79 protein-coding genes, 2 pseudogenes and 1 riboswitch (1 of these 82 only partly in view) are annotated in these 115343 nt (G+C 71.2%); of the genes and pseudogenes, 26 read left to right on the plus strand and 55 right to left on the minus strand.

Going from position 1 to position 115343, the window contains the following annotated elements; translation table 11 throughout:
• The 3 genes and pseudogenes from ACZ3ZE_RS25870 to ACZ3ZE_RS25880 all read left to right on the plus strand — a co-directional run.
• On the plus strand, positions 1 to 575 hold the end of the coding sequence (locus ACZ3ZE_RS25870) for a GH1 family beta-glucosidase (RefSeq protein ID WP_361178688.1). Its footprint begins 760 nt before the window's first position; the window shows 575 of its 1335 coding nt (coding positions 761-1335); the start codon falls outside the window, past its left edge; its stop codon occupies positions 573 to 575.
• 586 nt (positions 576 to 1161) lie between these two features.
• A pseudogene (locus ACZ3ZE_RS25875) lies at positions 1162 to 3035 on the plus strand (DNA/RNA helicase domain-containing protein).
• 259 nt (positions 3036 to 3294) lie between these two features.
• Positions 3295 to 3423: a DUF6408 family protein gene (locus ACZ3ZE_RS25880; RefSeq protein ID WP_467260859.1), complete on the plus strand. Its 129-nt coding sequence runs from the start codon at positions 3295 to 3297 to the stop codon at positions 3421 to 3423.
• 56 nt (positions 3424 to 3479) lie between these two features.
• On the opposite strand, the gene ACZ3ZE_RS25885 is transcribed toward ACZ3ZE_RS25880, so the two are convergent.
• The 6 genes from ACZ3ZE_RS25885 to ACZ3ZE_RS25910 all read right to left on the minus strand — a co-directional run bounded on the left by ACZ3ZE_RS25885 (position 3480) and on the right by ACZ3ZE_RS25910 (position 16061).
• A complete protein-coding gene (locus ACZ3ZE_RS25885) occupies positions 3480 to 4772 on the minus strand; it encodes a DUF2075 domain-containing protein (RefSeq protein ID WP_467260861.1) in 1293 nt (430 codons plus the stop codon).
• 134 nt (positions 4773 to 4906) lie between these two features.
• Positions 4907 to 5614, minus strand: coding sequence for a hypothetical protein (locus ACZ3ZE_RS25890; RefSeq protein ID WP_467260863.1), 708 nt, complete (start codon positions 5612 to 5614; stop codon positions 4907 to 4909).
• 235 nt (positions 5615 to 5849) lie between these two features.
• Positions 5850 to 7988 (minus strand): DEAD/DEAH box helicase, encoded by a 2139-nt coding sequence (locus ACZ3ZE_RS25895; protein WP_467260865.1) that lies wholly within the window; start codon positions 7986 to 7988, stop codon positions 5850 to 5852.
• Positions 7985 to 9319, minus strand: coding sequence for a BREX system ATP-binding protein BrxD (gene brxD / locus ACZ3ZE_RS25900; protein ID WP_030321487.1), 1335 nt, complete (start codon positions 9317 to 9319; stop codon positions 7985 to 7987). Before brxD ends, ACZ3ZE_RS25895 begins: the two co-directional genes overlap by 4 nt.
• Positions 9316 to 12102, minus strand: coding sequence for a BREX-2 system phosphatase PglZ (gene pglZ, locus ACZ3ZE_RS25905; RefSeq protein ID WP_467260867.1), 2787 nt, complete (start codon positions 12100 to 12102; stop codon positions 9316 to 9318). The genes brxD and pglZ overlap by 4 nt, the downstream gene beginning before the upstream one ends.
• The gene (locus tag ACZ3ZE_RS25910; protein WP_467260869.1) at positions 12102 to 16061 is read right to left on the minus strand and encodes a BREX-2 system ATPase PglY family protein; all 3960 of its coding nucleotides are present in this window, start codon (positions 16059 to 16061) and stop codon (positions 12102 to 12104) included. Before ACZ3ZE_RS25910 ends, pglZ begins: the two co-directional genes overlap by 1 nt.
• 228 nt (positions 16062 to 16289) lie before the next feature.
• Here ACZ3ZE_RS25910 and ACZ3ZE_RS25915 point away from each other — a divergent pair, with 228 nt between their 5' ends.
• Positions 16290 to 19577 carry an AAA domain-containing protein gene (locus ACZ3ZE_RS25915; RefSeq protein WP_467260871.1) on the plus strand — a complete coding sequence of 1096 codons (3288 nt, stop codon included), beginning with the start codon at positions 16290 to 16292 and terminating at the stop codon, positions 19575 to 19577.
• A gap of 8 nt (positions 19578 to 19585) precedes the next feature.
• Here ACZ3ZE_RS25915 and ACZ3ZE_RS25920 read toward each other — a convergent pair whose 3' ends face one another.
• Complete coding sequence (locus ACZ3ZE_RS25920; RefSeq protein WP_467260873.1) at positions 19586 to 20050, minus strand: ATP-binding protein; 465 nt, start codon at positions 20048 to 20050, stop codon at positions 19586 to 19588.
• Positions 20051 to 20200: 150 nt separating this feature from the next.
• On the opposite strand from ACZ3ZE_RS25920, the pseudogene ACZ3ZE_RS25925 reads away from it, so the two are divergent.
• Together ACZ3ZE_RS25925 and ACZ3ZE_RS25930 are read left to right on the plus strand one after the other, a co-directional pair.
• Positions 20201 to 21047, plus strand: a pseudogene (locus tag ACZ3ZE_RS25925) (helix-turn-helix domain-containing protein).
• Positions 21044 to 21235 carry a DUF397 domain-containing protein gene (locus tag ACZ3ZE_RS25930; protein ID WP_467260875.1) on the plus strand — a complete coding sequence of 64 codons (192 nt, stop codon included), beginning with the start codon at positions 21044 to 21046 and terminating at the stop codon, positions 21233 to 21235. Before ACZ3ZE_RS25925 ends, ACZ3ZE_RS25930 begins: the two are co-directional and overlap by 4 nt.
• 53 nt (positions 21236 to 21288) lie before the next feature.
• Here ACZ3ZE_RS25930 and pglX read toward each other — a convergent pair whose 3' ends face one another.
• Positions 21289 to 25005, minus strand: a complete 3717-nt coding sequence (gene pglX / locus ACZ3ZE_RS25935; RefSeq protein ID WP_467260877.1) for a BREX-2 system adenine-specific DNA-methyltransferase PglX — start codon at positions 25003 to 25005, stop codon at positions 21289 to 21291.
• Between the two features lie 150 nt (positions 25006 to 25155).
• Here pglX and ACZ3ZE_RS25940 point away from each other — a divergent pair, with 150 nt between their 5' ends.
• From ACZ3ZE_RS25940 to ACZ3ZE_RS25950, 3 genes are read left to right on the plus strand one after another with little or no spacing between them, the layout of a single operon-like run.
• Complete coding sequence (locus tag ACZ3ZE_RS25940) at positions 25156 to 25641, plus strand: hypothetical protein (RefSeq protein WP_467260879.1); 486 nt, start codon at positions 25156 to 25158, stop codon at positions 25639 to 25641.
• Between the two features lie 17 nt (positions 25642 to 25658).
• Positions 25659 to 27035, plus strand: coding sequence for a KGGVGR-motif variant AAA ATPase (locus ACZ3ZE_RS25945; protein WP_467260881.1), 1377 nt, complete (start codon positions 25659 to 25661; stop codon positions 27033 to 27035).
• Positions 27032 to 28480: a hypothetical protein gene (locus ACZ3ZE_RS25950; protein WP_467260883.1), complete on the plus strand. Its 1449-nt coding sequence runs from the start codon at positions 27032 to 27034 to the stop codon at positions 28478 to 28480. The genes ACZ3ZE_RS25945 and ACZ3ZE_RS25950 overlap by 4 nt, the downstream gene beginning before the upstream one ends.
• A 59-nt stretch (positions 28481 to 28539) precedes the next feature.
• Here the strand turns inward: ACZ3ZE_RS25950 and pglW are convergent, their stop codons facing one another.
• From pglW to ACZ3ZE_RS25980, 6 genes are all read right to left on the minus strand, one after another.
• Positions 28540 to 32919 carry a BREX system serine/threonine kinase PglW gene (gene pglW / locus ACZ3ZE_RS25955; RefSeq protein ID WP_467260885.1) on the minus strand — a complete coding sequence of 1460 codons (4380 nt, stop codon included), beginning with the start codon at positions 32917 to 32919 and terminating at the stop codon, positions 28540 to 28542.
• 139 nt (positions 32920 to 33058) lie between these two features.
• A complete protein-coding gene (locus ACZ3ZE_RS25960; RefSeq protein WP_467260887.1) occupies positions 33059 to 34207 on the minus strand; it encodes a hypothetical protein in 1149 nt (382 codons plus the stop codon).
• A 99-nt stretch (positions 34208 to 34306) separates the two neighbouring features.
• On the minus strand, positions 34307 to 35548 hold the full coding sequence (locus tag ACZ3ZE_RS25965) for a TIGR02679 family protein (protein WP_467260889.1): 1242 nt from the start codon (positions 35546 to 35548) through the stop codon (positions 34307 to 34309).
• Positions 35539 to 39666, minus strand: coding sequence for a TIGR02680 family protein (locus ACZ3ZE_RS25970; RefSeq protein ID WP_467260891.1), 4128 nt, complete (start codon positions 39664 to 39666; stop codon positions 35539 to 35541). Before ACZ3ZE_RS25970 ends, ACZ3ZE_RS25965 begins: the two co-directional genes overlap by 10 nt.
• Complete coding sequence (locus ACZ3ZE_RS25975; protein WP_467260892.1) at positions 39663 to 40901, minus strand: TIGR02678 family protein; 1239 nt, start codon at positions 40899 to 40901, stop codon at positions 39663 to 39665. Before ACZ3ZE_RS25975 ends, ACZ3ZE_RS25970 begins: the two co-directional genes overlap by 4 nt.
• Positions 40898 to 42460, minus strand: coding sequence for a TIGR02677 family protein (locus ACZ3ZE_RS25980; protein WP_467260894.1), 1563 nt, complete (start codon positions 42458 to 42460; stop codon positions 40898 to 40900). Before ACZ3ZE_RS25980 ends, ACZ3ZE_RS25975 begins: the two co-directional genes overlap by 4 nt.
• Before the next feature lie 1110 nt (positions 42461 to 43570).
• On the opposite strand from ACZ3ZE_RS25980, the gene ACZ3ZE_RS25985 reads away from it, so the two are divergent.
• Positions 43571 to 44380, plus strand: coding sequence for a hypothetical protein (locus ACZ3ZE_RS25985; protein WP_467260895.1), 810 nt, complete (start codon positions 43571 to 43573; stop codon positions 44378 to 44380).
• Positions 44381 to 44662: 282 nt separating this feature from the next.
• On the opposite strand, the gene ACZ3ZE_RS25990 is transcribed toward ACZ3ZE_RS25985, so the two are convergent.
• Both ACZ3ZE_RS25990 and ACZ3ZE_RS25995 read right to left on the minus strand, forming a co-directional pair.
• On the minus strand, positions 44663 to 45991 hold the full coding sequence (locus ACZ3ZE_RS25990) for a class I SAM-dependent RNA methyltransferase (RefSeq protein ID WP_467260897.1): 1329 nt from the start codon (positions 45989 to 45991) through the stop codon (positions 44663 to 44665).
• A gap of 62 nt (positions 45992 to 46053) precedes the next feature.
• Positions 46054 to 48108, minus strand: coding sequence for an APC family permease (locus ACZ3ZE_RS25995; protein WP_361178683.1), 2055 nt, complete (start codon positions 48106 to 48108; stop codon positions 46054 to 46056).
• Between the two features lie 388 nt (positions 48109 to 48496).
• Between ACZ3ZE_RS25995 and ACZ3ZE_RS26000 the strand changes: the two genes are divergently transcribed.
• Positions 48497 to 49165 carry a potassium channel family protein gene (locus ACZ3ZE_RS26000; RefSeq protein ID WP_046911473.1) on the plus strand — a complete coding sequence of 223 codons (669 nt, stop codon included), beginning with the start codon at positions 48497 to 48499 and terminating at the stop codon, positions 49163 to 49165.
• The gene (locus ACZ3ZE_RS26005) at positions 49165 to 49842 is read left to right on the plus strand and encodes a potassium channel family protein (RefSeq protein ID WP_329424997.1); all 678 of its coding nucleotides are present in this window, start codon (positions 49165 to 49167) and stop codon (positions 49840 to 49842) included. Before ACZ3ZE_RS26000 ends, ACZ3ZE_RS26005 begins: the two co-directional genes overlap by 1 nt.
• 99 nt (positions 49843 to 49941) lie before the next feature.
• Here the strand turns inward: ACZ3ZE_RS26005 and ACZ3ZE_RS26010 are convergent, their stop codons facing one another.
• The 8 genes from ACZ3ZE_RS26010 to ACZ3ZE_RS26045 form a co-directional block, all read right to left on the minus strand.
• Entirely contained in the window at positions 49942 to 50685 is a 744-nt protein-coding gene (locus tag ACZ3ZE_RS26010) for a DUF3159 domain-containing protein (protein WP_467260898.1), read from the minus strand.
• A 3-nt stretch (positions 50686 to 50688) separates the two neighbouring features.
• Positions 50689 to 51087 (minus strand): OB-fold nucleic acid binding domain-containing protein, encoded by a 399-nt coding sequence (locus ACZ3ZE_RS26015; protein WP_329424993.1) that lies wholly within the window; start codon positions 51085 to 51087, stop codon positions 50689 to 50691.
• A 34-nt stretch (positions 51088 to 51121) separates the two neighbouring features.
• Positions 51122 to 51811 carry a response regulator gene (locus ACZ3ZE_RS26020; protein ID WP_361178676.1) on the minus strand — a complete coding sequence of 230 codons (690 nt, stop codon included), beginning with the start codon at positions 51809 to 51811 and terminating at the stop codon, positions 51122 to 51124.
• A gap of 169 nt (positions 51812 to 51980) precedes the next feature.
• On the minus strand, positions 51981 to 54530 hold the full coding sequence (locus ACZ3ZE_RS26025) for a sensor histidine kinase KdpD (RefSeq protein WP_361178673.1): 2550 nt from the start codon (positions 54528 to 54530) through the stop codon (positions 51981 to 51983).
• Positions 54531 to 54612: 82 nt separating this feature from the next.
• Positions 54613 to 55281, minus strand: coding sequence for an ABC transporter ATP-binding protein (locus ACZ3ZE_RS26030; RefSeq protein ID WP_361178814.1), 669 nt, complete (start codon positions 55279 to 55281; stop codon positions 54613 to 54615).
• Between the two features lie 320 nt (positions 55282 to 55601).
• Positions 55602 to 56360: a DUF3710 domain-containing protein gene (locus tag ACZ3ZE_RS26035; RefSeq protein ID WP_329424988.1), complete on the minus strand. Its 759-nt coding sequence runs from the start codon at positions 56358 to 56360 to the stop codon at positions 55602 to 55604.
• Position 56361: 1 nt separating this feature from the next.
• Entirely contained in the window at positions 56362 to 56874 is a 513-nt protein-coding gene (dut, locus tag ACZ3ZE_RS26040) for a dUTP diphosphatase (RefSeq protein ID WP_017237679.1), read from the minus strand.
• Positions 56874 to 57458, minus strand: coding sequence for a PaaI family thioesterase (locus tag ACZ3ZE_RS26045; protein WP_361624754.1), 585 nt, complete (start codon positions 57456 to 57458; stop codon positions 56874 to 56876). Before ACZ3ZE_RS26045 ends, dut begins: the two co-directional genes overlap by 1 nt.
• Positions 57459 to 57516: 58 nt before the next feature.
• Here ACZ3ZE_RS26045 and ACZ3ZE_RS26050 point away from each other — a divergent pair, with 58 nt between their 5' ends.
• The gene (locus ACZ3ZE_RS26050) at positions 57517 to 58026 is read left to right on the plus strand and encodes a DUF3093 domain-containing protein (RefSeq protein ID WP_361178666.1); all 510 of its coding nucleotides are present in this window, start codon (positions 57517 to 57519) and stop codon (positions 58024 to 58026) included.
• A 14-nt stretch (positions 58027 to 58040) separates the two neighbouring features.
• On the opposite strand, the gene ACZ3ZE_RS26055 is transcribed toward ACZ3ZE_RS26050, so the two are convergent.
• The 4 genes from ACZ3ZE_RS26055 to ACZ3ZE_RS26070 form a co-directional block, all read right to left on the minus strand.
• On the minus strand, positions 58041 to 59039 hold the full coding sequence (locus ACZ3ZE_RS26055; protein ID WP_363293448.1) for a hypothetical protein: 999 nt from the start codon (positions 59037 to 59039) through the stop codon (positions 58041 to 58043).
• A gap of 12 nt (positions 59040 to 59051) precedes the next feature.
• Complete coding sequence (locus ACZ3ZE_RS26060) at positions 59052 to 59348, minus strand: DUF4193 domain-containing protein (protein WP_003955561.1); 297 nt, start codon at positions 59346 to 59348, stop codon at positions 59052 to 59054.
• 396 nt (positions 59349 to 59744) lie between these two features.
• Entirely contained in the window at positions 59745 to 60980 is a 1236-nt protein-coding gene (locus ACZ3ZE_RS26065; RefSeq protein WP_361178661.1) for a sensor histidine kinase, read from the minus strand.
• 4 nt (positions 60981 to 60984) lie between these two features.
• Positions 60985 to 61638: a response regulator transcription factor gene (locus ACZ3ZE_RS26070; protein WP_046911485.1), complete on the minus strand. Its 654-nt coding sequence runs from the start codon at positions 61636 to 61638 to the stop codon at positions 60985 to 60987.
• Between the two features lie 349 nt (positions 61639 to 61987).
• Here ACZ3ZE_RS26070 and ACZ3ZE_RS26075 point away from each other — a divergent pair, with 349 nt between their 5' ends.
• Positions 61988 to 62161, plus strand: a complete 174-nt coding sequence (locus ACZ3ZE_RS26075) for a hypothetical protein (RefSeq protein WP_361178658.1) — start codon at positions 61988 to 61990, stop codon at positions 62159 to 62161.
• Positions 62162 to 62237: 76 nt separating this feature from the next.
• Here ACZ3ZE_RS26075 and ACZ3ZE_RS26080 read toward each other — a convergent pair whose 3' ends face one another.
• On the minus strand, positions 62238 to 63038 hold the full coding sequence (locus ACZ3ZE_RS26080; RefSeq protein ID WP_361627740.1) for an inositol monophosphatase family protein: 801 nt from the start codon (positions 63036 to 63038) through the stop codon (positions 62238 to 62240).
• Positions 63039 to 63064: 26 nt separating this feature from the next.
• Positions 63065 to 64192, minus strand: a complete 1128-nt coding sequence (locus tag ACZ3ZE_RS26085) for a ferrochelatase (RefSeq protein ID WP_467260900.1) — start codon at positions 64190 to 64192, stop codon at positions 63065 to 63067.
• A 160-nt stretch (positions 64193 to 64352) separates the two neighbouring features.
• On the opposite strand from ACZ3ZE_RS26085, the gene ACZ3ZE_RS26090 reads away from it, so the two are divergent.
• Positions 64353 to 65615, plus strand: a complete 1263-nt coding sequence (locus tag ACZ3ZE_RS26090) for an MFS transporter (protein ID WP_361177878.1) — start codon at positions 64353 to 64355, stop codon at positions 65613 to 65615.
• Positions 65554 to 66894, plus strand: coding sequence for a D-arabinono-1,4-lactone oxidase (locus tag ACZ3ZE_RS26095; RefSeq protein ID WP_467260902.1), 1341 nt, complete (start codon positions 65554 to 65556; stop codon positions 66892 to 66894). The genes ACZ3ZE_RS26090 and ACZ3ZE_RS26095 overlap by 62 nt, the downstream gene beginning before the upstream one ends.
• Positions 66895 to 66897: 3 nt before the next feature.
• Here ACZ3ZE_RS26095 and ACZ3ZE_RS26100 read toward each other — a convergent pair whose 3' ends face one another.
• Entirely contained in the window at positions 66898 to 67614 is a 717-nt protein-coding gene (locus ACZ3ZE_RS26100; protein ID WP_361177894.1) for a hypothetical protein, read from the minus strand.
• Positions 67615 to 68131: 517 nt separating this feature from the next.
• On the opposite strand from ACZ3ZE_RS26100, the gene sepH reads away from it, so the two are divergent.
• Positions 68132 to 69190: a septation protein SepH gene (gene sepH / locus ACZ3ZE_RS26105; protein WP_361177874.1), complete on the plus strand. Its 1059-nt coding sequence runs from the start codon at positions 68132 to 68134 to the stop codon at positions 69188 to 69190.
• A gap of 74 nt (positions 69191 to 69264) precedes the next feature.
• Here the strand turns inward: sepH and ACZ3ZE_RS26110 are convergent, their stop codons facing one another.
• On the minus strand, positions 69265 to 70092 hold the full coding sequence (locus ACZ3ZE_RS26110; RefSeq protein WP_467260904.1) for a sulfurtransferase: 828 nt from the start codon (positions 70090 to 70092) through the stop codon (positions 69265 to 69267).
• Between the two features lie 212 nt (positions 70093 to 70304).
• Between ACZ3ZE_RS26110 and ACZ3ZE_RS26115 the strand changes: the two genes are divergently transcribed.
• The gene (locus tag ACZ3ZE_RS26115; protein WP_361177870.1) at positions 70305 to 71081 is read left to right on the plus strand and encodes a VOC family protein; all 777 of its coding nucleotides are present in this window, start codon (positions 70305 to 70307) and stop codon (positions 71079 to 71081) included.
• Between the two features lie 67 nt (positions 71082 to 71148).
• On the opposite strand, the gene ACZ3ZE_RS26120 is transcribed toward ACZ3ZE_RS26115, so the two are convergent.
• From ACZ3ZE_RS26120 to ACZ3ZE_RS26130, 3 genes are read right to left on the minus strand one after another with little or no spacing between them, the layout of a single operon-like run.
• Positions 71149 to 72423 (minus strand): polysialyltransferase family glycosyltransferase, encoded by a 1275-nt coding sequence (locus ACZ3ZE_RS26120; protein ID WP_467260906.1) that lies wholly within the window; start codon positions 72421 to 72423, stop codon positions 71149 to 71151.
• Between the two features lie 2 nt (positions 72424 to 72425).
• Positions 72426 to 73391, minus strand: a complete 966-nt coding sequence (locus tag ACZ3ZE_RS26125) for a glycosyltransferase family 2 protein (RefSeq protein WP_361177866.1) — start codon at positions 73389 to 73391, stop codon at positions 72426 to 72428.
• A 48-nt stretch (positions 73392 to 73439) separates the two neighbouring features.
• On the minus strand, positions 73440 to 76130 hold the full coding sequence (locus ACZ3ZE_RS26130) for a YfhO family protein (RefSeq protein ID WP_467260908.1): 2691 nt from the start codon (positions 76128 to 76130) through the stop codon (positions 73440 to 73442).
• Between the two features lie 182 nt (positions 76131 to 76312).
• Between ACZ3ZE_RS26130 and ACZ3ZE_RS26135 the strand changes: the two genes are divergently transcribed.
• Positions 76313 to 77305, plus strand: coding sequence for a GlxA family transcriptional regulator (locus ACZ3ZE_RS26135; RefSeq protein WP_361177862.1), 993 nt, complete (start codon positions 76313 to 76315; stop codon positions 77303 to 77305).
• A gap of 13 nt (positions 77306 to 77318) precedes the next feature.
• Here the strand turns inward: ACZ3ZE_RS26135 and ACZ3ZE_RS26140 are convergent, their stop codons facing one another.
• The 4 genes from ACZ3ZE_RS26140 to ACZ3ZE_RS26155 form a co-directional block, all read right to left on the minus strand.
• Complete coding sequence (locus ACZ3ZE_RS26140) at positions 77319 to 77966, minus strand: thymidine kinase (RefSeq protein WP_361177860.1); 648 nt, start codon at positions 77964 to 77966, stop codon at positions 77319 to 77321.
• A 90-nt stretch (positions 77967 to 78056) separates the two neighbouring features.
• Positions 78057 to 79262: an alkaline phosphatase family protein gene (locus tag ACZ3ZE_RS26145; RefSeq protein ID WP_361177858.1), complete on the minus strand. Its 1206-nt coding sequence runs from the start codon at positions 79260 to 79262 to the stop codon at positions 78057 to 78059.
• Complete coding sequence (locus ACZ3ZE_RS26150; protein WP_329424957.1) at positions 79262 to 79855, minus strand: DUF5998 family protein; 594 nt, start codon at positions 79853 to 79855, stop codon at positions 79262 to 79264. Before ACZ3ZE_RS26150 ends, ACZ3ZE_RS26145 begins: the two co-directional genes overlap by 1 nt.
• Positions 79856 to 79922: 67 nt before the next feature.
• Positions 79923 to 82970: a bifunctional acetate--CoA ligase family protein/GNAT family N-acetyltransferase gene (locus tag ACZ3ZE_RS26155; RefSeq protein ID WP_467260910.1), complete on the minus strand. Its 3048-nt coding sequence runs from the start codon at positions 82968 to 82970 to the stop codon at positions 79923 to 79925.
• 175 nt (positions 82971 to 83145) lie between these two features.
• Here ACZ3ZE_RS26155 and ACZ3ZE_RS26160 point away from each other — a divergent pair, with 175 nt between their 5' ends.
• The gene (locus tag ACZ3ZE_RS26160; protein WP_005310999.1) at positions 83146 to 83427 is read left to right on the plus strand and encodes an HPr family phosphocarrier protein; all 282 of its coding nucleotides are present in this window, start codon (positions 83146 to 83148) and stop codon (positions 83425 to 83427) included.
• A gap of 194 nt (positions 83428 to 83621) precedes the next feature.
• Here the strand turns inward: ACZ3ZE_RS26160 and ACZ3ZE_RS26165 are convergent, their stop codons facing one another.
• The 4 genes from ACZ3ZE_RS26165 to ACZ3ZE_RS26180 all read right to left on the minus strand — a co-directional run bounded on the left by ACZ3ZE_RS26165 (position 83622) and on the right by ACZ3ZE_RS26180 (position 88375).
• On the minus strand, positions 83622 to 84305 hold the full coding sequence (locus ACZ3ZE_RS26165) for a GntR family transcriptional regulator (RefSeq protein WP_361627681.1): 684 nt from the start codon (positions 84303 to 84305) through the stop codon (positions 83622 to 83624).
• 171 nt (positions 84306 to 84476) lie between these two features.
• Entirely contained in the window at positions 84477 to 85247 is a 771-nt protein-coding gene (locus ACZ3ZE_RS26170; protein ID WP_361177851.1) for a M23 family metallopeptidase, read from the minus strand.
• Between the two features lie 12 nt (positions 85248 to 85259).
• Positions 85260 to 85426: riboswitch (cyclic di-AMP (ydaO/yuaA leader) on the minus strand.
• 202 nt (positions 85427 to 85628) lie between these two features.
• The gene (locus ACZ3ZE_RS26175) at positions 85629 to 86996 is read right to left on the minus strand and encodes a M16 family metallopeptidase (RefSeq protein ID WP_361177892.1); all 1368 of its coding nucleotides are present in this window, start codon (positions 86994 to 86996) and stop codon (positions 85629 to 85631) included.
• A gap of 26 nt (positions 86997 to 87022) precedes the next feature.
• Complete coding sequence (locus ACZ3ZE_RS26180; protein WP_361177849.1) at positions 87023 to 88375, minus strand: M16 family metallopeptidase; 1353 nt, start codon at positions 88373 to 88375, stop codon at positions 87023 to 87025.
• A 226-nt stretch (positions 88376 to 88601) separates the two neighbouring features.
• On the opposite strand from ACZ3ZE_RS26180, the gene ACZ3ZE_RS26185 reads away from it, so the two are divergent.
• Positions 88602 to 91061, plus strand: a complete 2460-nt coding sequence (locus tag ACZ3ZE_RS26185; RefSeq protein ID WP_467260912.1) for a DNA gyrase/topoisomerase IV subunit A — start codon at positions 88602 to 88604, stop codon at positions 91059 to 91061.
• A 95-nt stretch (positions 91062 to 91156) separates the two neighbouring features.
• Here ACZ3ZE_RS26185 and ACZ3ZE_RS26190 read toward each other — a convergent pair whose 3' ends face one another.
• Positions 91157 to 91828: a TetR/AcrR family transcriptional regulator C-terminal domain-containing protein gene (locus ACZ3ZE_RS26190; protein WP_361177845.1), complete on the minus strand. Its 672-nt coding sequence runs from the start codon at positions 91826 to 91828 to the stop codon at positions 91157 to 91159.
• 99 nt (positions 91829 to 91927) lie between these two features.
• On the opposite strand from ACZ3ZE_RS26190, the gene ACZ3ZE_RS26195 reads away from it, so the two are divergent.
• Positions 91928 to 93430 carry an FAD-dependent monooxygenase gene (locus tag ACZ3ZE_RS26195; RefSeq protein WP_467260914.1) on the plus strand — a complete coding sequence of 501 codons (1503 nt, stop codon included), beginning with the start codon at positions 91928 to 91930 and terminating at the stop codon, positions 93428 to 93430.
• On the opposite strand, the gene ACZ3ZE_RS26200 is transcribed toward ACZ3ZE_RS26195, so the two are convergent.
• A complete protein-coding gene (locus ACZ3ZE_RS26200; RefSeq protein ID WP_467260916.1) occupies positions 93427 to 94488 on the minus strand; it encodes a CobW family GTP-binding protein in 1062 nt (353 codons plus the stop codon). The two genes, ACZ3ZE_RS26195 and ACZ3ZE_RS26200, sit on opposite strands and share 4 nt — an antisense overlap.
• 232 nt (positions 94489 to 94720) lie before the next feature.
• On the opposite strand from ACZ3ZE_RS26200, the gene ACZ3ZE_RS26205 reads away from it, so the two are divergent.
• Together ACZ3ZE_RS26205 and ACZ3ZE_RS26210 are read left to right on the plus strand one after the other, a co-directional pair.
• Positions 94721 to 96352 carry a sensor histidine kinase gene (locus tag ACZ3ZE_RS26205; RefSeq protein WP_467260918.1) on the plus strand — a complete coding sequence of 544 codons (1632 nt, stop codon included), beginning with the start codon at positions 94721 to 94723 and terminating at the stop codon, positions 96350 to 96352.
• Positions 96349 to 97041 (plus strand): response regulator, encoded by a 693-nt coding sequence (locus ACZ3ZE_RS26210; RefSeq protein ID WP_442304926.1) that lies wholly within the window; start codon positions 96349 to 96351, stop codon positions 97039 to 97041. The genes ACZ3ZE_RS26205 and ACZ3ZE_RS26210 overlap by 4 nt, the downstream gene beginning before the upstream one ends.
• Before the next feature lie 112 nt (positions 97042 to 97153).
• Here the strand turns inward: ACZ3ZE_RS26210 and ACZ3ZE_RS26215 are convergent, their stop codons facing one another.
• From ACZ3ZE_RS26215 to ACZ3ZE_RS26225, 3 genes are all read right to left on the minus strand, one after another.
• Positions 97154 to 98746: a solute symporter family protein gene (locus tag ACZ3ZE_RS26215; protein WP_361177837.1), complete on the minus strand. Its 1593-nt coding sequence runs from the start codon at positions 98744 to 98746 to the stop codon at positions 97154 to 97156.
• Positions 98743 to 99261, minus strand: a complete 519-nt coding sequence (locus ACZ3ZE_RS26220) for a DUF485 domain-containing protein (RefSeq protein WP_361177835.1) — start codon at positions 99259 to 99261, stop codon at positions 98743 to 98745. The genes ACZ3ZE_RS26215 and ACZ3ZE_RS26220 overlap by 4 nt, the downstream gene beginning before the upstream one ends.
• Positions 99262 to 99463: 202 nt before the next feature.
• Positions 99464 to 101581, minus strand: coding sequence for a DNA gyrase/topoisomerase IV subunit B (locus ACZ3ZE_RS26225; RefSeq protein WP_361177833.1), 2118 nt, complete (start codon positions 101579 to 101581; stop codon positions 99464 to 99466).
• Between the two features lie 432 nt (positions 101582 to 102013).
• On the opposite strand from ACZ3ZE_RS26225, the gene ACZ3ZE_RS26230 reads away from it, so the two are divergent.
• Positions 102014 to 102244: a DUF7455 domain-containing protein gene (locus tag ACZ3ZE_RS26230; protein ID WP_046910811.1), complete on the plus strand. Its 231-nt coding sequence runs from the start codon at positions 102014 to 102016 to the stop codon at positions 102242 to 102244.
• A gap of 99 nt (positions 102245 to 102343) precedes the next feature.
• Here the strand turns inward: ACZ3ZE_RS26230 and ACZ3ZE_RS26235 are convergent, their stop codons facing one another.
• From ACZ3ZE_RS26235 to ACZ3ZE_RS26265, 7 genes are all read right to left on the minus strand, one after another.
• On the minus strand, positions 102344 to 103162 hold the full coding sequence (locus ACZ3ZE_RS26235; RefSeq protein WP_467260920.1) for a serine protease: 819 nt from the start codon (positions 103160 to 103162) through the stop codon (positions 102344 to 102346).
• 131 nt (positions 103163 to 103293) lie between these two features.
• A complete protein-coding gene (locus tag ACZ3ZE_RS26240) occupies positions 103294 to 104835 on the minus strand; it encodes an RNA polymerase sigma factor (protein ID WP_361177829.1) in 1542 nt (513 codons plus the stop codon).
• Positions 104836 to 105480: 645 nt separating this feature from the next.
• Positions 105481 to 106368 carry a FadR/GntR family transcriptional regulator gene (locus ACZ3ZE_RS26245; RefSeq protein ID WP_361177827.1) on the minus strand — a complete coding sequence of 296 codons (888 nt, stop codon included), beginning with the start codon at positions 106366 to 106368 and terminating at the stop codon, positions 105481 to 105483.
• Between the two features lie 160 nt (positions 106369 to 106528).
• A complete protein-coding gene (locus ACZ3ZE_RS26250) occupies positions 106529 to 108340 on the minus strand; it encodes an ATP-binding cassette domain-containing protein (RefSeq protein WP_467260922.1) in 1812 nt (603 codons plus the stop codon).
• A gap of 120 nt (positions 108341 to 108460) precedes the next feature.
• A complete protein-coding gene (locus ACZ3ZE_RS26255) occupies positions 108461 to 109231 on the minus strand; it encodes an NUDIX hydrolase (RefSeq protein ID WP_361177823.1) in 771 nt (256 codons plus the stop codon).
• A 63-nt stretch (positions 109232 to 109294) separates the two neighbouring features.
• Complete coding sequence (locus ACZ3ZE_RS26260; protein ID WP_467260924.1) at positions 109295 to 111331, minus strand: glycogen debranching N-terminal domain-containing protein; 2037 nt, start codon at positions 111329 to 111331, stop codon at positions 109295 to 109297.
• 169 nt (positions 111332 to 111500) lie between these two features.
• The gene (locus ACZ3ZE_RS26265; protein WP_467260926.1) at positions 111501 to 113015 is read right to left on the minus strand and encodes a DUF4192 domain-containing protein; all 1515 of its coding nucleotides are present in this window, start codon (positions 113013 to 113015) and stop codon (positions 111501 to 111503) included.
• 133 nt (positions 113016 to 113148) lie between these two features.
• Here ACZ3ZE_RS26265 and ACZ3ZE_RS26270 point away from each other — a divergent pair, with 133 nt between their 5' ends.
• On the plus strand, positions 113149 to 115332 hold the full coding sequence (locus ACZ3ZE_RS26270) for a RecQ family ATP-dependent DNA helicase (protein WP_467260928.1): 2184 nt from the start codon (positions 113149 to 113151) through the stop codon (positions 115330 to 115332).
• Positions 115333 to 115343: the final 11 nt, after the last annotated feature.

The raw sequence follows: 115343 nt of genomic DNA on the forward strand, positions 1-115343 counted from the left end.
CGGGCACCTACCCCGACCTGTCCGCCTTCGGTGCGGACGCCACCCTCGGCGGATCCGTCCAGGACGGTGACCTCGAACTGATCTCGGCCCCGCTGGACGCGCTCGGCATCAACTACTACAACCCGACCCGCATCCAGGCGCCGACGTCCGAAGGGCTGCCCTTCGAGGACGCCCCCATCGAGGGCTTCCGTCGCACCGCCTTCGACTGGCCCGTCGTCCCCGACGGGCTACGGGAACTGCTCGTCGGCCTCAAGGATCGCTACCCGGCACTCCCGCCCGTCTACATCACCGAGAACGGCTGCTCGGTCGAGGACGTCGTCACCGAGGACGGCGCCGTCCTCGACCACGACCGCATCGACTACCTGGACACCCACCTCCAGGCCGTCGACGCCGCCGTGGCCCAAGGCGTGGACGTCCGCGGCTACTTCACCTGGACCTTGATCGACAACTTCGAATGGGCCGAGGGCTTCCACCAGCGCTTCGGCCTCGTCCACGTCGACCACGACACCCAGGTCCGTACCCCGAAGGCGTCCTTCGCGTGGTATCGCGACCTGATCCGCGCTCAGCGCGGTTGAGCCGCCGACGCGGACGAGGGGACTGCTCGCAAGGTCCGAGTCATGGCGCAACTGGGCAGGCGACGAAGAGGTCCGGCCCGCGCGCGTCCGCCGGCCGGGGAGCTCGGCCTCGCACCGGGGATCACGGGGGACATCGACCGGCAGACCGTCTCCGGGGCGATCTCCACCGGGACTCACGGCTCGGGCCCGCGGTTCGGCGGTATCGCCACGCAGGTCACGTAACGCCCACACGGCACCTACCGCGCACCCGCAAAACCGCAGGTCAGGCGTCCTTCTTCACCGGCTCCAGGATCGCCACGCACTCCACGTGGTGCGTCCCTGAGAACACATTGAGAAGCAAGCGACGGGGCAGATCCGCAGGCCAGAGTCTCCGTTTCGTCGACGCGAGGAGCTCTGTGCGTCAGAGGAGCGTCACCAGCTCCCCACACACGAGGCCGTTGACCAGCTCGGGCGCGTGATCCATAGCCTGTTCTAGGATGGCGAAGACCATCTCAGCGGCCCGACGGGCTTCCGCTCCACTTCCGTGGAACCGAAGGACATGCCCCCCACCCGCACGAGCTACTTCGTGCTGCCTGGGGGCACTTCCTTGCTGTTCCGTGAGTCCGCGGCGTCGTTGGCCAACCGCACCCACCTTGAAGGACAGCTGACCGAGCTCCTGACCGAGAACTTCCTGCACAAGCACCGCCATCGGCCCCAGCCGTCGGAGGTGCGCTCCTGGGAGCGGAGTATCCCGGCGCTCACCAACGCGCTCGTGGAAGCCGGCCTCGGTGAAGTCGAGATGATGTTGGAGTACTCGCTGCCCCTGACCAGCAAGCGCGCTGACGTGATACTTGCTGGTGTTCATCCGAGTACCGAAGAGCCTTCGTACGTGGTGGTCGAGCTGAAGCAGTGGAGCGAGGCGTACCCGGCGGAGGACGATCCTCTGCTGTGCCGCATCGACGCATACCCGGATCCGGTCCTCAACCCGATCGAGCAGGTGCGCGGCTACTGCGACTACCTCATCTCGTTCAACGGAGCGCTGGAGCGGATCCCCGACTCGGTCGCGGGGGTCGCCTACTTGCACAACGCGACCGACTTCGGGGTCGCGGGGCTCCGCGCCGTCACCGAGGACGATCGGGGCCGGATGTTCACCGGCGACCAGCGTGGTGCATTCCTCGGCTACCTCCGCTCCAGGCTGGCGGCGAAGCCGGGTGCCGAGGCCGCCGACGCCCTGCTGCAGGGCAAGGTGCGGCCATCGAGGCAGCTGATGGCCGTTGCCGCCGAAGAGGTGCGCAACCGGGAGCAGTTCGTGTTGCTGGACGAACAGCGGCTCGCCTACGAAACGGTCATGTCGGCAGTTCGGCAGGCCCGGCGGTCCAACCGCAAGCAGGTCGTCGTCGTGGCCGGCGGGCCAGGCTCCGGCAAGAGCGTGATCGCCCTCTCCCTGTTGGGCGACCTCTATCGGCGCGGGGTACCGGCCTTGCATGCCACCGGATCGCAGTCCTTCACCAAGACGATGCGTAAGGTCGCCGGTGCCCGTAAGCCGGAGGTCCAGCGGCTCTTCCGCTACTTCAACAGCTTCATGGAGGCTGAGCCGAACGACCTGGACGTGCTGGTCTGCGACGAGGCACACCGGCTACGCAAAACCTCCGCGAACCGCTACACGAAGGCGACCCTGCGGACTGGCCGACCGCAGGTGGCGGAGCTGATGGACGCCGCGCGAGTTCCGGTGTTCCTGCTGGACCAGCACCAGGTGGTGCGTCCGGGCGAGATGGGAACCGTGGAGCAGATCCAGGCCGCCGCGACCGAACAGGGTCTGGACTGCACGGTGGTGAATCTCGACAGCCAGTTCCGGTGCGGCGGAAGCGACGCCTACCTGCGCTGGGTGGTCGACCTGCTGGGGCTCGAAGGAAACGCGCCCACCGCGTGGGAGCCGGACGACAAGGTACAGCTCCTGACCGCGGACACCCCCCAGGAACTCGAGGACTTCCTGGCTGCCCGACGAGCCCAGGACTACGGTGCGCGCATGTCCGCGGGCTACTGCTGGAAGTGGACGACAAAGATCACTTCCAGCATGCACACCCTGCCCACCGACGTGGTCATCGGCGACTGGGCCAGGCCATGGAACCTCTATGGCGACCGCGCCCTGCTCGGCGCCCCACCGGCCCCCCCCTCTGGGCCACCGACCCAGCAGGGTTCGGACAGGTCGGATGCGTCTACACCGCGCAGGGCTTCGAGTACGACTGGTCCGGCGTGATCATGGGTCCGGACCTCGTCTGGCGTACGTACCGATGGGTGGTGGACCGAAGCGCCTCCAAGGACCCGTCCTTCACCAAGGCCACCGCAGACCAGGACGTCGACCGTCTCGTCCGCAACACGTACAAAGTGTTGCTGACCCGGGGCATGATCGGCACGATCATCTACTCGACGGACCCGGAAACCCGTGAAAAGCTCCGCTCGCTGATTCCCCTGACGCTCTGACCGTCGCAAGCACCCGGGCCTTGCCCAGTCTGCGAATGTGACTGCGACTGCGGAATCCACACCCCCCGCGTCGGCTCACGAGCTAGCATGATCGTGCTGCGCACCTTCCCGGAGGGTACGAGGCTGCGGTTCCTGAGCTCTCCCCAATGAGCTGCGGGTGAGGAATGGTTGTGCCCGTCGTGTGGTGACGTGCGACGTGAGCGTGGATGCCCGGTAGGGCGTCCCCCTGCCATTCCGATCTCACTGCTTTGGAGTGGCCATGACCTCAGTCGAGTGCAAGCCTGCGCCTCGTGAACGGATCCGCGAGATCCTGATCGAGATCGCCGCCGCGGTCGTCTCCAATCTCTTGGTGACGGCCCTGGTGGCGATGGCGGGTCTGCTCTTCTAGTGCAGGCCGGTGGCGGGCCCGGTGAGTCCGCCACCTCACTCATTCGACAGCTCTTGTCAGAACAGCCTCATCTCAGGGGCCTGCGACCCCCCACTCTTCTGACCTCTCCCCTTGCCCTTGCCCCGACCCCGCCCTCGGCCAGGCCTGGGCAGATGCGGTGTACGCGCCTCCACCGGCAGGTTCTCCCACGTGGGACGCAGCCCGTGAATCTCGACTTTTCCGACGAGGTCCTTGAGATAGTCCCGGGTCTCCTGGTCCGTGGAATAGAGCACCGTGGCGCGACTGGCACGGGTCATCAGCACGTGATAGGCGTGCCGCACAAGACGCGCGAACTCGTCATTGTCGACGCTGCCGGGCTTCACCTTGGGATCGAACGAACCGGGCTCGGCGACCCGCTTGATACCCGGCTTCTCTGTCTTGAGCTCCTTGCCCCGCCGAAACACCCACTGGTCACCGCGACGCACCATGTCATCACCCATGATCACCCCGCACCAGTCCCATTCGAGTCCCTGCGCGGTGTAGACGCAGCCGATTTGTCCCATGCCGTTCTCGTGCACGGACCAGATCCTCGACGGCGGTGCCCCGTCCTCGCAGAAGCTGTCGCTGTCTGCGTTCCACGGCCGGTGCCACTCACCGATGCGGACGTCGGCCTCCAGCCGTCGCTCCTTGCCGAGCGGCTTCGTCCACGGCCAGCAGTAGCCGGCGACCATGCGCCCAGATGCACCGGCCAGCACTTCTGTCCGAATGATCTGCTCGAGTTCTTCCGGCGTGTCCGCTACTTCGATATGCATCAGTCCGTCGGGGCGCCATTCGTCGAGCTTCTCGTCCGTCACGCCGAGCAACGCCTTCACCCAACGAACGTAGGCGTCGCTGCCTCCGCATCGGAACTGCTCCCTCAATTTGTATCGAATGACAAGAGCATTGTGCCGTTCGGCCGCATCCTTGATCAGATCGACGGTTCCAACATCGTTCGGCCTCACGGACTGTCCCTCGTCCAGAAAGAACACCGTCAACCGGGAAGCGGCAAGGAGCTCATCGACCTGCGGGCCCGTGCCCTGCTCCTCGAGTTTCAAGAACCGATTAGTCGACCGGTCCCGGAGCCGGTGTGCCTCATCGCAGATCAGCACGTCCAGGAGCGGGTCGGGTGGAGTGACGAAGCTGCTGAAGTAGGTGAACGTCTCCCTGAACTGCCGGTCCCCGTAGCCGACGTGTTCTTGAAGGGATCCGTTGAAAGCCCTGCTGCCGCTGGCGTACTTGACCGTACGGCCTTGGGCCTCCAGCTCTGCCTTTATCTGGAGGCCGATGGCGCTCTTCCCGGTTCCCGCCCCACCCGTCACGAGGAAGACCACACGCCGCTCGTCCGGTACCAGGGCGGGATGTCGAGGATCCGGTAGGACCCTCGAAGCAGTCTCCAGAACTTGATCCGCGACCTCCTTCTGCCGCCCTCGCAGAGTGAAGACGGTGTCGGCTCCGCGGGACCAGATCATGGCATCGACGAGCGGAGTATTGCGCAGGCCATGCTCTGCAGCATCCGCTCTGCCGTGGAGGCTGCACCGCCCTCCGCGAAGTTCATCCTGAGGTCGGACAACAACTGCTCGCGTCGGTCACTCGTGTAGACGCGGGCGTAGGCCCCTGTCGGCGCGTCCACGTCGATCAGGGTTCTTACGGATTCGTCGGTGGCGTTGTGCAGGTAGGCGAAACCGCCGCATTCGAAGTCGGCACCTTGGAACGGACCTCGAGGGCTCGTGAACGCCTCATAGTTCGCGCGCAGTTGCAGCGCCGGATGCTTCTTTTTCTCTTTGATTCCCGGCACATGCAAAAGGTCCGCGGTCGCCCGTTCCACCCGGCTCACCGTCGACCAACGTTTCAACTCGACCAACTGCACGGAGGGCACCTGGCGCTCTGGATGGCGCCCCACCAGAACGACGTCGACAAGGCGGGGATCGCCGGGGCAGACCGCCTCGTCGAGGGTGGCCGCACACTCGACGATCATCTCCACGTTCCCCCGTCCCGCTGCGACCAGGTCGCTCGCGAGGCTCACCAGGCTCTCCGCCCAGGCAGAACGCTCCGACTCCGAGGCGTCCGCTCCCCGGAAGTAGCGCCATCGGGCGGCAAGATGCGGCACCATCCGGTCGCGCGAGTCGAGAGTGAGCAGATCCTGAGCCGACAGTCTCAGAAGGAGCATGGACACGAGATGGTTCCCCCAGGGCACGAGTGACTCGTGCGGGTGGGGGCATGTCCTGTCCAGGAAGCCCGTCGGGCCGCAGTTCGGTTGTGGTGATCTTAGGTAGTGCCTGGCCTGCCGAGAACATCACGACGGCTGTCGGCCGGAACTGTGGCGATCGTGGCTAGATCAAGCGGTGCGGGTCACGGGGTACCCCTTGAAGCCCGGCACCACGGAAATTGACGTCCCATCCCAGGCGGTCTCATTGCCCAGCGATCGAGACGAATCGCACAGGTTCGGACAACACGGCAGCCGCAGACTCCGAGCCGGCCAGACGGGCGGAAAGCGTCGCTTCCGCCAGCCTCGGCGGCAGCGCCTCTGCGAACTTCAGACCCCGTACAGCCCGCTCATCGACTGCGGGAAGACAAAGCCGGTCGGCCGCACCGGCCGTGTGACTCTTCCAGGACGCCGGCGTCACGTCCTCACGCAGCCGGATCCAGTGATCATTGACGCGTTGGCCCGGCACCGCCACCTCATCAAGGGTGGCCGTCAGTGTGGCGTTGGCCCGGTGTCCTGCCCACGTCCACCAACGCATGCGACCATCGGCATCCCGGATGATGAGCGTGCCTCCCGGATGTACCCGCTCCAGGAAGTGCTCACGCGCTTCGCTCAGGGTCCGGACCGCCCGCTGCGTGAGTTTCACGGGTGGGGCTGTGCCCAGCAGCACTTCGCGTACCGCCCGCGACACTTCGAACGATGCTCCGGGGCCAAAACCGGCGCTGCTCCACTTCGCCTTTCCTCCCCCGTCCACGGGCTCCACGAAGCAGCGCTTTCGCCGCCAGTCGATGTACGTGACCAGCCAGCTCCGTCCGCCGAGCAACAGGCGGCGCGGCCCGTTCACCCGCTCGGTGAGCAGGCTGGGATCGGTTCGGCCGATCTCCAACCGGCCGTGCAGCACGGTGAATTGCGGAGGCGCAGTGAAAACTGCCGTGAGATGCATGAAATGGCGGTGACCAAAACGTCGTTCGGCTTCGGGGCCGATAAACAGGAGTCCTCCGTCCCGGTCCAGATATCCCTCGTCGACCAGATGTCGCGCGATCGGTTCTGCGGCGCCACCGAAGGGTCCGAGACCGTTCCACCACTCCTGCCACAGGTTCTCGCCCACTCGGTGCTCCTGCAGACAGAGAGCAAGCAATTGCTGCGCGACGATGTGGCGCGGCTCAGGAGGGGCGATCACGGGCTCTACCCATCCCCGGGACCACTGCAGCAGCAGCCCTGCCGCGTCCAGGAGCCCGGATTCGCCCAGCGCCAGGAAGAGGCAGTTCCTCAAGGTGTCTGCCCTGCGCCCGGTACGGCCGAGCCGCTGGAGGAAGGAGGCGACCGAGGATGGCGCGTCGATCTGGATCACCCGGTCCAGATCGCCCACATCGATGCCGAGTTCCAGCGTGCTGGTCGAGATGATGACGCAGTCGCGTTCTTCCGCGAAGGCTGTCTCCGCCCGTCTGCGTTCCTCGAGAGAGAGCGAGGCATGGGACAGGAAAGCCGTGATCCCCTTCGCGCGGAGTTTCTCTCCCAGTTCCTCCACGAGCCTTCGTGACTCGCAGAAGACAAGACGCTTCTCTCCTCTGTGGAGCGAGGCAATGACCGTGGCCGCGTTGTCGAGGGAACCGACGTAGTCGAGCTCGATGTCACCCGGCGGCATGACGGCGGTATCCCCTGCCGCCGACGGCCCTGGTCCGGCCAGGTGCGGGGCTACGACCTGGGCCGGCCGTTTCCCTGCGCCCGATCCCTGGAGCCACGTGAGCAGCTCCTCCGGGTTGCCGACCGTCGCCGAGAGCCCGATGCGCTGGAGGGGCCGGCCCACCACCCGTTGCATCCGTTCGAGGACTGCGAGGAGATGCCACCCTCGGTCGTCTCCGGCGAAGGCGTGCACCTCGTCGACCACCACTGCCCTGAGCCCCGAGAAGAAGGACGTATGGTCGACATTGGCGCTGACCAGCATCGCCTCCAGCGACTCAGGGGTGGTCAGCAGGATGTCCGGGCGCTCGGCCAGGATGCGCTTCCTGGCCCCGGCGGTGGTGTCACCGTGCCAGAGCGCGGCCGTACGTCCCAGCCATGACGTGTAGTTCTCCAGGCGCGGGAGCAAATTGTTGAGCAGAGCCTTGAGCGGGCAGACGTACAGCACCGAGGTGCCGGTCCACCTGTTCTTCGCCATGCGCGAGAGGAGAGGGAAGCACGCAGCTTCCGTCTTTCCCCCGGCTGTCGGAGCCAGGAGTACGGCGTCGTCGCCTGCGAGGACCGGTGCTACCGACTCCTCCTGAAGCGGACGCAGGCTGCGCCACCCCAGCGTGTTGACGATGTGGTGGACGAGCGCCGGGTCCAGCTCGCCGGAGGCGCTCACGGCAGCTCCAGTTCGATGTCATCCGCACGTCCTGCAGCCGCGTTGCGCTCTGTTTCCGTGAGTTCGGACGAGGTGACGGTGAAGGCGTAGTGGAGCCGTGGGTCGAAGTCCTCGAACTCGTCCACCCGGTCCAGGACGTCGGCGACCAGCTTCCGCAGGAATACCCGGGGTGCGACTCCGACCTTCCCACCGAGTCCGCCAGTAACAGCCACGGCAAGGTCGCCGATGTACGCGTCGTCGACCCGCTCGCTGATCCGGTCCGGATGACGCGCCTCTTCCCGGTACAGGTTCCGCACTGCTCGGCCGAGTTCGCCGAGATGAGGAAGATCGAAGCCTGCCAGACGAAGCTGGACCGCACGAGGGGAGTCGAAGCGGGGGTCCGTGGTGAAGTCGGTGGCGAGCCGTTGCGCGAGGGGGGCGAGTCGCTGAGCTCCCTGTTGGCCGTCGTAGAACGCCGGGGTTCCTGTGATGACGAGGAAGAGTCCGGGGAAGCGTCCGGCGTCGATCTCGTCGAGAAGTTGCCGCAGAGCGTTGAGCCCCTTCTCCCGAACGTCGCCTCGGACGCGTTGCAGCGTTTCGATCTCGTCGAGGACGAGGAGCAGTCCGGGGTGGCCACAGTCACGCAGCACGGTGAGGAGCCCCTGGAGGAAGCCGAGTGCCGCGAAGTGATCGAGGTCCCCACGGACGCCGGCCGTACGACGCGCAGAGGCTGCGACGGACTTCTGTCCGCCCAGCCAGGCGATGAGCGCTTCGGCGGTGGCTCCGTCCCCAGCCGCGACGGCCCTGCGGTAGCCGCGCAACGCCGCGGCAAAAGCAGGCGTGGTGCGGGCGACTTCCGCCAGCCGTCGTTCCATCAGCGCGTCAACCGCCTCGGCAAGCCCCGCCTCGTCCTCTTCGTCGGCCTCTCCGGCGTCGAGGACTTCCTCCTCCAAGGTGTAGAACCACGAATCGACCACCGCGCGCAGGGCACTGGGCTGATGTGTTGCGGTGGTCAGCCGCTCGGTCAGCCTGCGATAGACCGTCTCCAGCCGGTGCAGCGGAGTCTCCGTCTCGGAGATCTGCACTTCGGCCGTAGCCAATCCCGCTCTCTTCGCGCGTTCGGCAAGCCAGCGGGCGAAGAAGGTCTTGCCGGAACCGTAGTCTCCACGAATCGCGTGGAAGGCGGCCCCGCCCCGCGAGGCCGTCGCCAGGTCGTCGTCGAGTGCCGCTTCGAAGCGACCGAGGCCGACCGCGAGGAGGTCGAGACCCGCTTGGGGCACGGTTCCGCGCCGCAGCGCGTCGATGACCTCCCGCCGTCGGACCGCGCTGGCCTGGGCCACGGGGCCCGTCATCGTGACCCCTGAGTCGGCAGGAACTGCCCGCGCAGCAGTGTCTCGTCCAGTTTGACCGTGTGACCGCCGTCGATGAATCCGAGCACGGGGTAACCCTCGACGTTCAGAAGCCGCTGGACAGTGGCGACGAAGCCCTCGATGTTTCGTCGCACACGTCCGGTGGCCGAGATCGCTGCCGCCAGGGCGGCCGGGGACATGGTGCCGCCCGCTGCCACCAGCTCATCGATCACGGCCGCCACGATCTTTACTTCCGGCGCCTTGCGAACGTACGCCTTCTGCGCCTCGTAGACCTCGCTCGCCACCACCTGGTCGCCAAGGCTGAGCGGTGCGGCCAGGAGTTCCTCGCCACCGCGCCCGTCGGCCGTCACTACGTCCGCGTCCGTGAACAGTCCCTCGGACTGCTTCGGAGTCTTGCTCTGCTTGGGCTTCGAGGAGGTGACTTCACCTGCCGTAAGAGGCTCCGCCTCCGTCGCAGTGGCGGCAGAAGACCACCACCACGAAGGTGCTGCCTGCTCCCGGGGAAGCGGATCCCATCCCTGAGGCGCCAGCTCGGCCGAGGGTGCGAGGACCAGCACGGGCACGGTTACTTCGGCCAGGGCAGCACCGCCGTGGTATCCGGCCCGGCGACCCGAGTAGCGGATGTTCTCGCGCCAGGGCGCGACGATCGTCCCGTCGCCATCCAGCACGCGGGGGCCTCGCAGGGCTACTTCCCCCTCCCGGGCATCCGAGCCTGGCCGCCAGCGGGCAGACCCGACCGGCCCGTCAACCTCGACCGGGGCACTGCCCGGTTCACGCTCCAGAACGTGTCCGTGGTCGGATGTCAGAACGACGGGTCGCCCGTAACTACGGGCCGCGGCCAGCAGTTCGCGCAGATAGGTGACGTCGTGCAGCGACCAGGCGGTGCGCTGGCCCTGCTGCCCGGAGTCGAGAGCGTCGTCGATCGTGTTGAGGACGACTCCGACGACGGCGTCCGAGGCGAGGGCGAGCAGTAGTTCCGGGGCAAGGAAATGCCCGGCGTCTCCGCCGATCGAGGCCTTGTGGAAGAGCTCGGCGTCCTTGCGACGCTTCCTCCAGAAGGCAGTGAAGCCGGATGATTCCACTGACTGACCGCCCGCTACCGCAGCCCCTGTCAGCAGTGAGGTCCGGCTCACCTGGGTCACGGAGGGGAAGGTCGTAACCGCCGCGAGGCGCTGTGCGGGTTCGCCCTGTGCCGGACGCGGAATGATCTCCCGCCAGCCCTCGCGTTCCGTCTCCTCACCGAGCTGGGCCGCAACGGCACTGTTCATACCGTCCAGCACGATGAGAAGGGGGGCCACGCCGGCGGCCAGCGGTCGCACGACGGTCTCCAGGACGTTCTCGACCACGAGAGCGCCGCCCGGCTGCTGAGCGGTGGCATGGAGTGTCCACCCCGCCAGTTGCCGGGCGAAAGCCTCGTCCAGTGCTTCCCTACGGTCCCGCCCTTCGGCGTACAGCGCGCGCAGATGCCGCGCGGCTTCCCGGTCGCCCCCGGGATCGCCGCTCCACAGCACCGTGAGCGCCCGGTCGGCCCAGCCCCAGTCGGCTCCGTGCGCTGCGACTCCGGCCGCCACCCCTGTGACGGCGGGTACGGGCAGGCGCAGCCAGCGTGCGAGGCGTACGGCCATCTCCGCGACCCGTACGCGGTCGGGGAAGAGCCCGGCCAGGGCATGCCCCTTCAGGTCTGCGAGTTCGTTCTCGCCCGCGTCCGGAGACTGGCGGGCTGCCGCGATCACCGCCCCCAGCTGGGCTGCGAAGCTGGAGGGGAGAAATCGGCTGGCGGCCAGGCCCGTCGTGAGGCCCGCGTCGCGTGCCAGCTCATCGGCCCGGTCGAGTACCGCGAAGACGCGCTGTCTGGCACTGTCGCTGCTGCGTGCCTCGGAGATCCAGCGGATCAGTGTCCCTTCCACCGAGTCCGTGAAAGCGGTGAGTTCGGCGCGCCGAGGGCGTGCCTGACCGAAGAGTCCGCCGACGGCGAGGACCGTGTCCGGGCTCGCCGCCGGATCGCGCAGCGCCGCGCCGAGCAAGCCGAGTGCCATGGCGTCCGCCCCCCGCCCCGTTTCCGCGAGCGCGAGCAGCACCGGTACCGCAGGGCCGGCCACCTCGCCGAGCCACTTCTTCAGCTCGTCCCGTTCGACGTCCTTGAGTTCGGCGAATCGGCGGGGGCCTGCCGTCGTGCGGGACCATGCCAGCAGGGAGTCCGCGTCGATGGCGGTTTCTCTCGACGTGTCCGCGGAGCCTGGGGTCCGGGCCAGCCCGAGGCGTACGACGACCAGGGCGCGCAGGGCCGAGTCCCGGGTGAGCACCCCCGCGGCTCTCGGCCAGCCGCCTTCAGCAGGTTCGGCGTCGAGCAACGCTTCCAGCAGCCAGTCCTCGCGGTACATCCGCATGTCCAGGCCGGCGGCACCGAAGCGCTGCAGGACGATCTCGGCTCGGTCCACGGTGAGCGTGCGACGGCGCACCGCGTGTCCGCGCAGGTCCCAGCCGAGCTGTGCGTCGTCCACCCCGGTGGTGACCACGAGCAGGCTGCCCGGGGCTGCGTCCGCGCGGTGCTCCTGCCACGCGGCGAGCAGGCCGAGGACGGACGACTCGTCTCGCACGCTCACCCGCCGCGGCTCACCGCCCACCGTAGCGGTGAAAGCGCCGGTGGCCCCAGGTGCGTAGCGGCCGTGGATCAACATCAGAGAGCGGTCGCGCAGCGCGGAAGCGTTCTTTTCCAGTAGGGCTTCGATCGTGCGGCGGCCGACCTGCGGAAGAGGTTGGACCATCAGTTGCCTGCCTCTTCGGTGTCGGCCGTCCCGGCATCGGCCTCGACGACCTGCCACGAGACCTGGACGCGGGCGCCGGGATGAGCGGTGAGGAAGGTGCGGAGCTCGCTGCTGAGTTCCGCGACGGTGGCAGCCAGACTGGCTTCGAGCCGCGTCGGTTCGACGAGGTACGCACCGTGGGAGCCCGGCGGGCCGGGGGTGGGTGCGACCGGCCCGGTAGGAGCGGCAGGCCCTGGCCACACTGCTCCCTGTCGGGGGTCCACCGCCTGGGGCGAGACGACGGTGGGCACCGACGGGTTGCCGTGCTCGGTGAGCCGGATGTCCTCGGCGGTCGGTTGCGCCGGGGCCGGCGGCGGAGTCACCGGCTGCGCCGCCTGGGCGAGCCTGGTGGCCTCCCTCATCAGTGCCATGGCCGAGCCCTGGATGCCGGCGAGGACCGGGGCGAGGGATTCGTCCCGGGACTCATGGCTGTTCGCCACACGTTGGACGGTTGCCAGGAGTCCGCGGGCCCGGTCGCCGACGGAGTCGTCGCGCGTCGACAGTTCATGAACTGTGTCGAGTAGCGGAGGCCATTCCTCTGAGTGGAGCTCGGAGAGCACATCGGGCGCCTGCTTGAGGGCAGCACCGATCTCCTCGTCGCCGACCTCGTAGGCGATGCTTGCGATCTCCTGGACGACGAGGGTCGGATCGCCGGTGCGCTGTACGCGGGCCATGAGATCGGCGGCGGCTTTCAGGGACTGAAGTCGCGGCGCCTGCACACCTCCGGGCCCCTCCAGGCCCAGCCGGCCGGCGTGCTTCTGCAGCAGGTCGCGCACCCCTGCAACGGCTTTGCGGTGTTCGTCCGCGACACCCCGCACCTTGTTGACGAGCTGGGCGACGTTACGGGCGAAGAGCACCGGCGAAACGTGCACCCCGAAGATGACACCCGCCCTGCGCAGAGCATTGCTGAACGTGTCCTCGTCCGGCAGCGCCACTGCCCGCAGCCCATAACCGGGGCCGATCTTGTCGAGCTCGGGGGCCTGCGGAATCGTGGAGGTCTGGTAGATCCAGGTGCGGTCGTCGACCAGCGCGTAGGCGGCGATGAGCAGGTTGCCGACGTGGCGGTCGAGCCCTTCGTAGCCCATCTCGGAGATCCAGGTACGGATGGTCTCCACGGCGAGATCGCCGTCGGCGTCGGCACTCTCCGCGGCCCGCTTGTTGATGCGCAGCCGCCAGTCGTTGGTGACGACGAGCGGACCGTCGTGCACCTCTCCGAGACCGAGCGCGTGCACGATCTTCCGGACCTTCTCCAGGTGGTGGCCGTCGACGACCACCCGCCGCGACCCGTCCTCCATCGCCCGGGTGATCCATTCAAGCGTGGCCTTGAGGTCGCCCAGGGTGATGGGCTTGCGGGTCAGCCGAGGGTCGAAATCGGGGTGCTTGGGGTAGCGCGCCGCGTACATCTCGTCGGCGAGCAGCAGCAGGTTCTGTTCGAACCCGACGGCAGGTTCCGGCCGGGTCCGTTCGAAACCGCGCTGGAGGGAGATCAGATGCTGCCCTTCCGGCACCTGCGCACCGACCGTCCCGGGCTCGGCCCGGTTGATCCCGTACAGCTCCAGGAGCGATGTGGTGAGCCGTTCGGTGAGGCTGTCCCGCGAGGCCTTGAGCTGGTTGCGGATCTGAGCACGTTCCTCTGCGGGGCGGGTGGCGGTGTGATCCTCCAGCCGGTCCCGCTCCAGCAGGTAGTTGATCTTCAGGAGGCGGCCGAGCTGCCGCCCCGTCTGCTCGGAGAAGAAGTCGGGCAGCCAGACGAGGACGGGGTCGTTCCGACCGGCCCTCCGGAGCTTGTCGACACGCTGGACGTCGTCCATGGGTGAGTGGTCCGCGTCGTCGAAGGGGTAGTCGAAGACGATGCGGATGTTGCCCGGCAGCTGCGGCGTGAACTCCTCGTCCGGCAGGTGGGTGTCACGCACGTTGCCGAAGACCAGCTCGACCCGGCGCTTGGTGCCGCGCCAGACGACCTCCCGCTCACAGACGAAGGACTCGGTGTCCTTGACTCCCAGCGCCCGCCACAGCTGGTCCTTGATCCACTGACGGCGGTAGCCGAGCTGGTCGGCGGCTCCCTGAACCTCTTCGAGGAGCGGCTCCACGTCCAGATCCGAGAGGTGCAGGTGGAAGACGGGGTCGCTGGTGTCCCCCTCGCTGCGCAGCTCTCCGTCGTATTCCACCTGGAGATCCCGCAGCCGCTTGACGGCCACGGAGCCCGCGTCGCCGACCCGGGTGCGAATCGCGCCATGGTTCAGCGCGGCGAGCCGACTGCCGGTGAGGCGGGTCAGCGCGGGCACGTTGGGGGCGAGGGCGGCCAGCAGCAGCGTCTTGACCAGCCGGTCGTCGGTCTGGAACCGCTTGTCGTCCTTGGACTTGTACTTCTCGAGGAGGGTGTCCTTGACCCGACCGTGGAAGCGGTGCGCGATCTCCGACTCGCGGCGCAGCTTGGGCGTGAAGGCGGCGCCGGTACGGTCCGCGATGACGTCGTACAGGTCTCCGAGCGGGATCAGCTCCCCGAGCTTGAGGTCGTCGCGACGCCGGCGCAGCAGTTCCTGCACCAGCTTCAGGCCGGTCCGCTCGCGCTGCAGGGCGCCGGAGAGGTCGACGAGCACGTTCAGCAGGGCCGGGGAGAGCGGGTAGAGCTCGCGGAAGTCGTCCCAGCTGGCCTCGGTGCGGCCCTGCGCGTCGAGGAGCACCTGGCGCACCTCGTCGTTCGACGACTCCACGATCTTGAACGCGTCGTCGCGGACGGACTCCATGCCCGGCTTAGGGGAGAGCACGCGGTGCTTGATGATCTCGACGAGGTTGCTGTCCTCGAGGTCGACGACGTCGAAGCGCTCGGCGAGGTACTCGATCTGCTGCTCGAGGTTCTCCACGTCGGCACCGGCCACATCGCTGCCGATGAGCTGGGACAGGTCCCGCTGGCGGGAGATGAATGACACGATCGGCACCGGCCGGCCGCTGTCCGCGGACTCGATCAGCTTGACCAGCCGCTGCACCTGGTCCCGGACGAAGTCCTGCTTGCCCATGTTCGCCTGGAGCCACAGCACCAGCTCGTCCAGGAAGAGCACGACGCCGGTGTAGCCGAGAGACTGGGCATGCCTGGAGATGATCTTGAGACCGTTCTCCAGCGGCACGTAGGCCCCGGCCTCCCCTCGTACGCCCTGGGCGTACGAGGCCATGGGCCCTGCCAGCAGCGCGGAGACCAGCTTCTCCCGGTACGGGTCGTCCACGGCGGAAGCGCTGAACGCCCGGTCGAAGTCGGCGCCGCTCCAGGCGCCCGCAGCCGACACGCCAGCACCCGTGTCCAGCGGCGCCATGTCGTCGGGGTCGGCTTCCACGGGCGCGGCGCCGCTGGGGGCGAGCGCCGCCGCTCCCTTGCCCAGCCACTGCAGGAACTTCGCGTCGTCGGCCAGGAACCCCCGCTGGGCCCGGGCGTCGGCGAGCAGGGCGTCGGCCCGGTAGACGGGGGGCAGCGGCTCGTCGGGGTGGAGTTCGCGCACGGTGTGCACGTAGCCGCCCAGCAGCGCCGAGTCGAGGTCGGTGGAGCCGACGAGGTGGTAGGGAACCATCAGGAACCGGCTCTGCCGCAGCCAGTCCTGGTGCGGGGCGACCACCTCCATGAGGCGGGGCTTGGCGTGGACCGCGGAGTGGTTGTTGAGCACCGCGTGCAGCACGGACAGGAAGTGGCTCTTACCGGAACCGAAGGAGCCGTGCAGATAGGCCGCGTGCGAGTTCCCCGTACGTACCGCGTTCGACACGATGCTCAGCGCATGCCGGAAGGCACCCTGGAGCTGCTCGGTGACAACGTACTCGGCAACCCGTGCGTCGGTCTCGCTGAATCCCTGAGAGAGCTCGATCTTGAAGTCGCCCGCATGGACGTCTTCCTTGATGTCGATGACATCCTTCAGGAAGAGCTCGCTCGTAGGCATCAGGCGATCAGTCCCTCGGTCGGTGGCTTGGCGTGCGTCACACGGTGTGCGCTGGTCGGCACGCCCCCAATCTTGCCAGGCCCACGGCAGGCGGAACCCGGCCCTAGCAAGATCCACGCCACTCCAGAGCACCCTCGGTCACTTCTCTCCCTACGACGGGTCACGCTCCGTGCCGCTGGGTAGATTGGCCGCCGGGGTAAGGGGTTCCGACGGGGGCGGGGGCGGTACGTGGGGTGGCGCGAGGAGATCACTACGGCGCTCGGCGAGTGGATCGCGATCGAGGGCGGTGCGGGCAGGCAGCCCCGGTGGCAGCGCATCGCGCGCGCGGTCCGCACCGGGGAGCCCGGAGGATTCGCGGTGGACCTCCGGGGTTCCGACATCGGCCCGGACCAACTCGACGGCCTGCGGCTCGCCGGCCCCGAAGCCGACGACATCAAGGCGAACGGCTTCGCCGTCTCCGAGGCGGTGCAGAACGGCTCGCTGCTCACCCTGCGCGTGGCAGAGTTCGCCGATGTCGCGGACCCGCACCTGTGGATGTTGAAGCAGCCTCCTACCTTCCTCATCGAGGCACTGCGCGACGGTATCGCCGGGCTCGGCGAAGCCCCTCTGGCCGCCGCGTTGGCCGGCCGGACCATCGGCGGGACACCCGCGCAGGCCCCGGATCCGCCCGGTTTCCATCCCGCTCAGGGGGATGCGTACCGGGCCTGCCTCGGCTCGGGTGTCCTGCTGGTGTGGGGACCGCCCGGCACGGGCAAGACCACCGTCCTCAAGCGCGCCATCGGCGACCTGATCGCCCGGGGCGACCGGGTGCTGCTGGTCTCCGCGACCAACATCGCCGTGGACAACGCCCTGCTCGGAGTGGTCCGGGAGAAACGCCACAGCCCGGGCGACATCGTCCGCGTGGGCCCGCCCCACCTGCGGAAGGTCGCCGAGGACGCTTCGGTGTCCCTGCCGCTGATGGTCCGGGAGCGCCTGGCGGAGGCCGCCGAGCGTCGCCGGACGGTCGAGACCGAGCTCGTCGCCGTCCGGAACCGGGCCGACCAGCTGGCCGCCCTGGACACGGTTCTGGCCGGTTTCGATCCCTCCGCCTACTTCGCTGCGCTGAAACTGCTGCGCACCCCGGGTCAGGACCTGGCGGCTGCTCTGGGCCGGGTGGCCTCGGCCGAGGCCCGGTCGGCGGAAGCGGTACAGAGCTACGCGGATGCCGCGCGGGTGGCGCAGGAGGCGTCCGATCGCAGCGCGGCCACGGATGCGTCGCGTGAGCAGTGGAAGCACGTCGACGGGCTGCGCAAGGAGCAGGTGCGGGTCCGGCTGGCGGCGGAACGCCGCGAAGCCGCCGCGCTGCTGGCGGAGGACTCCTGCGGTGAGCTGCGGGAGGAGTTACGGGAGCTCGAAGCCCTGGGCACGGTGGCCCGGTGGCGTAAGCGGGAGAAGATCACGGAGCTCCAGCAGCAGCTGCACGACGCCGAGCAACAAGCGATCAGGGACCGCCGCGCGGCAATGGACGCGCGTACGACGGCGTCCACCCACATAGCGACGCTCGACACCCGGATCGCGGCACTCATATCCGCCATCCCGTACACCCTGCAGCAGATCGACAGTCTCGAAGCCGACGCGGAAGCAAAGCTGATCGCGGCGGAACGTGCCCAGGAACTGTGCCAGGCCTGGGACCGGGAGTCGGCCGAAGCCACCCAAGCGGCCTCGCAGGCCACGGCTGCACACGATCTGACCGCAGAAGCCGTCCGGTGGGGGTGGCCACAGCGGTACGACCGGGCTCAGCGGCTGCGACCGGCCGTGGCGGCCGACGCCGCCAGACGCCCCGCGTTGGAGAAGCAGTACGAGGAAGTCCAGGAGGAGTACGAACGCCTCGCCCGCAACGCCCAGGGCGAGATCATCAAGGGCGCGAAGCTGGTCGCCACGACCCTCGCCAGGTTCCGCACCAACCGGGCGGTCTTCGAGGGCCCGTACGACGTCGTCCTGGTGGACGAGGCGGGCGCCGCCACCCTGCCGGAGGTACTGCTCGCCACGGGAAAGGCAGGTCGTGCCGCCGTCCTGCTCGGGGACTTCATGCAGCTGGGTGCGGTCATCCCGCCTTCGCTCAAGGAGCCGGACCGGGACGACATCAAGCGATGGCTGCTCCCCGACGTCTTCCAGCACTGCGGGATCGTCGAGCCGGCGGACGCACAGGCGCACCCGGCCTGCGTCACCCTCACCGAGCAGCACCGCTTCGGCCCCGCCGTGATGAAACTGGCCAATGATCTGGCGTACGGAGGCGTGCTGCGCGGCGGCAGCCAGGCGCGGGCGGTGCGGCCGACGGACGACCCCGAGATCGTCCTCATCGACACGGACGGCCTGCACGAACTGGCCAGGGCCCATCTGACAGGAAGCCGGAAGGGGTGGTGGCCGGCAGGTTCCCTCATCTCCCGGGCGCTGGTGGAACTTCACCGGGAGAACGGCGAGGAGGCGGGCATCGTCACCCCGTACGGAGTCCAGGCCGAGGCCACGCTGGAGGCCCTGCGCGATGTCGAGGGCTCCGGGCGACCCCTGGCCGAGGTGGGCACGGCGCACCGATTCCAGGGGCGGGAGTTCGACGTCGTCATCTTCGACACCGTGGAGGGAGCGGACAGCAGGGAGCTGTGGATGGCCCTCGCCCACCGGCAGCCCGGAGCCGACGAGTGGAGGCGTAACGGCGTACGGCTCTTCAACGTAGCCGTCACCCGGGTCAAGACCCGGCTCTACATCATCGGCAGCTGGGAACGTATCCGCGGGGCCAAGGCAGGAACCGCCCTCGCGCAGCTGGCCGGGATGATCGGCACTCCGGGCGTCCGACGCCTCCAGGCCAAGCACCTGGTCACCCCACCGCACGCGCCCACCCCGTACCGGGGCGAGTTCGGGACCGCGCTCTCCGAGGTGCTGAGCCGGCACGTGGAAGTGACGGGGATCGACGACGAGCGGGCCTTCTACCAGGCCTTCACGGACCAGATCCGGCAGGCACGTGAGTCGCTGTGGTTGTGGGCCCCGTGGGTGGCAAACCGGCTCCGTACCCTGCTGCCCGAACTGCGGGACGCGGTCGCCCGCGGAGTCCGCGTCACCGTCTTCATCCGCGACGACACGGACAAGCTCCAGCGTCAGGACAACAACCAGTCGCTCATCGCGGACCTGCGTGCCGTGGTCCACACGGTCGTCCCGATGTACGTGATGCACCAGAAGATCGCGGTGATCGACGAACGCACGGTCATGCTCGGCAGCCTCAACGTGCTCTCGCAGCACGACACACGGGAGGTGATGCTGACGATGCGGGGCTCCCACTTCGCCCGGAAGCTGCTGGAGCACGAGCACGCGGAGGTGTTCGCCCGCCCGCCGAAGTGCGGCCGGTGCAAGGGTACGGAGATCGAGATCCGCCGCTACAAACAGCGCAATTGGATCTGGCGCTGCTACGCCACCGCCTGCAAGACCACCGCGAAGGGCAGCTCGAACGCCTGGACCCAGGACATCCGGCTGCCGGGCTCGCGCTGAGCGCGTGTTCAGTGGGGGTACGGCTGCTCCAGGCGCAGGGGGCAGTCGGCCCACACGGTCTTGCCCGGCCCGACCCGGTCCCGTACGCCCCACCGGAGCGCGAGGGCATCGACGATCACCAGACCCCGGCCGCCGTCCTCGCCGGGAATGGGTGGGTGCTCGGCGGGCGGCGCCTCCGGACGGCGGGGGTGGGTGTCGGACACCTCGACGCGTACGGCACTGCCGTCGGGGGCGAGCAGGAGCCGCAGCTCGAAGTCCCGCCCCGGAATCCGGCCGTGCAGCGCGGAGTTGGAGGCGAGCTCGGCGACGACGAGCGTGAGCGCGTCGAAGGCCGCCGAGCCACGCGGAATGCCCCAGGCGACGGCCTCGACCTCGGCCAGCATCCGGGCGAGTCGCGCGCCGCGGTGGGTGGCGGAGAAGCGCTGGGTGAACGTACGTACGGTGACGGGGGCTTGGGCGTGAGGAGCGGTCATGGGGTTCAGCGTTCCGGCCGGCGGCGCTGCTCGGCAGGGACGACACTGGTACAGATCTCTCTGTACTGGTTCACCCGCTGGACTGGGCGGGTAACCGTCCGTGACCATGGGTCAGTCGGGCGGGTGCGCGTGCGGAGGGGCGGCTGTGTGATGAACGAGGACCACGGCGGCGGTACCAACAATGAACCAGAACTCTCGGACAGCCTCAAGACCTTCGGGGCGGTGCTCAAGGTCCTGAGGGAGGAAGCAGGTCTGACCCAGGAGGAGTTCGCCCCTCGGGTGCGGTACTCGGCGCACTACATCGCCAAGATCGAGCAGGGCAAACGCTTCCCGCCGGGCGATCTGTCGGAGCGGGCGGAGGAACCGCTGGGGGTGGGTCGCGACGAAGGTGCTGGCAGCGGCTGCGCGGAGCCTGACGCGGAAAGCGGGGCTGGCGTCGCGGTTCCACCAGTGGGCGGGCATCGAGGAAGAGGCGGTGTCGCTGTACGCGTACGAGTGCAGGGTGATTCCGGGGTTGTTGCAGCCGGAGGCGTACATCCGGGCGGTCTTCGAGCGACGCCTCCCGCCGCTGACAGAGGAACAGCTCGAACTCCAGGTCGCAGCGCGACTGGCGCGGCAGTACCTCTTCACAGAGAGACCCAACACCGCATTCTGCTTCATGATCGAACAGGCACTTCTCGAACGCCGCTTGGGCGGGTCCGAAGTGGCGAGGGCACTGCTGGACTGCCTGCTGGAGCAGGGTGGTCGTCGCAACGTGGAGATCCTGATCATGCCCCTGCGACAGGAGGACCACTCGGGGTACGACGGGTCCATGTACCTGGCCGAGACAGCGGTCAACCAGTGGCTCGGATACGTGGAAGGCCACAGCACCAGCACCGTGATCAGCGATCCGAAAGCAGTCAGCTCCATGCTTCAGCGCTATGGCAAGATGCGCTCACAGGCTCTGAGCCGTCAGGACACCGCGAGCCTGTTGGAGCAGATGCGAGGAGCGCTATGAGCACCACCGAACTTGCCTGGTTCAAGAGCAGCTACAGCGGCGGGGACGGCGACAACTGCGTCGAGGTCGCCGTATCTCCCGAAGCCATCCTCGTCCGGGATTCCAAGGACACCCACCTGCGACCGCTGTCCGTATCCCCCGACGCATGGTCGGCCTTCGCGGCTCACTCTGCTGACACCCACCTCTGAGACGGACCAACTGGGTGGCGGGGGCCTCCACGCCGCCACCCAGTTGCCCGGCGCTACTCGTCGTCCAGAGCCCTCTGCTGGACGGGCTTACGCCCCCGCGTCTTCTTCACGGGTCGCCATGCGATCAGCTCTGCCGCACCGACCTGATGCTTGCGCAGCTGCTCCTCGTACTCAGCCACCAGTTCCTCCGCCGGTACGTCGCCCCACTCGTCGTCGTACTCGCTGTGCCACTGAACGACCCAGGGCATGACCTCACGCAGGCCGGCCAGCAGCGGAACGATCCGCTCGGTGTCCCAGCCGTCCCGGGTGGTACGCGCCTTGAGCAGATCGAAAAGCGCTTGCGCCTGATCTTTGTGGTCCCACCCCGCCCACCCCAGCATCAGCGTCGAGTCGGCGTCCGGACCGGCCTCGGGGTACGAGATGAACCGCTCCTTGGGCACATCAAGCTTGCCTCGATTCGCCCAGTACGAAAAGCGCAGGAAGTCGGACGTCTTATACTTGCTCGGCGGGTCGATGGCGAGTCGCCTCCCGGTCCGGTCCTCGTTACGCTGCAACTCCCAGACGTCTTCCCATTCATTGCGCGTACGCAGACCGGAGTCCTTGTAACGCATCGCGGCGAGGTAGGGAACGTGCTCGTCAGCAACGACCTCCGACAGCACCTGTGCGAGGGGGAGATCGGGCTTGCCGAGGTGGTCGGCTGCATAGAGTGCAGCGACGGAGGTGAAGTCCTCGTCCGTGCTGAGCTGGTCGGCGAGGTTGTTGACGGTCATGGGCCGAGGACGACGGAGCCCATCACGAACCTCGTACCAGAGGTCGGTGTTCTCCATCCGGTCCAGCAACCAGTTCCGCAGCGCGGCCCGCTCCTTCTTCTCCCACGGCTCGGCGGCCCAGCGCCGCTTGTGCTCAGGCCGCTCGATCAGGCCAATGTCTTTGGCTCGCGAAGCGATGATGTTAAGCCGTTCCTGCACCACAGCCTTGTACTCGTCTGGCCAATGCGCAGGGATCTCCACGATCGGGGTCGCACCATGTCGGTCGAACCAGACAGTGCTCGTCCCTCCTTCAGCCACTTGCCGGGCAAGCGCGATCTCAAAGGCACGCTCACCCAACGCGACCGTGGGAACCTCGCAGGAGGTCGGCAAAGTCGCCCGACCCACTTCAGTCGGAGTCAACAAGCCGTAGAGACCGTAGACAGTCCAATCGAGCTCTTCCTGAAGTGCGATCATCCGCCCCTTGGCGGCTTCGCCTACCTGTCGTGCCTGATCAAGGTTGACGCGAAGCGGAGTCACTCGCCCAGCTGCAGCATCCGGCTCGCTTTCCGCCGCTTCTCGCGCCAAAAGGTCCAGTGAACGCCCCAACTCAAGGGAGAGAGTTCCCGGAAGAGGAAACCCTTGAAGCTTAGTTCCAGTAAATTCATAGAATCGCTCCCATTCGTCATGCATGAATCCACCAGTTCCCGACTGGCTACCCTTGTCATGACTGACCTGCTTCAACCAGAAACAAGCCGTAGAAGAATTTAGCACTCCCAACAATTCCAGGTGCGCATCCTCATCCGCCCCCTCCGGCAGTTTGATTACTGGCGCGGACCTGTTGAACACTTTCCCACCTCGGTCCAGCACGAAGTGGTTATGCGTGGAGACAAAAGCAAACGCGATCGACAACGGCGTGGAGTACGCAGAGGCCGTGTACTGCATGTAGTCCCACCACTCAAGACCCGCGTCCGCCATATCGCCCTGGAATGTCCTTCGCGCCGCCAACGTCGCCCGCCAAGGCCACAATTCCTCTCCAAGGCGGCCGTCATTCACGGCCTTGACATCCGGCCTCCAGATAGCAACATCCGGCTCGGCCCGCCAGTCCCGCACCACATCCCCGAGAAGCAATGGGCGTAGCGCTCGCTTGTCCGCTCGCGGCCTGTACGTCTTCCGCAGCGGCCTCATGTACACCTCATCGGCACCCGCACGAATCGCGCGACCGATCGGCTTCGAGATCTTCTCCTCCAGCGGCATCGTGCCAACAGCCAGCCGGTCCAGCAGCGGACCGGCTCCTCCCCCACTCACCGACCACGGGTGCGTCACGAAGCTCCCCGCCACCGCGTTCTCCACCGACACCCAGTCCGACTCGCTCCCCGGCCGCCCCACCTGCTCAACGATCGCCCGCCACACCGCCCCCTCCGCTGCAACCGGCGGCTGCACCGGCTCTCCCCGCACCCCCAACACCGCCCGAACCGTCCTCTCCGGGTTCGGAATCCGGTTCCGCCCCACCAGAATCACCGTCGGTGTGCCATGTCCTGGGATGTACGCGCCCGACGTGTCAATCACATGCGACAGTTCAGCTCGGTTCCGGAAAAAGACCTCAATAAGTTTCTTGCCGAACTCCCGCTTCATGAAGGAGTTCGCCGTGATCTGCCCGACGAACCCGCCCCCACCGAGCCGCCCGCCCGGCCCCTTGACGGCAAGGTCGAACAGCCGCTGCGCGAACGGCACGGACAGCGCGTACGTCCCCGCGCACACATCCTTGTACGCCGCCCGGTAGTTCTCGTTCTCCTGCTTGTCCTTCACCGTGATATACGGCGGATTCCCCACCACCACGTGGTACGACCCCCGCCCCAGCAGGTCCACCCGCTTGGCGTAGTCCCACACGTCCTCCGTCGAGTACGCGAACGCGCCCTCCTCACGCCCCACAGACATCTCCGCGAACAGCGTGTCCAAGTCCGTCTGGATACCCGCCGCACCCCGCCCATGCAGCAGCGAATCCCCCACCGCCACGTTGATCGGGAACGGCGGCGCGTCCGCCAGCCGCCGCGAGCCCGCAGCCCGCATCGCCGCCACCAGCAGCCGGAACCGCGCGATGCTCACCGCGAACGGGTTCTTGTCGCACCCGTGCACGGACTCCAGCGAGCGGCGAACCAACGTCCAGACATCCGTGCCCGGTTCAGCCGCGCGCCACTTGTCCATCAGGCGGTGGAAGATGCCCAGCAGGAAGTGGCCCGACCCGCACGCCGGGTCGATGGTCCGCAGGCCCCGCCGCTCCTCACCATCCGGGCCGGTCCATACCGGGTCGAGGCCGAACTCGTACTCCGAGACCGCCGGCTCAAGGGTGAGGTCGAGGATGAACTCCTCGACGAACTCCGGGGTCTGGAGCAGCGCGTACGTCTTGCGGGCGTGCTCGCTCAGGTCCTGGTAGAGGTCGCCCAGGAAGCGGGTGTCCCACTCCGGGTCGGTGAAGTCGTAACGGATCTGGCCGCCCGCACCCCACCGGCGCCAGAAGGACAGCAACTCGGTCGCCGCCTCGTACCCGGGCATGATGTCCCATAGCGGGTTGTGGTCGCGGTCGAAGAGGCCGGCGGCGGTGGTGTTCGACTTGGCCAGGTGGTCGAAGGCCGCGAGCAGCCAGTCGCGGTTGTTGAGCCTCGGGTTCTCGCGGAAGAACGCCTCGTGGCGGGCCTCGGCCACGGCCAGCCGGTCGCCGGGGCCGGCGATGAATGGCTCGTCGATCAGGCCGTTGTCCTCGCAGAAGCGGACGAACACGCAGGCCAGCACCCAAGCTGCAGCGGACTGCGTGACACGCTCGTCGCGCCAGGACTCGTACCGGGCCGCCGTGCGACGGGACTCCTGCGCCTGCCGGTACTCCGTCTCCAGGCGGGTGCGGATCTCGTCCTCGGACTCGGTGCGCGCCCTCAGGTCGTCCTCCAGAAGCAGGACCTGCCGCTTCAGATCCTTGACCAGATCCTTCAGGCGTTCCGCCCGGTCCGCACCGGCCGTGGTGTCCGTCACTGTTCGCTTCCTTCTCGCCGCACTGCGTCATACGCCGCATGGCCTGCGGCTGAGGTACTCAATCCTGCCAGCCTACGGACCGCTGTCGGAGCCCCACGGCCCCCGCAAAACCCCCACCAGGTCCTTGATCATCCGGATAAAGTGATCGTCGTGACGGCTCCGACCACCCCGACGCGCCCCCGGCACACCTTCCTCAAGGCGGGCCACGACCTCTACAAGGCTGCGCTCCAGCTCTCAAACGGCGGCGCGCTCCCCGGCCCCACCGATCACCTGGCCGGACTGGCCGCGGAATGTGTGGCCAAGGCGATGCTCATCGACTTCTTCGGTTCGGTGCAGGAAAGGCCCACCGCCAAGCCGTACAGCCCGACGATCGAGAACATGCCGGGGATGGACAAGTTGAAGGCAGCACACGGCCACATGCCCGGCGCGTGGGAGCACCTGATGATGGTGCTGGACGGTCGGAGAGGGGCCGAGATCCGTAAGCACATCCCGCGGCAGAACCCGTTCAAGACGCCACACGACAAATGGCACGAGGGGCACCGCTATGTTGATGGCGACACCCTGTCCCCCGAGCGCGTCGCCAGGCATCTCGCAGCCACTCTCAGCCTGATCACCGCGTACGACCATGCGAAGTAGAGAAACGACCTGACCTGATGACCTCACTTCCTCGTTTCGACGAAGCCTGGGAAGCCGCGTGCGATCTCGCCCGCCTTGCCGCCCGGGACGGACGGAACGTCGTACTCGTCCGTGATCTGTCCGGTCAGTCCACTCTCCTGATCGACGACCGCGCCGATGCCGAGCCGCTGGACCCCGAATCCGAAACGGTCGTGTCGCTCCGCGAGGGGTTCGCCGCCAAGGTCCGCCCCTTCGCCGGGGACGATCCTGTCCAGACGGCCAGCTCGCTCTTCGTCCCGGAGATGTTCTTCGGCGCGGCCGAGCTCATCGTGCTGGAGGAACGGGAGCAGGACGGCCCCGGCCAGGTCGCCGTACTCGAACGCACCGTCGTCGGCGGGGACTGGGCTGCCGTGGGCGCCGAGGTCGAGCAGCAGCCGGCTCGCCAGACCCGCCGCCTCGCCTTCTACGGATTCAAGGGCGGTGTCGGACGCTCCACCGCCACCACCGTCCTCGCCCGCAGCCTCGCCGAGCGCGGCCACTGCGTACTCGTCGTGGACCTGGACCTGGAATCCCCCGGGGTGTCCAACCTGCTCGCCGAGCCGGGGGCCACTCCCCCGCACGGCATCGTGGACCACCTGGTGGAGTCGGCCGTCGGGAACGCCGACGGTCTGGAGCTGGTCAGCCGTTCCTCCATCCTCCCGCCCGAGCAGGGCAACGGCGAGGTGTGGCTGGCTCCAGCGGCCGGGACCCCGCTCGCCGGACGGCCGTACGACTACCTCGCCAAGCTGAACCGCATCTACAGCGACCTTCCCCCCGACGAGCCGGGAGGCACGCCCCGCCCCTTTGCCCAGCGGCTGGAGGACGCGATCGCCGCATGTGAGGCGCAGGTGGAGGAGAAGGGCCGCCGCCCCGACGTGGTGTTGCTCGACAGTCGCGCCGGCATCCACGACATCGCGGCCGTCACCCTGACCAAACTCTGCGACCAGGCCCTGCTCTTCGCGGTGGACAACCCCTCCACCTGGGACGGCTACCGCATGCTCCTGTCCCAGTGGAAGCTGCGGCCCGACCGTGCCCGCGCTCTGCGCGACCGCATCCGGATCGTGGCCGCCATGTTCCACTCAGCCGGAGACATAGACCGTCTCAACACCCTGCGGCGGCATGCCTACGACGTCTTCATGGACACGCTGTACAACCTGCCCGACGACGAGTACGAAGAGCCCTTCCTCCCCGTCAAGGGAGAGGTGGACGACAAGCCCTACGCCCCCATCCCCATCCTCTTCGGCAACGACCTAGTGGGGCTGGACCCCCTGCGCAGCCGCAACTGGCCCGAGCTGCCGTTCGTCAGGGCCGCCTACCGCGAGTTCGTCGACACGGTGGAGAAACTGGTGCTGGACCCGTACGAGGACAAGTCATGAACGACCCCGCAATCCAGGCGACCCGCACCCTGCTGATCGACGCGCTCGGCTCCGCGCCTGACGCGAACACCAGTACCCCCGACCTCCGCACGATGTTCACTCCCTCGTCCCACCGGCTCGCACTGGACCCCGACGTGACGGTGGTACGCGGAGCCCGCGGCACCGGCAAGACCTACTGGGCCAAGGCCCTGACCGACCCTGAACTGCGTGAGGTCGCCTCCGCCTCGTACATGATGCCGAGGCTGGGCCGTATCGAGGTGGTCACCGCCTTCGCGCTCGAAGGCGGAGACGAGCCGGCGTTTCCGGGGAAGCGGACGCTCGCCGACCTGGTCGCCCAAGGTGTCGACCCGAGGGACCTGTGGTCCGCAGTCGTCCTCACCGCGCTCAAGGTGCCGGAAGTCCTCGCGATCAAGCCCTGGTCCGAGCGCATCCGCTGGACACGGGAGAACGGCGAGGCGTACGAGAACGCGCTGCGTCGGGCCGACCGGCAGACCCGGGAGCAGGGCAAGACGCTGGTCCTGCTCTTCGACGCGCTCGACCACCTGCACAACGATCGCGAGCACCTCGACCAACTGCTGTCGGGACTCTTCGAGGTGGCTCTGGAACTCCGGCTCACTACGGGAACGCTGCGCGCCAAGATCTTCGTACGGCCGGACATGTACGAGAGTGCCCCCAAGGCCTTCGCCGACGCCTCCAAGCTCGGTGCCAACGCCACCGACCTCAGCTGGAGCCGGGAGAACCTGTACGGGCTGCTGTTCCACCAGCTGGGCAACCACACCAGCGATCAGGCGAAGGCGTTCCGCAAGGCGACCGGTGAATGGCGGCCGGAGGGCGAGGGCCGCTACATAGCTCCGGTCGACGTGATCGCCGACCAGAAGCGGCAGGAGGAAGTCCTCGTCGGTCTGGCCGGTCCCTTCATGGGCACGGACCGTCGTAAGGGGCACACCTACACCTGGGTGCCGAACCACCTTCAGGACGGTCTGGGCCGGGTCAGCCCCCGGACGTGGCTGCACACGCTCTTCCGGTCGGCACAGCTGACCGCTGAGCGTTATGCCGGCCACACGCTCCCCTTGCACTACGACGCGATCCGCGAGAGTCTGAGCAGTGCGTCCAAGAACCGCGTGGACGAGCTGACGGACGACATCGGATGGGCGGCACTCGCTGTCAAGCTGCTCGAGGGCAGCCAGGTGCCCATGGAGCCGTCGGCCGTGCGCTTCGCATGGGAGAGCAACCGACTGCCGGGCAGGATCGTAGAGCTGTTGGAGGACGTGAAGCAGGGCAGCGGCCCTCGCAAGATCGACAGCCTGACCGCGATCCTCGAAGAGCTTCTGGAGCTGGGCGTCATGACCAGGCGCACCAATGGTGCCATCGACCTGCCGGACGTCTATCGGCTCGCCTTCAACATCGGCCGCAAGGGCGGGGTCGCACGTAAGCCCGTGGCCTGACCGAAGGACGGTGCAAGGGGGTGCTGTTCCCTGCTTGAGCCGGCAACACCACCCCGCCCTCACCCCTTCGCCAGCGTCTCCAAAAACGCCCCGTCCAGGTGCGCCTGCTCCCCGTCCCCGCCGATCACCTCGACCGTCCGGCCGTCCAGGTGCGGCAGCTGCGACCGGGTCTCCACCGGGCACAGCAGCCACAGCCCGTACGGGTTCTCCACCGGTCGGCGGGCCGCGCCCTGGAGGCCGACGAGGAAGGCGCGGCCGCCCTCGTCCCAGTAGCGGGCGATCAGGCCGGCGTCGTGCAGGAACAGGACCGTGCGGGGCAGGGCACAGCGGGTCTGGAGGTCCTCCCCGACGCGCTGCCAGACGGCGCGTACGAAGGTGGCCAGGCCCGGCTTGATCCGGCCGGGTGCGGAGGCGCTGTCCGCGCGCAGCACCGTCTGCCAGTCCTGGCCCTTCTCCTCCACCAGTTTCCGGAACTCCGCCAGGAAGACGGCGCCCACGTCGACGGGCAGGACCGGGAAGGCAGCCGCCACGGCGTCCGCGACGCCCGGCAGCCGGACGCCCTTCACGGTCAGGGCGAGGAAGCCGCCGCGCCGGGCACTCGCCATGAGGCGTTCACGGACCGCTCCGTGCGGGTCCTCCCGCTCCAGGCGAGTGACACGGCGCGGAGGCAGGAGACTGGTGAGGCCGCCGGAAGCCGTCACAGGGTGGGCCGTCCTGGCGGCGGGCAGCTGGAAGGTGTCGGAGTCCAGGTCGTAGCGGAGGTCGAACCGGGCCGCCTGCAGGGCGTCCTCCAGCTCGACGTGGGTGGGTTCCCGGCCTCCCGCGAGCACCTGGAGTTCGGGGAAACGTGCCTTGACCCGTGCCACCAGTTCCGCCGGGTTGATGCCCCGGTCGGCCCGTACGCCCGCGCCGGCCTGGGAAATGCGCAGCGCGCGCTCCAGTCCGAGGTCCCGCGGGTACAGCTCCAGACGCGGCGTGACCTCGACGACCGGGGCGATGGCCGCGGCGAGCGCGACGAGCCGGGTGTCGGCGAGCGGTGCGAACCCCTCCGGCGTCGGTACGGCCCTCAGTTCGCGGACCACCTCCGCTCGGCCCGGGAGCGGCTCCTGCCGGGCCAGCCGTTCGGCGGTGGCGCCGAGCGCCGCCGCGTAGTCGGCCAGTTCCCGTGGGCTGGGGTCGTCGGTGCCCGGCAAGGACTCCGAGGCGAGAAGGACCGTGTCGCCGCGCCGGTGGACGGCGAGCCTGGGCTCGTGTCCGTCCGTCTCGTCTCCGGTCTCCGCCTCCGCTGCGGCTCGTACGACGGCCAGCGAGCGCGCGAGGGTCCGCTGGGGGGTGTCGTCGTCGGCCCCGTGGCGGGCACGCAGTTCGACCGCAGCCTCGGGGGCGGTCATCACACGGCCCGAGCTCTCCAGGATGTCCGCGAGCTCGGAGCGGACGGGTGCCAGCCATTCCGCTTCCGCCCACTGCTTGATCTCGATGCGGTGGTGGCGGGAGACCGGCGGCTGCTTGATCTTCAGGTGATCGGCGATGCGGGCCTGCACGGGCCAAGGACCCAGCGGGGAGAGACCGCCGTCCTCCGGCGGGAGCCCCAGCGTGAGCCGTACGACCTGTTCCCGGTGGGAACCCTTGCGGCCGGCCGCAGGAGTAAGCAGCGCCGCCATGTCGTCTATCGAGAGGATGCGGGCCGACTCCGCGTCCGGAGCGTCGGCGTGCCCCTCGGTCTGCCCGGCGGTCCGGGTCGGGGATGGTGCTGCGTTGCCCGGCTTGCCCCGGAGGGCGGCCGCCCACTGCTTGCGGCGCCGGTTGAGTTCCTTGCGGACGAGGGCGCCCGCCCCGCGGGCCTTGGAGATGGCGTACGGCTGGATCTCAAGGAGCTGGCCGACGGTCGTCGCACCGAGGCCGTTGGCGACGGAGACCGCGCGGGGGGACAGGCCCGCTGCCTCCAGCACAGTGGTGGCCTCGGCCGCCGCGGCCGCGCTGTCGCGTGCCTCTTCGGCGTCCTCGGCCACGGTCCCGACAGTGGAGGGAGTGGTGGTGGGACGCGTCGCGTCCGCGGCGCGGAATACCTCCTGCCAGGCATCCCTCATCTGTCGCAGGGTGTCGAAGCGCTGCTCGATCTCACGGTGCAGCGCCCGCTCGAAGAAGGCCCGGAAGCCCTCCGCCAGTGCGGGTTCGAACAGCTCGCTCGCGATGTGGAGTTCGGCTGATTCGTTGGTGAGCGGATCATAGAGACCGTCGCCCCACAACGGGCGTTCGCCGCTGGCCATCTCGTGCAGGGTGACGGCTGCCGCGTAGTACTCGGCGTGATCGTCGTAGTGGCTGCGGCGCACCGAACCCAGGAAGGGATCGAGGTAGCCGCGGGTGCCCGCCTTCACATCCCGGTCCGAGGCGTCGGTCAGGGAGAAGTCGAAGAGCTTCAGCTGCCAGGTACGGTCCTTGCGGCGCTGGATACCGAAGTTGTCGGGCTTGATGTCGCGGTGGCGCACCCCGTGGCCGGCGAGCTGGTCGAGCGCTTGGAAGAGGTCCTCGCCGAATCGCTCCAGCTCGTGGTAGGTGAGCTGTCCCTTGCCGCGGAGCCGGGCACCGAGCGACTGCTCGCCGGCGTACTCCAGCTCGAGGATGGTCCGTCCGCCGATCTCGCGCAGCTCCTCGCCGCGCAACTGCACCACGGCTCCGCCGCCGACGAGTTTCAGAGCGCGGGCCTCGGCACGCAGCCGCTCCGCCTTCTCCTCGTCCAGCGCCACCTTGAAGACATGCTCGTCGATGCGGACGTTGCCGTCCTCGTCCTCGACCGCTCGCTCCACGAGGAGGGCGCGCGCCGTGGCGCCGGTGCCGAGGACCCGGCGTACCGACCATTCGGCATCGATCGCCTGCCCTGGCATCGCCTCCAGCGGGTCGGCTGCGGCTGCTTCCGGGGAGTCGGGCAGGACACCGGCCCGTTCTGCCTCGTCGAGCAGGTCCAGGAATGCTTCGGCGGAGCTCAGCCGGTCGTTCACATCGGAACGGGTCGCCTGGTAGACCAGTGCGTCCAGTGCCTCCGAGACACCGTCGGCGACGGCGAACAGGTGCAGGCCGGAGTCGGCGCGCAGGCGCTCGGTCAGCACGCTGCGCTGCGGTGCGGGCGGCTGACCGGTCAGGATGAGATGGGCGACCGCGCCCAGACCGAAGATGTCGAGATCCGCAGGATCGGCGTACGGCTGGTCCGTCTCCGGTGCCAGGTAGACACGGGCCTCGTCCTCGATCAGGGCGGCATCGAGCGCCGAACCGCCGATCGAGCGGAAGAAGGTGGCATTGCTGTCGAAGTCGCGTGCGGCGGTCTGCCAGTCCGTGATCCGGAGCTCGGGGGCGGCGCCTTCGCTGCGGAAGGAGACGTAGACCGACCGCGCGGCCAGCGCTCGGTGGTAGAGGGACCGGTTGTGGGCGTAGCGGACGGCTTCGGCGAGCTGGCGGACCAGGTCGAGACGCATCTCGGGGGTGAGCTTGCCACCGTAGGTGTCCAGGTACTGGTCCAGGCGCAGATCGCTCTGCCGGTGGCGGAAGAGGATGGCCGGGCCGCCCTCGTGCTCCCGGAACTCGACGGCGTCGACGATGCCGCGGTGGTTGATGCCCTGCAGTACCTGGTACTCGCGGCGGGCGGCACGCTCCGTGGACCTGCGGGCCGCTTCGGTCGCCCCCTGACTGACCAGATAGATCCGGACCCGGCCCTCTTCCTGTACGAGGCCGTCGTCGCGAAGGGCGAGACGGTCCTCCCAGGTGGCACCGGCATCGAGCGGATGCGGGCGGAGCTTCCAGGCATCACCGAACCGCAGGTGCCCGGTGGACTGCCGGATCCCGATGTTCCGCAGCAGCTGCGGCAGGGTCTGCCGGGCGAACTCGGGCGTGATCCGCCGCTCCGGCCGGTCGGGGGGCAGACCCAGGAAGTCCTGCCAGATGCGGTCAAGGCCGCTGCCGCCGTCGTCCCGCCCGTACACGCGGATGCGCTGGACCTCGTCCAGGTGGCTGACGAGGTCGGGCGCCGACAGGAACACGGCGGGCTCGATCCGCGGGACGATCCGCTCATCCATCCCGAGCTTGCGGGCGGCCCAACGCAGTTGGCTCCGGAGCTCCTTCGACTTGAGGTCGTTGAAGTGCAGCGGGTTGTTGATGGTCCGCGTGCGGTCACTGCCACGGAAGTTCCAGGTGGAGCCGGTGTTGTGCAGCTCGCCGGGGTGGCTCTTGATCTCGATCAGGAACAGGCCGGCCGGGACCGCGACGAGAAGATCGCACTCATTGATCCGCCCCGAGTGCGCCGTGAAGGAGAAGGTGGCCCAGGCCCGGTAGGGCTCGGCAGCGGGCAGCAGTCTCCGTACATGGTCCAGCGCCTCCTGCTCCCAGGCATAGGGGGAGGGCCGATCCTGGAACCACTGCTGGACGGGCTTCGGCGGGCCGGGCTTGGGCACCGGCTTTCCTCCCGCTGCTGTCACTTTCCGGCCTCCATCACACCCCGCGCCCAACCAGACGGGCAAACCACCTGGTAGAGCCTATCGCGCGCCTTCTCGAAACCATGCGGTCTGCATGGTCATGTACAGATCCCTGCGATCAGGTGCTGTCATCGCTCATCAGCTGCTCGATGGCCGCCAGCACCTGGCCCAGCGCCTCCGGCTGAGTGGACAGTGCTGCAAGCGAAACCGACGGCCAGCCCTTGAAGCCCTTCGCCCGTTGCGCCGCGAGCCTCTGCCCAAGTCCGTCCACGGCCGGCAGGGCGTCCGCGAAGGCCGACGTCGCGTCGCTTCCCAGGTGGTGGGTGATGGACCCGAAGCTGAAGGCGAGATCGTCCTTGTCCGGATCCTCGCGCAGTGACAGCGTCCAGACGGGAACCTCCTTGCCCGAGGCCGGAAAGTAGCCGGAGGAACTGGGGTACCCCGCTCTATTGCCGACGAGGCGCCCCGCCGACTCCGCATGCTCAAGCAGCGCAAGGGCGACCTGCCGTTTCTCCGTGCTACGGCTCTCCAGTGCCACGTCCATGTCGGCCAGCGTCCACTTCCGGCCCGCCTGGCCCGACCTCGACTGTGTCTTGTTGGCTGTGGCCACCTCGCCGTGAACTCTCGGGACGAGTACACGGTGATCACCGCTGCCCCTGTACTGGGTCAGCTCGACGGCGTAGACATCGGTCTGCCTCATCTGCCGGTTCAGGAACTCGACGATGGCCCTCAGTTCCAGAGGTATCCGGTCAGCTACGAAGAGCAGCCGCATCCGTCCGGCGGCAAGCCGCTCCTCGACCGTCGCCCAGAACTCCTCGGGCGACGGGTCGCCCAGCAGCTCCTGGTAGGCGTCCTCGAGAGGCCGCCCGTCCACCGCGCAGGTCTCCTCGAAGGTCCGCCGGAGCAGCGCGGCAGGCCAGTAACGCGCCCCGTTGGCGGCGTAGTCGAGCATCTGGCCCACGACTTCCCGTCGTATGCGGGTGTCGGCCGCCCGCTTGACCTCCACCAGGGTCGGCACACCGTCCGCGTCCACGAACAGATGGTCCAGCCAGAACGCGGAGCCGCTCTCGTTGCTGGTGGGGACTCTCATCTCCCGCGCCACGAGAACGAGCCGAAGGGGCCGGCCGTCAGCGAGCGAACCGAAGTCCAGGATCCGGGGATGGCGTGCGAGCAGCGTCTGGAACTCGGCCTCGGTATCGAAAGGGGCAGGCTCCAAAGCGTTCAGTCCCTCGCCCAGCAGAAACACCGGTTGTTCGGCCGCTTCCATCCCCATCCCCCTGAACGTCGATCATCACTGCCGACAGGCTTATCAAACTGCACTGACAACCGAGCAGGGATCGGTCGTGGCCACACGTGGGCACCGTCGTCACACAAGGTCGGACAGCAGCACGTCGAGGACCGTCTCTTCCTCGACGCGGACAGCGAGTTGCAAGAGAGCCTGCTGTAGATCCGGGTCCCAGAGAGCCTCGGCCGGCTGCCCTGCGAGTGGCGGGCCGTCAGGCCTTGCGAGCACCGCAGCGCGGTAGTCGGCTGCCGTGTAGCGCCAGGGCCGCCAGGGGACGCGACGCAGCAGTGCGGATGCGATGCGGAGCCCGCCCCAGTCGAAGTCTCCGTGGTAGAGCAGTGCTGCCCCACGCTCGTGCAGGTGGCGCAGGAGAGTGATCGCTGCCGCGGACGGCTGGCCCTGGACGCACACCAGCGGGGCGGAATCAGCCCCGTGGACGTCGGCTGCCGCCGCGAGCACCGCCGGGTTCTCGCAGATCCGGACTACCGGGGCAGAAGCCGCAACGGGGTGGCGGACGAGCTGGCGAAGGGTGAGGACGGACGGCTCGCCCGCCTCTGCCATGAAGTCGAGGGTGGGCGTGCCCCTCAGGTTCAGGGTGAGGACCGTCGAGGACAGCTCGTCGCGGAGCAGGCCCACCGATGCCCATGCCTCCCGGCGCCATTCCGCGCCCGACCCGTCGGGGAAGCCCGTCAGCGCTCGGATGCCCGAGAGAGTGAGGGTGGCCAAAGGGGTGCCGTCGTCCAGGGCATGGGCAGCGCCGAGCAGCCGGGCCGCGAAGGCGGGAAGTGAGACGGGCGGGTCTGCGGGAAGGGCGCTCAGGGCAGTGGCGACTTGGCCGAGGAGGTCTTGGGCTGCGGCGGGTGTTCCGGCGAGGCGGCGTACCAGGCCGTCGCCGCGGAGCCGGTCCGCCCATGCGGCAAAGCCCGGGACCTGATCCGCGAGGGCGTCGATCACCGCGTACGCCTCCTGCCAGGCCCGTTCCTCGGCCTGCCGGGCCGGGCCGAGCAGAACGACCGGCCCGGTAAGTGCGACCACGGCGGCCGCCAGGCCGTCCGGGCTGATCCCGGAACGGCGCAGGACGGTGTCCACCTCGTCGAGCCGGACGGTCAGGGAGCGCCCGCTCCCAGGGAATCGGCCCAGCAGCCGCTCGGCCGATGCCCGCTGCGCCGGCAGGGGCGCGCTGAGAGAAACCGGACCGGTGAGAGGCTGTTCACGCTCCAGGCGCCGGCGCGCCCGGTCGACCAGCCAGTCGAGGGCGGGGTCGCCCAGCAGACGGCGCAGCCGGGCCTCGTCGACCGGGGCGTTGGCGGATGTCAGGTCCACAGGTGCTCCGATCCGGCCGTCGCCTCCGCGAGCGGGTCCGGGTTCGGACTCTCCGACCGCACCGGGTCCTCTCGGCGGTGCCGCCGGTTGCCGTCCCATTCCCAGCGGGTGACGAGTACCGCCGCCACCTCGTCGATCCGCGAAAGCTGGGCGATGGCGACGCCGGGGACCTGCGGATAACAGGCCCACTCCCGTTCACTCGTCATCACCACGTCCAGGTCGAACGCGTGCAGCAGGCCCAGGCACTTGGCGCGTGAGTCGTCGTCCACGCCGGCGAACGCCTCGTCGAGGGTGACCAGGCGGGGCGCGTACGGGATGCCCGCGCTCGCGTAGTGCGAGGAGGCCGCGGCGAACAGCGGTACGGATACGGCGAGGACCCGCTCGCCACCCGAGGCCGGGCCCGTGGCCGGGACCCAACGGCCGTGCTGGTGCCGCTCGACCCCGAATTCGTGCCAGGCTCGGTAGTCGAGCGCGGCGGTGAGGTGTTCGAGCCAGCTGCCGGACGTGTCGTCCGTCTGCTGCCGGGCGATCTGCGTCTGGAGGAACTCACCCACCGCCGTCCGGTCCTCCGGGGTCCAGGCGTCAGCGGATTGACGCAGCCGTTCGCGGGCCGGGGCGAGGCCGGAGGGAGCCTTGCGGGAGGCCCGCCAGACCAGCCGCAGCTTCATTCCGGTGGAGGTGGGGCGGTCCTCCAGCTCGGTGTTCATGTCGCGCACCTGCCGTTCGGCGGCCCCGATGAGTTCCTGGAGGGTGCCCGCGACCTCGGTGATCAGGTGGGTTTCGAGGATCTCCCGTTCACGGGCCGACAGGATGCGGGTGAGTTCGCCGACCTCGGCGGTGAGTGCCTCGGCGAGTTCAGGTACGGCACGTTCACGGCCCTGGTAGACGATGTCGACGACCATGCCGTCCTCCACCATCCGGGCGGAGGCGGTGTGCCCGTGCCGGGACAGGGTGTCCTGCAGGGTCTTGAATTCCTCGCTCAGCCGACGCTGTACGCGCTCCCAGGCGCCGTCCGAGTCATCGGCCGACGCCAGCCCGGACTCGATGGCGCGGGCGAGCGCGATCGCCGGGGTGGCCGCCCAGGGGCTGTCGCAGGCGGCCGGCACCGCGAGGTCCGGGAGGGCAACCGTGATCAAGCCGGTAGCCGTGAACCGCTGGAGCCCCGCGATGGCCTCCGACCGAGCCTCGGCCGCTTCCACGAGGCCTTTCTCCAGCTGCTCGATACGGCCTTCGGCCTTGCTCGCCGCCCGGTCCGCCTCGGCATGGCGCTGGCGGGTGAGCTTCTGGTCCGCGTCACAGGCCCGCAGGGCTTCGGCGGTCTCGGTGAGCCGTCGTTCGAGTTCGTCCACGGCCGCGCCGACGGTGGAGCGCAGCGTGGTGTGGTGCTCGTCCGCTGCCACCGCCTCGCGCGCTGCCTCATCGGCACGCAGCGTGAGTTCGGCGGTCCGCTCCTCCGCCTGCCCGGCCTCGGCGCGTTCCTCCTCCGCCTGGCGGGCCGCCTCGCCGCGTTCGCGCAGGGCCGGCCACAGGGCGGCCAAGGTCACGGCGAGGGTGCCATGGGCCTGCCGTACCTCGGCAAGGCCCGAACGGTCGGCAGGCAGGCCCAGTTCGCCGGCGGTCTCGGTGAATTCCGTGGCGGCCTGTTCGGCCCGTCCGGTCGCTTCCAGGAGGTCGGCGGCGCGCTCTTCGCGCCGCAGGCGAGACCGGCCCACCGACTCCGCTGCGGCGGTCACCTGGGCGTAGGCCCGGGTGAGGGGGCTCTCGTCGGGTACGCCAGCAAGCTCGGCGTCGACGGTGGCGCGTCGCGCGGCCACCGCCTCGGACTGCGTCACGGCCTTGTCCGACTCCTGCTGGAGCAGGTCGAGTTCCGTACGCAGGGCGGCGATACGGGACCGCCGCGCAGCCTCCCGCGCCCCTTCGCCGACGTACTCGGCCGCGGGCTTGGCCCAGCGGCCGACGAGGGTGCCGACGCGGAAACGCCCGTCCACCCCCGCCCAGGTCCCGGCTCCGCCGTCCCCTCCCGCGCCGATGGCGGCGAGCAGCCGCGCCACCGTGCCCTCGCCCACCGCCGCGGCCTGCGCGTCGCCGCTGTCCACGGCTGGGCGGAGCAACACGCCGAGCGAGGGCCCTGGCACCGGCCCGGTCGCCGGGGAGAGGAGTACGTCATACCCATTCACCGCAAGGGCGGAGCCGTCGGGGAGCACCCAGGCGTCCAGCAGTCCGGAGGCTTCCAGTGCCGCCTCCAGTCCGGCGCGTTCGTGTTCCGGGAGTCCGTCGTGAAAGTCCACCAGTCGCCACAGCGGTGCTCCGGAAAGCCGCTCGCGCAGGCCAGGCGTGCGGGTGAACGGGGACTGGGGGCCCCGTCGGCCGCCTGCCTCCAGCGCGGCGATCTCCTCGCGGACCCGGCCTATGCGTACCACCAGCTCCGTCGTCCGGCGCGCCGCTTCGGCCGCCTCGTCGGCCAGCTGCGCCGAGGCCGCGCTGTGGACTCGTGCGGCGAGCACCCGGGCCGGGTAGGGCCCGTCGAGGTGCAGCGTCCACTCCTGGAGTTCATCGAGCAGGCCGACCAGGTCGGGGCAGGTCAGCTCGGTCCAGTTGCGCATGTGCTCTCGTACGCCGTCCAGCAGGGCCTGCCCCGCCCGTGCGGCTACTTCCTCCGCCCGGCCCTGCGCCGCGGTGGTCTGGTCGAGCTCGGTATCCGCCTCGTCGAGGCGGACGGATGCCCGCCGCCGGTCCTGGGCCGCCCTCTCAGCCGTCTCCGCGAGGTTCTCCGCGTGGGCGAGCGCACGCTGTCCGCGGTCCGTCGACTGCTCCGTCGCACGCCGCAGTTCGGACTCCGGCAGGCCGTCGTCCCCGGGCAGGTCGATCCGTGCCGCGGCGGCCGCCTCGCGTGCCGTGCGGAGGGTGTCCTGGGCCAGCCGGCCGGCGGCGCGCAGCCGGTTCTCGGCCGCGCCGAGCCGTCCGAGCGCCTTGTTGTGCAGGCCTGCCGCCTGGTCCCGGTCGTCCCGGGCGCGGTTGCGGGCGCGGTCGGTCCGCTCGACTTCCTTGGCCGCCTGTTCCAGCTCCCGGGCGCTGCGCATCTCGGGGCCCGCGCGCAGGGCCGCGTCCTGGGCGTGCAGGCGCGCCCGGGTCTCTTCCAGGGCGGCGATCCGTTCCTCCGCCGTCGCCCGCGCCTCCTGGGCGCGGGTCTGCTCGGCCTGCGCCTCGGCGAGGTCCCGCTGAAGGTGTTCGTAGCGGGAGTGCTCGCCGCGCGGGAGGCGTGCGCGCCGGCGGGTGGCAATCCGGGCGTAGCGCCGGTAGTGGTCCAGGAAGGCGGCGGAGGCCCGCTCGGCGGCGGAGGCGGCCGCCAGTTCCTCCTTCTCCTCATCCAGGGAGCGGAAGGCCTCGGCCACGTCCGCGATGACCGCCTGGTCCATGGGCGGCAACGCCTCGGTGAGGGCCCGGGACAGTGCTGCCTCGTTGGGGCGCTTGGAAAGCTGGGGCTGGCGCAGCTGGATGAGCAGGTCGACCAGGGCGCCGTACCGCTGCTCGCCGAGTCCGAAGAGTGCCTCGTCGACGGCCCTGCGGTAGGTCTTGGCCTGGTCATACACCATGCCGTGCCCGGCGACGGCCTCGGCGAGCCGGTCGCGGGACAGGGCCGTGCCAGTGGCGTCGAGCAGGCTGAGGAACGTCTCGGCGGCGGCCCCCGGGCCGTGGTCGACACGCTGGCTGGTGAGCGCGTACCAGTGGCGGGCGATGCCGCGCCCGCTGACGGCCTTGAGCCCGCAGGCCAGCGTACGGAAGTGCCGCTCGCCGGTGGTCTCGTCGAGCCTGCCGAACTCGATCCAGGTATAGCCGAGCCGCTCGGAGTGCGGATGCTCGCCGCCGAGGAGGAGGTTCCACTCCATCCGCTTGCCCGGGTCGCCGTCGGGTTCGACGCGGCGTGAGCTGAGGTCTCCGTCGAGCAGGAAGGGCAGGGTCAGGGCGAGCACCTTGGACTTGCCGGTGCCATTGTTCCCGCGCAGGAGCAGGCGCCCGTCCCGGAAGTGGAACTCCTCGACGTCGTAGTGGAAGAGATCGACGAGGCCGATGCGCAGAGGCTGCCAGCGGGAGCGCAGGGGATCGGGGAGGCGGGTCACGGCTTGCTGGCCTTTCGCTGCGCGGGCATACGTGCGGTGCCTGGTTCGAGTACGACGGTCTCGCCGACCGCGTATCGGGCGAGGGCGGGACGCGGCGCCACGCCACGGGCTGTGCGGGAGACCAGCCCGAGGGCGGCGAGCCGGGCGACGGCCTGTTCCACGAGTTCGGCTTCCATGCCGGGCTCCCGCGCGGACTTGGCCCAGAATCCGCCGTGCTCATCGGCGAGTTCCCGGACTCGGAGCGCCAGCTGGTCGGTGGTGACGGGACCGCTCGCCGCGGCCAGGTGCTCGGCGAGCAGCAGCGTGACGTGGCCGTGGGTTCCCTGCTCGGGCATCCGGACGTCGGTGAGGTCGTCGTCGGGGTCGACCATCGCGATGCCTTCAGCCCGCACCTCGGGGACCAGTCCGGTCAGCTCGGTGATGCGGGCGGTGAGGAAGCCCCGCTGCCGGGTGAGGTAGCCGAGCTCGGCGTCGGTCAGCTCGTCGTAGTAGAGGACCGGGTCGTCCAGGAGCCTGCGGGTCAGCGAGCGTCGCATCGCGCGGAAGCGCAATTCGTCGCTGTCCAGGGCGGTCTCGGCGACGAGTTCCTCGAGGCGGTCCGCGAGGGTCTCGGCGTGCACGGTGGAGGGGCCGCGGCGCGCAGCGAGCAGCCCGGCCAGCACCCGCCGTTCCACGTCGTACAGGACATCGCCGGCTCCGCTGATGTACGCCTCCTCGTCGCCAGCCACGCGCCGCAGCACGCCGAGCCTGAGGAGGAGCCGTACGACGGCGGCGAGGTCGAGGCGCTCGTCCCGGCGGTCCAAGGTGAACTGGATGCCCGCCCGGACGAGCTGTGGGTCGGCGGCGTCGAGGACGACCTGGCCGGCGAGGCGGCCGAGCGCGATCTGGGCCTCGCCGCGTTCGAGGGCGGCGAGGGCGAGGCAGAGCAGGACGTAGCGGCGCCGCGTAAAGGGGGCGGCCGCGCGGGTCGCCTCACGCGCGGGGTGCGTGGGGTCGCTGAGCACGCCGGGTATCTTCCGCAGGCGGGCGGCCTCGGCATCCGTCTGGAGGGCCCAGCCGGTATTGCGGTCGAACCATTCGCGCAGTTCGGAGGCGTGCCGGCGGACGAGGCGGAACTCGTCGGCGTACCGGCCCCGGGCGAGCAGGAGAGGCTGCTTGAGCAGGGCGCGAGCGGCCTTGCGGAGGTCGGCCGCGTGCTGGCCGTCGAGCACCTCGGCGAGCGGAGTGCTGCTCATCGGACACCGGCCCCGTCCGTCAGGTCGATGATCTCGATCAGGTGGTCGGGGCCACGGAAGACTCCGCCGGCCGTCCGGATCTCCGCGGTGCCGCCGTCGGCGAGCGCGCTGAGCCGGATTTCCATGGAACCGTCGTTGCTGGTGGCCACGGTGTGCCGCATACCGGGCCGCCAGGTGGCGAGCGCGTCGCCGAGCAATTGGAGGAAGAGCCCGAAAGAGACCGGGTCGAGTTCGCCGAGGCCGGAGAGCCGGGTGATTCCGTCGGTGACGAGCCGGGCCCGCGCCGCCGCAGTCTCGGCGGCCTGCTTGGCGGCCACCTCGGCGAGTCTGCGGCGCGGCTCCTCCCGGTCTTCAACCTTGCGGGGCTTGCCACGCCGCTCGTAGCTGCCGGTACGACGCAGCTGGGGGCTAATCCGCAGCGGCTCGGCCTCGGCCCACGGAGTGGCTGCGGGAACCGGCAGCGCTGCGCGGGCGGCCAGTGTCTCGGCGTCGACGGTGAGATGTCGCGCGGGGTACAGCCCGAAAGCCGTGCGCCACAGTCGGTGCCGGGCGTCGCCGTCCGGGGCCTCGGCGAACCAGCGGGCGAGGGTACGGAAGTCGGCGGACCGGTCGGAGCGCCCGGCCCTGCGCTCGTTCAGCGACCGTACGACGGCCAGGAGCTGGGGAATCGCGCCGAGGGCCCTGCCGCGCAGCAGCCTGGCCTGCGACTCGCGCCCCTCCCTGCTGATGAACCAGGCGGCGAGGCCGGTCCAACGCCCGGCCCAGCGCTGGTACGCCTCCCGCTCGGCGTGCTCGGCCGCCTCCGGCGAGGCGTCGGCCGCCTCACGGGCCGCGGCAGCCCGTAGGAGAGGTTCGATGCTCCCTGCGTCCTCCAGCTCCAGGATCAAGCGGGCGATGCGCCCGCCAAGGGTGATCAGGTCCTGGATGAACCGCTCCAGGTACTGGATGAGCCGGTCCTTGTAGGCGAGGAAGACTTCCTCTTCGACGTCATGGAGGTCGATGGTCCGCTGCAAGGACCCCATGAAGGCACGCGCGTTGTCGGCAAGGGCGGCGAACCGACTCGCCAGCGCGTCAAGTGCCAGGTGCGTTTTGGCCTGATCGGGCCGTTCCTCGGCTGCCAGCACGAGGAGGGCGCGCAACTGGGTGACGATGTCGTGCAGGGCGACGGCCTGCAGCGAGCCGCGCCGCCCGAGCGCCTCGTCATAGACGCCCAGCGCTTCCTCGGCAGCTTCTCCGGCCTGGGTGAGTTGGTAGACGAACCGCTTCCGGTAGAAGTCCTCGACAGCCGTGACGCGGGCGGTGTCGGGGTCAGCGCGGAGATTGCCCCAGCCGACGAGGCTGTCCAGCGCCTTGACCACGACGTCCAACTCAGCGGGTCGCGCCTCGACCGGCAGGGCCGCATGCACGTCCTCGGGACGCAGATGCACCGCGAACCGCTCTTTGGCGATGACGAATCCCCGCATCACCTGCCGGTAGAGAGCCGTGTTCTGGACAGTGAGGTGGGCGAAGGGGCTGAAGCCGTTCGGTTGTGGTTCCGGGGCGGTGGTGGTGACGGTCATCGCCGACCATTGTCCCGCAGCGGACAGAGTCGCAGACAGGGACGAAAGTACTTGGCTGATTTACACCTCACGGCGATCTTGCACACCTCTGATTCACCGAACTCGGGGAGATCGAGGGTCGTGGATGGCAACATGCGGCATTGCAGCCGCCGGCTCATCGGCCGCCCTCAGCACCGAGGCCACATCTCCGTCTGCGTACGCCAAGCGCCGTCTTCGCTCCCATAAGCCGCACGCTAGCCGGAGCCACCGACAGCCGAGTCGTCCCGAAAACGCCCGAAGTACTCGAAAGCGGCCGGCAACTGAACGCGTCCGCGCAGGTCAGAACCACCCCTCTCCCCCCACCCACCAAGCGCCTTCCACATCCATGGTCGCGGGACCGAGGCCTCACTTGGGTGCGTTCTCCAGCCGGCCTAGCCCTCTCGTTCCAGCGATGCATGGCGGAAGCGCCCGCCGTCGACGGCCGGAGGTGGCAGCATCCAGGCGTCGGACGTCCACTGAGTGGAAGGCGGGCCATTGGAGCGCCAGGTCAATGAGCGTCAGCTTGCGGTACTGGAGTGGGTGGGAGCGGGGTGTCCTGCTGGCTTGTGGGAGTCTAGTTCTTACAAGACCACCTGCCAGGCACTGCAGAACCGGGGCCTGGTCACGGTCTCCCGAAAGGGCGGGCAGTGGAGCGTCGCCCTGACCAGCGCCGGCCGACACTATCTGACGCACGGCACGTACCCTCCCCGCGGATCGCGCCCGCGGAAGACCCGGGTTGCCGCTCCGCAACCCCCGTCCACTCAAGTGCAGGAAGCTCCGGCCGCCAGGCGAAGGCCAAGCCCTCCCCCACAGCATCGGGTGACGTTCACGGAACAGCTGCTGCAGGAGCTCGCGGAGGCTGGCGGCCGGATCGTGAAGAGCGGCAGCGGTCCGGAGTTGGAGAAGTGGCCCTCTCGCGTCGCCGCAGCGCGCAGATCCGGAAGGATCCCGGAGACGAAGGAGCTGTACGGGGGTTGGTGCCGTGACGGGTACGAGATCAAGCTCGTCGACATCCCCGCCTGGCGCCTGGTCGCCCTTGAACCCGTCCCTGCTCCCTCACGACTCACGCGGCCGCACAGCGTGGTACGGGCCATGCAGAACGAACCCCAGCCTCTGGGCCTGACAAAGCCCGTCCAAGGGCGCGCCCTCAGGCTTATCCAGGCGCTGATCAGCGCCGCCGAGAACGCAGGACACTCAAGTGCGGCAGGGCAGACCGCCTCCGCGCCCCCGCCTCATCGTCGCCGCAGGGCGTCTCCCCACTTCACCATCACCGCGCAGGGCCAGACCGTGGAGTTCCTCGTCCTCCAGGAGCAGGACCGGACTGAGCACGTCGCCACCGAGAAGGAACTCGCCGAGGCCAAGAAGCACTCCTGGATCAGGATCCCCCGCTTCGACTACACCCCGTCCGAGCGCCTCCGCTTCGTTCTCAGTGGTGGCCAGCCGCACCGGGCGAGCGAATGGGCCGACACCCCCGGCCGCTCCCTCGAAAACCAGCTCGCTGAGATCGCGCAGGAGGTCACGCTTCGGGGGGAAGCCGCCGAACGCAGACGTCTCGACGAGATCGAAGCAGCGCGCCAGAAGCGCATCCGCTGGGAAGCCGCCGTGAAAGAAGCGCGCGTCCAGTACACCGAGGCGTACCGCATCAGGCACTTCGAGGCGCAGGAAGCGGCATGGCGCCACGCCACCCGACTCGCGGAGTACGTGAGCTCCGTACGCACCCGGGTCGAGGCCATGCCCCCAGGGCAAACCAGGACCGAAGCCGAAGCGTGGATCGACTGGGCAGCAGCCCGCGTTGAGCGCCTCGACCCTCTAAACACACCGCCCCGGCTGCCCGACATCCCCGAACCACGAGCCGACGATCTCAGGCCCTTTCTCGGGCACTGGAGCCCGTACGGCCCCTGACACAACACGGACCGGACACCTCATCTAGCGTCACGGAACGTCACTACCGAGAAGGGATGGGCGGGGGCGGTCAACAGCTCAGCAGCCAGCGCCCCGGCCACCTCAGCGTGCCTGAGAGCAGACAGCTGAGGGCTCCACTCGGTGGTCGGCAAGCCTGCATGACGACCCCTCAGAAACTGTGCCGTCCGTGCGTCAAACGTGCGTCACGTGCGTCGAATATGCGTCAAGATATCGCATCTAACGCACGTAACGCCCATAGTGCACAGTCGGAGAAACGCCAGGTCAGCGGCCCTTTTCAGCGGGCTCAAGGATCGCGACGCACTCGACATGGTGCGTCATCGGGAACAGATCGAACGCCCGCAGCGTCCGCACCCTGTACCCGCCCTCCCGGAAGTACCCCAGGTCCCGGGCCAGGGCTGCCGGGTCGCAGGCGACGTAGGCGATGCGGCGGGCGCCGAGGCCGGAGAGGTGGCGGACGGTCTGCTTGCCGGCGCCGGCTCGGGGCGGGTCGAGGACGATGATGTCGACGTCGGTGATGCCCGTGCGCGGGAGGACCGATTCGACCTTGCCCTGTTCGATGCGGACGCGCGGGTAGTCGGCCAGGTTGTGGCGGGCGTCCTCCACGGAGCGCTTGCCCGACTCGATGCCGAGGACGGCGCCCTGGTCGCCGACGCGGTCGGCGATGGCGCCGGCGAAGAGGCCGACGCCGCAGTAGAGGTCGAGGGCGGTGTCGCCCTTGCGGGGCGTCAGGCCCTGCATGACGGCGAGCATGAGCGTCTGGGCGGCCTTCGGGTGGACCTGCCAGAAGCCGCCGTTGCCGACGCGGTAGGTGCGGTCGTCGGCGCGCTCGCGGACGAAGGGGCGGCCGTGGACGCGGTGGACGCCGCCGTCCTTCTCCTCGACGCGCAGGACGGAGACCGGCTTGTCGAGCTCGACCAGGGGGAGGCGGGCGCCGGGGCGCGGGGTCAGGATGACCTGGCGGTCCTGCGAGCCGGTCGCGGCGATGGCCTCGACCGATGCCATCCCCTCCCAGGTGCGCTTCTCGATGCCGAGCTCCGAGACGCCCTCGGCGGCGATCATGCAGTGGTCGATGACCTCGACCTCGTGCGAGCGGTGCTTGCGCAGGCCCGCGTGGCCCTCGGCGTCGATCGCGTACTGGACGCGGGTGCGCCACTTCGGGACCTCGCCGGCGGGCAGCTTGTCGCCCTCGGCGGGGAGGACCGTGCCGTCCCAGCCGGCCTCCTCGGGGGTGAGGCCGGCGAGCCGCTGGAGCTGCTCGGCGATGACCTCGCCCTTGAGGCGGCGCTGGGCGCCCGGCTTGGCGTGCTGCCAGTCGCAGCCGCCGCACTTGCCGGGGCCGGCGAAGGGGCAGGGGGCCTCGATGCGGTCCTTGGACGGGTCGAGGATCTCGATCGCGTCGGCGCGCAGGAAGCGGGAGGTCTCCTCGCCCTCGGTGACCCGGGCGCGGACCCGCTCGCCCGGCAGGGCGTGGCGGACGAAGAGGACGCGGCCGGCGTCCGTACGGGCGATGCAGTGGCCGCCGTGGGCGACCGGGCCGACCTCGACCTCGTACTCTTCCCCGACCAGCGAAGCAACAGGCACGTTCTGCATGACGGGGGTACTCCAGGGGGAAGAGAGTGGTGGGCTGCCGTTCGGGACGGCAGCCCACCAGTCTAGTTGCTCTTTTCGGCCGGGACCTTCGCGCCGCCCTTCTCGACCGGTCCGCGTCGGACCGATCCGGGGGCGTTCCAATCCTGCCGCTTCCGCGCCCGCTTCTTGGCGGCCTCGGAGGACTGGAGCTGGTACGGGACCGAGGTCACCATCACGCCCGGGGTGAAGAGCAGCCGGCCCTTGAGGCGCAGGGCGCTCTGGTTGTGCAGCAGGTGCTCGTACCAGTGGCCGACCACGTACTCGGGGATGTAGACCGAGACGGCGTCGCGCGGGCTCTCCTTGCGGAGGTTCTTCACGTACTCGATGACCGGCCGGGTGATCTCGCGGTAGGGCGAGTCGAGGATCTTCAGCGGCACGTTGATGCCGCGCCGCTCCCACTCCTCCTTGAGTGCCTTCGTCTCGGCCGCGTCGACGCTGACGGTGAGCGCCTCCAGCTCGCTGGCGTGCAGCAGCTTGGCGTACGCGAGGGCGCGCAGCGTGGGCTTGTGCAGTTTGGAGACGAGGACGACGGAACGGACCCGGGAGGGGCGGACGTACTCGTCGGGGCGCTCCTCGGCGGCGGCGATCTCGGCGGCCACGGAGTCGTAGTGCCTGCGGATCGCGGTCATCGTCACGTAGAAGATCACCATGCCGAGCAGCGCGACCCAGGCGCCGTGGGTGAACTTGGTGGCGAGGACGACGACCAGGACGAGGCCGGTGAAGAAGGCGCCGAAGGCGTTGATCGCGCGGGAGCGGATCATGTGGCGGCGCTTGCCGGGGTCCCGCTCGCTCCGCAGGTGCCGGTTCCAGTGCCGGACCATGCCGATCTGGCTGAGGGTGAAGGAGACGAAGACGCCGACGATGTAGAGCTGGATCAGCCGGGTCGAGTCGGCCCCGTAGATGCCCACGAGCAGGGCGGCCGCGCCGGCCAGCAGCACGATGCCGTTGGAGAAGGCGAGGCGGTCGCCGCGGGTGTGCAGCTGGCGGGGCAGGTAGCGGTCCTGGGCGAGGATCGAGCCGAGGAGCGGGAAGCCGTTGTACGCCGTGTTGGCGGCCAGGAAGAGGACGAGCGCGGTCGCGGCGGCGAGCAGGATGAAGAAGAACGTGCCGTCGCCGAAGACGGCGGCGGCGACCTGCGAGATGACCGGGTCCTGGACGTAGCCCTCGCCGACCGGCTGCCCGTTCTTGAGCAGGTCGTGGGCGGGGTTCTCGGCCATCCGGACGTCGGTGGCCATGGCCAGGAAGATGATGCCGCAGAACATGGTGACGGCCAGGCCGCCCATGAGCGCGAGGGTGGAGGCCGCGTTCTTCGACTTGGGCTTGCGGAAGGCGGGCACGCCGTTGGAGATGGCCTCGACGCCGGTGAGCGCCGCACATCCTGAGGAGAAGGCGCGGAGCAGCAGGAAGACCAGGGCGAAGCCGGCCAGGCCCTGGTGCTCGGCCTTGATCTCGAAGCCGGCGGTGGGGGCGGTCATGGTCTCGTCGAGGACGAGGCCGCGCCAGGCGCCCCAGATGATCATGGCGAAGACGCCGAAGACGAAGACGTACGTCGGGATGGCGAAGAGGCCGCCGGACTCCTTCACGCCGCGCAGGTTCATCAGCGTGAGCAGCACGATCACCGCGATCGCGGAGATGACCTTGTGCTCGACGACGAACGGCACGGCGGAGCCGAGGTTCTCGATGCCGGAGGAGATGGAGACGGCGACGGTCAGGACGTAGTCGACGAGCAGCGCGCTCGCGACGGTGAGTCCGGCCTTCGGCCCGAGGTTGGTGGTCGCGACCTCGTAGTCGCCGCCGCCGCTCGGGTACGCGTGCACGTTCTGCCGGTACGAGGCGACGACCGTGAACATCAGGACCACGACGGCCAGCGCGATCCACGGGCTGAAGTGGTACGCCGACAGGCCCGCGACGGAGAGGACCAGGAGGACCTCGCCCGGGGCGTACGCCACCGAGGACAGCGGGTCGGAGGCGAAGACGGGGAGGGCGATGCGCTTCGGGAGCAGGGTCTCGCCCAGCTTGTCGCTGCGCAGGGCCCGCCCGATCAGGATCCGTTTGGGCACGTCGGTCAGTTTGGACACGCAGAGGATCGTAAGCGTTCGAAATGAGCCCCGCCGACCAGCACCCCCGATCGGCACGGAATCTCCCTGGATACCACCTCGACGGAGACCTGGGCGAGTCCCGGCTCTCCGCCCTGACGCGGCCCTGACGGCGTCTTGACGCGTTCCTGGCGTCTTGACGCGTTCCTAACGAGGGCTGCGTGAGGTACCGGCCATCGTTGCCGCATAAGCTCGGACCGGACGGTACGCGTGTGCCTGTCCGCCACGGCCCGGGTCGACCGGGCCGGGTAAGGGGCCGCCCGACGGGTGCCCCGCGAGGTCGACATACGTGGCCGATGTGGCCAGGAAAGTTGTGAGAAGCGTGTTTTCGCAGGTCAGCAGGGCGATCAGGAGTGCGGGGTAAGGGGACGTGCACATCGTCATCATGGGCTGCGGGCGCGTCGGAGCCGCTCTCGCGCAGACCCTGGAGCAGCAGGGCCACACCGTCGCGGTCGTGGACCAGGACCCGACGGCTTTCCGCCGTCTGGGCTCGGGCTTCGGCGGCCGTCGCGTCACGGGCGTGGGCTTCGACCAGGACACGCTCCGCGAGGCGGGGATCGAGGAGGCCGGTGCCTTCGCCGCGGTGAGCAGCGGCGACAACTCGAACATCATCGCGGCGCGGGTCGCGCGCGAGATGTTCGGCATCGAGAACGTCGCCGCCCGCATCTACGACCCGCGGCGCGCCGAGGTCTACCAGCGCCTGGGCATCCCGACCGTCGCCACGGTCCGCTGGACCGCCGACCAGATGCTGCGGCGGCTGCTGCCGTCCGGCGCGGAGCCGCTGTGGCGTGACCCGAGCGGCGGTGTGCAGCTCGCGGAGGTCCACACCTCCCCCGCGTGGATCGGGCACAAGGTCAGCCGCCTCCAGGAAGAGACCGGCGTGCGCGTGGCGTTTCTCACCCGGCTGGGCGAAGCGATTCTTCCGACCTCGCAGACGGTGCTGCAGGAGGGCGACCTCGTGCACGTGATGATGCGGACGGACGAGATCGACAAGGTCGAGGCGGCGTTCGCCGAGGGTCCCGAGGAGGGCGGTCACTGATGCGTGTCGCTATTGCCGGCGCCGGCGCCGTGGGCCGTTCCATCGCGGGCGAGCTCCTGGAGAACGGGCACGAGGTCCTTCTCATCGACAAGGCCCCGACCGCCATCTCGGTGGAGCGGGTGCCGCAGGCCGAGTGGCTGCTGGCCGACGCCTGCGAGATCACCTCGCTCGACGAGGCGGCCCTGCAGCGCTGCAACGTCGTCATCGCGGCGACCGGCGACGACAAGGTGAACCTGGTCGTCTCGCTGCTCGCCAAGACCGAGTACGGCGTGCCGCGCGTGGTCGCCCGGGTCAACAACCCGAAGAACGAGTGGCTGTTCAACGAGGCGTGGGGCGTGGACGTCGCCGTCTCGACGCCGCGCCTGATGTCGGCCCTGGTCGAGGAGGCGGTGAGCGTCGGCGACCTGGTCCGGCTGCTGCGCTTCAGCCACGGCGACGCCAACCTGGTCGAGCTGACGCTGCCGCCGGAGTCGGCCATCGCGGGCACCGCGGTGGGCGATGTCGCCTGGCCGCCGGACACCTCGCTGGTCACCATCATCCGCGGCTCGCGGGTCCTCACGCCGAGCGCGGAGGAGACCCTGGAGGCGGGCGACGAGCTGCTGTTCGTGGCCACCCAGGCGCGCGAGGAGCAGCTGGAGGACCTGCTGTCGGTGCGGCGGGATCCGTCGGAGTCCTGACGGGGAGTCCTGACCGGCGGACGTCGTCGGTACGGTACGAGGAAGGGGCCCGGGACCTGTGACAGGTCCCGGGCCCCTTCCTCGTACATCTGCTGGGGGCTACGCCTCGGGGTGCCCCTGAGCGGCGGCCTTACGGGCCTTCTCCGCCTTCTCCTCGGCCTCCATCTCGGCGAAGACGTCGATCGGCGGCGGCGCCTTCGCGAGGAACACCCAGGTCAGGTAGACCGCGAGCAGGAACGGCGGGATCTTCAGGGCGACCAGGACCCAGCCGAACTGCGTGGTGTCGGCCCACCAGTACAGCGGGAAGAGGATCGCGCACTTGGCGAGCAGGATCAGTCCCCAGGCCCAGCTGGCCTTGGTGTATGCCTTCTTGCGGCCCGGGTTGCGGGTGCGCCAGGAGAGGTTCTCCTTGAAGACCGGGCCCAGGATGAGGCCGATCAGCGGCACGCCGGCTGCTGCCGTGACGATGTACGCGAGGGCGAGGCCGAGCGTGTAGAGCATGCCCGGCAGGTAGAAGTCCTTGGCGTTGCCCGTCATCATCGCGAAGACCACGCCGAAGGCCACGCCGAAGACGCCGCTGAAGGCGTGCTTGACGGTGTCGCGGCGGATCAGCCGGACGGCGACGAGGACGAGGGATACCGCGACGGCGGCGATCGCCGAGGAGCGCAGGTCCTTGTTGATCGTGTAGATCGTGACGAAGAGCAGGCCCGGCACGACCGTCTCCACCATGCCGCGCACGCCGCCGAACGCCTCGAAGAGGGCGGCCTCGGTCACCGCCTTGTCGGTCCGGGCGTCCTGGTCGGGCGTGGGCTTCTCGGTGGTCGGCTTGTCGACTGACGTCACCGGCTACTCCTGTCCGAGCGGTCGGAGCTCGTATTTGGGGTTGAAGAGGACCCGCCGGCCGTGGCTCATGGAGATCCGGCCGGAGGCGATCAACTTGCGGCCCGGCTCGATGCCCACGATGGAACGGCGGCCCAGCCACACCACGTCCAGTGGCGCCGTGCCGTCGAACAGCTCGGCCTCCAATGCGGGCACACCGGCCCTGGGACGCAGAGTGACCGTCCGCAACGTACCAGTCACCTTGACTATCTGGCGGTCGGAGCAGTCGCAGATGCGCGTGCACCCCGAGGCGGCGGAGTCCTCCTGGAGCTCCACCGACTCCAGCTCCTCCTGCGAGGTGGACAGGCGGTCGAGCATCCGGCGGAACCGTCCGGCCGGCTTCTCTGTACGCGGTGCAGCACTCATACAGAAAGCGTACCGGCCCCCGCCGACACCGAACTCAGTGTTCGAAGCGGTAACCCATGCCCGGTTCGGTGACGAAGTGCCGCGGGTGCGAAGGGTCCTGCTCCAGTTTGCGGCGCAGCTGTGCCATGTAGACCCGCAGATAGTTCGTCTCGGTGCCGTACGAGGGTCCCCAGACCTCCTGGAGCAGCTGCTTCTGGCTGACCAGGCGGCCGCTGTTGCGGACCAGGACCTCCAGGAGGTGCCACTCGGTCGGGGTGAGCCGGACGTCCTTGCCGTCGCGGTGGACCTTCTTGGCTGCCAGGTCGACCGTGAAGCCCTGGGTCTCGACGACCACGACGCCGTCCTCGCCGGCGCCGCCGACCGGTTCGGCCCTGCGGACGGCCGCGCGCAGCCGGGCGAGCAGCTCGTCCATGCCGAAGGGCTTGGTGACGTAGTCGTCGGCGCCCGCGTCGAGCGCCTCGACCTTCTCGTCGGAGGTCTGGCGGGCGGAGAGCACCAGGATCGGCACCCGGGTCCAGCCGCGCAGGCCCTTGATGACGTCGACGCCGTCCATGTCGGGCAGTCCGAGGTCGAGGACGACGACGTCGGGGTGGCGCTCGGCGGCGAGCCGGAGGGCGGTGGCGCCGTCGGCGGCCGCGTCGACCTCGTACTTGCGCGCCTTGAGGTTGATCACCAGGGCGCGAACGATCTGAGGCTCGTCGTCGACCACCAGGACCCGGGTCATGAAGGGGTGCCTTCCTTGTCGTTGGTACGGAGGGAGTGCGGGGAGGGAGTGCGGGAGGTGCTGCGGGGAGGGAGTGCGGGGAAGTACTGCGGAGAGGTACCGCGGGACGTTCTACGGCGGTGGCACGGAGGGCGTACGGGGCGAGGGTTCGCGCCGTCCCGGCCCCTGGTCACGTCATGATGTGCGCCGGCAGCGCGGGGGCGGCGGTGTCCGGGGGCGGGGGTCCCGCGGTGCTCAGGGTGAGGACCATGGTCAGTCCGCCGCCCGGGGTGTCCTCGGCGGTGATGGTGCCGCCCATGGCCTCGACGAAGCCGCGGGCGACCGCGAGGCCGAGGCCAACGCCCGCTCCACGCGGGGCGTCGCCGAAGCGCTGGAAGGGCTCGAATATGCCGTCCTTGGCCTCGTCCGGGACCCCGGGGCCGCGGTCGGTCACGCGCAGTTCGAGGCGCTCGCCGAGGACGCTGGCGCCGACGGCGACCGGGATGCCGTCGGGGCTGTACTTGACCGCGTTCTCGACGATGTTGGCGACGGCCCGCTCCAGGAGGCCCCGGTCGACGGCGACCATCGGGAGGGTCTCGGGGATGTCGAGCTCGACGCTGCCGTCGGGGACGCCGCCGAGGGCCATCGGCACGACCTCGTCCAGGTCGGTGGAGCGGATGAGCGGGGTGACCGTACCGGTCTGGAGCCGGGACATGTCCAGGAGGTTGCCGACCAGGTGGTCGAGGCGGTCGGCACCCTCCTCGATGCCCTCCAGGAGCAGGGCCTGGTCCTCCTCGGACCACTCGACGTCGTCGGAGCGCAGCGAGGACACCGAGGCCTTGATGCCGGCGAGCGGGGTGCGCAGGTCGTGGCTGACGGCGGCGAGCAGCGAGGTGCGGATCTTGTTGCCCTCGGCCAGCTTGCGGGACTCCTCCGCCTGGTCGACGAGGCGCTGGCGGTCGAGGACGACGGCGGCCTGGGCGGCGAAGGCGCCGAGCACCCGCCGGTCCTCTGCGGGCAGGACCCGTCCGGTCAGGGCGAGCGCCAGGTGGTCGCCGACCGGCATGTCGACGTCCGCGTCCTCGGGCCGGGCCACCGGTCGCGCGCCGACCTTGGCCGCGCAGGTCCACGGTTCGAGGTCGCCGGTGCGCTCCAGGAGGGCGACGGACTCCATGGAGAAGGTCTCGCGGACCCGTTCGAGCAGCGCCTCCAGGCTGGTCTCGCCCCGCAGGACGCTGCCGGCGAGGTACGAGAGGACCTCGGACTCGGCACGCAGCCGGGCGGCCTGGTGGGTGCGGCGGGCGGCCAGGTCCACCACGGAGGCGACGGACACGCCGACGCCGAAGAAGACGGCGATGGCCACGATGTTCTTGGGGTCGGCGATGGTCAACCGGTGCAGCGGCGGGGTGAAGAACCAGTTGAGGAGCAGGGACCCCAGGGCTGCCGAGGCGAGGGCGGGGAACAGTCCGCCGAGCAGAGCGGCGGCGACGGTCAGGGCGAGGAAGAGCAGCATGTCGTTGGCGAGGCCGAGGTCCGCGTCGACATGGGTGAGCAGGAGGGAGAGGAGCAGCGGTCCGCCGACTCCGACGATCCAGCCCCAGACGATCCGGGCGCGGCCGAGCCGGGCGCCCCGGGCGACGGGCAGACCGCGGCCCTGGGCGGCGCTCTCGTGGGTGACGATGTGGACGTCGAGGTCGGGTCCGGAGTCCCGGGCGACGGTCTGGCCGACGCCGGGGCCGAGGACGTACTGCCAGGAGCGGCGGCGGCTGGAGCCGAGCACGATCTGGGTGGCGTTGACGCCCCGCGCGAACGACAGCAGCGCCGAGGGGATGTCGTCGCCTATGACGTGGTGGAAGGTGCCGCCCAGGTCCTCGACGAGGGTGCGCTGGACCGCGAGCTCCTTCGGTGAGGCGGAGGTCAGGCCGTCACTGCGCGAGATGTACACGGCGAGGACCTCGCCGCCGGCGCCCTTCTCCGCGAGCCGCGCGGCCCGCCGGATCAGGGTGCGTCCCTCGGCGCCGCCGGTGAGGCCGACGACGATCCGCTCGCGGGCCTGCCAGGTGGACTGGATGTTGTGCTCGCCGCGGTACTGGCGCAGGTACTCGTCGACGCGGTCGGCGGTCCACAGCAGCGCCAGCTCGCGCAGCGCGGTCAGGTTGCCCGGCCGGAAGTAGTTCGACAGGGCCGCGTCGACCTTGTCCGGCTTGTAGACGTTGCCGTGCGCCATCCGCCGCCGCAGCGCCTGCGGCGACATGTCCACCAGCTCTATCTGGTCGGCCCTCCGCACCACCTCGTCCGGCACGGTCTCCCGCTGCCGCACCCCCGTGATCGACTCGACCACGTCGCCGAGCGACTCCAGGTGCTGGATGTTGACGGTGGACACCACGTCGATGCCCGCCGCCAGCAACTCCTCCACGTCCTGCCACCGCTTGGGGTTGCGGGAGCCGGGCACGTTGGTGTGGGCGAGCTCGTCCACCAGGGCGACGGCCGGCCTGCGGGTGAGGACGGCGTCTATGTCCATCTCCGGGAACGTGGCGCCCCGGTACTCGATCTCCTGGCGCGGCACCTGCTCCAGACCGTGGAGCATCACCTCGGTGCGCGGCCGGTCATGGTGCTCGACGAACGCGACGACGCAGTCCGTGCCGCGCTCCACGCGCCGATGCCCCTCGGAGAGCATCGCGTACGTCTTCCCGACGCCCGGCGCCGCCCCCAGGTAGATCCGTAGCTTGCCGCGTCCCATGGCTCGACCTTACGTCCAGCCAAACGGACATTCCGCACGGCTGTGGGAGGTCAGCGCCGTATTGACGTGATCCTGACGCCCCTCAGTGCTCGATGATCTCGCCGTCGCGGAGCTCCAGCACCCGGTCGGCCAGGCCGAGCAGCTGGGAGTCGTGGGTGGCGACCAGGGCCGTGCAGCCCTCGCTGCGCACGACGGCCCGCAGCAGCTCCATGACCGCGAGGCCCGTCTCGGCGTCGAGCTGCCCGGTCGGCTCGTCGGCTATCAGCAGGGCCGGCCGGTTGGCCAGGGCACGGGCGATGGCGACGCGCTGCTGCTGCCCGCCGGAGAGCTCCCCGGGGCGCTGGGCCGCGTGGTCGGCGAGCCCCACCAGGGCGAGCAGCAGGGCGACCCGCTCCTCGCGCTCCTTCGGGTCGGCCTTGCGCAGCCGCATGGGCACGCCCACGTTCTCGGCGGCGGTCAGGATCGGTATGAGTCCGAAGGACTGGAAGATGAATCCGATGCGGTCGCGGCGAAGCGCCAGGAGCCCTTCCTCGCCGAGCCCGGCGAGGTCGGTGCCGTCGATGACGATGCGCCCCTCGTCCGCGCTGTCGAGGCCGCCGACGAGGTTGAGCAGGGTGGTCTTGCCGGAGCCGGAGCGGCCCTTGAGGGCGACCAGCTCGCCGCGCGGGATGTCGAAGGAGACCCCGCGCAGGGCGTGCACGGCCGCGGCGCCCGTGCCGTACGACCGCTTCAGGTTCTCGATCCGGACCATCGGCGTGCCGGCCGGGTCCTCGATCACGGCCGTGCCGGTCCGCGCGTTGCTCTCACTCACCGTGGTGCCCCCCTCGATCGAACGTGTGCGCCGTCAGTATGGGCCGAGCACGGGGGCGGGGGCCAGGCCTGTGGACAACGGCCTGTGGACAACCTCGGGCGGGCCGGGCGGGCCGTCCGCGAGCCCGGGGGTGCCGGGGGGGCAAGACGAGTGGGCCGTGCCTTCCCTTCCCCGACATGAGCGGGGAAGGGAAGGCACGGCCCACCCTTGGCTTTCCTGACACGTGAGGCAGGTGAAGCAGGTCCGGCAGGTCCGGCAGGTCAGCGGATCTCGGAGATCTCCGGCCCGCGCTGCAGCTGGCCCATGCCGCCGGAGAACCGGGAGCCGGCCTGGTCGTCCTGCTGCACGCCGTCCGGCACCATCTGCGCGTCGTTCGGCAGCTTGAGGACGATCGGGTCGCGCGGGGCCATCGGGCCCTCGCCGCGGACGACCACGGTGTCCCGGACGATCTGCTCCAGCAGACCGGCGGCCTCGGGCTGCACCGCGCCCTGGCCGGAGATCACGCCGCGCAGGAACCAGCGCGGTCCGTCGACACCCACGAAGCGCACGAGCTGCACGCCGCGGTTGCCGTCCGGAAGCTGTACGGGGACCTGGGCACGCAGCTCCCAGCCCAGCGGGCCCTCGACCTCGTCGATGACACCGCCCTGCTGGGTGATGCCGCCCGCGATCTCGTCGCGGACCTCGCCCCAGATGCCTTCCTTCTTCGGAGCGGCGAACGCCTGGAGCTGCACGGCGCTGTCCCGCAGGACCACGGTGGCCGCGACGATCGCGTCGCCCGCCACCTCCACGCGCAGCTCCATGCCCTCGACTCCGGGCACGAAGATGCCGCCCAGGTCGACCCTGCCCTCTTCGGGCGTGGTGACCTCGGAGATGTCCCAGGGACCGTCGGGCCGGGGCGCCGGCGGAAGGTTCACCCGGCGCGGCGCGGCCGCGTCCTCGCCGTCCACCGCGTCGACGACCTGCTCGGCCTCGCCCGCTGCGTCCTCAGCGGCACCGCTCTTCTTGCGACGTCCGAACACGTCACTGTCCTTCCCGGTCGGATACGACCGAAGCGTATCGATTCCCACCCGTAGTGCCGTCCACGGCGGCGTGACCGCCGGTGGACCCGAAGCCCCCCTCGGCCCGCGCCGAGCCGGGAAGCTCCGCCACCTCGTGGAAGCGCACCTTCTCGACCTGCTGGACGACCAGTTGGGCAATCCGGTCGAATCGCTCGAACCGCACGCTCTCGCGAGGGTCCAGATTGACCACGATCACTTTGATCTCTCCACGGTACCCGGCATCGACCGTCCCCGGGGCATTCACGAGCGCGACGCCGCAGCGTGCGGCGAGGCCGGAGCGGGGGTGGACGAAGGCGGCGTAGCCGTCGGGCAGCGCGATGGAGACTCCGGTGGGCAGCACGGCCCGCTCTCCCGGGGCCAGCACGGCGGCCTCGGTGGTCACCAGATCGGCTCCGGCGTCGCCGGGGTGCCCGTAGGCCGGGATCGGCACCTCGGGGTCCACGCGGCGGATGAGTACGTCGACGGGATTACGCATCAGGGGTTCACCTCGAAGGCGCGGGCGCGCCGGACCTGGTCGGGGTCGGACATGGCGGCCTGGATCTCCTCCGGGCGGCCGTTGTCGATGAAGTGGTCGACCTTCACCTCGATGAAGAGGGCGTCGGCGCGGACGGCGACGGGCCCCTCGGGCCCGCCGATCCGGCCGACGGCGGTCGAGTAGATCTTGCGGCCGCGCACCGCGGTGACCTCGGCCTCCAGGTGGAGCACGGTGCCGACCGGAACGGGCCGCGCGAAGTCGGTCTCCAGGCGGCCGGTGACCGCGATGACCCGCAGCAGCCAGTTCAGGGAGCCGAGGGTCTCGTCGAGCGCGGTGGCGAGCACGCCGCCGTGCGCGAGACCGGGGGCGCCCTGGTGGTCGGGGGTCACCCTGAACTCGGCCGTGACGGTCACGCCCTCGCCCGCACGCGCCTCCAGGTGCAGGCCGTGGGGCTGTCCGCCGCCGCAGCCGAAGCACTGCGCGTAGTGCGCGCCGAGCAGCTCGCCGGGGGCGGGCGCGTCCGGGTGGCGTACCGGCGGTATGGCGTCGGCCGGCGGGGTGAGAGCGGCAGATGTTCCAGTCACAGGCGCAGACCTTACCCGCGCGGCCGGGCGCCGGTCGCGCCGTGCCAAGCTGGAAGGCATGCAGCCTTCCGCACACTCCCCCGCGCCCCGCTTCGACGAACGCCTCACGGCGCCCCGTTCCTGGTGGGTCATCGTCGCCCTGCTGGGCGTCTCCGGTGGTCTGATCATGTTTCCCCTGGGTACGGTCCCGACGCTCGGCGGTCTGATCGCGGCGGGCGCGCTGGCCGCGGTGGCGGTGTCCTCGTACGGGTCGGCCCGGATCCGGGTGGTGGCCGGCTCGCTGGTCGCGGGGGACGCGCGCATCCCGGTGTCGGCGCTGGGGACGCCCGAGGTCCTGGACGCCGAGGAGGCGCGCGCCTGGCGCACGCACAAGGCGGATCCGCGCGCCTTCATGCTGATGCGCAGCTACGTGGAGACGGCGGTGCGGATCGAGGTCACGGACCCGGCGGACCCGACGCCGTACGTCTACCTGTCCAGCCGTGACCCCGAGGGCCTGGTGGCGGCCCTGGAGGCGGCCCGCGGTGAGACGCGGGACGCCGAGGAGGCCCCGGCGGCGCAGGAGGCCTGAGGGGCCCAGGAGGCCTAGAAGTCGATCTCCTTGGGATTCTCCGGCTGTGCCAGCGGGGGCAGTGCCGGAAGGGCGTCCCAGGGGATCTGGCGGTCGCGCAGGTCCTTGCGGATGTGCGCGGCGAGTTTCCTGGTGTCGCGCCGGTTCATGACCGCGCCGACGGCCGCGCCCACCATGAACGGGGTGAGGTTCGGCAGGTTGCGCACCAGGCGCTTGGTGATCTGCTGGCGCAGTTCGCGCTTGAGCTGCCCGCCGAGGGCCGCGTTGACGGTGGTGGGCTTGGTGGGGTCGATGCCGCGCTCCTCGGCCCAGGAGGTCAGGTAGGCGGTCGAGCGCTGGGTGAGCGTGCCGGGCGGGCGCAGGCCGTAGACCTCGTGCAGCTCGGCGATGAGCTTCAGCTCGATGGCGGCCACGCCGGTGATCTCGGCGGCGAGCTCGGCGGGCATCGCCGGCGGTACCGGCAGCATGGCCGCGGCGCCGATACCGGCGCCGACGGTGGCACTGGCATGGGAGGCGCCGCCGACCAGCTTGTCGGCGATCTCCTCGGGGCCGAGTCCCGGGAAGTGTCTGCGGAGCGTCGCCAGGTCCCGGACGGGGACCCGCGGCGCGATTTCGATGACCCGGTCGGCGAGATAGCCGACGCCGGCCTTGGCGCCCTGGCCGCCGCGCTTCACACCGCGCCGTACGGCTTCGATGCGGGCACTGTCCGGCCTGACGCGCTCCAGCCACAGGCCCGCGGGGCCGGTGACGCGCCGCAGGGCGCCCCGCCTGACCCCGTCGCCCTGTTCGGACGGCGCGGGGGGCTGGTCGCCCTGATGCGGCGCCTCCGCTGCTTCGAGCGAGGCCCTGGGGCCTCGCCCGTCGTCACGTGCGCCAGAAGTGGGCAGGGGGGCGGAGTGCTCGGCCGAGGAGTCCTGCTGGACGTCCTCCACCGGGCCTGAGCCGCCCCGGTACGCCCCCGGCCTGCCAGGGAGCCGGAGCCGCCGTTTCCAAGACGGTGTGTCGCCTGCCACGGTCGACCGATCTCAGTCGCAGTCGCGGCAGATCGGCTGACCGTTCTTCTCCCGAGCCAGCTGGCTGCGGTGGTGCACGAGGAAGCAGCTCATGCAGGTGAACTCGTCGGCCTGCTTGGGCAGGACCCGGACGGCCAGTTCCTCGTTCGAGAGGTCGGCGCCCGGAAGCTCCAGGCCTTCGGCGGCCTCGAACTCGTCGACGTCGACGGTCGAGGTCGACTTGTCGTTCCGGCGGGCCTTCAGTTCTTCAAGGCTGTCCGAGTCGACGTCGTCGTCGGTCTTGCGTGGGGTGTCGTAATCCGTTGCCATGTCGCTCTCCCCCTCTGGGTGGTTTGCGGTGTCTCCAGCGCACGTAACGCGTGAGAGGCCGGACTTGTGCCCGACCCGAGGCGGAGATTTTGCCTCACATCAAGGTCTGTTACTCAATCGACACCCAATCCGCCCTCTCATGAGTGAGCGGCTTTGGGTGGCGAAGCGGACCGTACACGGTCCTGCGGCCGTCCCTCTCGGGTGCCACCCCGTGTACTTCCCGTCAATCGACCCCCTGAAAACCCGGACTTTTCCGGGTTTTTTGAGGGAATTCTCGATCACGGAGAGTGGAGGTTCGGACACCCACCCCTGTGATCGATCACACAGGATCATCTCAGGAGCGAGGACCGGAAATTCCGCGCAAAGCGAACAGATCCGGTCGGCTCGTCAAGTGTGTCAGATCGGCAGAGTGACACGCATCACGAGACCACCGCCCTCGCGGGGCTCCGCGATGATACGGCCGCCGTGGGCGCGCGCGACGGAGCGCGCGATCGACAGGCCGAGGCCGACGCCCTTGTCGCTGCCGGTGCGCTCCTGCCGGAGGCGCCGGAATGGCTCGAAAATGTTGTCGATCTCGTACGCGGGGACCATCGGGCCCGTGTTCGCGACCACCAGGACCGCCTGCCCGTTCTGGGTCTCGGTGGTGACATCCACCCAGCCACCCTCCGGGAGGTTGTATCGGACGCCGTTCTGCACCAGGTTCAGGGCGATCCGCTCCAGCAGGACACCGTTGCCCTGGACGACCGCCAGGGCACGCTCGCCCCGGATCTCCACGCCCTTGGCCTCGGCCTCCGCGTGCACCTGGTCGATGGCGCGTGACGCCACCTCCGCCAGGTCGACCGGCTTGCGCTCGATCATCTGGTTGTCGCTGCGGGCCAGCAGCAGCAGGCCCTCGACCAGCTGCTCGCTGCGCTCGTTGGTGGCCAGCAGCGTCTTGCCGAGCTGCTGGAGCTCCATCGGGGCGTCCGGATCGGAGAGCTGGACCTCCAGCAGGGTGCGGTTGATCGCGAGCGGCGTGCGCAGTTCGTGCGAGGCGTTCGCGACGAAGCGCCGCTGGGCGCTGAAGGCCCCCTCCAGGCGCTCCAGCATCTCGTCGAAGGTGTCGGCGAGCTCCTTCAGCTCGTCGTCCGGGCCGTCCAGCTCGATCCGGCGGGACAGATCGGATCCGGCCACCTGGCGGGCGGTCCGGGTGATCCGGCCCAGCGGGGAGAGCACCCGGCCCGCCATGGCGAAACCGAACGCGAAGGCGATGATGCTCAGGCCCAGCAGGGCGAACAGGGAGCGGCGCAGCAGGTCGTCCAGGGCGAGGTCGCTCTGGTGGCGCAGACACATCGTTACGGCGTTGTTGAGCTGCTCGCCGGTGGACTTCTCCGGCAGGTCGCACCAGTCGGTGGTCGGCTGGACGGTGCCGCTGACGACCTTGAAGGGCAGCTGGGAGGTGCTGTCCCGCAGGGCCTGCGCGGTGAACAGGTAGATGATCGCCAGCAGAAGGATGCCCGCGATCAGGAACATCCCGCCGTACAGCAGCGTGAGTCTTATCCGGATGGTCGGACGCAACAACGGGCGGACCGGGTCACGGGGGTCCCATGTCGGCTTCGGAGGCGCGTTCAGGGGCGCCGGGGTCTGGGTCATCGGCTCAGATCCGGTAGCCGGAGCCGGGGACCGTGACGATGACGGGCGGCTCGCCCAGCTTCCGGCGCAGGGTCATCACGGTGACCCGGACCACGTTGGTGAACGGGTCGGTGTTCTCGTCCCAGGCCTTCTCCAGGAGCTGCTCGGCCGAGACGACGGCTCCCTCGCTCCGCATCAGGACCTCCAGGACGGCGAACTCCTTGGGCGCCAGCTGGACCTCCTTGCCGTCGCGGAAGACCTCGCGGCGGTTGGGGTCCAGCTTGATGCCGGCCCGCTCCAGGACGGGCGGCAGGGGCACGGTGGTGCGGCGGCCCAGGGCCCGCACGCGAGCGGTGAGCTCGGTGAAGGCGAAGGGCTTCGGAAGGTAGTCGTCGGCGCCCAGCTCCAGGCCCTCGACGCGGTCGCTGACGTCGCCGGCGGCGGTGAGCATCAGGACGCGGGTGGGCATGCCGAGCTCGACGATCTTCCGGCAGACGTCGTCACCGTGGACGAGCGGGAGGTCCCGGTCGAGCACGACGACGTCGTAGTCGTTGACGCCGACGCGCTCCAGGGCCGCGGCGCCGTCGTACACGACGTCGACGGCCATGGCCTCCCGGCGCAGTCCGGTGGCCACCGCATCGGCGAGCAGCTGCTCGTCCTCGACGACGAGTACACGCACGTCTGTAAGTCCTTTCCTGGCGCCCCGGTCCGGACCGCGGACGGGGCGGGTCTGCGCACTGACTGTGCGTGTCCATCCTGCCCCGAACGCGCGTAAACCGGCCGTAAGACGGCGGTCCGGCGGCTCCCCGGCGGGGTCGGGTCGTGCCCTGTCGGGAAGAATTCACCTGATTCGCGCGCCAGTTGAGGTTTCTCTGAGGAACCGGCTGGGGAGGACGACTGCACACCCCGAGATCACGCCCTGTAGGTGGCACGCCACCTACCGCTCTCTGTCCCCCAGAGGTAGCAGTGCGTGGTCCGCCCACCCCCGGCACTCCCCGTGCCACCGACCCACGACGAGGGGGCGCACGATGGACGCTTTCACCGCAGGCCTGCTGCACCGCATCAGGGCCGCTCAGTCCGACCTCACGCGCGCTCGTGAGACGGGCGACGACTTCCTCGCGGACGTCGAGCAGGCCGAGCTGGACGACCTGCACCGCCTGGCCGCCGAACACGGTGTGGAGGTCGGCGCGGCCTGCGCCTGACCCCCCGGACATGGGTGGGCCCCCGAAGCCGTCGGCTTCGGGGGCCCACCCATGTCCGCTGTCGGCGCGGGGCCGCTCAGTCGTGCCAGGCCCCGGCTTCCTCCAGGAACCGCTGCAACGGCCCGAAGACGCCCTCGGAGGCCGCCAGCACCAGCTCCCCCGAGGCGCGCTCGCCCGGACGGCCACCCGTCAGCGCGCCCGCCTCGCGGGCGATGAGGTCGCCCGCGGCCAGGTCCCAGGGGTTGAGGCCGCGCTCGTAGTACGCGTCGAGACGGCCCGCGGCGACGTCGCAGAGGTCGATCGCCGCGGAGCCGCCGCGGCGGATGTCGCGGACGCGCGGGATGAGGCCCTGGGCGACGTCCGCCTGGTGGGCGCGGCGGGTCTGGACGTACGCGAAACCGGTGCCCACGAGGGCCTGGTCGAGCTCCGGGGAGGGGCGGACGGCGAGGCGCCGGTCGCCCAGCCAGGCGCCGCCGCCGAGGACGGCGTGGAAGGTCTCGCCGCGCAGCGGGACCTCGACGACGCCGACGACGCTCTCCCCGTCGCGCTCGGCGGCGATGGAGACGGCCCAGGTCGGCAGGCCGTAGAGATAGTTCACGGTGCCGTCCAGCGGGTCGATCACCCAGCGGATCCCGCTGGTGCCGGGGCTGGCGGCGCCCTCCTCGCCGAGGAAGCCGTCGTGGGGGCGGTGCTCGGAGAGGAAGCCGGTGATCAGCTTCTCGGCGGCGATGTCCATCTCGGTGACGACGTCGATGGGGCTGGTCTTGGTCTTCGCCACGGTCAGGTCGTCGGGCCGCCCGTCGCGCAGCAGCGCGCCGGCTCGGCGCCCGGCCTCCAGGGCCAGGTCGAGCAGCTCCCGCAGCAGCGGGTCGGGCACGGGGGAATCGGTCACGGGAGGGCTCCTCAGGCGTACGGGCTGTCGGCGCCGGCCGCCGCGGGGCGCTCCGCGCGCGCGGGGCAGCAGCCGATCGGACAGAGGTCGTGCGAGGCTCCGAGCGCGCCCAGGGCGCAACGCTCGGCACGCTGCCCGCGCTCGGCCGTCGCACGCTCCAGGACGAGCTCGCGCACGGCCGCGGCGAACCGCGGGTCGGCGCCGACGGTCGCCGAGCGCCGGACCGGGAGGCCCAGCTCGGCGGCCTTGGCGGTGGCCTCGGTGTCGAGGTCGTAGAGGACCTCCATGTGGTCGGAGACGAAGCCGATGGGCACCATGACGACCGCGGGCGCCCCGGCCCCGTGCAGCGCCTCCAGGTGCTCGCAGATGTCCGGTTCCAGCCAGGGGATGTGCGGGGCGCCACTGCGCGACTGGTACACGAGTTGCCAGGGGTGCTCGACGCCGGTCTCCTCGCGGACGGCGTCGACGACCAGCCGGGCCACGTCCAGGTGCTGCTTCACGTAGGCGCCGCCGTCGCCGTGGTCGGCGACGGGGCCCGAGGTGTCGGCGGCGGAGTCGGGGATGGAGTGCGTGGTGAAGGCGAGGTGCGCCCCGGCCCGTAGGGACGGGTCGAGCTCGTCGAGGGAGGCGAGCACGCCCTCGACCATGGGGCGGACGAATCCCGGGTGGTTGAAGTAGTGCCGCAGCTTGTCGACCCGGGGCAGCGGGAGGCCTTCCGCTTCCAGCTCGGCGAGGGAGTCGGCCAGGTTCTCCCGGTACTGGCGGCAGCCGGAGTACGAGGCGTACGCGCTGGTGGCGAGGACGGCGATGTGGCGACGGCCGTCAGTGATCATCTCGCGCAGGGTGTCGGTGAGGTACGGCGCCCAGTTCCGGTTGCCCCAGTAGACCGGCAGGTCGAGGCCCGCCTCGCCGAAGTCCGCGCGCAGGGCGTCGAGCAGGGCGCGGTTCTGCTCGTTGATGGGGCTGACGCCACCGAAGAGGAAGTAGTGCTGCCCCACTTCCTTCAGCCGTTCCTTGGGGATGCCTCGGCCGCGGGTCACGTTCTCCAGGAACGGGACCACGTCGTCCGGGCCCTCCGGGCCACCGAAGGAGAGCAGCAGCAGGGCGTCGTACGGGGCGGGATCGAGCTCGTCGGACATGGCACCGATCCTCCCACCCGCCTCGGACAGCCGATGGCTCGCCCCGACCGAAAAAATGGGTGACCAGACCAGTTCAACACCGTAGGCTTTAGCTATTAATTACACGTGTTGCGCCGACACGTGTGGAGTCGCCGCCCCGCACGGAAGCCCGGAGATCCTCTTGCCCAGTCCCTATCGCGCGATCTTCGCGGCCCCCGGCAGCACCTTGTTCTCCGTCGCCGGCTTCCTCGGCCGGATGCCGCTGTCCATGATGGGCATCGGCATCGTCACCATGATTTCGCAGGTCACCGGCCGGTACGGGCTCGCCGGCGCGCTGTCCGCGACGCTCGCGGCCTCCGCCGCCGTGCTCGGCCCGCAGATCTCCCGGCTGGTCGACCGCTACGGCCAGCGCCGGGTGCTGCGCCCGGCCACCCTGATCTCGCTCGTCGCCGGCGCCGGACTGCTGCTCTGCGTCCAGCAGAAGGCCCCGGACTGGACCCTGTTCGTGTTCACCGCCTTCATCGGCTGCGTGCCCAGCCTCGGCGCGATGACCCGGGCCCGGTGGGCGAACATCTACCGCGGCGAGGCCCGGCAACTGCACACCGCGTACTCCTGGGAGTCGATCGTCGACGAGGTGTGCTTCATCTTCGGGCCGATCATCTCGATCGGTCTGTCGACGATCTGGTTCCCGGAGGCCGGTCCGCTGCTCGCCGCCGTCTTCCTCGCCATCGGCGTCTTCTGGCTCACCGCGCAGCGCGCGACCGAGCCCGCCCCGCACCCCCGCACCGCCCAGAGCGGCGGCTCCGCGCTGCGCTCCCCCGGGCTGCAGGTCCTCACGCTCGCCTTCATCGCCACCGGAGCGGTCTTCGGCTCGGTCGACGTCGTCACGGTCGCCTTCGCCGACGAGCAGGGCCACAAGGCCGCCGCGAGCCTGGTCCTGGCCGTCTACGCGCTGGGCTCCTGCGTCGCCGGCGCCGTCTTCGGGCTGCTCCATCTCAAGGGCGAGCCGTCCGTGCGCTGGCTCGTGGGCGTCTGCGCGATGGCCGTGAGTATGATCCCCCTCCTACTGGCCGGGAACCTGCCGTTGCTGGCCGTGGCGCTCTTTGTCGCGGGCCTTTCCATCGCGCCGACGATGGTGACCACCATGGCTCTCGTCGAAGCGCACGTACCGCGCACCCAGCTGACCGAGGGCATGACCTGGACCGGGACCGGCCTCGCGATCGGTGTGGCGCTCGGCTCCTCGGCCGCCGGCTGGGTGGTCGACGCCTCCGGGGCGGAGGCGGGGTACGTGGTGCCCGTCGCCTCGGGTGCGCTCGCGGTCGCGGTGGCGCTCCTGGGCCACCGCCGGCTGCGCAGGCCGGTGCCGACGCGGGAGGGGCAGAGTGGGCGAGAGCACGAACCAGCGGTGGGGGAACAGCGGGACGACGAGCGGCACATGGCGTAACTGGGCGGGGAACGTCACTTCCCGCCCCGTGCGGGAGGTGAGCCCGGCCTCCGCCGAGGAGCTCGCCGACGCCGTGCGCAAGGCGGCCGAGGACGGGCTGCGGGTGAAGACGGTCGGCACCGGCCACTCCTTCACCTCGATCGCGGCGACGGACGGCGTGCTCGTCCGGCCCCATCTGCTCACCGGGATCCGCCGGATCGACCGCGAGGCGATGACCGTCACCGTGGAGTCCGGCACCCCGCTGAAGCGGCTCAATGTGGCGCTGGCCCGGGAGGGCCTGTCGCTCACCAACATGGGCGACATCATGGAGCAGACGGTCGCCGGGGCCACCTCCACGGGCACCCACGGCACCGGGCGCGACTCGGCCTCGATCGCCGCGCAGATCCGCGCGCTCGAACTGGTCACCGCCGACGGGCGCCTGATGACCTGCTCCCCCACGGAGAACCCCGAGGTCTTCGCCGCCGCCAGGATCGGCCTCGGCGCCCTCGGCGTCGTCACCGCCCTGACCTTCGCCGTGGAGCCGGTCTTCCTGCTCACCGCGCGGGAGGAGCCGATGTCCTTCGACCGGGTGACCTCGGAGTTCGACGCGCTCCACGCGGAGAACGAGCACTTCGAGTTCTACTGGTTCCCCCACACGGACAACTGCAACACCAAGCGCAACAACCGCAGCGCGGGCCCAGCGGCCCCGCCCGGGAAGCTGAGCGGCTGGGTCGAGGACGAGCTGCTCTCCAACGGGCTCTTCCAGGTCGCCTGCGCGGTCGGCCGCGCCGTACCGCCGCTCGTCCCGTCGATCGCGAAGGTCTCCAGCCGGGCCCTGTCGGCCCGTACGTACACCGACATCCCCTACAGGGTGTTCACCTCGCCGCGCCGGGTGCGCTTCCTGGAGATGGAGTACGCCCTGCCGCGCGAGGCGGCGGTCGCGGCGCTGCGCGAGCTGAAGGCGATGGTGGAGCGCTCGCCGCTGAAGGTGAGCTTCCCGGTGGAGGTGCGGACGGCGCCCGCCGACGACATCGCGCTCTCGACCGCCTCGGGCCGGGAGTCGGCGTACATCGCCGTGCACCTCTACAAGGGGACGCCGCACCGCGCGTACTTCACCGCGGTGGAGCGCATCATGACCGCGCACGGCGGGCGCCCGCACTGGGGCAAGGTGCACACCCGGGACGCCGCCTACTTCGAGAAGGCCTATCCGCGGTTCGCCGAGTTCACGGCGCTGCGCGACCGGCTCGACCCGGAGCGCCGGTTCGCCAACGACTACCTGCGCCGGGTCCTGGGCGACTGACCGTCACTCGGTCGCGCCGGTCGCCGGGGCCTCGGCGGTCGGCGGGGCCGTCGGCGCGGTGGTCGGCGGGGCCGTCGGGGGCGGGGTCGTGCCTCCGTCGGTGGGCCCGGTCGGATGCGGGGGCGTCGGCGTGGGGGTGGGCGTGGCGTCGGGGGTGACCGGAGCCGACGGGGTGTCACCCGGCGTGGGGCTCCCGCCGCTCTTCTGTTCCTGCCGCCCGTCGCCGCTCGGCGTCGAGGACGGGGTGACGCCCCGGTCGGACTGCTTCTCGTCCCGGGCGCCGCTGTCGCCGCGGACCGCGGAGCCGAAGGTCGTGGTGCCCTTGGTGCCGCTGAGGTCCTGACCGGAGGTCAGCTCGTACGCGGTGATGCCCCCCATCGCGATCAGGAAGACCGCGGCGGCCCCGACGGCGGAGCGCTTCCAGCCACGGACCCGGGTGCCGTGCGTGGTGGGCGCGCCGAACTCCTCGTCGTACGGCTCCGCTCCGTACGGCTCATCGCCGAACCGCGCGGGCACCTGGTGCCCCTTCGGCCGGGTCGTGTTCGTGGCGGCGTGCATCTGCTCGCCGGTGCGCTTGAAGAGGTGCTGGAGGAGCGGGCCGCCGCAGGTCGCGATGACACTGATCACACCGGCCCCGAGGATGGTGCCGTAGACGCCCAGCGTGGACGCCAGCTTGGCGGCGACCACCGCCGCGACGGCACTGCCGGCGACCTGAGGCACGCTCAAGTCGAACCGTTTCTTCTCTTCCGCGACCTCCGCGCCGGAATCCGGCCTGTGAAGCATGTCCAACCCCTGCTTGTTCATTCGTTCCACCGTGCACCCAGAAGGGACAAATGAGCGAAGCGATTAGTTCCGTTTCTGGTGCTTCTGTGAAGAGGGACACGCGCACGGGAAGATCGCGGAGACTCAACTCCCGTACCCCCCGAGAAGTTGGGCGGCGCGCCGGTCCACCCAGGTGGCCCGAATGGAGTACTGTGGCGAACCCTGGGTCCGGATTCCCCCATGGGCGTCCGGAATCGACGGAAGGGGGCCGAAGGTGGCACTCGAACCGACGGCGCCATGGCACCGCACGGACACCCGCGACACAGCGTGACGTTTGATCACTCTACGTCGCAAAAGGGTAACCGTGCCATAACGGCGTTCCAGGGTCCAGGCCCGACACGCCGGGCAACTCGGCAGGGTTGTGGCAGGCTGCACCCGGGCAGGCCACACTCGACTAGCGGAAGCAGCGACGCACGTGACGTCGGCAGGCACCACCCGGGAGGTTCCCATGCCCGAACTGCGTGTCGTGGCCGTCTCGAACGACGGCACACGACTGGTGCTGAAGGCTGCTGACAGCACGGAGTACACGCTTCCGATCGACGAGCGGCTGCGGGCCGCCGTGCGCAACGACCGCGCGCGCCTCGGCCAGATCGAGATCGAGGTGGAGAGCCACCTCCGCCCCCGCGACATCCAGGCACGGATACGTGCGGGTGCGTCCGCGGAGGAGGTCGCACAGCTCGCCGGCATCCCCGTCGACCGGGTCCGGCGCTTCGAGGGCCCGGTGCTCGCCGAGCGCGCGTTCATGGCCGAGCGGGCCCGCAAGACCCCCGTACGCCGTCCCGGCGAGAACACCGGCCCCCAGCTCGGCGAGGCGGTGCAGGAGCGGCTGCTGCTGCGCGGCGCAGACAAGGACACCGTGCAGTGGGACTCCTGGCGCCGCGACGACGGCACCTGGGAGGTGCTGCTCGTCTACCGGGTCGCCGGCGAGGTGCACACCGCCAGCTGGACGTACGACCCGCCCAGGCGGCTGGTCCAGGCCGTCGACGACGAGGCGCGGGCGCTGATCGGCGAGACCGACGACACCCTCGCCGCCGTGCCGGAGCCCAGCTTCCCCTTCGTCCCGCGGATCGCCCGGCTGCCCCGGGACAGGCCGCTGGACCGCGCGCTCGACCGCCAGCTGGAGCGGGCGCCGATCCCGGCGCCCGAGCCGGAGGAGGAGCGCGATTCCCTGACGAGCCTCCTGGAGGCGGTTCCCAGCTTCCGCGGCGACATGATCGTCCCCGAGCCGGCGGACAGCACGGAGCCGTCCGACGAGGTCGAGGCCGAGGAGCCCCCGGCTCCGGCCGCCTCCGCGGGCGCGGGCGCCGCCTACGCCGACGTCCTGATGCCCCGCGCGGTGTCGGGTCACCGCGACCGCCTCACCGGCACCACCGACCGGCAGGCCGAGGCGGACGGCGTCCGCCCGGGCCGCCGCGCGGCGGTCCCGAGCTGGGACGAGATCGTCTTCGGCACGCGCAGGAAGAAGCAGGACTGACGTTTCCGGTACGTCGAAGGGGCCCGCGCCGCCGCAAGGCCGCGGGCCCCTTCGACGTGTCGTGAGGCTGTCGGCTACTGCGGGTCCGGGCCCGTGGCCACCGGCCGGGCCGGGTCGGAGGACCACTCGGACCAGGAGCCGGCGTAGAGCGCGGCGGGGATTCCCGCGATCTCCAGGGCGAGCACCTGGTGGGCTCCGGAAACGCCCGAGCCGCAGTACACGGCGACCTCGGAGGCGTCGGCGGCACCCAGGGCGGCGAACCGGTCCGCCAGGGCATCCGCGGGCAGGAAGAGCCCGTCGGCGGCCACGTTCTCCGTCGTGGGGGCCGAGACCGCGCCCGGGATGTGCCCGCCGACCCGGTCGATGGGCTCCACGTCGCCCCGGTAGCGCTCCGCCGCGCGGGCGTCCAGGAGCAGTCCGGAGCGGGCCAGGGAGGCGGCGGCGTCCGCGTCGAGCAGGCCGAGGGCGCCCGGCGCGGGCGTGAAATCACCCTCCCCGGGAGCCGGGACGTCCTTCGACAGCTCCCCCGTCCAGGCGGCCAGCCCGCCGTCCAGGACCCGGACGTCCGGGTGGCCCGCCCAGCGCAGCAGCCACCAGGCGCGGGCCGCGCCCCAGCCGAGGCCGCCGTCGTAGACGACGACCGGCCGGTCCGCCGAGACCCCCGCGCGGCGCATCACGGCGCCGAAGGCGGCGATGTCCGGCAGCGGGTGCCGGCCGCCGCTTCCGGGCGGGCCCGCGAGGTCGGCGTCCAGGTCCACATACACGGCGCCGGGGAGGTGGCCGGCCTCGTACTCGGGGCGTCCGGGCGGGCCGCCGAGGGTCCAGCGGACGTCCAGGAGGACCGGGGGCGTCGCCCCGGCCGACTCGCTCACGAGTTCGCTTGCGGAGATGATGGGCTTCATGGGTGCCATCCTCGCGCAGCCCACCCCCTGAGAACGTCCCCTCGCACCGGATCCGCCGAGGCGCGCGGCCCTTCCCGTGGTGCGACGATCGGCACGGGACGCCCGGCCGGTGCGCGTGTACGACGGGCGGACGGCGGGCAGGACCCGCCGGGGAGCCACTGTGCGGCCTGCCGGCCCCACCTCGTACGGCCACTGGCGAGGAGACGAAGACGATGACCGAGGCGACTCGGCGCACACCCGGTACACCCTGTTGGGTGAGCTTGATGGTGCACGGACTTGACGGGACGCAGGAGTTCTACGGAGCACTGTTCGGCTGGGAGTTCGTGCCCGGCCCCCAGCAGCTCGGCCCCTATGTGCGCGCACTGCTCGACGGCCGGGAGGTGGCCGGGATCGGCCAGCTGCCCCCGGACCGGCATCTCCCGATCGCCTGGACCACGTACCTGGCCACCGACGACGCCGACGAGACCGCGGAGAGCATCCGCTGCTGCGGCGGCACCGTCGCGGTGGGTCCGCTGGACGCGGGCGAGGCCGGGCGGCTGGTGCTCTGCTCCGACCCGGCCGGCGCCGTCTTCGGCGTCTGGCAGGCCGAGGCCCACCACGGGACCGCGACGGCCGGACCGCCCGGGACGCCCGTCTGGAACGAGCTCCTGACGTACGAGACGGGCTCGGTCGGCAAGTTCTACCAGACGATCTTCGGGTACGAGGTCGAGCCGGTCGTCTCGGCCGACTTCGACTACCTCACCCTCCACCTCGACGGCCGCCCCGTCGCCTCCCTGCACGGCGTGGGCTCCGCCCTGCCCCGGGACCGGGGCGCGCACTGGATGACGTACTTCGAGGTCGAGGACGTGGACGCCTCCGCCCGGCTCGTCACCGAACTCGGCGGCCAGGTCCTGCGCCAGCCCCGCGAGGGCACGGCGGGACGGCTGGCGCTGGTGGCGGACCCGGAGGGGGCGGTGTTCACGCTGGTGCGGTCGACGGGCGGGCGGTGAGGCGTTAGGGCGGCTGGATATCGGATCCAATATCCAGTACCCGATATCCGGTGTTCGACTCTGGGCCCTACCGCCCGACCGGAACCCTCAGCTCCAGCTCCACCAGTCGCTCCGCCGGGAAGTGGAGCTCCTCCGCCTGCCCCTCCACGTACCGTTCCGCCTCGGCGCGCAGCCCCGGGTGCGCGGTCGGGCGCATGCAGTAGCCGACGGCGCGGACCAGGGGGGCGAGGGTGTCGGGGGCGGCGCCGGGGACGCGGGGTTCGGCGGCGCTCTCCAGGTCGGGCACGAGGTGGTCGACGATGGTCAGGGGGATGCGGTTGCTGTTCTCGTACGGGGTGAGCCGGGCGAGGACGGTCTCCGTGCCGACGCGGGCGACGGGGACGCCGTAGTAGACGGCGGCGGTCAGCATCGCGGTGGAGAAGCAGCCGACGACGAGCTCGGGCCGGCAGCGCTCGTAGAAGGTCTCGGCGAGCAGGGGGCCGTCCAGGACGGTGAGGGTGACGCCGGAGCGGGCGGCCTCCTCGTGCAGGGCCTGGGAGTAGCGCGCCGGGGCGGTCGGGTGGGGCTTGAAGACCACGCTGCGGTGCCCGGCGGACGCGGCGCCGCGCAGCATGCGCCCGTGCAGTTCCTCCTCCTCGTCGGCGGTGAGGATGCCGAGGACGGCGAGGTACTGGCCGAGGAGCAGGGCGGTGGGCTCGGCGGTGGCCGCGGCGGCGAGCCGGGCGTCGTCCGCGGCGGCCTCGGCGATCTCCCGGAGCACCGCGCGGAACGCCTCGTCGGGGACCAGCTCGGCCCCGACCCCGTACTCCGTGAGGAGCAGGGGGCGCAGTCCGGGCACCAGGTCGAGGTGGAGGACGCGGCGGATGCGGCAGGCGATGGACTGGGGCAGTTCGTCGCGGGTCGGGCCGTAGCTCATGAGCCCGTCGGCGTAGACCTGCACGGTGCTCTCGGCGAAGACGGCGGCGAGCGCCTTGGCGGGGTTGACCTGGATCGACTCGACGACGAGCTCGACGGTGGCGGTGCCGAGCCCCCAGGCGGTGCGGAACACGCGCTGCCAGAGGGGGGACTCCTCGGGGCGGGGTGACCAGGAGCTGGGGTGGTGCGGCTGGATCGCCTCGTTCCAGTCGACGACCTCGTCGAAGCGGGTGGCGATCCGCTCGTAGCCGGTCATGGCGTCGAGCCGGAGGGCGGTCTCGGGGATCTCGGCGTTGTTCGAGACGAGCAGGAGGCGGCGGGCGTCGCCCGGGGCGCCGAACTGCCCGGCGTCGATCGCGGCGGCCACCGTGGCGGCCCCGTACAGCGTCGACACCTGGAAGATCTGGATCCGATCGGTGATCGCCATGGTCAGGCGGCCTTTCCGGTGTCGCGCAGGCTCCTCAGGAGGGTGCTGCGGGTCGTGTCCATGGTCGCGAGGGTCCCGTCGAGGACCTGCTGCGGCATCCGGCGCAGGGCGTCGGTCACGTCGCGCCGGAGCCGCTTGGCCACGGCCGACTCGTACTGGTCGGACTTCGCCATGTGGAAGGCGATCATCGCGCAGTACGTGCGGACGGCCTTCGGGAGGAAGCGGTCGGCGTCGCGGTCGCGGGAGACCTCTTCGAGGAGGAGGTCGTAGGAGGGAATGAAGTCCAGTTGCCGGTTGTCGGTGATCTGGGTGAGCGAGGTGGTGACCCCGCGCCGGTAGAAGACGCCGTGCAGGGAAAGCGCCGCATAGGTGCGGGCGGCGAGGTGCAGTCGCCAGATCCAGAGGCGGTCCTCGGCCGTCCGCAGTTTCGTCTCGAACCGCGAGGCGCCGTTTTCGAACAGACGGGCGCTGTAAATGCCGAACGGGACGAACGGATAGTCGACCATCGTCACCATGCTGGCGGGCGCGATGCCGTCCCGGGGGTCCATGACGGCGTCGCGCACCTTGGCCGGGGCGTAGCGGATCTGGCGGTTGCGCGCGGTCGACAGGACGTGGTCGGTGCGGGCGAAGTCGCAGCCCAGGCGGTGGATTCCGGCCGTCATGGCGGCCAGGTGGCCGGGGGCGTACCAGTCGTCGCCGTCGAGGAACGTGAGGTAGTCGCCGGTGGCCGCGTCGATCCCGGTGTTACGGGCCTGCGCGACGCCGAGGTTCGTCTCGTGGCGAATGACCCTGGCCTGCGGAATGCGGTCCTTCCAGCGGTCGAGGAGGTCGGGCGTCTCGTCCGTGGAATGGTCGTCGACCAGCAGGAATTCGGTGTCCGCGTCCGCGTTGTCCGCGAGACTGCGCAGGGTGTCGGGGGCATAGGGCCCGACATTGTGGAAGGGCACGACGACGGACAGTTTCGGCACTCGGAGATCCCCAACTCGCGTACTCGCGTACAGGTACTGGCGGGCAGACTAGACAGCGCTTTTCTCGGCGGGACGAGCCTCGCGTGCACGGGCGGTGAACTCTTGCCGTCCTGCGGGTTCGCGGGTGCGGCGCCGGTGGAGCCACGCGGTGGCCAGGAGGGCGGCGAGGGCCGTCGCGCCGACCGCACCGCCCAGCTTGAGCCCGGGCGGCCGGAAGGAGCAGGTCACGGAGGTGGCGCGGCCGTCCAAGGGGACGGCGATGAGGCCGAGGCGGCTACGGGCGGGCGTCAGGGGCGCGTCACCGGCGGCGCAGCGCCAGCCGGAGACGCGGGGGACGGCGAGGACGGCGGTGCCGCTGCTGCCGGACGGCAGGTCGGCGGTGAGGGTGTGGCCGGTGGTGCGGACCTCGGTCGCGCCGGTGGCGGTGAGCTGCCGTACGGCGGTGGTGAGGCGTTCCTGGACTAGGCAGCCGACGGGGTGCGCGGGCAGCTTGAGCCGGGGCCGGGCCTTCGCCTCGGGCGTCAGGGTGACGCGGACCTCGCCGGTGTCCGGGACGGTGCCGAGCGGCCGCATGGGGGCGAGGACGGACGGCAGCTTGCCGGCGAAGTCGACGGACGGGCGGCCGTTCAGGGCGGCGTCGCCCTGGAACTCCGGGGCCCAGAACCACACCTGGGAGCCCGCGGGGCAGCGCGCGGTGAGCGTGGTGCCGGCGCGCCGCGCGTCCGGCACGTCGTACACGGTGTGGCCGAGGAGGCGTTCCTGGCGCACGAACGCGGAGTCGGCGCCCGCCTCCTTCGGGGGTGTCTCCGGGTGGACGGTGACGAGCGGCGGTACGGGGGTGTCGGTGACGGTGATCGTGGCCCTGGGGAGCCGGTCGACGGCGAGGGGGGCGTCGGGGGTCGAGCGCATCCGGGTGCCGATGGAGAAGATCGCGTCGGTGACGGGGTTGTCGAGGCTGACGGGGTGCCGGCCCTTGGCGTAGTAGCCGAAGCCGAGGCCGGCGAGGGTGCGGGAGTACGTGTCGGCGGTGAGGCTGCTGTAGTAGTCGGCGCCCTCGCCGCCGACGAGGAGGACGTCGTTGCCGCCGGGGACCTCGCCGGGGTCCGTGCGGTGGCGCGGCCAGGCGTCCTTCTCGGCGACGGCGCGGGTCATGTCGGTGTGCCAGGGGCCGACGCGCGGCGCCCAGGACACCTTGGCGAGCTGCTGTTCCTCGATGCGCTTGCCGGTGACCAGGGTCTCGCCCGCCTGCGCGGCGAGCAGCAGCACGACGGCGAGGACCGGGAGGACCCTTCCGGTCCGGCGGCCGGCGAACAGGGCGGCCGTGGCGGCGAGCGCCGCCAGGACGGCGGCTCCGGCGGCGGCGGGGTAGGTCCAGCGGTCGATGTCGACACTGCCTCGGGCGGCCCAGGCGGCGCCCGCGAGCAGCACGCCGCCGCCGAGGAGCGCCGCGGGCCGGGGCAGTCCCTGGGCCGTCGACAGCCAGGCGCCGATCAGCAGCAGGCCGCAGAGGACGAAGGTCTGGCGGTACGGGATGCCGTTGGGCGAGGCTCCGGCGTGCCAGAGCAGATGGGTCGGCTCCCACTGGAGGGACAGCGTGACCAGGACGATCGCGGCCGTCCAGCCGGTCCGTACCCGGGCGGCGACCGCGCCGTTGAAGGGCAGGGTGAGGGCGAGCGCCAGGGCGGGCGTGCCGATGAACAGCGCCGGGGTGGCCACGCTGGCCGTGGCCGGCAGCAGCCGGGCCAGGACGTCCGTCCAGGCCGCGGGGGCGAAGGCGGTGGGCGGGGTGGGGTCGGCGACCCGGGTGGCGAGGAAGATGACGACGACGAGCGGGGCGGCGAGCCCGATGCCGATGAGGACGCTGCGTGCGGCCCTCAGGAGGGCGGCTAGGTGCGGGTGGTGGGCGGCGGCGCCACGCGCGCCGGATCCGGAGCCGGAATCGGCGCGGGTCCCGGAGTCGGTACCGGCACCGGTACCGATGTCGTCGGCCGTCAGGAGGCGTACGGCGAGGACGACGGCGGCGCCGATGGTCGCCATGTACGCGGTGTAGAAGTTGGCGAACCAGGCGACGGCCACGACCAGCGGCCCGAGCACCGGCCGGCGTCCGCGTCGGGCCCACTCCCCCACCAGGCACAGCAGCGGGAAGGCCACGAGCCCGTCGAGCCACATCGGCACCGTGGCGCCGTAGTTGAAGGTCCAGCCGGAGAGCGCGTAGGCGGTGCCGAGCACCGCCGCGACCGGCCAGGGGCCGCGGCGCAGGGTGAGCAGCAGGGCCGCCATGCCCGCCGCCGCGGTGGCGATCTTGGCGGCGGTGATGACGTACAGGGCGAGTTCGGGCCGGTCGGCGGGGAAGAGGAGGACGAGCAGGTCGAAGGGGCTGCTCAGATAGGTGCCGAAGTCGCCGAGGAAATTGGATCCAAAACCCGATGACCAGTTGAGGAACAGGTCGCCCTGGGACTGCCCCAGGATCAGCTTCCGCCAGTACGCGTGGAACGGCAGATACTGCTGCCCCAGGTCGACGATGTTGCGGGTTCTGGATCCAAAGGGATAGCTGCCCGCGAGCGCTCCGGCGAGACAGAAGAGCAGACCGGTGAGGAGACCGGCACCGGCCGCCGCCCGGAGCCTCGGCCGGGACGGGGAGGACTCGGTCTCGGCAGCGGGTGGCACACGTCCTCCAGAGGCGGTTCGGCCGGGCGGGCCGACCGGCGTCGAGCTGATCGGCGTTGAGCGGATCGGCATAGAACTGTTCGGCGTAGAGACGCATTACCGCCGAGCCGCACGACCCCCGACCGAGCGGGAGGAGGTCCCTGGGCGCACCTCAGGTGAACAGCGGGTGCCCCCACCCGCCCTCCCCATGTCGATGACGCGCCCTAACATGCAGATCCGGACATCACCTCGACCCGCGCAGGACGGAGTCCCCCATGAGCGCCGTCGGACGGCTCATCGTCATCGTTCTCTTCGAGGGCGTCGATCTGCTCGACGTCACGGGACCGCCCGAGGTGTTCGCCCTGCTGCGGCGCGAGACGGACGACGCGACGGGCTATCAGGTGCTCCTCGCCGCCGAGACGACGGACCCCGTCACCACCTCCGCCGGGGTGCGGGTCCTCCCGGACATCACGTTCGAGGAGGTGGCCGAGCGCCCCATCGACACCCTCCTGGTGCCCGGTGCGGTCGAGGTCGACGACCTGCGCCGGGTCCGCGCCCTGGTCGACCCGGCCGTGGTGGACCGGGTGCGGCAGCTGGCGGAGCGGACCCGGCGGGTGACCTCCGTCTGCGTCGGGGCGCACATCCTCGCCGCCGCCGGCCTCCTGGACGGCAAGCGCGCCACCACCCACTGGTCGACCGCGCGGCAGCTGGCCGCCGAGCACCCGGCGGTCGAGGTCGACGCCGACCCGATCTTCATCCGCGACGGCGACGTGTGGACGGGCGCGGGGATCAGCTCCTGCCTCGACCTGGCGCTCGCCCTCGTCGCCGACGACTTCGGCGAGACCCTGGCGCTGCGCGTCGCCCGCCAGCTCGTGATGTACCTGAAGCGGCCCAGCGGGCAGAGCCAGTTCAGCGTCCCCCTCGAACCCGTCTCCACCACCCGCCGGATCGAGGACCTGCGCCACCACATCACGCGCAACCTGGGCGAGCCGCTCACCCTCGCGGATCTCGCCGAGACCGCCCACATCAGCGAGCGGCAGCTCACCCGGATCTTCAAGGCCGAGCTGGGCATGACGCCCAGCGCGTACGTCGAGTCGGCGCGGGTGGAGCGGGCGCGCCATCAGCTGGAGTCCACCGACGCCACCCTGGAACGGATCACGACCCTCTGCGGGTTCGGTACGACGGACACGCTGATCCGGGCGTTCCGGCGGCGCCTCGACACGACGCCCATGGAGTACCGGCGCCGTTTCCGGGCCGTCCCCGGCTGAGCCGTCGGGCGCCTCAGCTCTGCGGGACCGGCAGGACGTCCGGCGAGAGGGCGGCGGCGCGGGCCGAGGAGGCCGTCATACGGCGCCGGTGGTGCCGGCGGCACAGGACCTCGTAGCCGACCTGGTCCCCGGCGTTGACGTCGCCGACCACGACCTGCGCGCCCTCGACGACCATCTCGCCGCCGACGGTGCGCGCGTTGTGGGTGGCGCGGGCGCCGCACCAGCACAGGGCCTCGACCTGGAGGACCTCCACCCGGTCGGCGAGCTCGACGAGCCGCTGCGAGCCCGGGAAGAGCTTGGACCGGAAATCGGTGGTGATGCCGAAGGCGAAGACGTCGAGGTCGAGGTCGTCGACGACCCGGGCGAGCTGGTCGATCTGCTCGGGCGCGAGGAACTGGGCCTCGTCGGCGATGACGTAGTCGCACCGCCCGCCCTTCGACAGGTGGGCGACGAGGTACGCGTAGAAGTCGAAGCCCTCCGCCGCCTCGACGGCGTCGGTGACCAGGCCGAGCCGGGAGGACAGCTTGCCCTCGCCGGCCCGGTCGTCCCGGGTGAAGATCATGCCCTGGAGTCCGCGGGCGGACCTGTTGTGTTCGATCTGAAGAGCGAGGGTGCTCTTTCCGCAGTCCATCGTTCCGGAGAAGAACACCAGCTCGGGCATGGGAGGTCGGGGACCTTTCGGGTCAGGGTCGCGGTCGGGGAGTGACGGGTGCGGGTGGGGACGGGTAACGGAAGGCGCGGGGCCGAGGCCTCAGGAGCGTACTTCCAGCAGCGGCACGAGTTGTTCCGCCGCGGTCATCGAACCGTGCATGCCCACCATGGCGGACTCGTTCGGCTCGTTGACGGAGGCCGTGATGGCGAGGGCGTCCTGGGCCGCGGCGACCACGTCGCCGATGCGCCCGTGGACCCGCGCGTCGACCTGGTCGCCGAACCAGCCGAGCGCGACGGCCTCGTCCCGGCTCGCCACCCAGAACCGGTCGCCGAGGACCTCGCTCCAGCAGGTGAGGACGTCCGCCTCGGCACCCGGGACGGCGTAGACGTGCCGGGCGCGGCCCTCGCCGCCGAGGAGGGCGACGCCGGCGCGCAGCTCCCAGTCCTCGTCGAAGTCGATCCGGTGGTCGTCGTCGAAGGGGATGTCGACCATGCCGTGGTCGGCGGTGACATAGAGCGCGGAGCGCGGCGGGAGCTGCTCGGCGAGGCGCTGGACGAGCCGGTCGACGCACATCAGCTGGCCGCGCCAGGCGTCGGAGTCGATGCCGAAGCGGTGTCCGGCGCCGTCGAGCTCGCTGTAGTACGTGTAGACGAGGGAGCGGTCGCCGGCGGCCAGCTGCTCGGCGGCGAAGTCCATCCGCTCCTCGCCGGAGAGCCTGCCGTGAAACGTTCCGCCACTCAGCGCGATCTTGGTGAGCGGGGTGTCCTGGAATATCGGCGACGAGACCTGGGCGGTGTGGATCCCGGCCTCGTGGGCGAGCTGGAAGACCGTCGGGTACGGCTGCCAGACGCGCGGCGGGGTCCAGGGCTTCCAGCGGAGCTGGTTCATCAGCTCGCCGGTCTGCGGGTTGCGCACGGTGTAGCCGGGCAGCCCGTGCTCGCCGGGGAAGCGGCCGGTGCCGACCGAGGCGAGCGAGGTCGCCGTGGTGGCCGGGAACCCCGCGGTGAGCGGGCGGCCGGTGCCGCCGCGCGAGCTGCCGAGCAGCGAGGTGAGGTACGGGGCCTCGTCCGGGTGGGCCTTGATCTGCTCCCAGCCGAGCCCGTCGATGAGGAAGACGCAGTTGCGGTCGGCCGGGGCGAGCTCGGCGATCCGGGGCTCGCAGCCGGGCACGCCCTGTCCGGAGACGAGCGTCGGGAGCAGGTCCGCGAGGGAGCCGCTGCCGTACTCGGGGAGCGGCGCGGTGGCGGGGTCGAGCGGGACGGGTTCGTCCGGCCACCCCTGGGCGACGGCGGTGGGCTGGACCATCAGCGGCTGACCGCGGTGTCCGCGGTGGCTTCGGAGAGCGCCTGCGCGAAGGCGAGCGTCTGGCGGACGGTGTCCGGGCCGTCGCCGGCGTCGCTGACGCGCAGGCTGAGGTCGTCGGCGGTGGAGTTGCCGGTGTAGCCGTGGTCGGCGTCGCAGTTGGGGTCGCCGCAGGCGGCGGGCTCCAGGTCGATGCGGGAGACGGCGCCCCAGCCGATGGTCAGGACGACCTCGCGGGGCAGGGTCCCCGGCGTGTACGACTCCGGGTTGGCGACGACGCGGCTGACGACGATCGAGGAGATCCGGTCCAGCTTGACCGACTCGGTGGAGGTCGTGGCGTACGGCGTCGGGGAGCTGGTGTCGGCGGCCTGCTCGTCGGTGTGGCTGACGATGAAGCGGTTGGCCGTCAGGACGAGGACGGTGACATGGCGGCGGACCTCGTTCGCGTCGAAGGTGGTCTCCTGGTGGACCACGTACGACGAGACCGCCTCGCCGCCGACGGCGGACTCCACCGCCTCGGCCACGAGGGCCGGGTAGTAGCCGCTGCGCTCGATCGCCGCGCGCAGCCCCTGGGTCGTCGTACCGGTCTTTGCCATGGACTCCATCCTACGGGGCTGTGGGCCCCCCTCCCGCCCTCCCGCGGGGCTCGTCGGCTCGCCCATGTCACTGGTAGCTCGGGAGGCGCCGCGGGCCGAGGTCGGTGCGGGGCGGGGGCGGGGCGAGCCGGACGGTGGCGCCGAGGACGGAGACGCCACGGGGGGCGACGACGACGGGTTCCAGGGAGATGGCGACGACCTCGGGGTGGTCGTCGACCAGCCGGGAGACCCGCAGCAGCAGCTCTTCGAGGGCGGGGGTGTCGACGGGGGCGGAGCCGCGCCAGCCGAACAGGAGCGGGGCGGTGCGGATCGAGCGGACGAGGTCGGCGGCGTCCCGGTCGGTGGCGGGGACGAGCCGGTGGGACATGTCGCCGAGCAGTTCGGAGGCGGCTCCGGCGAGGCCGAAGGAGAGGACGGCGCCGACGGCGGGGTCGATGGCGGCGCGCACGACGGTGTCGACCCCGCGCGGGACCATGGCCTGGACGACCGGCTGGAGCTCCTCGGGCTTGCCGAGGGTCTCGGTGATCTCGGCGTACGCGGTGCGGAGCTGCTCCTCGGTCGCCAGGTCGAGCCGTACGCCGCCGAGGTCGGGGCGGTGGCGCAGGTGCGGTGCCGTGGTCTTGAGGGCGACGGGGAAGCCGAGCCGGGTGGCGGCGCGGACGGCTTCGTCGGGGGTGGGTGCGGGCAGGGTGGGCAGGACGCCGATCCCGTACCGCCCGAGCAGCTCCCCGGTCTCCTCGACGCCGAGGGTCACCCCGCGCGGATCGGTGCCCTCCTCGCCGAGCACCCGCCCGATGAGGCCGGCGGCCCCGGTCTCGTCGATGGTGTCGAACTCGGGCACTCGTCCGGGGTCGGCCGCGGCCTGCCGGCGCCACTGCGCGTACCGCACGGACTCCGCGAGAGCCCGCACGGCCCGTTCGGCGGCGGGGTAGGAGGGGATGGCGCGGGCGGCGGGCGGCTCGCCCTGCTCGGTCGGCACTCCTGGGGCGGCCGGGTCCGGTGGTGCGGAGGTTGGGGCCTGGGGCCCGGAGACCGGGGCCTGGGGTGCGGAGGCAGGGGCTTGGGGCCCGGGGGCCGAGGCCTGGGGCCCGGAGACCGGAGCCTGGGGTGCGGAGACCGGAGCCTGGGGCGCGGAGACCGGAGCCTGGGGCGCGGAGACCGGAGCCTGGGGCGCGGGCGGCTGCTTCGCCTCGGGTGCCCCGGCTGGCGGCGCGGTCCGGCCGGCCGGGCGGGTGCGGGTCGCCTCCGCGAGGGCCTCGGCCAGGGCGCCCATCTCGACATGGACGACGACGACCGGCTTGGCCGCGCCCGGGGCGTCGGCGACGGCGGAGCGGAGGGCGGCGGCCAGGACCTCGCCGTCGCCGGACTCGGTGGCCCCGTTCTCCCCGACCCAGGGGATCGCGGTGACGACCACGGCGTCGCAGGCGTCGTCGGCGAGGGCGGCGGCGAGCGCGGTGCGGAAGTCGGCGGGGGTGGCGCCGGTCGTCAGGTCGAGGGGGCGCAGCGGGCGCAGCCCCTCGGTGAGGCAGGCGTCGTAGGTGAGCAGCCCGAGGGACTCGGAGTTGCCGAGGATGGCGACGCGGGGGCCGGCGGGCAGGGGCTGGTCCGCGAGGAGGAGGCCCGCGTCGACGAGTTCGGTGACGGTGTCGACCCGGATGACACCGGCCTGCCGCAGCAGCGCGGAGACGGTGGCGTGCGGGATGCGGGTGACGGGGACGCGGTGGCCGGGCGGGGCGCTGCCGCTGTGCCGGGCGCCCTTGACGACCACGACCGGCTTGACCGCGGCGGTGCGGCGGGCGAGCCGGGTGAACTTCCGCGGGTTGCCGATCGACTCCAGGTAGAGGAGGACGACGTCGGTCGCCGGGTCGTCGTACCAGTGCTGGAGGAGGTCGTTGCCGGAGACGTCCGCCCGGTTGCCCGCGGAGAGGAAGGAGGAGAGTCCGGCACCCCGCCGGTGCAGTCCGGCGAGGAGGGCGATGCCGATGGCGCCGGACTGGGTGAAGAGCCCGATGCGGCCGGCGGCCGGCATCTGCGGGGCCAGCGAGGCGTTCAGCCGTACGGACTCGGCCGTATTGATGATCCCGAAGGCGTTGGGGCCGATGATCCGCATGCCGTACGAACGGGCCTGGCGCAGCAGCGCGCGCTGGCGCTCGCGGCCCTCGGTCCCGCTCTCCGCGTATCCGGCCGAGAGCACGACCAGGCCCCGCACCCCGTGCTCGCCGCAGTCGGCGACGGCCTCGGGGACCCGCTCGGCGGGGACGGCGACGACGGCGAGGTCGACGTCCTCGCCGATGTCGGCGACCCTCCGGAAGGCGGGAACGCCCTCCAGCTCGTGCCGCCCCTCCCCCAGGGCGCTGTTCACGGCGTGGACCCGCCCGGTGTAGCCGGCGTCGAGGAGGTTGTGGAGCACGGCCCTGCCGACCCCGCCGGGGGCGCGGCTCACGCCGATCACGGCGACGGAGCCGGGCGCGAGGAGCCGCTGCACGGACCGGGCCTCGGCGCGCTGTTCGCGGGCGCGCTGGACGGCGAGGGAGCGGTCGGTGGGCTCCAGGTCGAGGTGGAGGCGGACGGAACCGTCCTCGAAGCTGCGCTTCTGGGTGTAGCCGGCGTCCGTGAACACCTTGATCATCTTGGTGTTCGCGGGCAGCACCTCGGCGACGAACCGCCGGATGCCGCGCTCCCGCGCGACCGCCGCGATGTGTTCGAGGAGCGCGGACGCGACCCCGCGGCCCTGGTGGGCGTCCTGGACGAGGAAGGCGACCTCGGCCTCGTCGGCCGGGGCGGAGGCGGGGCGCCCCAGGGCGTTGATGCGGTCGTAGCGCACGGTCGCGATGAAGTCCCCGCCCACCGTGGCGGCGAGCCCCACCCGGTCGACGAAGTCGTGGTGGGTGAAGCGGTGCACGTCCTTGGCGGACAGCCGGGGGTACGGGGCGAAGAAGCGGTAGTACTTCGACTCGTCCGAGACCTGCTCATAGAAACTGACCAGCCGCTCGGCGTCGTCGGCGGTGATGGGCCGGATGCGCGCGGTGCCGCCGTCACGGAGGACCACGTCCGCTTCCCAGTGGTCGGGATACGCGTGTTCCGGCTGTTCGGACTGTTCCGACGCGCTCTGCATGGGGCAAGAGTAAGGCCGGGGTCCGACAGCGGCACCGGTCGCGCGGCGGGTGCCCGCCATGCAAGGTAGGGAGGGCCTAACGGCCGCCCCGAATGGGGCCGAAGGTCGGTACGAGCACGTCGCCGCCCGTGAGAGACTGGTCTAGACAACCGCTGAAAGTTGAAGGGCAACCACCATGGCTGAGCGCCGCGTCAACGTCGGCTGGGCCGAGGGCCTGCACGCCCGCCCCGCCTCCATCTTCGTCCGTGCCGCCACGGCCGCCGGCGTCCCCGTGACGATCGCCAAGGCCGACGGCAACCCGGTCAACGCCGCGTCCATGCTCGCGGTGCTCGGCCTGGGTGCCCAGGGCGGCGAGGAGATCGTCCTCGCTTCGGACGCCGATGGCGCCGAGGCCGCGCTCGACCGCCTCGCGAAGCTGGTCGCGGAGGGTCTCGACGAGCTCCCCGAGACCGTCTGACCCGTCTCCTCCCCGACGACGGATCGCGAAGGGCCGCACCTGCCGGAATTCCGGCGGGCGCGGCCTTTTCTGCGATGCGACCCTTTTTCCTTCACTGGAATCAGGCAGCGCAAATCGGGAAGGTGAAGCTGGAATAGGGCGACCCCAATCGATCAGCCACCCCCATCGCCTTTCCCTTGTATACGGCGCCGGTGTTAATTCCGCGGCCCCGCGGTGTTTACGACATGTTGCGAAACCCTCACACGCGCCCGCTCCGGACGCCGGGGCCGGTGCAGCGGCAGGGAGCGCTCCACGTGCAGGGCGGTCAGGGCGCGGGCCCGTTCGGCGTCCCCGCGCGCGACGGCGTCGACGATGGCCCCGTGCTCGGCCCAGGCCTCCACGGGCCGCTCGGCGGGCTCGACCGCGTACATCCAGGCGATCTTGTGCCGCAGCTGGGTGAGGAGCGCGGTGAGCGGCGGGCTGCCGGACGCCTGGGCCAGCGTCTCGTGGAACCACGCGCCGAGCGAGCGCAGATCGTCGCCCTGGCCGCGCCTGGCCCGCTCCTGCCCCAGCCTGACCAGCCCGCGCAGCACCTTGAGGTGCGCCTCGGTGCGGCGCTGGGCGGCGCGGGCGGCCCCCAGCGGCTCCAGCAGGGTCCGGACGTCGAGCAGGTCGGCCGCCTCCTGCTCGGTGGGCTCGGCGACATGGGCGCCGGCGTGCCGGCGGGTGACCACGAAGCCCTCGGACTCCAGGGTGCGCAGCGCCTCGCGGACCGGGACGCGGGAGACCCCGTAGCGGCGCGCGAGCTGCTCCTCCGTCAGCCGGGCGCCCCACGCGAAGACGCCGGAGACGATGTCGTCCCGGATCGCCGTGCATACCGAGTGCGCGGGAACACGCATGTCCGACCTCCGTAGGTGATCCGCGCGAAACCCCGTCGAGTGGCGCCCGCCCTGCGAACTCTCGCGAACTCTATTGCAGGACGCCGGAATTTCCGATGCCACCCGGTAATTGGGGCACGAAAAAGAAGCCCCGGCTCGTTCGAGCCGGGGCTTCTTCACAGAATTCACACCTCAGACCTGGACCCCGCGGGCGCGGAGGTAGGTGATCGGGTTGATGTCCGATCCGTACTCGGCGCTGGTGCGGGCCTCGAAGTGGAGGTGCGGGCCGGTCGAGTTGCCGGAGGAGCCGGAGATGCCGATCTGCTCGCCGGGGGTGACCGTCTGGCCGACGGAGACGCCGATCGAGGAGAGGTGGCCGTACTGGGTGTACGTGCCGTCGTTCATCCGGATGACGATGTTGTTGCCGTACGCGCCGCCCCAGCCGGCCTCGACGACGGTGCCCGAGCCCACGGAGACGACCTGGGAGCCGTAGGCGGCGTGGAAGTCGATGCCGGAGTGGTGGCCGGAGGACCAGAGCGAGCCGCCGGTCTTGTAGCCGGTGCTCACGTACGAGCCGGCGACGGGGAGCTGGAAGGAGCTCAGGCGCTTGCGCTCGGCCTCGCGGGCGGCGCGCTCCTTGGCGGCGCGCAGCTCCTTGGCGCGGGCCTCGGCCTTGCGCTTCGCCTCGGCGGCGGCCTTGACGCGGGCGGCGGTCTCGACCGCCTCCTTCTCCTGCGCGGCGGCCTGGGCGTCGACCCGGTCGGCGAGGGAGTCGGCGGTGATCACCTGGGTGAGGCCGGTGTCTTCCGGGGAGACGGGCTCCGTGTCGGCGGCGAACGCCGGGGAGGCCAGGGTTCCGATGACGCCGGTCGTCGCAAGGGTCGCCACACCGGCGATGCCCACTCCGCGGCGCGCCAGACGGCTCGGACCACGATGCTTCCCGGTGGCACGGGTGAACGCCATGTAGTGGCTGATCCTTTCCTTCCCTCTCGCCTACCGGGTTAGCTGACGGGTTCGGAGCAGGAAGGTCTCCTACGGGCCCCTCCGCTCGCTGAGCGAAGGCGTCCGATTCACCCCAGGGACTGCGATGGGTCCCCGGCTCCCCAGGCTCGCGCCTTACGGGGACTCGGCGATGACTGCCCGTTGCCGCGGATGCGGCGTCGTACTGCGGACGAACAGTCGGGTCGAAGCTAGGCCGATCTTCTGTCAATCGCCAAACAGACACGCTCTTTTGTAAGACATGCCACAGGGCAGAAGATCACACTTCTCAGCAATACGGACAAAAGGGAGGACCCCGACGAACCAGGTCGTCGGGGTCCCCGAACCGGTGTGACAGCGGCTCAGTCAGCCGGTCACGACCGTCACTTCACCGATGCCGAGGGCACGCACCGGCTCCTCGATCTGCGCCGCGTCACCGACGAGCACGGTGACGAGCCGGTCCACCGGGAAGGCGTTGACCACGGCCGCGGTCGCCTCCACCGTGCCGGTCTCGGCGAGGCGCGCGTACAACTGCGCCTGGTAGTCGTCCGGGAGGTGCTGCTCGACCTGGTCGGCGAGCGTGCCCGCGACGGAGGCGGCCGTCTCGTACTTGAGCGGCGCGACGCCCACCAGGTTCTGCACGGCCACATCGCGCTCGGCGTCCGTCAGACCGTCGGCGGCGAGGGTGCGCAGCACCTTCCACAGGTCGTCAAGTGCCGGGCCCGTGTTGGGGGTGTCGATCGAGCCGCTGATGGCGAGCAGCGACGCCCCGTTGCCCTCGCCGTCGGAGCGCAGCACCTGGCCGAAGGCGCGCACGCCGTACGTGTAGCCCTTCTCCTCGCGCAGGACGCGGTCCAGACGGGACGTGAGGGTGCCGCCGAGGCAGTACGTGCCGAGCACCTGGGCCGGCCACACACGGTCGTGGCGGTCGGCGCCGACGCGGCCGATGAGCAGCTGCGTCTGGACGGCGCCGGGGCGGTCCACGATGACGACCCGGCCGGTGTCGTCGGCCGAGACGGACGGCATGCGCCGCCGGTCGGCCGCGGTGCCCGTCCAGGCGCCCAGCGTCTCGGCTAGCACCTTGTCGAGGTCGACGTCAGTGAGGTCGCCGACGACCACGGCGGTGGCCGTGGAGGGGCGCACGTACGCGTCGTAGAAGGCGCGGACGGCGGCGGCGTCGATCGCGGCGACGGTCTCCTCGGTGCCCTGACGCGGCCGGGAGGCGCGCGCGGAGGCCGGGAACAGCTCCTTGGAGAGCTGCTTGGCCGCTCGGCGGGCCGGGTTGGCCGACTCGTGCGGGATCTCGTCCAGCCGGTTGCGCACCAGCCGCTCGACCTCGGACGCGTCGAACGCGGGGGCGATCAGCGCCTCGGAGAGCAGGCCGAGCGCCTTGGGCAGCCGGGAGACCGGGACCTCCAGGGAGACCCGTACGCCCGGGTGGTCGGCGGCCGCGTCGAGGGTGGCGCCGCAGCGCTCCAGCTCGGCGGCGAACTCCTCGGCGGTGTGCTGGTCGGTGCCTTCGGACAGGGCGCGGGCCATGATCGTGGCCACGCCGTCCAGGCCCTCGGGCTCAGCGTCCAGCGGGGCGTCGAGGGAGATCTCGACGGCCACGACCTGCTGGCCGGGGCGGTGGCAGCGCAGCACGGTCAGCCCGTTGTCCAGGGCGCCGCGCTCCGGGGCGGGGAAGGCCCAGGGCGTGGCCTCGCCCGGCTGGGGCTGCGGGTGGAAGGTCATGCTCGTCAAAGACGCGGCAGCGTCGGTCACTGGTCCGCTCCCTCTTCCTCGTCGCTGTCGGCGTCGTCGCCGTCGGCGCCCACCGGTTCGTAGACCAGCACGGCGCGGTTGTCCGGGCGCAGGGTGGCCTTGGCGACCTCCTGCACCTCCTCGGCACTGATGTCGAGGACCCGGTGCACGGCGGTCAGCGCGAGCTGCGGGTCGCCGAACAGCACCGCGAAGCGGCACAGTTCGTCGGCGCGGCCCGCGACCGTGCCGAGGCGGTCCAGCCACTCGCGCTCCAGCTGCGCCTGCGCGCGCTCCATCTCCTCGGGCGTCGGGCCCTCGGCGGCGAAGCGGGCCAGCTCGTCGTCGACGGCCGACTCGATCTGCGGCACCTCGACGCCGCCGGAGGTCTTGACGTCCAGCCAGCCCAGCGAGGGCGCGCCGGCCAGCCGCAGCAGCCCGAAGCCGGCCGCGACGGCGGTGCGGTCGCGGCGGACCAGCCGGTTGTGGAGACGGGAGGACTCGCCGCCGCCGAGGATCGTCAGAGCCAGGTCGGCGGCGTCACACGCGCGCGTGCCGTCGTGCGGCAGCCGGTAGGCGGCCATCAGCGCACGCGCCGGGACCTCCTCCTCGATGACCTCGCGCAGCTGCTCGCCGATCACCTCGGGCAGCTCGCCGGAGCGCGGCTCGGGCTTGCCGTCGTGGCCCGGGATCGAGCCGAAGTACTTCTCGACCCAGGCGAGCGTCTTCTCGGGGTCGATGTCGCCGACGACCGAGAGCACCGCGTTGTTCGGCGCGTAGTACGTGCGGAAGAAGTTCCGCGCGTCTTCCAGGGTGGCGGCGTCCAGGTCGGCCATGGAGCCGATCGGGGTGTGGTGGTACGGGTGGCCCTCGGGGTACGCGAGGGCGGTGAGGCGCTCGAAGGCGGTGCCGTACGGCACGTTGTCGTACCGCTGGCGGCGCTCGTTCTTGACGACGTCGCGCTGGTTCTCCATGGACTCGTCGTCCAGGGCGGCGAGCAGCGAGCCCATGCGGTCGGCCTCCAGCCAGAGCGCGAGCTCCAGCTGGTGGGCCGGCATGGTCTCGAAGTAGTTGGTGCGCTCGAAACTCGTGGTGCCGTTGAGGGAGCCGCCGGCGCCCTGCACCAGCTCGAAGTGACCGTTGCCGTGGACCTGCTTCGAGCCCTGGAACATCAGGTGCTCGAAGAGGTGGGCGAGACCGGTGCGGCCCGCGACCTCGTGCCGCGAGCCGACGTCGTACCAGAGGCAGACCGCGGCGACCGGGGTCAGGTGGTCCTCCGAGAGCACCACGCGCAGGCCGTTGGCCAGCCGGTGCTCGGTCGCTGTCAGGCCGCCGGAGCCGGCCTCGGCCGTGGCCGTGTGACCCATGGGCATGTACGTCCCTTCGATCGCGATGTGGAAAAGTCCTGCCACTGTATGCAAGCGCGCCGACACCTCGCGAAGTTCCCGTCCCGTCCCGACGTCCCTCTTCCGGGTCGTGACGGGGGCGCGCCGGTGACCCCGCCGGGCCTCAGACCCGGGTCGCGGTCCCGCTTGTCAGTGGCACGGTCCACAATGGTCCGCGTCAGATCAACTTGTTGGTGAAGGAGCCGCAGCCGCGATGGCCCGCCGCAGCACGAAGACACCGCCGCCGGACGACGCGTTCGAAGAGCGAATCCTTGACATCGACGTAGTCGACGAGATGCAGGGCTCGTTCCTCGAGTACGCGTACTCGGTGATCTACTCGCGCGCGCTGCCCGACGCCCGCGACGGCATGAAGCCCGTACAGCGCCGGATCGTCTACCAGATGAGCGAGATGGGGCTGCGGCCCGATCGCGGGTTCGTCAAGTGCGCCCGTGTCGTCGGCGAGGTCATGGGCAAGCTGCACCCGCACGGCGACGCGTCGATCTACGACGCGATGGTGCGCATGGCGCAGCCCTTCTCCATGCGCCTCCCGCTGGTCGACGGCCACGGCAACTTCGGCTCCCTCGGCAACGACGACCCGCCGGCCGCCATGCGGTACACGGAGTCGCGGATGGCGCCGGCCGCGCTGATGATGACGGAGTCCATCGACGAGGACACCGTCGACTTCGCGCCGAACTACGACGGCCAGGAGCAGGAGCCCGTCGCGCTCCCCGCCGCGTATCCGAACCTGCTGGTCAACGGCGCCTCCGGCATCGCGGTCGGCATGGCGACCAACATGCCGCCGCACAACCTGGGCGAGGTCATCGCGGCCGCCCGCCACCTGATCCGCTACCCGAACGCGGACCTGGAGGCGCTGATGCGCTTCGTACCGGGTCCCGACCTGCCGACCGGTGGCCGGATCGTCGGCCTGTCCGGCGTCAAGGACGCGTACGAGACGGGCCGCGGCACCTTCAAGATCCGTGCGACGACGAGCGTGGAGACCGTGACGGCCCGCCGCAAGGGCATCGTCGTCACCGAACTGCCCTTCAGCGTCGGCCCGGAGAAGGTGATCTCCAAGATCAAGGACCTGGTCGGCTCCAAGAAGCTGCAGGGCATCGCCGACGTCAAGGACCTCACGGACCGTAGCCACGGCCTGCGCCTGGTGATCGAGATCAAGAACGGCTTCGTGCCGGAGGCGGTCCTGGAGCAGCTGTACAAGCTGACGCCGATGGAGGAGTCCTTCGGCATCAACAACGTCGCCCTGGTCGACGGCCAGCCGCTCACCCTCGGCCTCAAGGAGCTCCTCGAGGTCTACCTCGACCACCGCTTCGAGGTCGTCCGGCGCCGCTCCGAGTTCCGCCGCGGCAAGAAGCGCGACCGGCTGCACCTGGTCGAGGGCCTGCTCGTCGCGCTCCTCGACATCGACGAGGTCATCCGGCTGATCCGGGAGAGCGAGAACTCGGCGCAGGCCAAGGAGCGCCTGATCGAGCGCTTCTCCCTGAGCGAGATCCAGACGCAGTACATCCTGGACACCCCGCTGCGCCGGCTCACCAAGTTCGACCGGCTGGAGCTGGAGACCGAGCGCGACCGGCTCACCGGCGAGATCGACGAGCTGACCGGGATCCTGGACTCCGACACCGAGCTGCGCAAGCTGGTCTCGACGGAACTGGCGGCGGTCGCGAAGAAGTTCGCCACCGACAGGCGCACGGTCCTGCTGGAGTCGGCGGGCGCCCCCGTCGCCACCGTCGCCCTGCAGGTCGCGGACGACCCGTGCCGGGTGCTGCTGTCCTCCACGGGCCTGCTCGCCCGTACGGCCACGGTGGAGGTGCCGCCGGCCGACCCGGAGGCCAAGCGCGTCAAGCACGACGCGATCGTCTCCTCCGTGACGGCCACCCAGCGCGGCGACGTCGGCGCGGTGACCTCGACCGGACGGCTGCTGCGGATCGCGGTGATCGACCTCCCGCAGCTCCCCGACACGGCGGCCGCGCCGAACCTGTCGGGCGGAGCGCCGCTCACCGAGTTCCTCTCTCTGGAGGCGGACGAGACGGTGATCTGTCTGACCACGCTCGCCGAAAGCTCCCCCGGCCTCGCGATCGGCACGCTCCAGGGCGTGGTCAAGCGCGTGGTGCCGGACTATCCGGCCAACAAGGACGAGCTGGAGGTCATCGGCCTCAAGGACGGTGACCGGATCGTCGGGGCGACGGAGCTGCGGACCGGCGAGGAAGACCTGGTCTTCATCACCTCCGACGCCCAGCTGCTGCGCTACCCGGCTTCGCAGGTACGCCCGCAGGGCCGCCCCGCGGGCGGCATGGCCGGCATCAAGCTGACGGCGGGCGCCGAGGTCATCTCCTTCACCGCCGTGGACCCGGCGGCGGACGCGGTGGTGTTCACGGTCGCCGGTTCCACCGGCACGCTGGACGCCTCGGCCGGCACGTCGGCGAAGCTGACGCCGTTCGACCAGTACCCGCGCAAGGGCCGCGCCACGGGCGGTGTGCGCTGCCAGCGCTTCCTGAAGGGCGAGGACGTCCTCATCCTGGCCTGGGCGGGTGCCGTCCCGGCCCACGCCGCCCAGAAGAACGGCGTGCCGTCCGAGCTCCCCGACCCGGACCCGCGCCGCGACGGCTCGGGCACCCCGCTGACGCAGCCGGTGGAGGTCGTGGCGGGCCCGATCGGCTAGGCCGGCCCCGGTTCCGTGGAGAAGCCCCCTGCCCCGCGCCGTCGCGCGGGGCAGGGGGCTTCTCTGCCTTCCGTGCTGTCTCCGCCGTCTCCCGCTTACGCCGGGCGGGGCGCGGTGGGGGCGTAGACGGCCTCGATCCCGGCGACGATCAGGCGCAGCCCTTCCTCGAAGCCGTTGTCGTAGTCGGCGAAGAGCTCCGCGCCGGCCGCCGCCGCGAGCGGGTAGTCCGCGAGCCGCTCGGCGCGCCGCTCCACGTCGAAGCCCTCACGGGGCTCCCCCGGCACCGGCTCGGTGCCCTGCTCCTCGGTGACGAAGCCGAGCGTGTACATGTACGCCGTGGTGCTGGCCCGCACCGCCTGGTGCAACGAGAATCCCGCGTCGACGAGCGAGCCCAGCTGGAGCTCCATGTCCGCGGCGAAGTCGGTACCGGTGAAGCGGGCCCCGCTGTAGACCTTGGCGCCGTCGCGGTAGCGCAGCAGCCCGGCGCGCAGGCCCCGGTTGACCGTGAGGATCCGTTCCTGCCAGGTGAGGTCGCCGGGCGGCCGCGTCTCGGGGTCCTCGACCATGCGCCGGTACATCACGGTCGCCATCTCGTCGAGCAGCGCCTGCTTGTTCTTGAAGTGCCAGTAGAGCGCGGGCGCCTGGACGTGCAGCTCCTGGGCGATCGCGCGCAGCGTCAGCCCGTCGAGGCCCCGCTCGTTGAGCAGGCTCAGAGCGGTCTCCGCCACCGATGCGGGGTCCAGCCGGGTCGTCTTCTTGGTCGCCACTCCGCCACGGTATCCCCTTGACAGCTTAACGACGTTAAGGGGATGCTGGCGATGTCGGAATTTAACGCCGTTAAGGACGTGGACACCGGAGGAAGCGGCATGGAAACCATCAATACCGTGGGGAGCATGGGGAGCGTGGGGACCGTGCGAAGCCTGGAGACGGACGTCGTCATCGTCGGAGCGGGACCCACCGGACTGGTGCTCGCGATCGACCTGGCCCGCCGGGGCGTGCGCGCCCTGCTCGTCGAGAAGGCGGACCGGCTCTTCCCCGGCTCCCGCGGCAAGGGAATCCAGCCGCGCAGCCAGGAGGTGCTCGACGATCTCGAGGCCCTGCCCGGGATCCTGGCGGCGGGCTCGCCCTACCCGCGGATGCGCGCCTGGGAGGGCGCGGAGCGGCAGGGCGAGTGGGACATGATGGCGCGCTCCGAGCCGACCGAGCAGGTGCCGTACGCCGCCATCCTGCTCATCCCGCAGTCACGCACCCAGGAGGTGCTGTACGCGCGCCTTCGGGAGCTCGGCGGCGACGTCCGGTTCGGGGCGGCCCTCACCGGGTTCCGCCAGTCCGAGGAGGCCGTCGAGGCGGAGCTCTCCACCGGCGAGACGGTGCGGGCCTCCTACCTCGTGGCGGCCGACGGCGGACGCTCCACCGTCCGCAAACAGATCGGCATCGGGATGACGGGCGAGACCGTCGACCCCCGCCCGATGCTCGTCGCGGACGTCCGGCTCTCCTCCGACGCGATCGTGGACCGGGACAACTGGCATGTCTGGCCGAACGCGCCGGGCGGAGCCGTGGCCCTGTGCCCGCTGCCCGGGGGCGACCAGTTCCAGCTCATCGCCACCTTCGAGGACGAGACCGCCGCCGTGGACACCGCTCCCCGCACGGTGCGCGAGCTCCTCGCCGCCCGCACGCCGCTCGCCGCGGCGGACGTCGTCGAGGTGCTGTGGGCCTCCGACTTCCGCGCCCGCGCAGCGATGGCGGACCGGTTCCGGGACGGCCGGGTCCTCCTCGCGGGCGACGCGGCGCACGTGCACTCCCCCGCGGGCGGCCAGGGCCTCAACACCAGCATCCAGGACGCGTACAACCTCGGCTGGAAGCTGGGCCGGGTGCTGCGGCACGGCGCCCCGGCCGCGCTGCTCGACTCGTACGAGGCGGAGCGGCTGCCCGTCGCCGCCGACGTCCTCGGCATCAGCACCCGTCTGCACCGGGCGAGCTCGGAGGGCGCGGACACCCAACGTGGCGAGGAGGTCCAGCAGCTCGGGCTCGGCTACCGGGACTCGCCGCTCACCGTGGAGACCAGGACCGGGCTCGCCGACGGTGCCTTGCGCGCGGGCGACCGCGCGCCGGACGGCCCGTACGGCGCCGGCCGGCTCTTCGACGTCTTCCGGGGCCCGCACTTCACGCTGCTCGCGGTCGGCGTCCCGCTGCCGCCCCTGGCGGACGGCACGGTGCGCACGGCCCGCCTCGCCGCGTACGAGCCGTACGGCACGGGCCTGTTCCTGATCCGCCCGGACGGGTACGTCGGCTGGGCCGGTGCGGGTGCCGGCGGCCTCGCCACCTACCTCGCCACCTTCGGTGCCGCCCACCTGCCGGTTGGGGGCTAGGCGGTGTCCCCGGGCTCGTCCTCGCTGCCGGGTACGTACCGCAGGACGCCCCACAGGGCATGGTCGTCGGGGGAGTCCCCCGGGCCGTTCTGCTCGCAGTCGGCGAGCTCCTTGCGGAGGGCGGCCGCGTCGACGCCGGTGCCGATGAGGACCAGCTGGGTCAGCCGTTCCTCGCCGGCCGGCCACGGCTCCGGCCGGAAGCGCAGGAAGCGGCCGACCGCGTGGACGGCGTAGCGGTTGGCCGGGTCGGCGGTGCCGAAGTCGACGAAGCCCTTGAGGCGGTAGAGGCCCTCGGGGCGCCCGTCGAGGAAGGCCATCAGCCGGCGCGGGTGCAGCGGCGTCGTCGTGCTCAGGGAGACCGTGTCGTACGCGGCGTGCGGGTGGGCGTGCCCGGCCCCCTCGCCGTCCGGCCCGTACAGGATGTCCTCGATGGACATCTGGCCCTCGATCTCGTCCTCCGGCACCACCCGGTCGAAGAGCAGCTCGGGGTCGATCCGCCCGTGCGCGGCCTCGATCACCGCGGCCCGCGGGGCGAGTGCGGCGACCGTCTCGCGGACGCCGGCCAGTTCCTCGGCCGGGACCCGGTCGGCCTTGTTGACGACGACCAGGTCGGCCGTGGCGAGATGCCGGTCGGTCTCCGGGTGCCGGGCGCGCGTGGCGGCGAACTCGGCGGCGTCGACCACCTCGATCAGACCGCCGTACACGATCCGCTCGTTCTCGCTGGCCAACAGCATGCGGACCAGCTCCTGCGGCTCGGCGAGCCCGCTGGCCTCGATCACGATCACGTCCAGGCGGACCTCGGGGCGGGTGAGCACCTCCAGGTACTCGTCGAGCTCGCTCGCGTCCACCGCGCAGCACAGACAGCCGTTGCCCAGGGAGACGGTGGAGCCGACCTGACCGGCGACGGTCATGGCGTCGATCCCGATGTCGCCGAAGTCGTTGACCATGACCCCGATCCGCGTACCGCGCGCGCTGCGCAGCAGATGGTTGAGCAGGGTGGTCTTCCCCGCCCCGAGAAACCCTGCCAGGACGACGACGGGGATCTGCTGGGTGGTCAAGGCTGCTGTCCTCCGTGCCTGCGGTGCCCGCGCGGGTCGTCGGAGCCCGCGCGCGAAGCCCCCAGGATAGGCAGGCCGTGCACCGGATCCGGGCAGCGGCATTTCCGGCGGGCGCCCTCGTCCCCGTACCGTTTCCGGCATGAGCCCCGCAGTCACCTCCCCCGGACTCCGTCCGGGGGGACCCCCCGCGCGGCCGCCCGCCCGCCGGCGCAGGTTCGGGTGGCCGCGGCGGATGTTCTCGCAGGTCCTGCTGATGCAGCTGGCCATCGCCACCGGCGTGACCGTGCTGGCCACCGGCCTCTTTCTGGCCCCGCTGAGCGCCCAGCTCGACGACCAGGCGATGCGCCGCGCCCTCGCCATCGCCCAGACCACGGCCTCCCCGCGGGTGGCCGCCGACCTGGCGACCACCCGGCCCTCCGCACACGGGCCGGTGCAGGCGGAGGCGGAGCGGATCCGGCGGTCCACCGGCGCCGAGTACGTGGTGGTGATGGACACCCACGGGGTCCGCTGGTCCCACACCGACCCCGTCCAGATCGGCCGGATCGTCTCCACCGACCCCAGCGAGGTGCTCGCGGGCCACCCGGTGATGGAGATCGACAGCGGCACCCTGGGTCGCTCCGCGCGCGGCAAGGCACCGCTGCGGGACGCCAGGGGCGAGATCGTCGGCGCGGTGTCCGTCGGCATCGAGTACGACAGCGTCCGCGACCGGCTCCTGGCCGCGATTCCCGGCCTCCTCGCGTACGCCGGTGGCGCCCTCGCGGCGGGCGCGCTCGCCGCGTATCTGATCTCCCGCAGGCTCCAGCGGCAGACCCACGACCTGGCCTTCTCCGACATCTCGGCCCTGCTCGCCGAGCGCGAGGCCATGCTGCACGGCCTCCGCGAGGGCGTGGTGGCCCTCGACCGCGCGGGCAGGATCCGGCTGATGAACGACGAGGCCCAGCGGCTCCTCGGACTCGGGCCCGAGGCGACCGGACACCCGCTGGACGAGGTGCTCGGCTCCGGCCGCACCGCGGACGTCCTCGCGGGCCGCGCCACCGGCGAGGACCTGGTGACGGTGCGCGGCAGCCGGGTGCTGATCGCCAACCGGATGCCCACCCACGACGGCGGCGCGGTCGCCACCCTGCGCGACCGCACCGAACTGGAGCGGCTGGGCCGCGAGCTGGACTCGACGCGCGGCCTGATCGACGCCCTGCGGGCCCAGGACCACGAGCACGCCAACCGGCTGCACACCCTGCTCGGCCTGCTGGAACTGGAGATGTACGAGGAGGCGGCCGACTTCGTCAACGAGGTGGTCGGGGTGCACCGCACCACCGCCGAGCAGGTCACCGAGAAGGTGCGTGACCCGTTGGTCGCCGCGCTGCTCGTCGGCAAGGCGACCGTCGCCGCCGAGCGGGGCGTGTCGCTGCGCATCGCCCCCGACTCGCTGCTCCCGGACCGCCTGGTCGACCCGCGCGAGCTGGTCACGGTCGTCGGCAACCTCGTCGACAACGCCCTGGACGCCGCCTCCGGCACCGCCGACGCGCTCGTGGAGGTGGATCTGCGGGGCGAGGGCGGCACGGTCGTCCTGCGGGTCACGGACAGCGGCCCCGGCGTCCCCGCCGACCGGCGCGAGCTGATCTTCACCGAGGGCTGGACCACCAAGGAGCCTCCGGCGCACGGCAAGCGGGGCCTGGGGCTCGCCCTGGTGCGCCGGCTCGCCGAGCGCCGCGGCGGCGACGCCCGGGTCGACACCGGCGCGGACGGGGGCGCGGAGTTCACCGTCGTCCTGCCGGAGGCCCTGCGCGAGGCCGAGCCACTGCTGCCCGCGCCCTCCGGAGAGCCCGCCGGGGAGTCCTCGCCCCACTCCTTCGGGGAGGCACGGTGATCGGCGTCCTGGTCGTCGACGACGACACGCGGGTGGCGCGGATCAACGCCGCGTACGTCGCCAAGGTGCCCGGCTTCCAGGTGGTCGCCGTCGCCCACTCGGCGACGGAGGCCCTGGCCCGGCTCGCCGAGGCGGAGACCCCGGTGGACCTGATCCTCCTGGACCACTACCTCCCCGACGGCAACGGCCTCGCCGTCGTGCGGGAGCTGCGCGCCCTCGGGCACCAGAGCGACGTGATCATGGTGACCGCGGCGCGCGACGTGGCGACGGTCCAGGCCGCGATGCGGCACGGGGCGCTGCAGTACCTGGTCAAGCCGTTCAGCTTCGCGGGGCTGCGGGCCAAGCTGGAGGCGTACGCGGCGCTGCGGCGGGCCCTGGAGGGCGGCGGGGAGGCCGAGCAGGCCGAGGTGGACCGGATCTTCGCGGCGCTCTCGGCGGGCACGGTCGCCCCCGAACTCCCGAAGGGCCACTCCCCCACGACGGCCGAGCTGGTCCGGCAGGTGCTCCTCGCGGCGGAGGGAGCCCTGTCGACGCAGGAGATCGCCGAGCGGGCCGGGGTGAGCCGCCAGACCGCCCAGCGCTACCTGAAGCTGCTGGAGCGGACCGGCCGGGTCCGGCTCTCCCTGAAGTACGGCGAGACGGGCCGCCCCGAGCATCGCTACGAGTGGGCCGCCTCCGCGACGCGCTGAGGCGTACGGATCCGGGGCGGAGCCTCGCGTGCGGAGCCGGGCGCGGTCTCGCGTACGGCTCCGCCTGCCTCCTGGGCCGGGGCCTGGCGCCCTCGGCGCCGCCCCGGTGGCCTCAGACGGCTCCCGCCCCCGTGAGCGCCCGTACCTCCGTCTCGGCGTGCCGGGCCTCGTCCGGCGGCTCCGGTGAGGTGGCGGTGCCCAGCCAGCCCGCGAGGAAGCCGAGCGGGATGGAGACGACGCCTGGGTTCTGCAGCGGGAAGAGCTGGAAGTCGACGCCCGGGAAGAGGGATTCCGGGCTCCCGGAGACGACCGGGGAGACCAGCACCAGCAGGACGGCGGGGATGAGCCCGCCGTACACCGACCAGACCGCGCCCCGGGTGGTGAACCGGCGCCAGAACAGCGAGTAGAGCAGCACCGGAAGGTTCGCGGAGGCCGCGACGGCGAAGGCGAGGCCGACGAGGAAGGCCACGTTGAGGTCGCGGGCGAGCAGGCCGAGGCCGATCGCCGCCACCCCGATCCCGGCGGCGGCGCACCGTGCGACGGTCACCTCGCTGTACTGCTTGGCGTGGCGGCGGCGCAGCGAGGCGTAGAGGTCGTGGGCGACGGAGGCGGAGGAGGCCAGGGTGATGCCGGCCACGACGGCGAGGATGGTGGCGAAGGCGACGGCGGCGACGATCGCGAAGAGGACGGTCCCGCCGGTGGATCCGGCGCCGCCGCCGAGGTCGAGGGCGAGCAGGGGTACCGCGGTGTTGCCGGCGCTGTTGGAGGCGCGGACCGTGTCGGGTCCGACGAGGGCGGCCGCGCCGAAGCCGAGGACGATCGTCATCAGGTAGAAGCAGCCGATGAGGCCGATGGACCAGACGACCGAGCGGCGGGCGGCCCGCGCGGTGGGCACGGTGTAGAAGCGGGACAGGATGTGCGGCAGGCCCGCGGTGCCGAGCACGAGGGCGAGGCCGAGGCTGACGAAGTCGACCCGGGCAATCCAGTCGCCGCCGTAGCGCAGCCCGGGCGCGAGGAAGGCCCTGCCGTGGCCGCTGCGGTCGGCGGCGGCGGTGAGCAGCTGGTCGAAGTCGCCGTGGAAGCGGAGCAGGACGAGCACGGTGAGGGTGATCGTGCCGGCCATCAGGAGCACGGCCTTGACGATCTGGATCCAGGTGGTGGCCCGCATGCCGCCGAGCGACACGTACACGACCATCAGCGCGCCGACGCCGATCACGGTCCAGGCGCGGGCGGCTTCGCTGGTGCCGCCGAGGAGCAGGGCGACGAGGCTTCCGGCGCCGACCATCTGGGCCACGAGGTAGAGCACGGAGACGATCACGGAGGAGCTTCCGGCGGCGATGCGGACGGGGCGCTCGGCCATCCGGGAGGCGACGACGTCGGCGAGGGTGAAGCGGCCGCAGTTGCGGACCAGTTCGGCGACGAGGAGGAGCACGACCAGCCAGGCGACGAGGAAGCCGACGGAGTACAGCATGCCGTCGTAGCCGAAGAGGGCGATCAGTCCGGAGATGCCGAGGAAGGAGGCGGCCGACATGTAGTCGCCGGCGATGGCGAACCCGTTCTCCAGGGGCGAGAAGAGCCGCCCTCCGGCGTAGAACTCCTCGGCCGAGCCCTGCCGTTTACGCCCGACCCAGGTGGTGATCCCGAGGGTGACCGCGACGAAGGCGCTGAACAGCAGCAGGGACAGGGTCTGGTGGTTTCCGGTCACCGCCGCACCCCCCGGGTCATCTCCTGGGTGTCCCAGCGCAGTTCGAGGGCGGCGCGGTCCCTGCGCAGCCTGGCGTGCCGGGCGTACGCCCAGGTCAGCAGGAAGGTGGTGGCGAACTGGCCGAGTCCGGCGAGCATCGCCACGTTCACCGCTCCGGCGACCGGCCGGGCCATGAGGCCGGGGGCGGCGGTCGCGGCCACCACGTACGCCAGGTACCAGAGGATGAAGGCCGCGGCGGCCGGGAAGACGAACCGGCGGTAGCGGCTGCGCACCTCCTGGAAGGCGGGGCTGCGCTGGACCTCCAGATAGATCTCGGCCGCGCTGTGGGCCTGTTGCCGGGGGAGGCCGCCGTGCGGTCCCGCGACGGGCGCTTTGGCCACGTCGTGCTCGCCCCGGCCGGCGGCCGGCTCGTCGTACCAGGGGTCGTCGATCCGCACCGTGGCGAGATCGCGCCCCTCCTGCTTCTCCACCGGTGAACTCTCCTTGTCAGCGAACCGTTTCGGCCGCGTGCCCAAGGATGGACAGAGCGGGAAGATCTCGGACTCTTCTCCCGCACTCTTCACCCCATTAGGTGACGGATCTCCCTATACGCCTGACCGGCCCGTCCGATAGGCATATCGGGCGGGCCGGTCAGGGGGTGCTTCCGGGCGCGGCGACGCCCGTCGGGCATCGCGTCGCCAGGTCGAACGTCAGGCGTCAAACGTCAGGCGTCAGACATCAGGCGTCGATGCGCGAGCGGTCGAGGGTCGCCGCGGAGCTGGTGATGAACTCCTTGCGGGGGGCCACGTCGTTGCCCATGAGGAGGTCGAAGACCTGCTCCGCCGAGTCGAGGTCGCCGATGTTGATCCGGCGCAGGGTGCGGTGGCGCGGGTCCATCGTGGTCTCCGCCAGCTGGTCCGCGTCCATCTCGCCGAGGCCCTTGTAGCGCTGGATGGAGTCCTTGTAGCGGACGCCCTTGCGCTGGAACTCGAGCAGCGTCTGGCGCAGCTCGCCGTCCGAGTACGTGTAGACGTACTTGTCCTGGCCCTTCTTCGGCTGGATCAGCTCGATGCGGTGCAGCGGCGGCACGGCGGCGAAGACCCGGCCGGCCTCGACCATGGGGCGCATGTAGCGCTGGAAGAGGGTCAGCAGCAGGCAGCGGATGTGGGCGCCGTCGACGTCGGCGTCGACCAGGAGCACGATCTTGCCGTACCGGGCGGCGTCGAGATCGAAGGTGCGCCCCGAGCCCGCCCCTATGACCTGGATGATCGCGCCGCACTCGGCGTTCTTGAGCATGTCCGAGACGGAGGACTTCTGGACGTTGAGGATCTTGCCGCGGATGGGGAGCAGCGCCTGGAACTCGCTGTTGCGGGCCAGCTTGGCGGTGCCGAGCGCGGAGTCTCCCTCGACGATGAAGAGCTCGCTGCGCTCGACGTCGTCGCTGCGGCAGTCGGCCAGCTTGGCGGGCAGCGAGGAGGACTCGAGCGCGGTCTTCCTGCGCTGCGCGTCCTTGTGCTGGCGGGCCGCGATCCGGGTGCGGGCGGCGGCGACGGCCTTCTCCAGGACGGCGCGGGCCTGGGCCTTGGCGTCGCGCTTGGTGGAGGTCAGGAAGGCCTTGAGCTCCCTGGCGACCACGGCGGCGACGATGCGGCGGGCCGCGGAGGTGCCGAGCACCTCCTTGGTCTGGCCCTCGAACTGCGGCTCGGCGAGGCGGACGGTGACGACCGCGGTGAGGCCCTCCAGGGCGTCGTCCTTGACGATGTCGTCCTCGGCGACGCGCAGCATCTTGGCGGAGCGCAGCACCTCGTTCACCGTCTTGGTGATCGCCTGCTCGAAGCCGGAGATGTGGGTGCCGCCCTTGGGGGTGGCGATGATGTTGACGAAGGACTTGACCGTGGTGTCGTAGCCGGTGCCCCAGCGCAGGGCGACGTCGACGCCGAGTTCGCGGGTGACCTCGGTGGGGGTCATGTGGCCGCGGTCGTCGAGGACCGGGACGGTCTCCTTGAAGGTGCCCTGGCCGGTGAGTCGCAGCACGTCGCAGACGGCCTTGTCCTGGGCGAGGAACTCGCAGAACTCGCTGATGCCGCCGTCGAAGCGGAAGGTCTCCTCGCTCTTGCCCACGCCCGCCAGGTCACGCTCGTCGCGGACGACGAGGGTGAGGCCGGGCACGAGGAAGGCGGTCTGGCGGGCGCGCTGGTGCAGCGTCTCCAGGTTGAGCTTGGCGTCCTTGAGGAAGATCTGGCGGTCGGCCCAGTAGCGCACACGGGTGCCGGTGCGGGTCTTGGGGACGCGCTTGCCCTTGAGGAGGCCGCCGGACGGGTCGAAGGGGCTGTCGGGGCCCTGCTCGGTGAACATCCCGGGGACGCCGCGGCGGAAGCTGATCGCGTGCGTGGCGCCGTTGCGGTCGACCTCGACGTCCAGGCGGGCGGAGAGGGCGTTCACCACGGAGGCGCCGACGCCGTGCAGACCGCCGGAGGCGGCGTACGAGCCGCCGCCGAACTTTCCGCCGGCGTGCAGCTTGGTCATGACGACCTCGACGCCGGAGAGCCCGGTCTTGGGCTCGACGTCGACCGGGATGCCACGGCCGTTGTCACGGACCTCGACGGAGCCGTCCTCGTGGAGGATGACGTCGATGTGGTCGCAGTAGCCCCCGAGAGCCTCGTCGACGGAGTTGTCGATGATCTCCCAGAGGCAGTGCATCAGGCCGCGGCTGTCGGTGGACCCGATGTACATACCGGGTCGCTTGCGAACCGCTTCGAGCCCTTCCAGGACGAGCAGGTGCCGCGCGGTGTAGTTGGAACCGTCACGGTCTGCGGTCAGCAGCGCACTGGACGGCACGGACGTCTCGGCGGTCACGCGGTTCGCTCCTCGCTGAATTTGAAATCTGGCCCGGTGGGGTAAGGCCCGGCGTCGGTCACCGGTCAGAGGGTACCGATGCCTGGTAGAGCCGTTGTCACGCCACCCACCTGAATCCTCATGCTAGTCCAGGGTCGTATGGATGTTCGATCCCTCGATGGGGTGACGCGAACATCACGTTCCCTTCCAGGCATGAACCATTTAGGGTTCGGGCACGTCCTCATGAACAACCGGCAACCCGCCGGGAGGATGCGACCACACACAGCAATGCGAAACCCGTAGAGCGATGCAATACGGCTCATTCGCCGCCAACCGGCAGCAGACAGCCACCTTCGGTAGAAGTTTCGAGGAAAAGCCACGAGCGGGAACGTTTTCGGCCTGGTTGGATGTTGACCCTGGTACGACAGCTCGTCGAGCTAGAGAAGAGGCGACGTGACTACTGTTCTGACACCCGCGAGCCCCCTGACGGCCGCTGACCGCTGCGACCGCTGCGGCGCCCAGGCATACCTGCGCGTCGTCCTGACGAGCGGCGGTGACTTGCTCTTCTGCGCCCACCACGGACGCAAGTTCGAGCCGGAACTCAAGAAGATCGCCGCAGAGATACAGGACGAGACGGATCGGCTCACCGATGTGCCGGCCCGCACGATGGGCGACGAGCACTGACGCTTCTCATCCACGACGAGCCAGGAGCCGGTACCTGAAGACCGGCCGACGGGCGGTCACCCCCGCAGCACCAGGGGGTGACCGCCCGTTCTCACACCGTCAGAACCGCTGGGGCAGCACCGCGGAGACCCGCGTGTACACCCCGGGGTTCTCCGCCTGGCCACAGCCGCTCCCCCAGGACACCAGGCCGATCAGCCGGCCCTTGGCCACCAGCGGGCCTCCACTGTCCCCCTGGCACGCGTCCCTGCCCCCTTGGGGATCACCCCCGCACAGCATGGTGTCGCCGCGGTACGCCACGCCGCCACGGCCCGGGTACGCGCGTTCACAGGCCGCGTCCGGCAGCACCTGCACCGGCGCCGAGCGCAGCGACATGGCATACGTGCCGTTCCCCGACGTGTCGCCCCAGCCGTAGACGTCGGCCGCCGCCCCCGGTTCCTGGGCGGCGTCGCCCGGGGCCGCCACCGCGATCACGGACGAGGCCGGCAGCGCCTTCTCCAGGGTGAGGACCCCGAGGTCCCCCGAGTTGGTCGACGGGTCGTAGTCCGGGTTGACCCAGGTCCCGGAGACCCGGATCTCCTCCCCGCCGCTTCCACGCAGCGACGTGCGGCCCGCGATGACCTTGAAGTCGGGCAGCTGCCAGGGCTCGCCCCCGAGGGCCTCACGGCCCAGACAGTGGGCCGCCGTGAGCACCTTGGTGGGCGCGACGACCACCCCGCCGCAGAACTGTCCCGCCCTCGTACCCCCGAACCGGTCACGGCTGGAGAGCGCGACGACCCACGGCGCGTCGGCGATCCGGGCCGGCTGACCGCCGACCACGACACTGTCCGCGGCCGCGGGTGCGGCGGCGGCGAACGGCGGTGCCGCCGCCGCGATCAGGCCCAGGGCACCGGTCAATGCTCGGGCGATGGGACGACGCATGAAGCCTCCTGACTCTCCGGTGATGTCGGTTCACCCAGAGTCGTCCACGCCCGCCTCCGCCGCACGCGCGCACGACGAAGGCCCGGCCCCCGTTTCGGGGAACCGGGCCTTGCGTACGTCGCTGCCGAGGATCAGTCGAGGTAGTCGCGCAGCACCTGCGAACGCGACGGGTGACGCAGCTTCGACATGGTCTTCGACTCGATCTGACGGATGCGCTCACGCGTCACGCCGTAGACCTTGCCGATCTCGTCGAGCGTCTTCGGCTGCCCGTCGGTGAGACCGAAGCGCATGGAGACGACGCCCGCCTCACGCTCGGAGAGCGTGTCGAGCACGGAGTGCAGCTGCTCCTGCAGCAGCGTGAAGCTGACCGCGTCGGCCGGGACGACCGCCTCGGAGTCCTCGATGAGGTCACCGAACTCGCTGTCGCCGTCCTCGCCCAGCGGGGTGTGCAGCGAGATCGGCTCACGGCCGTACTTCTGGACCTCGATGACCTTCTCGGGGGTCATGTCGAGTTCCTTGGCCAGCTCCTCCGGGGTGGGCTCGCGGCCCAGGTCCTGGAGCATCTGGCGCTGCACACGGGCCAGCTTGTTGATGACCTCGACCATGTGCACCGGGATGCGGATGGTGCGGGCCTGGTCGGCCATGGCGCGGGTGATCGCCTGACGGATCCACCAGGTGGCGTACGTGGAGAACTTGTAGCCCTTGGTGTAGTCGAACTTCTCGACCGCGCGGATCAGACCCAGGTTGCCCTCCTGGATCAGGTCCAGGAAGAGCATGCCGCGGCCGGTGTAGCGCTTGGCCAGCGAGACCACCAGACGGAGGTTGGCCTCCAGGAGGTGGTTCTTGGCGCGGCGGCCGTCCTCGGCGATGATCTCCAGCTCGCGCTTGAGCTTGGGGGCCAGCTTGTCGGAGTTCGCCAGCTTGTCCTCGGCGAACAGACCGGCCTCGATGCGCTTGGCGAGCTCGACCTCCTGCTCGGCGTTGAGCAGCGGGACCTTGCCGATCTGCTTGAGGTAGTCCTTGACCGGGTCCGCGGTGGCACCGGCGACGGCGACCTGCTGCGCCGGCGCGTCGTCCTCGTCCTCGTCGGACAGGACGAAGCCCTTGTTCTCGCCCTCGGTCTCTTCCTCGTCCTTGCCGGGGGCGGCGTCCTCGAGCAGCTCCTCGCCCTCGATCAGCTCTTCGTCGTCCTTCTTGGACGTCTTCTTCGCGGCCGTCTTCTTGGCCACGGTCTTCTTGGCGACCGTCTTCTTGGCGACGGTCTTCTTGGCTGCGGCCTTCTTGGCGGGCGAGCCGGCCTCGTCGGACGAGTCCGCGCTGTCAGCCGCCGAGGCCGCGCCGGCGGCCGAGACGGTCTTCGTCACGGTCGTCCTGGCGGTGACGGTCTTGGTGGCGGTGCGCTTGGCCGGGCTCTTCGCAGCGACGCTCTTGCGGGCGCGCTTCGGCGACTCCGCTGCACTGACCATCAGCGTCACACCCTCTTCCTCGAGGATCTGATTGAGGCTGCGCAGAACATTCTTCCACTGGGTTGGCGGAATCTGGTCAGCCTCGAAGGCCCGACGCACGTCATCGCCGGCGATCTGCCCATCAGCCTTTCCCCGCTCGATGAGCGCCATCACAGACTCGGACTCGGCGATCTCCGGCGGGAGCGTACGGGATGTGCTGGCCGACACGAACAACCTCTCGGAACGATGGAAAACGGCTTCCGGCCCCGCCCTGGATCAGGCTGGAGCCGACGACCGCCGGCCTGGAATGTGCCGACGGCGCGGGTTGGACCGGGGAACTGCACAGCGCCCTCAGCGGCGGCTGTATTCCTTCCTCGACTGTCACCTCTTAGGTCATCGCGCGGCTTCGAGGAGTGTTACGCCCAATCCGCGTGGCCCGAGTCACACCCCATTCACGTCCATTATTGAACGAAACGGTCGGAAGGTGACTCGATCGGCCCGATCAGCCGGATCTACATGATCATCCCGACTCGCCGCGATCGGCCCGTTCGGCATGATCCGCCCGCCCGACGGGACAGGCCGGCTCGACGGGAGGTCCGCTCGATGGGACAGATCCGCTCGGCGGGACGGCACGCGGCACACGGCCCGCCGGTGCGACACGCCCCGCCCGCCCGGCACGGCCCGCCGGTGCGACACGTCCGGCCGCTCCGGCACGGCTCGAGGGTCCCAGCACGGCCGACCCACCCGTGACGCCTTCGCGCCGCCAGGCCCTGACGCGGCCGGGGGCGATTCCTCGCCCCCGGACTCCGCTCAGGTCGGGCGGCACGCGACGGGCGTGTCCCGCCGCTACCGGCCACGCCGCCACGGCGCGCGTCAGTGCTCGCGGGGAGCCGGGACGACCCGCTCCACCTCGGGGTGGACGGTCAGCAGCTGGCGCATGGCCGTCTCGGCACCATGGGCGTCCCCGGCGGCGAGGGCGTCGACGATCCGGGCGTGGTGCGCGAGGCAGGCCTCACCGGGGCGGTCGCAGCCGGTGACAGGGGCGCCGGACACCTGGAGCGCGGCACCGACGATGCCGGAGAGGTGCTCCAGCATGCGGTTGCCCGCGAGCTGGATGAGCAGGGCGTGGAACTCGGCGTCCGCGCGGGAGAAGGTGATGCCGTCGCCCTGGGCGTAGGCGTGCCCCATGATCTCGACCATGTCGGCGAGGCGCTGCTGGACGTCCTCACGCCCGTGACCGGCGGCGAGCCGGGCGGCGAGGGGCTCGATGGTCCAGCGCAGCTCGTTCAGCTCGCGGCGCTGGTCGTCGCGCTGCGGGCCGAAGGCGCGCCACTCGATGATGTCGGGGTCGAGGAGGTTCCAGTCGCTGACCGGCCGGACCCGGGTGCCGACGTTGGGGCGGGCGCTGACGAGGCCCTTGGCCTCCAGCACGCGCAGCGACTCGCGGACGACGGTGCGCGAGACCTCGAAGCGCTGCCCGATCTCCTCCGGCACGAGGGGGCGGTCGGCGCCGAGGTCGCCCGAGACGATCATCTGGCCGAGCTGCTGGACGAGCTGTCCGTGCAGTCCGCGGCCGCGGTTGCCGGTGCTCCTGCGGCCGACGCGGCCGAGGTCGGCCTCCGCCCCCTCCCAGGCGGGCGGGCCGACGCGGTCGGCTCCGGGCGCCTCCGCGTAGGGGTAGCGGTCGAGATCGCCCGGGGCGCCGAGGCCGGACTCGACGGAACGGGCGGCGGTCATCATCGTGTGCGCAAGGGTACTCACGCATCCTTTGTCGGCGTGCCTCTCGTGACCCTTGAGGTCTTTGGTGAAAAGCACACGAAAGGGTGATCGCCACCCCCTACACAATTGACGATTAATCAGACATAAGGGGCACTCCCCAAGGGAGTTGACGGCAGACCGGAACCATTCGGTCCGATTGCGATCACCAACGGGCCCTGCCGCGAAGGCCCGTGAACACATAGGCGCAGAGCAGGACCGTCAATGTCAGCGCGAGCGCCACCCCTACGGGCTGTCCGACCACCTTCAGCGCCCCCATGACCCAGCGGTCCGCGGCCGAGGACCACTCGACGCTCGCGAACTCGCGGAGCCGGGCCGGGAGTCCCGCCACGGAGCGTCCGGACGCCCCCGCGAGCGCCGTCCGCAGCGGCGGGGCGAAGAGCACCGGTACGGCGAGGACCGCGGCGACCCCGGCCGCGGCGGCCCGGAAGACTCCGGCACCGAGCACCCCGGCCCAGGCGCAGCCGATGACGAGCCCGAACCAATTCGCGGACAGCGTCGCCCAGTTCTTCGGTACGGGGATCAACTCGCCCCCGTAGACGAGCCGCAGCGCCTCCAGGTCGACGACCACGGCCAGGACCGCGAGAACCGCGCCGACGGCCGCCGCGACGGCCAGTTTGGCGAGCAGCAGGCCGAGGCGGCGAGGGACGGCGCCGCGCCCGGTGGTGAGCGCCGGGTAGCGGTACTCCTCGGCGAAGGAGAAGGCGCCGAGCAGCCCGGCACCGAGGGCCGCGGGCGGCAGCGGGGAGATCCCGGGCCAGCCGGCCAGGACAGCGGGCAGCGGGGTACGCCCGCTGCGGGCCAGCAGTACGGAGAGAGTCACGGAGACGAGCAGGACGCCCACGCCGACGAGGAGGGTGGAGGGCACACCGAGCAGCCGGCGGATCTCGTAACGCAGGGGCCGCAGCGGCGAACGGTTCGGGGCGCGGCGCGAACGGGGAGTGGGACGCCCGTCCGGGCCGGCCTCGGGGGGCCGGTCAGGGGTCTGCTCAGAGGTCTGCTCGGGGTTGGCGGGCGCGGGCGAGGGGTCGGGAGCGACGCTGCCGGGCGCGCCGCGGTCGGCCGTGAGGGCGTCCGCGGGTGGGCGGCTGTCGCCGGTCTCGTCGGCCAGGCGATGGAGGAGCACGCCGTTGCGGAAGGCGGTCTCGCCGACGGTGGCGCAGTCGCTGCCGTAGACGGAGAGGTGGTTGCCGCCTTCCGTGACGATCTCGACGGGGCGGCGGGCGGCGCGGGATTCCTGGGTGAGGAGAGCGGCGAGCCGGGTCGCGTGCGGGGTGCGGACGGCGACCCGGGGGCGGAGCCGGGTGCGGGCGAACTCGGCGGCGTCCTGGTCGGCGGCGAGCCGCCCGCCGTCGAGGGCGACGACCCGGTCGGCGTTGCGGGCCGCGTCCTTGGCGTCCGTGGTGGTGTAGAGCACGGTGCCGCCCTCGTCGGCGTGGGCGCGCAGCAGTTCGTACAGCCAGACGCTCTCGCGTACGGAGAGTCCGGCCGCGGGTTCGTCGAGCAGCAGCGCGTGCGGGTCGCCCAACAGGGCGGACGCGAGGCCGAGTCGGCGGTCCATCGCGAGCGGCAGGGTGCCGATCCGCTGGTCGTGGACGCCGGTGAGGCCGACCGCCTGGAGCATGTCGTCGGCCCGGCCGCCGGGCACTCCGGCGGCGGCGCAGAGCATGCGCAGCTGACTGCGCAGGGTGCGCGAGGGGTGTCCGGGGACGTCGCCGAAGAGAACGCCGACCTCGCGGGCCGGGTGGGCGACGCGGTGCAGTGGCCTGCCCCGGAAGTAGGTGACGCCACGCCCCGGTTCGAGCTGGAGCATGAGGCGCAGGGCGGTGGTCTTGCCGGAGCCGGCCGGCCCGAGCAGGGCGGTGACGGTGCCCGGCCGGGCCTCGAAGGTGAGATCGTCCACGGCGGGCGGGCGGTCCCGGCGGGGGGTGCTGGTAAGTCCGATGGCCTGGAGCATCGCTTCTCTCGCGGGTAGGTGAGACCGCTCCGCGGCAGGGCGGCTATCCCAGCAAGATAACGCCACATTTCGGACTTTTGGCGCAGGGTTGGCGGCTCGGGGCGGCCGGGAAACCGCCCGTCAGACCTCCGGGCGGAGCATCGGCGGGTTCAGCAGGGTGGCCCCACCAGCACGGAACAACTGGGCGGGGCGGCCGCCCTGACGGGTCGTGGTGCCACCGGCCGGAACGAGGAAGCCGGGCGTGCCGGTCACCTTCCGGTGGAAGTTGCGCGGGTCGAGCGCCACTCCCCACACGGCCTCGTAGACCCGGCGGAGCTCGCCGACCGTGAACTCGGGCGGGCAGAACGCCGTGGCCAGCGAGGAGTACTCGATCTTGGAGCGGGCACGCTCCACTCCGTCGGCCAGGATCCGGGCATGATCGAAGGCGAGCGGCTCCGACTTCCCGTCCTCGTGCGCTCCGGCCCCTTCCAGCCCCAGTAGGTCCTCCACGGGCGCCCAGCGCGCGCTGTTGGCGTCACCGCCCGCGCGCGGCGCCGGAAGGTCCGGGGCCAACGCCAGATGCGCCACGCTCACCACACGCATGCGCGGGTCCCGGTCGGGCGCCCCGTAGGTCGCGAGCTGCTCCAGATGCGCCCCGGTCCCGGGTACGGGCCCGGGGGTGCCCGGGTCGTGCACGCAGAGCCCGGTCTCCTCCACCAGTTCGCGCGCGGCGGCCCCGTCCAGGTCCTCGTCCTCCCGGACGAACCCGCCCGGCAGCGCCCAGCGCCCCTGGAACGGCTGCTCCCCCCGTTTCACGACCAGGGCGCACAGGGCATGGCGCCGCACGGTGAGCACGACCAGGTCGACGGTGACAGCGAAGGGCGGAAAGGCCGACGGGTCGTAGGGAGGCATGCCGCGATCATAGTCGTCTCCCTGACGATAAACACGCCTCAGGGAAGGATCACCTTCCATTCCTCACACCCCCAGCTGGAGGCCGGGGGCTGCTTCCTCGACCATGCCGAGGCCCAGCCTGCCGACGCGGGCCGCGAACGGCTCGCCCGCGACGCGCAGGCCGGACAGCCGGACCTCACCGAGCGGGGCCGAGCGCAGCGGATGCAGGGAGACGGTCCGGCCGGGGGCGTCCGGGCGGACTCCGATCAGCACAGTCAGCAGGTGGAGGGGCGCGGCGGCCGCCACCGCCGCGGGCCGGCAGGCGGCCGGGTGCGGCACGGGCCGCGAACCGGACGTCCGCCGCTCCCCCGCGTACATCTCGGGGAGGCGGTGGTCGAAGGCCGCCGCCGCGTCGACGATCCCCCGCAGCAGCGCGGCGGCCTCCGCTTCGTACCCCGCCGCGGCGAGCCCCGCGACGCCCACCGCCGTCTCGTGCACCCGCACGGCTCCGGAGCGGTGCCCGAACGGGTTGTACCCCGGCTCCTTCGTGCCGAGGCCGCGCAGCCCCCAGCCGGAGTCCATCGCGGGAGAGGTGAGCAGCCCGGCCATCCGCTCGGTCTGGCTCTTGTCGAGCAGCCCGGGCGCGGGGCGGCCCCCGGCCGTGAGTCCGGTGTCGAGGAGGTGCGCCGCCCAGCCTCCGAGGTACGGCAGGAGGCGCCCGTCGGGGGTCCGGGCGAGCGCGGGGCGTCCGCCGTGCGGGTCGTCGAGCCAGAACCGGTCCCGGAACCGGTCGCGCAGCGCCCGCGCCCACTCCCGCCAGGCTTCCCCGCCCGGCCGCCCGCAGCCGTCGAGGAGGTCGGCGCCGAGCACGGCGGCCCGGTGCGCGTGGGCCTGGGTCTCGGCCCGTGCCGGTCCGGCGGGCCCCGACTCCTGGACGAACCCGCCGGCGTCGAGGGCCCCGCGCAGCCACTCCAGGCACCGCTCGGCCGTGGGGAGCAGTTCGGTGAGGTCCTGCTCGGGCAGGCCCCAGCGGCGGGCTTCGGCGAGCACGACGGGGAAGGCGAGGGTGGCCTCGACTCCGGTGCATCGGGGCGGAAGGTGCGGGCCGGCGTCCCTGAGCGGCCCGGGGATGCGGCCCGATTCGAGGCCGGCTCCCCGGAGTTGGGTGCGGGCCAGAGCGCGGAGCGTGGTGACGGCCAGCCGGGTACCGAGCGGAAGGGCCATGCGGGCTGCCCAGAGGGCTTCGGCGGTGACGGGTCCGCAGCGCCAGGGCACTCCGGCCGCGAGGTGGACGTCGGCGGGGTGGGCGGGGTCGCGCTGGAGCAGGGCGCGCAGGTCGTCGGTCGAGGCGGCCAGCAGCTCGCCGAGGCGGGGGTCGTCTCCTTCGGCGGCGGTGTCGGCGAAGATGTGGCCACCGGGGCGGCCGGCGCCGGCACTCGGGTGCCGGGCGGCCCGTTCGCCGCGGACCCGGAGGGTGAGGGTGAAGGTGCCTCCGGGGGCGAGCTCGGCCTCCCAGCGGAGCAGTCCGGCCGCCGCGAGGGAGTCGGTGGGTGGAGGGTCCGCCATGACCGCTGCCGCGCTGCCGTCGGGGGCCGTCCAGCGCAGCCCGGTGCCGTGGACGCTCGCGGAGAGTTCGGGTCCGGGCCGTCCGGCCGCCACCGCGCCCAGATCCGCGAGATCCGTGCCCAGAACGATCTCCACGGGGAGCCGCAGGGCGCGGGGGGCGGAGCTGCGCAGGGTGATCCGCTCCGTCCCGTCGGCCTCGCGTGATCGCTCCACGGTGAGCCCGGGGTCGGGGCCGGTGTCGCCGGACGTGCGCACGACGCCGAGGAAGTCGGCGCGGTCCGCGGTGGTCGACCGGCCCTGGAGGGGGACGGGTTCGCGACCGGCGACGCGCAGGACGCAGCGGGAGAGCAGCCTGCGTCCGGAAAGGTAGACCCCTTCGAGGCCCGCGCCGGTGAGCTGCGCGTGCCGCGCGCTGACGGCGAGGGCGGGCAGGGCGACGCCGACGAGGGCGTCGTGCACTGCGGGCAGTTCACCGGGGCGGCTCGCTCCGGTGGCTCCGGCGAGGGACGGGCGTCCGGCGGGCGGCCCGGGGGCCTGGGCGGAGCTGGGGGCCATGACGGGTGCGTGAAGCTCTCTGTGCGGTCCTGGCGGCTGGGCCGGCCCGGACGGCGGGCGCGCCGGGAGCGGTCGGGGCGCCGGCCGCTTTCGGCAGTGGTGCGGCGGTCCGGCTCGTGCGGAACCGCCACACAGGTGAACGCCGCCACGCCCCGCGGGGTCACGGGCCTCATCCGCCGCTCCTCGTCCCCCGCCGCCCGGCCCGCCGGACCACCGCGCTCTTCGGCGCGATCGCCCCGCGCCGGACGGCTCCTGCGTCGCGCACGGGCGCGCGGCCCGCTCCGCTCCGGCGGGTGGTCCGCATGGCGGCCACGCGGGGGCGCGGTCCGGCGGGCCGGTCGGCGACCCGCTCGCGATTCCGCGCCGCCGTCCGGCCGCCGGGCCGCTCCGTCGCCCGGCCGGGGTCGTGGTCGGAGGCCTGGTCGTCGTTGTCGTCCGGATCCGGTTCCCCGGCCGCCGCCGCGTGTCGGGTGTCGCGCTCGGCACGGAGGCAGCTGCGGAGGGATTCGGGGTCGAGGCCCTCGTTGCACGCCTGGTGCAGCAGGCGGGCGAAGAGGTATTCGGGGTCGGCGTCCAGGGCGAGGCTGAGGGCGACGCGGGCGGAGGGCTCGTCGCCGCAGGACCAGGCGACCCAGCCGGCCAGTGCCAGCGGGGCCGCCGCGTACTCCTGGTAGGGGGCGACGCAGCGACGGGACAGTGCCCGCCAGAGCCGCAGGGCCCCGGGAGCCTCGGGGCCTTCCATCCATTCGGCGGCCTGGTCGCGGGTGTCCCGGTCCTGGAGTCCGATGATCAGCGCGGCGGCCTCCTCAGGAGTGAGGCGGGCGTCGTCGGCGGCGTCGGCCGGCACGTGTCCCCGGCCCGATGTGAGGTCCGCCCGGCCGAAGAGCACGTCGTGGGGACTGTCGGCGGCACCGGCCGTCGGGCTCCCGGGCGGCTCCGAGAGCCGCTCGATCAAGGTCCGGGCGAGCTCGATGGTGGTCGCGCGGAGCTCCCGCCTTCCCTGTCCGGCGGGCGCGTCGAGGATCTTGGGCACGAGGGCGCGGGCTGCCTCGCCCAGGGCCGCGCGCTGGGCGGAGGTCCGCGACGGATCGGTTTCGGGCTCCCTCGGCTTCAGCCGGGCCTCCATGTCCTTGAGGGATCCGCGCACCTGGATCCCCGCGTAGGCCGCGGACGCGGCCATCACCGTCGTACCGGAGAGGGCGAGGGGTGTGCCGTCGGGTGGGCAGCAGCGGTTGTTGTCGGGGCAGCAGTAGGAGAAGTAGAGGCCGTCGGAGATGCAGAGGGCTTCGAGGACGGGGACGTCCAGGGCGCCGCAGGCGGTGCGCAGGCGCTGGGCGAAGGGGCGCAGCCGCTCCATGACCCGGCGTCCGGTCTCGCCGGGGCCGGGGTCCTGGCAGAGGAAGACGACGATGGCGTCGGGGCGTTCGTCGCGCCTGGTGCTTCCTTCGACGAGGCATTCGGCCAGGTGCTCGGCGGTCTCGGGCCACTCGTGGGACGAGCGGGGGATGCCTAGCCTGGCCCGGCCTCCGAACCGGCCGCGCTCGCCGTGGAGCGCGACGAGCACGACGGAGTCGCTGGGGTGGAAGCCGAGCATGAACGGCAGAGCGTCGGCCAGCTCGGCGGGGCCACGCAGAGTGATCTGCGGTGCGGCGGAGCCATGGGATTCATGGCGGTTCGTGTTCATAGTCAGGACGGTCCCGCGAACAGCCCCGATCGCGAAACCCCTGTGGATAACTCTCGGTGACCGTCACGGCAAGTTATCCACAGGCAAGGCGGCCCGTTCGCGGATTGTCCGACCGATCGGGTTGCATGGGGGCATGACCCACGCAGACCGCCCCGAAGACCGCGCCGCCCTCCGCGCCGCCGCCGACACCGTGCTCGCCCGTCTCGTCTCCGACCCGACGGGTGCGGCGAGACTGCGCGAGGACCAGTGGCGGGCCATCGAGGCGCTGGTCGCGGACAGACGCCGGGCCCTGGTCGTGCAGCGCACGGGCTGGGGCAAGTCGGCGGTGTACTTCGTGGCGACCTCGCTGCTGCGCGAGCGCGGGGCCGGCCCGACGGTGATCGTCTCGCCGCTGCTGGCGCTGATGCGCAACCAGGTCGAGGCCGCGGCGCGGGCGGGTATCCGCGCCCGCACGATCAACTCGTCGAACCAGGAGGAGTGGGAGACCGTCCAGCAGGAGGTCGCCGCCGGCGAGGTGGACGTGCTGCTGGTCAGCCCGGAGCGGCTGAACAACCCGGACTTCCGCGACCAGGTGCTGCCTCGGCTCGCCGCGGCCACGGGTCTCCTCGTGGTCGACGAGGCGCACTGCATCTCGGACTGGGGCCATGACTTCCGGCCGGACTACCGGCGGCTGCGCACGATGCTGGCGGATCTGCCGGCGGGTGTGCCGGTGCTGGCGACCACGGCGACCGCGAACGCCCGGGTCACGGCGGACGTCGCCGAGCAGCTGGGGACCGGCGGGGACACGGACGCACTGGTGCTGCGGGGGCCGCTGGACCGCGAGAGCCTCAGCCTCGGCGTGGTCCGGCTGCCGGACGCCGCGCACCGGCTGGCATGGCTCGCCGACCATCTCCACGAGCTGCCGGGCTCCGGGATCATCTACACGCTGACCGTCGCCGCGGCCGAGGAGGTGACGGCCCATCTGCGCCAGTGCGGGCACACCGTCTCCTCGTACACGGGCCGCACGGAGAACGCCGACCGCCAGCAGGCGGAGGACGACCTCCAGGCGAACAGGGTGAAGGCGCTGGTGGCGACCTCGGCACTCGGCATGGGCTTCGACAAGCCGGACCTCGGCTTCGTGGTGCACCTCGGCTCGCCGTCCTCCCCCATCGCCTACTACCAGCAGGTGGGGCGTGCGGGGCGCGGTGTGGAGCACGCGGAGGTGCTGTTGCTGCCGGGCAAGGAGGACGAGGCGATCTGGCAGTACTTCGCGTCGGTGGCGTTCCCGCCCGAGGAGCAGGTGCGACGCACTCTGGACGTGCTCGCGCACGCGGGCCGGCCGCTGTCGCTGCCCGCCATGGAGCCGCTGGTCGAGCTGCGCAGGACCCGGCTGGAGACGATGCTGAAGGTCCTCGACGTGGATGGGGCCGTCAAGCGGGTGAAGGGCGGCTGGGAGAGCACCGGGCAGCCCTGGGCGTACGACACCGAGCGGTACGCCTGGGTGGCGCGGCAGCGGTCGGCGGAGCAGCAGGCCATGCGGGAGTACGCGGCGACGGACGGCTGCCGGATGGAGTTCCTGAGGCGCCAGTTGGACGACGAGGAGGCGGCCCCGTGCGGCCGCTGCGACAACTGCGCGGGCGTCAGGTTCGACGCGAAGGTCTCCGACTCGGCGCTCGACACGGCGAAGGGGGAACTGCGCCGGGCGGGCGTGGAGGTGGAGCCGCGGAAGATGTGGCCGACCGGTCTCGCCGCCGTCGGCGTGGACCTGAAGGGCCGGATCCCGGCCGGGGAGCAGGCCTTCGCGGGCCGGGCGCTGGGCCGGCTCTCGGACATCGGCTGGGGCAACCGGCTGCGCCCGATGCTCTCCGACGGCGCCGCGGACGGCGAGGTGCCGGACGATGTGGTGCAGGCGGTGGTGCGGGTGCTCGCCGACTGGGCCAAGGGTCCGGGCGGTTGGGCCTCGGGCGGGCCGGACGCGCCGGCCCGGCCGGCCGGGGTGGTCATGGTCGCCTCGCATCGCAGGCCCCGGCTCGTGGGTTCGCTGGGACGGCGGATCTCCGAGATCGGCCGGATGCCGCTGCTCGGCACGGTGGAGTACGCGCCGGAGGCGGCCGACCTGCGGATCTCCCGGACGAACAGCGCGCAGCGGGTGGTCGGACTGCAGCGGGCGCTGGTCGTGCCGGACGATCTCGCGGAGCGCCTGGCCTCGGCGGGAGGGCCCGTCCTGCTCGTCGACGATCTCTCGGACAGCGGCTGGACGTTGGCGGTGGCGGCGAGGCTGCTGCGGCGCGCGGGAGCGGAGGGGGTGTTCCCGCTGGTGCTCGCCGTCCAGGGGTGAAACGGGGAGTG

The sequence above is a fragment of the Streptomyces sp. NPDC023157 genome, from assembly GCF_055560575.1.

Bases quoted from the DNA above. Each gene is read 5' to 3' on its own strand.
- ACZ3ZE_RS25880 (WP_467260859.1), top strand. From the start codon at position 3,295: ATGACCTCAGTCGAGTGCAAGCCTGCGCCTCGTGAACGGATCCGCGAG.
- brxD (WP_030321487.1), bottom strand. From the start codon at position 9,319: ATGACGGGCCCCGTGGCCCAGGCCAGCGCGGTCCGACGGCGGGAGGTC.
- pglZ (WP_467260867.1), bottom strand. From the start codon at position 12,102: ATGGTCCAACCTCTTCCGCAGGTCGGCCGCCGCACGATCGAAGCCCTA.
- ACZ3ZE_RS25910 (WP_467260869.1), bottom strand. From the start codon at position 16,061: ATGCCTACGAGCGAGCTCTTCCTGAAGGATGTCATCGACATCAAGGAA.
- ACZ3ZE_RS25920 (WP_467260873.1), bottom strand. From the start codon at position 20,050: ATGACCGCTCCTCACGCCCAAGCCCCCGTCACCGTACGTACGTTCACC.
- ACZ3ZE_RS25930 (WP_467260875.1), top strand. From the start codon at position 21,044: ATGAGCACCACCGAACTTGCCTGGTTCAAGAGCAGCTACAGCGGCGGG.
- ACZ3ZE_RS25945 (WP_467260881.1), top strand. From the start codon at position 25,659: ATGACCTCACTTCCTCGTTTCGACGAAGCCTGGGAAGCCGCGTGCGAT.
- ACZ3ZE_RS25950 (WP_467260883.1), top strand. From the start codon at position 27,032: ATGAACGACCCCGCAATCCAGGCGACCCGCACCCTGCTGATCGACGCG.
- ACZ3ZE_RS25960 (WP_467260887.1), bottom strand. From the start codon at position 34,207: ATGGAAGCGGCCGAACAACCGGTGTTTCTGCTGGGCGAGGGACTGAAC.
- ACZ3ZE_RS25975 (WP_467260892.1), bottom strand. From the start codon at position 40,901: ATGAGCAGCACTCCGCTCGCCGAGGTGCTCGACGGCCAGCACGCGGCC.
- ACZ3ZE_RS25980 (WP_467260894.1), bottom strand. From the start codon at position 42,460: ATGACCGTCACCACCACCGCCCCGGAACCACAACCGAACGGCTTCAGC.
- ACZ3ZE_RS25985 (WP_467260895.1), top strand. From the start codon at position 43,571: ATGCAGAACGAACCCCAGCCTCTGGGCCTGACAAAGCCCGTCCAAGGG.
- ACZ3ZE_RS25990 (WP_467260897.1), bottom strand. From the start codon at position 45,991: ATGCAGAACGTGCCTGTTGCTTCGCTGGTCGGGGAAGAGTACGAGGTC.
- ACZ3ZE_RS26005 (WP_329424997.1), top strand. From the start codon at position 49,165: ATGCGTGTCGCTATTGCCGGCGCCGGCGCCGTGGGCCGTTCCATCGCG.
- ACZ3ZE_RS26015 (WP_329424993.1), bottom strand. From the start codon at position 51,087: ATGAGTGCTGCACCGCGTACAGAGAAGCCGGCCGGACGGTTCCGCCGG.
- ACZ3ZE_RS26020 (WP_361178676.1), bottom strand. From the start codon at position 51,811: ATGACCCGGGTCCTGGTGGTCGACGACGAGCCTCAGATCGTTCGCGCC.
- ACZ3ZE_RS26025 (WP_361178673.1), bottom strand. From the start codon at position 54,530: ATGGGACGCGGCAAGCTACGGATCTACCTGGGGGCGGCGCCGGGCGTC.
- ACZ3ZE_RS26030 (WP_361178814.1), bottom strand. From the start codon at position 55,281: ATGGTCCGGATCGAGAACCTGAAGCGGTCGTACGGCACGGGCGCCGCG.
- dut (WP_017237679.1), bottom strand. From the start codon at position 56,874: ATGCGTAATCCCGTCGACGTACTCATCCGCCGCGTGGACCCCGAGGTG.
- ACZ3ZE_RS26050 (WP_361178666.1), top strand. From the start codon at position 57,517: ATGCAGCCTTCCGCACACTCCCCCGCGCCCCGCTTCGACGAACGCCTC.
- ACZ3ZE_RS26060 (WP_003955561.1), bottom strand. From the start codon at position 59,348: ATGGCAACGGATTACGACACCCCACGCAAGACCGACGACGACGTCGAC.
- ACZ3ZE_RS26065 (WP_361178661.1), bottom strand. From the start codon at position 60,980: ATGACCCAGACCCCGGCGCCCCTGAACGCGCCTCCGAAGCCGACATGG.
- ACZ3ZE_RS26075 (WP_361178658.1), top strand. From the start codon at position 61,988: ATGGACGCTTTCACCGCAGGCCTGCTGCACCGCATCAGGGCCGCTCAG.
- ACZ3ZE_RS26085 (WP_467260900.1), bottom strand. From the start codon at position 64,192: ATGTCCGACGAGCTCGATCCCGCCCCGTACGACGCCCTGCTGCTGCTC.
- ACZ3ZE_RS26110 (WP_467260904.1), bottom strand. From the start codon at position 70,092: ATGAAGCCCATCATCTCCGCAAGCGAACTCGTGAGCGAGTCGGCCGGG.
- ACZ3ZE_RS26115 (WP_361177870.1), top strand. From the start codon at position 70,305: ATGACCGAGGCGACTCGGCGCACACCCGGTACACCCTGTTGGGTGAGC.
- ACZ3ZE_RS26120 (WP_467260906.1), bottom strand. From the start codon at position 72,423: ATGGCGATCACCGATCGGATCCAGATCTTCCAGGTGTCGACGCTGTAC.
- ACZ3ZE_RS26130 (WP_467260908.1), bottom strand. From the start codon at position 76,130: ATGCCGATCCGCTCAACGCCGATCAGCTCGACGCCGGTCGGCCCGCCC.
- ACZ3ZE_RS26135 (WP_361177862.1), top strand. From the start codon at position 76,313: ATGAGCGCCGTCGGACGGCTCATCGTCATCGTTCTCTTCGAGGGCGTC.
- ACZ3ZE_RS26140 (WP_361177860.1), bottom strand. From the start codon at position 77,966: ATGCCCGAGCTGGTGTTCTTCTCCGGAACGATGGACTGCGGAAAGAGC.
- ACZ3ZE_RS26145 (WP_361177858.1), bottom strand. From the start codon at position 79,262: ATGGTCCAGCCCACCGCCGTCGCCCAGGGGTGGCCGGACGAACCCGTC.
- ACZ3ZE_RS26150 (WP_329424957.1), bottom strand. From the start codon at position 79,855: ATGGCAAAGACCGGTACGACGACCCAGGGGCTGCGCGCGGCGATCGAG.
- ACZ3ZE_RS26155 (WP_467260910.1), bottom strand. From the start codon at position 82,970: ATGCAGAGCGCGTCGGAACAGTCCGAACAGCCGGAACACGCGTATCCC.
- ACZ3ZE_RS26160 (WP_005310999.1), top strand. From the start codon at position 83,146: ATGGCTGAGCGCCGCGTCAACGTCGGCTGGGCCGAGGGCCTGCACGCC.
- ACZ3ZE_RS26165 (WP_361627681.1), bottom strand. From the start codon at position 84,305: ATGCGTGTTCCCGCGCACTCGGTATGCACGGCGATCCGGGACGACATC.
- ACZ3ZE_RS26170 (WP_361177851.1), bottom strand. From the start codon at position 85,247: ATGGCGTTCACCCGTGCCACCGGGAAGCATCGTGGTCCGAGCCGTCTG.
- ACZ3ZE_RS26175 (WP_361177892.1), bottom strand. From the start codon at position 86,996: ATGACCTTCCACCCGCAGCCCCAGCCGGGCGAGGCCACGCCCTGGGCC.
- ACZ3ZE_RS26180 (WP_361177849.1), bottom strand. From the start codon at position 88,375: ATGCCCATGGGTCACACGGCCACGGCCGAGGCCGGCTCCGGCGGCCTG.
- ACZ3ZE_RS26185 (WP_467260912.1), top strand. From the start codon at position 88,602: ATGGCCCGCCGCAGCACGAAGACACCGCCGCCGGACGACGCGTTCGAA.
- ACZ3ZE_RS26195 (WP_467260914.1), top strand. From the start codon at position 91,928: ATGGAAACCATCAATACCGTGGGGAGCATGGGGAGCGTGGGGACCGTG.
- ACZ3ZE_RS26205 (WP_467260918.1), top strand. From the start codon at position 94,721: ATGTTCTCGCAGGTCCTGCTGATGCAGCTGGCCATCGCCACCGGCGTG.
- ACZ3ZE_RS26235 (WP_467260920.1), bottom strand. From the start codon at position 103,162: ATGCGTCGTCCCATCGCCCGAGCATTGACCGGTGCCCTGGGCCTGATC.
- ACZ3ZE_RS26250 (WP_467260922.1), bottom strand. From the start codon at position 108,340: ATGCTCCAGGCCATCGGACTTACCAGCACCCCCCGCCGGGACCGCCCG.
- ACZ3ZE_RS26255 (WP_361177823.1), bottom strand. From the start codon at position 109,231: ATGCCTCCCTACGACCCGTCGGCCTTTCCGCCCTTCGCTGTCACCGTC.
- ACZ3ZE_RS26260 (WP_467260924.1), bottom strand. From the start codon at position 111,331: ATGGCCCCCAGCTCCGCCCAGGCCCCCGGGCCGCCCGCCGGACGCCCG.
- ACZ3ZE_RS26265 (WP_467260926.1), bottom strand. From the start codon at position 113,015: ATGAACACGAACCGCCATGAATCCCATGGCTCCGCCGCACCGCAGATC.
- ACZ3ZE_RS26270 (WP_467260928.1), top strand. From the start codon at position 113,149: ATGACCCACGCAGACCGCCCCGAAGACCGCGCCGCCCTCCGCGCCGCC.